Source organism: Streptomyces sp. NPDC037100 (assembly GCF_055606225.1).
Genome location: NZ_JBVJSX010000017.1, coordinates 1 through 115,343, shown reverse-complemented (window position 1 = coordinate 115,343; position 115,343 = coordinate 1). Strand labels below are relative to the sequence as shown.

The following is a 115,343-nucleotide window of genomic DNA, read 5'->3' as shown; positions in this document are numbered from 1 at the left end:
GGTCCGGAAGGGACATCGCCGCCTTGGACGAAAGGGTGGCCCTGCTGGTGATGGGAGACGCCAGCGCGTGCCGGACGCTCAAGGCCCCGGGCTACCTGGACGAACGGGCGGCTCCGTTCGACGCGCAGGTCGCACGGGCGCTCGGCGCGGCGGACCTGGCCGCGCTCACCACGCTGGACACCGGGCTGGCCCACGAGCTGAAGGTGTCCGGCCGGGCTCCCTGGCAGGTTCTGGCGGGCGCGGCCGAGGGCGCGGACCTCGGCGGCTCACTGCTGTACGAGGACGCGCCGTACGGCGTGGGATACGTCGTCGCCGCCTGGTCGTAGACCTGGGCCGCAGGGTGCGGGAAGGGGGCGTGGCGGGGGGCCGCGGGAACGGTCGTAGTGGCCGCAGGGTGCGGGAGAACGGCGGACGGCCGGGAGCCCTCGTGCTCCGCGGCCGTCCGCCGATGTGTCCTTCGGTGTGCTGATGCGTGCTCGGGCCGGGTCCGGCCGCGGCCCTCGGCGCCGAAGCGAGCTCAGGAGGTGGGCGGTGGTGCCTCCGGAGGCGGAGTGCTGCCTGCATCCGTCGGGGGAGCCGCGTCCGTCCAGGCAGCCGCGTCCCGTGGTGGTGCCGTCCGGCCTGTGCCGGGCGGCATCGTCGTGCCGGCCGCGCCGGGCATCCTCGTGCCGGCACTCTCCGGTGCCCGGTCGCCATGGTGCGTGAATCGGTCCATGGCGCCCTTGGCCCGGCCCGTGCCCGACTGGATCCTGTCGCTGTACTTGCCCCTGGTCGTCTTGTCGACGGCCTGCGCGGTCCTGTCGAGACCGTGGTGGATCTTGCCCTCGTGCCGCTGGGCGAGGTCGGAGACCTTGCCCTTGGCCGGGCCCAGCTTGGCTTTCACGTTGTCGATGAGACCCATGGCTCACCTTCCCTCGAGCGGGCGGTCACTTACGGGCGCCCTCGCCGGCCTCGTTGTCGGCCGCCTTCTCGGTGGACTGCTGCTTGGGGATGTCGACGCCCTCGGGCTCGGTGACCTCGGGGGTGGGCTCGGCAGCCGGCTCCGCCGCTTCCGGGGCTTCGTCGTTGCCCTTCGCCTCGGCGGTTCGGGCGGCCTCGGCCGTCTCCGCCCCGGCCGTCTCCGCCTCGCCCCCGGCCTTCGCCGCGTCGTTCTGAGCCTTGGCTGCAGGCGTCTCCGCCGTGGCCTTCGACCGCCGGAGAAGTCGTGCAAAAACGCCCATATCTACTCCATACGTTACTCGTGCGGGCGAAATCCCGCGTTGCCCGGTGCGTCGGTTTGCGCGGCCCGGGCCACCGCCTCTGCGATCCGGCGGCAGGAACCTCGCAACGGGCAACGACCCCGCGTCCGTCGCGTCACGTAACTCGTTCGAGACCACGGTTGGAGGTTTGCGAGACTGGGGCGGTGAGCAGTGCACCCCCCGCCCCCCGCGTCATCGCCGTCGTCGGACCGACTGCGGCCGGAAAGTCCGATCTGGGCGTCTTCCTGGCCCAGCGTCTCGGCGGCGAGGTCGTCAACGCCGACTCCATGCAGCTCTACCGAGGGATGGACATCGGTACCGCCAAGCTGACGCCCGAGGAGCGCGACGGCGTACCCCACCACCTGCTGGACATCTGGGACGTGACCGTCACGGCGTCCGTCGCCGAGTACCAGCGCCTGGCCCGCGAGCGGATCGAGGCGCTGCTGGCCGAGGGGCGCTGGCCGATTCTGGTCGGCGGTTCCGGACTGTACGTGCGCGGGGCCGTGGACAACCTGGAGTTCCCCGGCACCGACCCCGAGGTCCGCGCCCGTCTGGAGGAGGAACTCGTGCTGCGCGGCTCCGGTGCGCTGCACGCCCGCCTGGCCGCCGCCGACCCCGAGGCGGCCCGCGCGATCCTGCCGAGCAACGGCCGCCGGGTCGTCCGCGCCCTTGAGGTGATCGAGATCACCGGCAGGCCCTTCACGGCGAATCTCCCCGGCCACGACTCGGTGTACGACACCCTTCAGATCGGCGTCGACGTGGCCCGCCCCGAACTCGACGAGCGCATCGCGCGCCGGGTCGACCGGATGTGGGACGCGGGCCTCGTGGACGAGGTACGGGCGCTGGAGGCGCAGGGGCTGCGCGAAGGGCGTACGGCCTCGCGCGCGCTCGGCTACCAGCAGGTGCTCGCGGCGCTCGCCGGGGAGTACACGCTCGACGACGCGCGGGCCGAGACCGTGCGTGCCACCAAGCGCTTCGCGCGCCGCCAGGATTCGTGGTTCAGGCGCGACCCGCGGGTGCACTGGTTGAGTGGGGCGGCGGCCGATCTCACGGAACTTCCGCAGCTCGCGCTGTCCTTGGTCGAACGACCGGTCACAGCCTGATCACGTCATGGCATCGGGACGCCCAGGCCGTCATCCGGTCCTTCGGCGGCGTGCCATCATCGAGCTTCGATCGACCGAACTGAGTCCTGGTTGGGAGGGCGCGTGGCGATGGAGGCCGGCCCTCGCGACACCGCACGAAGCACCGATCACATCACCGCAGAGTGGGATGAGACGGAGCGCGGGGACGCGTCGGAGCAGAACGGACCGGAGCAGAACGCACCGGAGCAGGAGGCGGAGCATCTCAGCTCCGACGGGCCCGACGAGACGCAGAGCGTGACGGACGACGGTCCCGAGCCCGGCGAGATGTTCGCCGACGAGGTCGAGGTCGAGTTGCGCCCGCAGCGCCGGCTCCGGATCTGGCAGCTGGCGCCCATCGTGAGCCTCGCGGCACTCGGCTCCCTGATGTTCGCGTTCCCGCTCGCCTTCGACTTCGGCGACAGCGGGGCCGTCATCGCCATGCTGGGCCTGCTGATCTGCTCGTGCGCGGCCGGGTGGGGCATGATGGCCGCCCGTCGCGTCGGCTACACCTGGCCGGGCCTGCCGGCCCGCGGCTCCGGCCGCAGACCCGACTGGCGGGTCGTCCTCGCGTACGCCCTGGTCGTGGCCGTCGTGGTGGTCCTCGCCGTGTGGCGTGTGGCGCGGCTGCGCTGACCCCCGCACGGGCTGCAGGACGCTGTCACAGGCACGCCGAGGCGTTGTCGGAGGCACCCCTTACGATCGAGGCATGAGCACGCGGATCGCCTTCCTCAAGGGCCACGGGACCGAGAACGACTTCGTGATCGTCCCGGACCCCGAGAACGCCATCGACCTGCCTCCGGCCGCCGTCGCAGCCCTGTGCGACCGGCGCGCGGGCATCGGCGGCGACGGGCTGCTGCACGTGGTGCGGTCCGCCGCGCACCCGGAGGCGACGGGCATGGCGGCCGAGGCGGAGTGGTTCATGGACTATCGCAACGGCGACGGTTCGGTGGCGGAGATGTGCGGCAACGGCGTGCGGGTCTTCGCGCGCTACCTCCAGCGCGCCGGTCACGTGACCGAAGGAGATCTCGCGATCGCCACGCGAGGGGGTGTGAAGACCGTGCACCTCGCCAAGGACGGTGACGTGACCGTCGGCATGGGCCGCGCGGTGCTCCCCGAGGGCGACGTCACGGTGAGCGTCGGCGAGCGCAGCTGGCCCGCGCGCAACGTCAACATGGGCAACCCGCACGCGGTCGCCTTCGTGGACGACCTGGCGCACGCGGGTGACCTGCTCTCCCCGCCGCCCTTCAGCCCTGCGACCGCCTACCCGGACGGTGTGAACGTCGAGTTCGTGATCGACCGCGGCCCCGGGCACGTGGCGCTGCGGGTGCACGAGCGCGGCTCCGGCGAGACCCGCTCGTGCGGCACGGGCGCGTGCGCCGTCGCCGTGGCCGCCGCCCGCCGTGACGGTGTTGATCCGAAGGCCACCGGCGCCCCCGCGACCTACACCGTGGACGTCCCCGGCGGCACGCTGGTGATCACCGAGCGGCCCGACGGCGAGATCGAGATGACCGGCCCGGCCGTGATCGTGGCCGAGGGCGAGATCGACGCGGACTGGTTCGAAACGGCGACGTCCGCGTGAGCCGGGGCCTGTCGTCCTGAAACATCCGGGCGTCGTCAGCCGGACGATCCGAAATCGCCGTTGATATTCGGCCACTTGGCGAGAATCGCATCACGCGGCTCGCTCGATGCAGGGGTACAAACCTCACATTCATCCCTCGAATGGGTGATCAGTTTCACGCTCGGCGAGAGGCGGTCAGTCGGGCGTGGTGGGCTCGGTAGCATCAAGCACCGGCCCGGACGGGGGACCGAAGCCGCCCCCTGAGCCATGTCCGCTCTGGGGCGCCCGCCCGCCGGTTGACGCAGCCGGAGGTGCCCATGAGTGCGGAGGCCACGAATTCCGTGACCCCAGGCCAGATGCAGGGCGCGGTGTCAGGAGCGGTGACACCGACAGCCACCCGCAGAAAGGCCCGCCCCCGGATCGACCTGCGCCGCTTGGGCCGCGCGGCCCTGCTCGGCCCCGCCGCCAGGGGCCGGCTGCCCGACGCCATCAGTCATGTCGTCGAGGCCCACCGCGCCCACCACCCCGAAGCGGACCTCGAACCCCTGCGCCACGCCTACGTCCTGGCCGAGTCCTCGCACCGCGGCCAGATGCGCAAGAGCGGCGAGCCGTACATCACCCACCCCCTCGCCGTGACCCTCATCCTGGCGGAACTCGGCGCCGAGACCACGACGTTGACCGCGTCTCTGCTCCACGACACCGTCGAGGACACGGACGTGACGCTCGACCAGGTCCGCGACCAGTTCGGTGAGGAGGTCCGCTACCTCGTCGACGGCGTCACCAAGCTGGAGAAGGTCGACTACGGCGCCGCCGCCGAGCCCGAGACCTTCCGCAAGATGCTCGTGGCCACCGGCAACGACGTCCGCGTCATGTCGATCAAACTCGCCGACCGGCTGCACAACATGCGCACCCTCGGCGTCATGCGCCCCGAGAAACAGGAGCGCATCGCCAAGGTGACACGTGACGTGCTCATCCCGCTCGCCGAACGGCTCGGTGTCCAGGCGCTCAAGACCGAGCTGGAAGACCTGGTCTTCGCGATCCTGCATCCCGAGGAGTACGCGCACACCCGGGAGTTGATCGTCCGCAACGCGGCCCGCGCGGACGACCCGCTCGCCGAGGTCGCCGACGAGGTGCGGGGGGTGCTGCGCGAGGCGGACATCCCCGCCGAAGTCCACATCCGCCCGCGTCACTTCGTCTCGGTGCACCGCGTCTCCCGCAAGCGCGGCCGGCTCCGCGGCTCCGACTTCGGCCGCGTCCTGGTCCTGGTGAACGAGGACGCCGACTGCTACGCCGTCCTGGGCGAACTGCACACCTGTATGAAGCCGGTGGTCTCGGAGTTCAAGGACTTCATCGCCGTACCGAAGTTCAACCTCTACCAGTCGCTGCACACGGCCGTGGCGCGCGAGGACGGCCAAGTCGTCGAGGTTCTCATCCGCACGCACCAGATGCACAAGGTCGCCGAGGCCGGCGTCGTCGCCCTCGGCAACCCCTACGCCCCGGCCCCCGACGACCCGGCCGACGGCGAGCGCGTCGACCCCACCCGCCCCGGCTGGCTCTCCCGGCTCCTCGACTGGCAGGAGGCGGCACCCGACCCCGACCACTTCTGGTCGACCCTGCGCGAGGACCTCGCCCAGGACCGCGAGATCACCGTCTTCCGGCCTGACGGCGGCACCCTCGGCCTGCCCGAGGGCGCGACCTGCGTGGACGCCGCGTACGCGCAGTACGGGGAGGACGCGCACGCCTGTATCGGGGCCCGGGTGAACGGCCGCCTGGCGACGCTGAGCACCGTGCTGAAGGACGGCGACACCGTTCAGCTCCTCATGGGCCAGGACCCGGCGTCGGAGCCCTCCCGGGAGTGGCTGGAGCACGCGCACACCCCCGCCGCCCGGATCGCCATCCAGCGGTGGCTGGCCGCCCATCCGGCACAGGCGGAGTCCCAGCAGAGCCAGGCGCGGATCGCGGAGAACCGGACAGGCCTCCGGCCCGCCGACGTACCCGAGCCCGACGCGGCGCCCGAACAGCCCGCCGACCGCTCCGGCACCGGCAACGTCCTCGCCGACCTGCCCGGTGCGGCCGTCCGGCTCGCCCGCTGCTGTACGCCCGTACCGCCCGACGAGATCACCGGCTTCGCCGTACGCGGGGGAGCGGTCACCGTGCACCGCGTGGAGTGCGCGGCGGTGGCGCGCATGAAGGACGGGGGACGTGCGGAGATCGGTGTGCGCTGGGGAGAGGCCGCCGAGTGCCGGGTCACGCTGGTCGCCGAATCGTTCGTCCGTCCGCATCTGCTGGCCGACCTCACCGAGGCCATGGCCTCCGAGGGGGCCGAGATCGTCTCGGCGACCGTCGAGCCCCCCACCCAGCAGCAGGTGCGGCACACCTACACCGTGCAGCTCCCCGACGCCGGCCATCTGCCCGGCCTGATGCGCGCGATGCGCGACGTGGCCGGGGTGTACGACGTCAGCCGGGCGCAGCCGCAACCGCAGGGCGACTGACGCGGCCCACGCCGGTGAACGGCCTTCCGGCAGCGGCGAGGGAACGCCGGCCAGGCGCCATCGCCTGACCCGGGCCGAAGTCTGTGCCGTGCGGGACGCCGGGATCGCGGTGCCGGCCTCGTGCGTGGAGTCGGCTCGGACCTGCGGACGGCCTGCCCGGGCGGTCGGGACGGCGTCGGGGTCTCGCCGCACAGGCCCGGCCGCCGACCTGCCGGCGAACGGCCTGCTCGTACGACCGCACCGCTGTCGTGGTGGTGCTGGGCGGCGACACGGCGTCAGCCACCGTGGCACCCGGCGCAGACCCCGGTACTCGGTTCGGGTGGGGCGGAAGCGCGCCGTCCGTGACGTTCACCCACGCGCTGATAGCCATGGGGCATGCTCCTGACCTCGCACAGCCGGGCCGCCGCCCCCACCCGGCGGCGCCGGACCGCCGCCGCCCTGCTCACATCGGCCGTCTCCGTCTGCCTCGTCGCCGCGAGCGCCCCCGCCGTCCCGCTCGGCGTCGGCGACCGGCTCTTCCCGTACCTCGGCAACCCCGGCTACGACGTGGCGTCGTACGACCTCTCCTTCACCTACCCGGGCAGCAACAGCCAGCCGCTGCGGGCCGTCACGACCATCGACGCCTGGACGACCGCCGACCTGGACCGCGTCAACCTGGACTTCGCCCACGGCACGGTCCAGTCGGTCGAGGTCGACGGCGACCCGGCGGAGTTCCACACCGCCGGCGAGGACCTGGTGATCACGCCCGAGAACTCGGTGTCGGACGGCAAGTGGATGCGGATCACCGTGCGGCACACCAGTGATCCCGTGCCCGCCAAGGGCCGCGAGGGCGGCTGGGTGCGCACCGCGGACGGTCTCGCCATGGCCAACCAGGCCGACGCCGCGCACCTGGTGTTCCCGTGCAACGACCACCCCTCCGACAAGGCGATGTTCACCATCCGGGTGACGGCACCCGACGGGCACACGGCCGTCGCCAACGGCCTGTCCGCCGGAACGGAGAAGTCAGGCGGGACGACGACGTGGACCTACCGCACCCAGCACCCCATGGCCACCGAGCTCGCCCAGGTCTCCATCGGCCGCTCCACGGTGCTGCACCGCACCGGCCCGCACGGGCTTCCCGTACGGGACGTCGTCCCGACCGAGCACCGCAAGGCGCTCGAACCCTGGCTGGAGAAGACCCCTGGTCAGATCACCTGGATGGAGAACAAGGTCGGCCGCTACCCCTTCGAGACGTACGGCCTGCTCATGGCCGACGCCTCCATCGGCTTCGAACTGGAGACCCAGACGCTCTCGCTCTTCGAACGGGAACTGTTCACCGACCGGGTCCACCCCTCGTGGTACGTCGAGTCGATCATGGTCCATGAGCTGGCCCACCAGTGGTTCGGCAACAGCGTCAGCCCCCGCACCTGGTCCGATCTGTGGCTCAACGAGGGGCACGCCACCTGGTACGAGGCGCTGTACGCCGAGGAGCAGGCCGGCAAGCCGATGCAGGACCGGATGAAGGCCGCCTACGGCGCCTCCGACCGCTGGCGCGCCGCAGGCGGACCACCCGCCGCGCCCAAGGCGCCCGACGCCGGCCGTAAGACCGACATCTTCCGCCCCATCGTCTACGACGGGGCGGCACTTGTCCTGTACGCCCTGCGCCAGGAGATCGGCCGCCCGGCCTTCGACCGCCTGGAACGCACCTGGGTCAAGCGGTACCAGGACGGCACGGCCACGACGGACGACTTCGTCCGGCTCGCCGCCGAGATCTCCGGGCGCGACCTAAACGGGTTCTTCCAGGGCTGGCTGTACGGCGAGAAGACGCCGCCGATGCCGGGCCACCCGGACTGGAAGCCGGAGGCTCCCGCGAAATCGCAGACCTCCGCGAGGCCGCAGACCTCCTGAAGCAGGCCCCCGCGAGGCCGCAGACCCGCAGTAGCGGGCCCCGCGAGGTAGACCGGGCCGGCGAAGACGCCCGCCCGATAACACGGTGACGAGACGCCCCGTGCCGTGCGACCATCTTCAGGTCGGCGCGGCACGGAGCGCCGGGAATCTCCCGGACCGCCCGTGCGTTGCAGACTGTGAACGGTTTCCCACCAACGTAAGGATCCAATGACCTCCTCTTCTTCCTTTTCCCAGGACTCCAAGCGCTTCGCGCACAGCCACCCCGATGGTTTTCGGGCCGATGCCCTGATGGAAGAGGACGTCGCCTGGAGCCACGAGATCGACGGAGAGCGGGACGGCGACCAGTTCGACCGCTCCGACCGCGCGGCCCTGCGCCGTGTGGTGGGCCTCTCCACCGAGCTCGAGGACGTCACCGAGGTCGAGTACCGCCAGCTCCGACTGGAGCGGGTCGTCCTTGTCGGCGTCTGGACCTCGGGAACCGTGCAGGACGCGGAGAACTCCCTCGCGGAGCTCGCCGCCCTCGCCGAGACGGCCGGCGCGCTGGTGCTCGACGGAGTGACCCAGCGCCGCGACAAGCCCGACGCGGCCACCTACATCGGCTCCGGCAAGGCCGAGGAGCTGCGCGACATCGTCGTCGAGACGGGCGCGGACACCGTCATCTGCGACGGTGAGCTCAGCCCGGGCCAGCTGATCCACCTCGAGGACGTCGTCAAGGTCAAGGTCATCGACCGGACGGCTCTGATCCTGGACATCTTCGCCCAGCACGCCAAGTCCCGAGAGGGCAAGGCACAGGTCGCCCTCGCGCAGATGCAGTACATGCTGCCGCGACTGCGCGGCTGGGGTCAGTCGCTGTCCCGGCAGATGGGCGGCGGCAAGGGCGGCGGCCTCGCCACCCGTGGTCCCGGTGAGACCAAGATCGAGACGGACCGGCGCCGGATCCGCGAGAAGATGGCGAAGATGCGCCGGGAGATCGCGGAGATGAAGACCGGCCGCGAGATCAAGCGCCAGGAGCGCAAGCGTCACAAGGTGCCGTCCGTGGCCATCGCGGGCTACACCAACGCCGGTAAGTCCTCGCTGCTCAACCGCCTCACGGGCGCGGGCGTACTGGTCGAGAACGCCCTGTTCGCGACCCTCGACCCGACCGTGCGCCGGGCCGAGACGCCGAGCGGACGGCTGTACACGCTGGCCGACACGGTCGGGTTCGTACGCCACCTGCCCCACCACCTGGTCGAGGCGTTCCGCTCCACGATGGAGGAGGTCGGCGAGTCCGACCTGATCCTGCACGTGGTCGACGGTTCGCACCCGTTCCCGGAGGAGCAGCTGGCCGCCGTGCGCGAGGTGGTCCGGGACGTCGGCGCCACCGACGTGCCCGAGATCGTCGTGATCAACAAGGCGGACGCGGCCGACCCGCTGACGCTCCAGCGGCTGCTGCGCGTCGAGAAGCGGTCCATCGCGGTCTCGGCCCGCACCGGCCAGGGCATCGAAGAGCTGCTCGCGCTCATCGACAACGAGTTGCCGCGCCCGTCGGTCGAGATCGAGGCGCTCGTGCCGTACACGCACGGCAAGCTGGTCGCCCGTGCGCACGACGAGGGCGAGGTGATCTCCGAGGAGCACACCCCGGAGGGCACCCTGCTCAAGGTGCGGGTGCACGAGGAGCTGGCGGCGGAACTCACGCCGTACGTTCCGGCTCCGGCGCTCTGAGTCCGACCTGAGAGCGCGTCGCGCTTGAACGCGAGAAGGCCCGCCCCCGTTGCCGGGGAGCGGGCCTTCAGCATGCACGGGTCACTGACCGCCGTACGTCTTGCTCATGTTCTGGTAGAGCGCTTCGGCGTCGCGGCCCAGCTGCGGCCCGGCCAGCCAGGTGTTGTCGGCCGGGCCGATCGAGGTGTTGGAGACCAGCACCGACTTGCCGTTCAGGACCCGGAACCAACCGCCCCCGGAGGAACCGCCGGTCATGTCGCAGCCGATGCGGTACATCGTCGGCAGGGACGGGCTGAGCGAGAACCGGCCGGGGACGCCGATGCACCTGAACATCTTCTCGCCGTTGTAAGGCGGCGCGGCCGGGTAGCCCCAGGCGCCCATCTTGGCGGCCTCGGCCGCGGATGGCGCGGAGAAGTCCACGTCCAGCGCGGCGCCGACGGTCTCCTCCAGGGACTTGGCGCCCTGCTCCGGCTTCACATGCAGCACGGCGTAGTCGTACGCGGCTCCGTCACCGCCGCTCTCCGAACCGCCCTGGATCCACTGGTTGGAGGTCGAGACCCAGTTCGCCCACCAGTTGCCGTACGGCGCGATCTCCGTCGGGTTGGCGTCGGTCAGCTCCGCCTCGGACTTGCCGAGGTCGTTGTAGGCCGGGACGAACACGATGTTGCGGTACCAGCCGCCGTTGCCGCCGGCGTGCACGCAGTGGCCCGCCGTCCACACCAGGTTGGACTTGCCCGGGTGGTTGACGTCCTTGACGACCGTGCCGGAGCAGACGGCCGGGCCGTCGGGGGAGTCGAAGAAGACCTTGCCGACAGGCGCCGCGTTGCGGTGGTACGGCGTCTTCTCGGCCTGCGCCCGCACCGGCGCCGGATCCGGATCGCTGACGCCCTGGCCGGCCGACGCGTCCTTCGTCGTGACCCGCTTGTCGGCCTCGTCGGCGGACTGCATCCGCTCCGGCTTCCAGAGGCCTTCGATCACCGGGTTGACGAAGTCCTTGGCGTCACTGAGCCACTTGTCCTTGTCCCAGTCCTTCCAGCCGCCGCTCTTCCAGCGGTCGACGTCGATCCCGTGCTCCTTGAGCTTGCCCGCGAGATCGGCCGGGATCTTGGCCTTGCCGCCGCCGTTCGCGGAGGCCTGGGAGCTGGTGGCGTCGGGCTTGTCACTCGCCGAACCCCCGGAACCGCCGCAGGCGGTCGCGGTGAGCGCCAAGGCGGCGACGAGCCCGGCGGCGGCGAGGACGGTGCGCCGCCCGCGCCTCGGTGCGGGCGTAGGTGTGGAACGCATGGTGCGATGACCCCCGTTGGTGCGTACTGAGTGGTGCTGGTCCTGCTCAGCGCAGGTGCCGCGTGTGCACGGCATGGGCGCGAGAACCGGTGGCTCCGCGCAACTCACCACTATGCCCGTGGAGTTGAGGGCGTACCGGGGTGAGCCGGTGAAGGTTTCCGAGAGCCCCCGGGGGTTGATGTCATGCGCCAGGGGGATCCGCTGCGCCGGGCGCGCTCCGGGTGCCCGGCGCAGCCCGGAGCGTTCGGGTGCGGGTACGCCGTCGCCATCGACGGCGAGGTTCAGTGGACCGTGACCGACCGGCGGCGAGGTTCAGTGGACCGTGACCGACCGGCGGCGAGGTTCAGCGGGCCGTCACCGACCGGCGAATTTCTTGCTGACCGAGTCGTACACGCCCTTGGCCACGCCACCCAGGCGCGGTCCGGCCAGCCAGCCCGACTTCACCGGGCCGATCGAGGTGTTGGACACCAGCGCCGGCTTGCCGTCCCACCCCGTCGCGACCCAGCCGCCGCCGGACGAACCGCCGGTCATGGTGCAGCCGATGCGGTACATCGTCGGATCCGACGCGGTGACCGACAGCCGCCCGGGCCGGCTCTCGCACCGGTACAGCTTCTGCCCGTCGTAGGGCTTCGCGGCCGGGTAGCCTATCGCGGTGACGCGCTTCACCTGCGGCACCGCGGGCGCCTTGAACTCGACCGGAAGCGCCGAACCGACCATCTCCTCCAGCGACTTGCCGCCGCTGCCCTTCTCCGGCGTGACATGGATGACCGCGAAGTCGTACGGTGCGCCGTCACCGCCCGTCGAACCGCCCTGCTCGATCCACTGGTCCGAGGTCTGCGCCCAGTCACCCCACCAGACACCGTAGGGGGCGACGTCCTCGCGGGTGGCGTTCTCCAGCTCCGCAACCGGCTTGCCGTCGTCGTTGTACGACGGCACGAACGCGATGTTGCGATACCAGCCGCCCTTCTTGCCCGCGTGCACGCAGTGGCCCGCCGTCCACACCAGGTTGGACTTGCCCGGGTGCGCCGGGTCCTTCACCACGGTCGCCGAGCAGACGGCCGATCCTTCGGGGGAGTCGAAGAACACCTTGCCGGCCGTGGGGGCGTTGGCGTGGTACGACGGCGGCACGGCCTGCGCCTCGACCGGATCGGGCGTCGCGTCGGTCACGCCCTGGTCCTCGGCGAGGTCGCTGTCGTCGACGCCGTGGTCGGGCTCCTCGGCCTCCCGCATACGGTCCGGGTTCCAGAGCCCCTCGATGATCGGGTTGATGTACTCGTTCGCCTCGCGCAGCCAGTCGTCCCGGTCCCAGTTCTTCCAGGCGCCGTTCTTCCACTTGTCGATGTCGATCCCGTGCTCGCGCAGCCGGTCCCTGATGTCCGCCGGGATCCTGAGCTTGCCGTCGTCGGAGGCGGTGGCGGACGCGGAGGCCTGAGCGTCCGCCGTCGCATCGCCCGACTCGCAAGCGGTGGCGGTCAGGACGAGCGCCGAGGCGAGGGCCACGGCTGCCAGGACGGGGGAGTTCCTGCGGCGTGCCCTCCCTTCTCGGGCGGTATGGGACGACGGCCGTGTGGATCGCATGATCTGACTCCCCCTGGTACGGAACGAACGTGGACGAACCGGCGTTTCAGCCCGATTCCCGCTGCCTCGTGGGAGGTTCGGGGCGACCTCGCGGTGTCCGGGAACGGCATCACACACTATGCGGTGGCTGTGGGGGCGACCCGACGGATCCGCAACAGTTCCGTCACGGAAAGGATCTTGAGGCAACCCGTAACCCGGTGAGCGGTCCGCGGTTGGTAGCGGTGGGGGTCCTGCTGTCTGTGCGCGGTCCCTCTGTGTGCCCGTGCCCAGTGGGAGGTCAGGGAAGTCGTGGCGGAATCCACCCGTGGGGGTTGTGCACCAGAGGAGGCCGCTGTGGGGCGTACGCGCGCGACATCTCTCCTCGGCGGAGCGTTGGAAGACACCGCCCCTGTTCCCCGCTCCGCGCACGAGGGAATCCTGCGCCGCCAAGCCGCACGCGAATCCGCCGCCCGAACCTACGCCCGTTCCCTGCCGATCGTTCCGGTGCGGGCCCGGGGACTCACCATCGAGGGCGCGGACGGCCGCCGCTACCTGGACTGCCTCTCCGGCGCCGGCACCCTGGCCCTCGGCCACAACCACCCGGTCGTCCTGGAGTCCCTCCGCAAGGTGCTCGACTCAGGCGCACCTCTGAACGCCCTCGATCTGGCGACACCCGTCAAGGACGCCTTCCTCACCGAACTGTTCCGCACTCTGCCACCGGGCCTCGCGGATCGGGCGCACGTGCGGTTCTGCGGGCCGGCCGGCAGCGAAGCCGTCGAGACCGCCTACGCGCTGGTCCGCGCAGCGACCGGTCGGAGCGGTCTCCTGGCTTTCACCGGTGCCGGTGGCGGAAGTACCGCCAGAGCCGCCCTCGACACCACCTCCACGGACACCCATGACGCGCGGATCGCCCGACTGCCCCACCCGCAGGACTGCCGCTGCCCCAGCGGGATCGGGGTTGGGGGCGAGAGCGGGGCCGACCGCGCCGCCCGCTGGACCGAGACCCTCCACGACGAACCCGCATCCGGGGTGCCACTGCCCGCCGGGGTGATCGTCGAGCCTGTCCAGGGCGAGGGCGGAGTGATCCCCGTCCCCGACACCTGGCTGCGGCACATGCGACAGCTCACCGCCGACCGGTCCGTCCCGCTGATCGCCGACGAGACCCGGACCGGCGTGGGCCGGACCGGTGCCTTCTGGGCGGTCGAGCACAGTGGCGTGACCCCCGACGTGATGGTCCTCTCCGACGCCATCGGCGGCAGTCTGCCGCTGGCCGTCGTGGTCTACCGCAACGACCTCGATCCCGGGGAACCCGGTGTCCCCGCCGAATCCTTTCCCGGCAACCAGCTCGCCATGGCCGCCGGCGCGGCAACCCTCGCCCACGTCCGCGAGAACGCTCTCGCCGAACGCGCGGCGACCCTCGGGGCGCGGATGCTGAACCAACTCCAGCAGCTCGTATCCGAGTTCGCCTGTGTCCGTGATGCGCGGGGGAGAGGGCTCATGATCGGCCTGGAGCTGGTGGATCCGGAGAGAGAAGGGGAGCCCGGCTCTTGCGGTGCCACGCGGGCTGCGGAGTGCGGCGTGGAGCCGTCGGACAGGCCGGGCAGCGGACCCCGGCCCCTCCCTGCCGCTCCCGAGCCGGCTGCTGCGGTTCAGCGGGAGTGCCTGCGACGCGGCCTCATCGTCGGACTCGGCGGGCTGCGCGCAAGCGTCGTCCAACTGCTGCCGCCCCTGACCATCACCGATGAACAAGCGGCCGCCGTACTGGACCGCTTGGCCGACGCGGTCCGGGCGGCGGCCCGGTGCCGTGATGGCGGCACGGCAACCGCACCGTGAACGCGGTGAGGCCACACGGCGGGTGTGGGGGGCCGCGCGGCATGCCTGCGCACCAGGGGTGCGCCACCGATCGCCGGGCGCCCATGCGCCACGAGCCAAGACTCCCGCAGGCAGTGAGCACCGCACGCCGCGCGCCGTGTGTCCCTTGGGCCATGAGCATGAGCCTCGAAGCCGCGCGCCGTGTGTCCTGTGGGCCGCAAGCCCGGCAGGCCGCGCGCCGTGTGTCCCGTCCGCCCGTCCGCCCGCCGCTCGACTTCGCGCCGCCATGCCGCGCCGAGTGAAGCTCCTCGCCCCGCAGCCCTCACCCGCGTGATCCCGGACAACTCCACGAGGTACCTGCCGTGAACTCCACCCCCCACCCCGACGACCACGCCCCCTCGGCACAAAGCCCCGCCGACGCCTGGCCATCGGCGACGTCGCCGAGCCCGCTGGTCCCTCACCAGCGGCCGGCGGCGAAACCCGCCCAGGAGCCGAGCGCAGGCCATGACGGTGACCCACTGGAGCATCCCGACCCGTACACCGTCGCCCACGCTGCCGCTGTGGAGAACCTGCTCCGCTGCTGGGCACGCGAGACCAACGCGCCCGCCCCGGCCGACGGCGTCCTGCGCATCCCCCTTCCCGGCACCGGTACGAGCCTCCTCGCACCGGTGCGCTACTGGTCCCCGACGGGCTGGCACCGCTTCGGCCCTCCTCGCCTCGCCGATGCTCCCCATACCGCCCCACCTGCCGACGCCGTCACCATCGCCGCCCTGCTCACCAGGGAGACGTCCACCCACTCCTCCGTCATCAGCCGCGCCCGAACCCCCTCCCACCCCACACGCGTCCCCAGCTCCGCCCCATCCGGCTCCGTCGACGGCGTCGGGCTCGTCGCAGGTGTGGCCGACTCCCTCCGACGTGCCGCCCGATTCATCACCGACCGCCGCGAACGCCCGGCCGACGGCCCAGACCTCTTCCTGTCCGCGGAACAGGCACTCGTCCTCGGACACCCCCTGCACCCCACACCGAAGAGCCGCGAGGGACTCACGGAGGCGGAAGCATCGCTGTACTCACCAGAGTCGCGCGGCTCCTTCCCCCTGTACTGGATGGCTGTCGCTCCCTCCGCCCTCGCCACCGATTCCTCCTGGACCGAGCGCGGCCGCCCGGTAGCCGCGCCCCTGCTCACCGCCCGGCTCGCCGGAACCGGAGCGCGGTTGCCGGAGGGATACGCCCTCCTGCCCCTGCACCCCTGGCAGGCACACGAGGTCCGGCGCCGTCCGCAGACCGCTGCCTTGCTGGACACCGGACTGCTCCGTGACCTCGGCCCCCATGGCCCTGACTGGCACCCCACCTCCTCCGTACGAACCGTCTACCGAACCCATGCCCCCGCGATGCTCAAGCTCTCGCTGGGCCTGAGCATCACCAACTCCCGCCGCGAGAACCTCCGCAAGGAACTGCACCGCGGCGTCGAGGTCCACCGCCTGCTCCGCACCGGCCTCGGGCAGCAGTGGCGCGCCGTGCACCCGGGCTTCGACATCGTCCGGGACCCGGCCTGGCTCGCGGTCGACACCACCGACGGCGACCCGGTGCCCGGACTGGACGTGGTGATCCGCCACAATCCGTTCCGCCCCTCCGACGACGTCTCCTGCGTCGCCGGCCTCCTCTCGCCGCGCCCGTACACCCCGACCCCGCCGGAGGGGGCTCCGGGGAGCCCCGACCAACACGGCCCGGCCCTGCGGTCCCGCCTGGCCGAGGTGGTCACGCGACTCGCCCGCCGTACCGGCCGACCCCGTGGAGCCGTCGCGGCCGAGTGGTTCCTCCGCTACCTGGCCCACGTGGTGCGTCCCGTCCTCTGGCTGGACGGCGAGGCCGGCGTCGCACTGGAAGCGCACCAGCAGAACACCCTGGTCCTGCTGGACGCCGACGGCTGGCCCACGGGTGGCCGCTACCGCGACAACCAGGGCTACTACTTCCGTGAATCCCGGCGCCAGGACCTCGACGACCGGTTGCCCGGTATCGGAGAGCGGAGCGACACGTTCGTCTGCGACCAGGTGACCGATGAGCGGCTCGTCTACTACCTGGTGGTCAACAACGTGCTCGGCCTGATCGGCGCGTTCGGCTCCCAAGGGCTCGCCGACGAGCGACTGCTGCTTGCCGCCTTCCGGTGCTTCCTCGGAAACCTCGCCTCGGGCCCCGCCCGGCTGCGCACCCCGCTGCCCGCGCTGCTGCTCGACTCACCCCTCCTGCGCTGCAAGGCCAACCTGCTGACACGGCTGCACGGCCTCGACGAACTCGTCGGCCCGGTCGACACCCAGTCCGTCTACGTCACCATCGCCAACCCCCTGCACTCCTGACCGCTCCGATCGACCCTGACCATCGCCGACCCACCTCCTCCATCCCTGAGACATGCCACCCCCTTCCTGAGAGGAGCGTCCGGTGCCTCCCGCCGACCCGATCGCCGAGACCGGTATCGCTGCCGCTGTCATGACCGCCGCGACCGTCGCGCCCGCTCGTCTCGATGCCGTCCCGCGCCATGACGACCTCGTCGACCACATCGCCGCATGGGGCCCGGCAGACACACACGCAGGCCGGTTCCATCTGGTCCCCGCATGCATCGAAGGCGACCTGGAGCTCATCAGCCGCTGGATGAACGACCCCGCCGCTGACGCGTTCTGGGAGCTGGCCGGACCGCAGGAGGTGACGCGGGACCACCTGCGCGCCCAGCTGGCCGGCGACGGACGCAGCGTGCCGTGCCTCGGCCTGCTGGACGGAACACCGATGAGCTACTGGGAGATCTACCGGGCGGATCTCGATCCGCTGGCCCGGCATTACCCCGCCCGGCCTCATGACACGGGAATCCACCTCCTGCTCGGCGGAGCCGCCGACCGGGGGCGCGGTCTGGGCGGTCTGCTGCTCCGGGCCGTGGCCGATCTCGTTCTCGCGCAGCGGCCCTCCTGCGCACGCGTCATCGCGGAACCCGACATTCGCAACACCCCCTCCATCGCCGCTTTCCTGGCCGCCGGCTTCCGGTTCTCCGCCGAAGTCGACCTGACCGCCAAGCGAGCCGCTCTCATGGTCCGAGACAGGCCCCTCCGTCACCTGTTGTAGCGCTGTGTCACCGCGTCATCACTCATTGAACGCAGTCCGTGCCGAGACAGTTCCCGCCCACCGCGCCAACTTCTCGAGCAGCCGCGCCATGACCTCCCCGTCCGGCCGGTCGGCCCGATCACCACCCCCCGAGGAGCCCACGGTCTTGATCCCGTCCCCCGAACCCGCCTTGATCGCCCGTTTGTCAGTGCAGGGTCGTAGGGTGGTCGCGCTATGACGAAGCCCTCACTCCCCGAACTCCTGCATGCCGCCGTCACTGCCGTCGGTGGTACGGAGCGCCCCGGTCAGGTGGCCATGGCCGAAGCCGTCGAGGAAGCGATCGACGACGGCTCACACCTGCTGGTCCAGGCCGGCACCGGTACCGGAAAGTCACTGGGCTACCTGGTGCCCGCGCTCGCGCACGGGGAGCGTGTGGTCGTCGCGACCGCCACCCTCGCCCTGCAGCGCCAGCTGGTGGAACGCGACCTGCCGAGAACGGTCGAGTCGCTGCACCCCCTGCTGCGCCGTCGCCCGGAGTTCGCGATGCTCAAGGGCCGGTCGAACTACCTGTGCCTGCACCGACTGCACGAGGGTGTCCCGCAGGACGAGGAGGAGGGCCTCTTCGACCAGTTCGAGGCCGCCGCGCCCACCAGCAAGCTGGGCCAGGACCTGCTGAGGGTGCGCGACTGGGCCGACGAGACCGAAACCGGCGACCGTGACGACCTCACGCCCGGCATCTCGGACCGGGCCTGGGCCCAGGTGTCGGTGTCGTCCAGGGAGTGCCTGGGCGCCTCGAAGTGCGCGTACGGCGCCGAGTGCTTCGCCGAGATGGCACGCGAGCGGGCGAAGCTCGCCGAGGTCGTCGTCACCAACCACGCGCTGCTCGCGATCGACGCCATCGAGGGCGCCCCGGTCCTCCCGCAGCACGAGGTGCTGATCGTCGACGAAGCGCACGAACTGGTCTCCCGGGTCACCGGAGTCGCCACCGGCGAGCTCACCCCCGGCCAGGTCAACCGCGCGGTGCGCCGTGCCGCGAAACTCGTCAACGAAAAGGCCGCCGACCAGCTCCAGACCGCCGCCGAGGGTTTCGAACGACTGATGGAGCTGGCGCTGCCGGGCCGTCTGGAGGAGATTCCCGAGGACCTCGGGTACGCCCTCATGGCGCTGCGCGACGCGTGCCGCACGGTCATCTCCGCGATCGGCACGACCCGCGACAAGTCCGTCCAGGACGAGGATGCCGTCCGTAAGCAGGCCCTGGCGTCCGTGGAGAACGTGCACGACGTGGCGGAGCGCATCACGAACGGCTCCGAGTGGGACGTGGTCTGGTACGAGCGCCACGACCGTTTCGGTGCCTCGCTGCGTGTCGCCCCCATGTCCGTCTCCGGGCTGCTGCGCGAGAAGCTCTTCGCGGACCGCTCCGTGGTCCTGACGTCCGCGACGCTGAAGCTGGGCGGCGACTTCAACGGCGTCGGCGCCTCCCTGGGTCTCGCCCCCGAGGGCACCGAGGGCGATGACGTCCCGCAGTGGAAGGGCATCGACGTCGGCTCGCCCTTCGACTACCGCAAGCAAGGCATCCTGTACGTCGCCAGACACCTGGCGCGTCCCGCCCGGGACGGTGACCGCGCGGACATGCTCGACGAACTCACCGAGCTGATCCAGGCGGCGGGCGGCCGAACCCTCGGCCTGTTCTCCTCCATGAGAGGCGCCCAGCTGGCCGCCGAGGAACTGCGCTCCCGGATCCCCGAGTTCCCGATCCTGCTCCAGGGCGAGGAGACGCTCGGCGAGCTCATCAAGAACTTCGCGGCCGACCCGAAGACCTGCCTCTTCGGCACGCTGTCACTCTGGCAGGGCGTGGACGTCCCCGGGCCCAGCTGCCAGCTGGTCGTCATGGACAAGATCCCGTTCCCGCGCCCGGACGATCCTCTGATGAGCGCCCGCCAGAAGGCCGTGGAGGACGCCGGAGGCAACGGCTTCATGGCGGTCGCCGCCACCCACGCCGCGCTCCTCATGGCACAGGGCGCCGGGCGGCTCGTACGGGCATCGGGGGACCGGGGCGTGGTCGCCGTCCTCGATCAGCGTCTGGCGACGGCCCGGTACGGGAGCTACCTCAAGGCCTCGCTGCCCGACTTCTGGTTCACGACGGACCGGAATCAGGTGCGGAAGTCGCTTGCGGCGATCGACGCTGCGGCCCAGCAGGCAGACGCTGCGGCCCACCAGGCAGAAGAAGAATGAGCCGGGGGTCGGCCGGCGGCTCAGCCGCCGGCCGACCCCCGGCTGCACGAGTCGCTGGCCTCAGGGTTCGGCAACCGCCCCCGGACAGCGCAGGGCCCCGGAACCGGCGCAGGGGTCCCGGGGCCGGTCAGGGGGTGGGCCGCTGGGCCCGCCCGACGCGGTGCGCGCTGTCAGACGCGGCGCAGCACAGCCACCACCTTGCCGAGGATGGTCGCATCGTCGCCGGGGATCGGCTCGTAGGACGCGTTGTGCGGCAGGAGCCAGACATGGCCGTCCTCGCGCTTGAAGCGCTTGACGGTGGCTTCGCCGTCGAGCATTGCGGCCACGATGTCGCCGTTCTCGGCGACCGGCTGACGGCGCACCGTGACCCAGTCGCCGTCGCAGATCGCGGCCTCGATCATCGAGTCACCGACGACCTTGAGGACGAACAGCTCACCGTCGCCGACAAGCTGGCGGGGGAGAGGGAAGACGTCCTCGACGGACTCCTCGGCGAGGATCGGGCCACCGGCGGCGATCCGGCCGACCAGCGGCACGTAGGACGCGGCGGGCTTGCCCGCGGTGTCCGTGGGCTGCACCGAGGCGGCCTGGTCGGAGCCGCGCACTTCGTAGGCGCGCGGGCGGTGCGGGTCGCGGCGCAGGAAGCCCTTGCGCTCCAGTGCCATCAGCTGGTGTGCGACGGAGGAGGTGCTGGAAAGGCCGACGGCCTGACCGATCTCCCGCATCGACGGCGGGTAGCCCCGACGCTGCACGGAGTCCCTGATGACCTCGATCACCCGGCGCTGGCGATCGGTGAGTCCCGAGCTGTCCGCCCGGATGCCGGGAGGTCGGCCCGGCAGGGAGCGCTTGTGCCCCTCAGGGTTCGTGGCTTCGTTCATCGCATGCACCGGCTCCAGTCGGCCCTGGGAGCGGTCCTGGGCAGCGATGGCGGCACTGTCTGCGGTGGTGGTCACGTCGGCCCCTCTCGATGGTCTCCCTGCTGGACAACGGTAGTTGCTTTCGAAAGGTTGCGCCAAACACACGTTCGAGTGAAAAAACGGGAATCACCGGACGCGATCGTGTGTCCGGGTGTATTGGCGGCCGCGCCACCTGGCGGGCAAAAGGGCCCATTGCTGTACTCTTCACCGCCGGGGTGATCGCCTCGTGGACTGTGCCCCAGTCTGCCATCCGGCATTCCCTCGCCCGGGGACCAGCCCCCATTTGCGCGGGAGTCCCACGTCCCCTCCTCGCGGCGCCCACGGTATCTCCGCATGTGCCGTGGCGATACGGCCGTGCAAGAACGGATGCGACCGTGCTCCGGGTGCGGCCGTCGGCGGCGGCGCCTCCGAGGTGGACGGGCATGTGCGGCAGAGGTCCTCGCACGTCACCTGCGCCCATGCGTGCGACACGCGAGATGGGCGTGGATGTATGAGCCAATCCCCACATCTAGTGGTTGGATTGCATCAGTAGCCCAGAAGTTGTGGTCCCCCGGGTCTCGAGGCTCATGGTCATCCCCTATGCTTGGGACTGCTTCGTGGGGCGCGAGATGCCCGACGGGGCTAATGAGTCTGCTGTGAGGAGGGTTGGTTTTTCATGCACTGCCCCTTCTGCAGGCACCCCGACAGTCGGGTCGTGGACAGTCGTACGACCGACGACGGCACATCGATCCGCAGGCGTCGCCAGTGCCCTGACTGCTCCCGTCGTTTCACGACGGTGGAGACGTGCTCGCTCATGGTGGTGAAGCGGTCCGGAGTCACCGAGCCCTTCAGCCGCACGAAGATCATCAATGGTGTGCGCAAGGCGTGCCAGGGGCGACCTGTCACCGAGGACGCGCTCGCCCAGCTCGGCCAGCGGGTCGAGGAGGCGGTGCGAGCCACCGGAAGCGCCGAGCTGACCACCCATGACGTGGGCCTGGCCATACTCGGCCCGTTGCAGGAACTCGATCTCGTCGCCTATCTGCGGTTCGCCTCCGTCTACCGGGCGTTCGACTCGCTCGACGACTTCGAGGCGGCCATCACGGAACTGAGGGCGCAGACGGGACCCCCCGAGACGGACGACCCGGACCGCAAGGGCGCGGCTGCGGGGGGCCGGGAAGACGACCGCGGGCCCGGAGGGACCAAGCAGGTTCCCGAGCCCGCAGGCGCCGCCGACTGACCGGCGGGCCGGACCCGGAAGGCAGCTCCGGGCCGGCCGGGCGGCGGCGTGAGAAGACCTGTTGCGGGCGTGTGAGGGTGCCCGCAACACCAGACAGAACATCGTGCACCGGGAACAACGGGGCACTTCAGGGCGTTTTCGCCCGTACAGGGAGGCGGCATGACAGAGACGGCGAGCGGTCCGGCACGGAGTTCCCGAGCCAAGGGCGCCAAGGCGAGCAAGGGCCTGCGTGTCGAGCGCATCCACACCACCCCTGGGGTCCACCCCTATGACGAGGTGGCCTGGGAGCGCCGTGACGTCGTCATGACCAACTGGCGCGACGGCTCGGTCAACTTCGAGCAGCGCGGCGTCGAGTTCCCCGACTTCTGGTCGGTGAACGCGGTCAACATCGTCACCAGCAAGTACTTCCGCGGTGCCGTGGGCACCCCGCAGCGCGAGACCAGCCTGAAGCAGCTGATCGACCGCATCGTGAAGACGTACCGGCAGGCCGGGGAGGACCACAAGTACTTCGCCTCGCCCGCCGACGCCGAGATCTTCGAGCACGAGCTGGCGTACGCCCTCCTGCACCAGATCTTCAGCTTCAACAGCCCCGTCTGGTTCAACGTCGGCACCAAGCAGCCCCAGCAGGTCTCCGCCTGCTTCATCCTGTCCGTCGACGACTCCATGGAGTCGATCCTCGACTGGTACAAGGAAGAGGGCATGATCTTCAAGGGCGGCTCCGGCGCCGGCCTGAACCTCTCCCGGATCCGCTCCTCCAAGGAGCTGCTGTCCTCGGGCGGCAACGCCTCCGGCCCTGTCTCCTTCATGCGTGGCGCCGACGCCTCCGCAGGAACGATCAAGTCCGGTGGCGCGACCCGCCGCGCCGCCAAGATGGTCGTCCTCGATGTGGACCACCCGGACATCGAGGACTTCATCGAGACCAAGGTCAAGGAAGAAGAGAAGATCCGCGTTCTGCGTGACGCGGGTTACGACATGGACCTGGGCGGCGACGACATCACGTCCGTCCAGTACCAGAACGCCAACAACTCGGTCCGTGTCAACGACGAGTTCATGAAGGCGGTCGACCAGGGCGGCCAGTTCGGGCTGCGCGGCCGGATGACCGGCGAGGTCATCGAGGAGGTCGACGCCAAGGCGCTCTTCCGCAAGATCGCCGAGGCCGCCTGGGCCTGCGCCGACCCCGGCATCCAGTACGACGACACCATCAACACCTGGCACACCTGCCCCGAGTCCGGCCGCATCACCGCGTCGAACCCGTGCAGCGAGTACATGCACCTGGACAACACGTCCTGCAACCTGGCCTCGCTGAACCTGATGAAGTTCCTGAAGGACGACGGCAAGGGCAACCAGTCCTTCGAGGCCGAGCGATTCCAGAAGGTCGTCGAGCTGGTCATCACCGCGATGGACATCTCGATCTGCTTCGCGGACTTCCCGACCCAGAAGATCGGCGAGAACACGCGCGCGTTCCGCCAGCTCGGCATCGGCTACGCCAACCTCGGCGCCCTGCTGATGGCCACCGGCCACGCCTACGACTCCGACGGCGGCCGCGCCCTCGCCGGCGCCATCACCTCCCTGATGACGGGTACGGCGTACCGGCGCTCCGCCGAACTCGCCTCGGTCGTCGGGCCGTACGACGGCTACGCCCGCAACGCCGACGCCCACAAGCGCGTCATGAAGCAGCACTCGGACGCCAACGACACGGCCGTCCGCATGGACGACCTGGACACCCCGGTGTGGGCCGCCGCCAGCGAGGCCTGGGGCGACGTCCTGCGCCTCGGCGAGAAGAACGGTTTCCGTAACTCTCAGGCGTCCGTGCTCGCCCCGACCGGCACCATCGGTCTGGCGATGTCCTGCGACACCACCGGTGTCGAGCCCGACCTCGCCCTGGTCAAGTTCAAGAAGCTGGTCGGCGGCGGCTCGATGCAGATTGTCAACGGCACCGTCCCGCAGGCCCTGCGCCGCCTGGGCTACCTGGAAGAGCAGATCGAGGCGATCGTCGCCCACATCGCCGACCACGGCAACGTGATCGACGCCCCCGGTCTCAAGCCCGAGCACTACGAGGTGTTCGACTGCGCCATGGGCGAGCGGGCCATCTCCCCGATGGGCCACGTCCGCATGATGGCGGCGATCCAGCCGTGGATCTCCGGTGCCATCTCCAAGACGGTCAACATGCCGGAGACGGCGACCGTCGAGGAGGTCGAGGAGATCTACTTCGAGGCCTGGAAGCTCGGCGTCAAGGCTCTCGCGATCTACCGCGACAACTGCAAGGTCGGCCAGCCCCTCTCCGCCAAGACCAAGGAGAAGGAGAAGGCGGAGATCACCGAGAAGACCGAGGAGACCATCCGCACCGCGGTCGAGAAGGTCGTCGAGTACCGCCCGGTCCGCAAGCGCCTGCCGAAGGGACGTCCCGGCATCACCACGTCCTTCACCGTCGGCGGTGCCGAGGGCTACATGACCGCCAACTCCTACCCGGACGACGGTCTCGGTGAGGTCTTCCTCAAGATGTCCAAGCAGGGCTCGACCCTCGCGGGCATGATGGACGCCTTCTCCATCGCGGTCTCCGTCGGTCTCCAGTACGGCGTGCCGCTGGAGACGTACGTCTCGAAGTTCACCAACATGCGCTTCGAGCCGGCCGGTATGACGGACGACCCGGACGTGCGGATGGCGCAGTCGATTGTCGACTACATCTTCCGTCGCCTGGCGCTGGACTTCCTGCCCTTCGAGACGCGCTCCGCGCTCGGCATCCACTCCGCCGAGGAGCGTCAGCGTCACCTCGAGACCGGTTCGTACGAGCCGAGCGAGGACGAGGTCGACGTCGAGGGCCTGGCCCAGTCGGCGCCGCGCGCCCAGGAGCTGAAGGCCGTTTCCGCTCCGAAGGCCGAGGAGGCGGTCAAGCCCGCCCCGCAGCAGGCCCACACCAGTGCCGAACTGGTGGAGATGCAGCTGGGCATCCAGGCCGACGCCCCGCTGTGCTTCTCCTGCGGTACGAAGATGCAGCGTGCCGGTTCCTGCTACATCTGCGAGGGCTGCGGCTCGACCAGCGGCTGCAGCTGACGCCGAGCACCTGAGCCGATGACGGAGGGGCACCGCCTGCGGGCGGTGCCCCTCCTGTCGTAGGTGCCTCGTCGGTGGCGAGGTCAGGGACGGTGTGCCGAGCCCATCGTCCCGGTGAAGTCCACGGGGTCGCCCTCGAAGCCACGAAGGCCGGTGCGGAAGCCCCACGGCCCCGAGCCGTCCCGGGCGAACTCCGCGACCGTCGCCGCGGTCGCGCCCAGGACACCGCCGAAGTCATCCTCCGCGAGGACGGTGTACCCCTCGCGGATACGCAGTCCGGGGTTGCGCACACTGACGAAAGTGCGCTCCGCCGGGCGCTGTTGGATGACGACTCCGACGACCACGCGCGCGTACCGGACGTCGAGCCGGTCCAGTTCCAGCGTCATGACTTCGTCGTAGCCGAAGCCCTGGCCGTCCTTGCTGTCCCGGTTGAGAGTGATGGTGCCGTCCGGTGAGCGGCTGTCGAAGTGCACCACGTATGCGGGATCGCCGTACGGAGCGTCCGCCAGGTAGGTCGCAGCGACCAGGTCCAGGTCGGTGGACGGCTGCCCCGCCGGACTGGGATCCCACCGCACCGCGATCTCGACCTTGCGAAGCCCCTTGTTGAGCCCGTCCACCAGAGTCCCCTTCCCCGTACCGACCCGTCCGCCGGCCCAACTGCCGGGCGCGCATGACTGTTTGTCCATCCTGCCACGCGCGCGGGTACGTGCGGGGAGGAGCGGTCCAGCCGAGAGTGACCGACGCCACGCTCCGTGGCCTTACCATGGCGCGGTGCTGGTCAAGTGGATTCGCTGCACCGTGGTGGACCGCCGCGGTTTCGAGCGGGGGCAGCGGAAGTGGGCGGGGCTTCTGGGGGAGCCGGGGTTTCGCGGGCAGGGGGGTGGCTGGAGCCGGGGGCGGCCGGACGTGGCGCACATCTTCGCGTTCTGGGAGAGCCGCGCCTTCTACGACTCCTTCATGGCACGGTCCCATGACCGGCTCGCGTCGTCCCAGGCGGGCACGTTCAAGGACGCCCAGGTCAGACTCTTCGACTACCGCTTCGACGTGAAGACCGGCTTCGAACCGCGCTTCACGGACGCCGACCTGCTCCGGGTGGCGCTCTGCCGTATCCACGAGGCGCGGGCCGAGCACTTCGTGCTGATGCAGGAGAAGGTCTGGAACCCGGCGATGGCCGGCTCGCCCGGCATGGTGCGCGGGCTGTTCGGTGAGGCACCCGGGAACGAGTTCATGGTGCTGTCGATGTGGCGCTCGGCCGCCGAGCACGGGAAGTACCGCACGGAACGCGTGGAGCGGCTCGCCCTGAGGGCCCAGACAGAGGCGGACGTGGCGGCGCTCACCGGGGACGTCGTGGACATGGAGTCGAGCTGGACGGTGTGATTCCGGGCGGTGTGTGATTCAGGGCGGTGCTTTCGAGCGGTGTGATCCATGGCGGCACCGGCGGGCGAACCGGATGGCGTGACTCCGGTGGGTGATTTCCGGTGGTGTGACTTCCGGTGGTGTGACTTCCGGTGGTGTGACTTCCGGTGGTGTGACTTCCGGTGGTGTGACTTCCGGTGGGGTGAGTCCGGGACCCGGACGCACTCATTTCGATCGGACAAGTGTGCGACCGAAGTGATCTGTGGTGCAGGAATCGTGTGACCTACGCTGTATGGGTGCGGTGTGAGTGCTCCACGGGCCCTCACCCGATCTAGGGTCTTGGCATGGCACGACCACGGCGCATCGTCCTTGTCCGGCACGGCGAGTCAACGGGCAATGTTGATGACTCCGTCTACGAGCGCGAACCCGACCACGCCCTGGCACTGACCGGGCGCGGCCGACGGCAGGCGGAGGCGACGGGCGAGCAACTGCGCGAGCTCTTCGGCGACGAGCGCGTCAGCGTCTATGTCTCCCCGTACCGGCGTACGCACGAGACGTTGCGCGCGTTCCACCTGGACACCGGTCTCATACGGGTGCGCGAGGAACCCAGGCTGCGCGAGCAGGACTGGGGCAACTGGCAGGACCGGGACGAGGTCCGCCTCCAGAAGGCCTATCGGGACGCGTACGGCCACTTCTTCTACCGCTTCGCCCAGGGCGAGTCCGGTGCCGATGTCTACGACCGGGTCGGGGGCTTCCTGGAGAGCCTCTTCCGCAGCTTCGAGGACCCGGACCACCCGCCGAACGTCCTCATCGTCACGCACGGCCTCGCCATGCGGCTGTTCTGCATGCGGTGGTTCCACTGGACCGTCGCGGAGTTCGAGTCGCTGTCGAACCCGGGGAACGGCGAGGTGCGGATGCTCGTTCTGGGGGAGGACGGCAAGTACACGCTCGACCGGCCCTTCGACCGCTGGCGAGATCCAGAGCCGTACGAGATCACCGGATAGAGTGGCAGGGCGATGACCGCTGATTCCTCCCCCGACGTGCGCCTGGCCCGCGCCCTGGCCTGCCTGCGCGGACTGTCCGTCGGGGACGCCTTGGGCTCCCAGTACTTCGTGCCGGTGAACTACCCGCTGCTGAAGCGCCGCGAGGTGCCGTCCGGGACGTGGCAGTGGACGGACGACACGGAGATGGCCGGCTCGGTCGTCGCCGTCCTGGCCGCCCACCACCGCATCGACCAGGACGCCCTGGCCCTCTCCTTCGCCGAGCGCCACGACTTCGACCGAGGGTACGGCCCGGCCGTCAATCGCCTCTTGCGCCTCGTCCGGGAGGGTGGCGACTGGCGGGAACTCGCCGCCGCGCTCTTCAAGGGACAGGGGTCGTGGGGCAATGGCGCGGCGATGCGGATCGCCCCGCTGGGCGCCTGGTACGCCGGCGATCCTGAGCAGGCGACGCATCAGGCGGAGATCTCCGCCTACACCACTCATCAGCACCGCGAGGCGGTCGTCGGGGCCATGGCCGTCGCCGCGGCGGCCGCGTTCGCCGCCGCCCCCGAGGGGCCGCCCGGCGCCGAAGCACTCCTCGACGGGGTCATCGATCTGGTGCCGAAGAGCGCAGTGGGTGCGGGACTCCGCCGGGCCCGGGACATGCTCGACTACGACGACCCGGGCACGGTCGCGGCGGTGCTGGGATGCGGGCGGCGTACGACCGCCCACGACACCGTGCCCTTCGCTCTCTGGTCGGCCGCGAGAAGCCTGGGCGACTACGAGCGGGCGTTCTGGACGACCGCCCAGGTGGGCGGGGACGTCGACACCACGTGCGCCATCGTCGGCGGCGTCGTCGCATCGGGGAAGGCGGGGGCGCCGCCCGCCGACTGGGTCGAGCGGACGGAGCCGCTTCCGGACTGGGTGCCCCTGTCGGCCTGAGAGCCAGGACTCCCAGCCATCGGAACTCTCCGTACGTCTCGGGAACTCTCTGTAACCGTCGGTCCGTTGTTCCGGTATCCGTTGTGTGGGCCATCGAGGCGCACGTGTGCCGGACATTCGGGTGAGCGCGGAGGAGGGGGCGTCATGAAGTTTCCGTTCGCGGTTCTGATCCGTTGGTCCAGGTGGGGCGCTGTCGCGCCTCGTGTGGGAGGCATGCGGTTGGCCGCGCTGCTGACCTCGCCCTCCGTTCCCCGCATAGAGCCCGAGTGTCCGAGGGAGCTGATCGTGAACCGGCTCGACGGGCGTCGGCGAGTCTGTGTCGTGCCCGCCCACGGGCCACCGGGGCCGGCTCGTGACACCCTGGAATCAGCCGAGCCCCGGTCCGGCAGAGCCGGAGAGCGCCTCCAGGTCGCTCTTGCGGACCCGGATCACCAGCCAGGCCGTGACCAGAGCGAGGACGGCCATCGCGGCGGCCGGGATGAAGGCCGTCGAGATGCCCTGCGCCAGCACCTCGTGCCCCCAAGGTGCGGGCAGTTGCTGGGTCCTGGCGAACTCCGCCTTCTGCTCCGCGGATCCGTCGGCCATGAACTTCGGAAGCTGCTTCTCCGCCTCGTCCTTGGTCGCCGTTCCGAAGACCGTCGTCAAGATGGCAAGGCCCAGCGATCCGCCCACCTGCTGCGTGGTGTTGAGCAGCCCGGACGCCGCCCCCGCCTCGTGCGGGGCGACACCGGAGACTGCGGTGAGCGTCAGCGTCACGAAGTTCAGCCCCATGCCGAAGCCGAACACCAGCATCGGGCCCAGGACCCCGCCGGCGTACGAGCTGTCGGAACTGATGAGCGCCTGCCAGGCCAGTCCGGTCATCGCGAGTGCCGAGCCCACCAGCATGAAGGGCTTGGGGCCCAGCACCGGCAGGAACCGCTGCGACAGGCCCGCGCCGAGTGCGATCACGACCGTCACGGGCAGGAAGGCGAGCCCTGCCTCGATCGGGGTGTACCCGAGCACGTTCTGCACGAACAGAACGATGTAGAAGAACATGCCGAACATCGCCGCGGCCAGGCTCAGCATGATCACGTACGTGCCCGAGCGGTTGCGGTCGGCGAACATCCGCAACGGCGTGATCGGCTCCTTGGCCCGGGACTCGATGAGCGCGAAGGCCAGCAGCAGCACCACGGCGGCAGCGAAGGACCCGATGGTGAGACTGTCCCGCCATCCCTCGTCCGCAGCTCGGATGAAGCCGTAGACGAGCAGCGCCATGCCCGCGGTCGACGTCACCGCGCCCGCGATGTCGAAGCGGCCGGTGTGTCGTTCGGACTCGTTGATGTACAGCGGAGTGAGCACGGCTATCAGCACGCCGATCGGCACGTTCACGAAGAGCACCCAGCGCCAGTCGAGCCACTCGGTGAGCATGCCGCCCGCGAGCAGACCGATGGCACCACCACCGGCGGAGACGGCGGCGAAGACGCCGAAAGCCCGGTTGCGCTCCGGCCCCTCGGGGAACGTGGTGGTGATGAGCGCGAGCGAGGTGGGCGAGGCGATCGCGCCGCCCACCCCCTGCAGGACCCGGGCGGCCAGCAACTGCCAGGGCTCCTGGGCCAGCCCGCCGAGCAGCGAGGCGAAGGTGAACAGCAAGATGCCGGTCATGAAGATCCGGCGCCGCCCGAGGATGTCACCGGCGCGGCCGCCGAGGAGCAGCAGGCCGCCGAAGGTCAGTGTGTAGGAGCTGACGACCCAGGTGAGGTCGGTGGTGCTGAACTCGAGCGCGGCTTGAATGTGCGGAAGCGCGATGTTCACAATCGTCGCGTCGAGTACCACCATGAGCTGGCAGGCCGCGATGACGGTGAGTGCGATACCGGGGCGGCCCTCCCGGCGGGCCGCGCCCGGCTTGCGATCTTGGAGCAATGGAGAGGTGGTCACTATGGGTCCCCCACGAGTGCTTTAGTGAACGCTGACGTTCACTGCCGCGTCAACGGTAGTGAGTCCCCGACAGTGAACGCAAGCGTTCACTTACGGCGTCGTCGTCCGGCGCGTCCCCCCTGTGTGGCCGTCCGACGCGTCCCCCGCCCCCGAAATGCCCGCTTCCTCTGCTCGTTGGAGAGAGTCAGATGGTTACCCCCAGCTGGGCGGATGCGCCCGCTCGGACGGCCGCTCGCCGCCGAGGCGCGGTACTCGAACGCGCCATCCTCGAAGCCGCCCTGGATCAGCTCAGCACCGTCGGCTGGAACGGCCTGACGATGGAGGGCGTCGCCGCCGGCGCCCAGACCGGCAAGGCTGCGGTCTACCGGCGTTGGCCGTCCAAGGAGGATCTTGTAGCCGACGCCTTGCGTGCCGGGCTGCCGCAGTTCGATGCGGTCCCGGACGAAGGGGGAGTGCGTGATGACCTCTTGGCGCTGTGCCTGCGAGCCCGTGACGCGATGTTCTCCCGTCCGGGTTCCGCGCTTCGCTCGGTGATTCACGAGTGCGACACAGCGCAGGCCGAACGCTTCCGTGCCGTGATCTTCGAGGGGGTTGTGGAGCCCACCATGGAGATGTTGCGCGAGGTTGTCGGTCGAGGTGTCAAGCGAGGTGAGGTGCGCCCCGAGGCTGTGAACGGTTATGTCTTCGACGCCATACCGGCGATGATGATGTATCGCTCCAAGATGTGCGGATGTGAATGGGAGGACCGTGAAGTCGAGGAGATGATCGACCAGTTGATGGTTCCGCTGTTGCGTCCGCACGGTTCCTGACATCCCGGCCGAGGGGTCTGTCGCTCCTGCGGGAGGGTGCGGCACAGTCGCGCTGTGCGGTGCGCCATGCTCGCGTCGTACGGTGCGCCGCGCTCGTGTTGCACGGCGCCCGAAGGAGGCTCGCGATGGTGGCGAGCCCGCCGCGGCGGACCGGGGTGTCGCGGACGCATAAGGGCGGCGTAATCTAGGTGCGCCATGCCGTACGAACCGCCTACTCACACCGTCGAGCGCTCCCTTCGAGCCACGACCGGAGCGAAGATCGTTGCAGGTGTCGACGAGGTGGGGCGCGGCGCGTGGGCCGGTCCCGTCACCGTCTGCGCGGCGATCACCGGACTGCGCCGTCCGCCCGAGGGGCTCACGGACTCCAAACTGCTCACCATCAAACGACGCACCGCCCTCGCCGAGGAACTGCGGACCTGGGTGACGTCGTACGCACTGGGGCATGCCTCCCCGGAGGAGATAGACGCCCTGGGCATGACGGCCGCCCTGCGGCTCGCGGCGGGGCGTGCGCTGGACGCACTGCCGGTCCGTCCCGACGCGGTCATCCTCGACGGCAAGCACGACTACCTCGGTACCCCCTGGCGGGTCCGTACGGTGATCAAGGGTGACCAGTCCTGCGTGGCGGTCGCAGCGGCCTCGGTGATCGCCAAGGTCCAGCGCGACAAAATGATGGCCGAACTGGGTATCGACCATGCAGACTTCGGTTTTGCGGACAACGCCGGGTATCCATCACCGGTGCACAAGGCCGCACTGGCGGAGCGGGGCCCCACCCCCTACCACCGCTTGTCGTGGGCGTATCTTGATGCGTTGCCCCAGTGGCGGCACCTCAAGAAGGTCCGCAGTTGGGCGGACGGAAGCGTTCCGGAGATCGAGGGTCAGCTCGGCTTCGACTTCTGACGGTTTCGTTCCGCGCATGCGCCACCCGCCGAAGCGGGCCGTACTAGCGTTTGATAAATATCAACCCATGCCTCTCATTCCCGAGGAGCCTCAGATTCACGAGAGTGCCCAGGGTCCCCGCGCCACTCCGGCCAGCGGCCGAATCGCGCCGACCCCCCGTCCCGTACCAGGCCCCCGTCCCGCGGCCCCGTCGCGTCCCGGTCGCCCCGGCCCTCTCCGGCCGGCGCCGCCGGTGCAACGTACGCCGCGCGATGTGGCCGCCAAGCCCGCTCCGTCGGGCCCTGCTGCCGGTGCCGCCGCTCCGGTCACCCCGCAGATCCAGCTGATCCCGGCTTCCGTGGAGGGGGCGCTCGACGCCGCCGAGGAGGCCGTGGACCTGCTCCTGGACTCCGGTCGTGCCCCCGGTGACATCCTGGTGATCACGACCGGCGAGCAGCACCCGTGGGCCGCCCACGAGCTGTCCTTCGGTGAGACCTCCTACTGGGCTCAACACGACGCGGGCGATGACGTCTTCTACACGGACGCCGCCATCGCGGAACGCGCCGCGTCGCGTCCGGTGGTCGTGGTCGCTGTCAACGGTGGTCCCGAGGCCGCGGCCGTGAGCGCCCTGTCCCTGGCCCACTCCCGGGCCGGCGCCCTGCTGATCGTCTGTGGTGACCCGCAGCGGATCAACTCGGTGCTGGGCGCGGGCGTCTGAGCCGGTGCCGTAGCGCCCGGTAGGGCGCTGGGGCGACCTGGGGCGCCGCTGCTGCGGCGCCGCACGGCGGACGATTCACCCTGCCCGGCGAGTGGGAGACCGTGACAGTGTGCTGGCCTCGTCCGATCAAGGGAGCGCCACCGCGGTTGCGGCGGACGACTGTGCGTGCGGCTCGGGCAGAGCAGGGTTCAGAGTGCTCGTTCCTGCTGCCCGTCGTCGTGATCCCGGAGTGCCGGGCGGCACGGCACCGTTTGTGCCGGGGCCGTGGGGGAGCGGCCGGCCGGGACTCAGCGGGCCGCCGCCGCGCGGCGCAGTACCTCGGAGGCGCCACCGGTGCGCGGTATGGGCGGCGGTGCCTCCGACGTGGCGAACGGCTCCGGTGCCGAGGCGGAGTGAGGGCGGCGTCCACCGCGGCCCTCGCCCAGGACCTGCCAGCCGTCACGGGTCAGCGTGATGTACGCCCCGCAGCGCAGCCCGTGCAGGGTGCACGCGTCGCGCAGCCCCCACATCCACGCGCCGTCCTCCTCCGTCCAACGCGCGTCGCCCTCACGGCAGTAGAGCAGCACCGCGGTGCGTACCGGTGTCCGGCGGCGCAGATCGTGCGGGATGACCCGACGCAGTTGCGCGAGCAGCGCGTTGCGGAACATCCAGCCGTCGGCCGGAGCCGAACGGCGCACGAACGAGGCGCTCGCCCGCAGCCGCTCGTCCGGGTCGAGCACGGCGACGACAGCGGTCGCCGGCTGCGGGTGGTGCCGGGCGTGCAGTCCGCTGACGATCTCGCGGGGGTTGCGCAGGAGTGGGATCCCGGCGGCGGCCCATTCCGCGGGTTCGAGCAGGCGGTTGGCGGAAGCGACGGACGTCGACGCCGCTACCGAGGCCGGAGCGAATCCGAAGGTCACGGTCCTCCCTTCGGCTACGCGCCCACACTGCGGGCGGGGTCGGATTCTGGGAGCGCGCACCGCGGCAAAGCCCTACCGGAGCGTCGGGCGAGCCGTGCGGGAGCGGACTTCAATTCTTCCTGTCGAACTTGAATGCGGCAACGAGCAATTGAGGCAGCCGACCGTTATCGGATGCTCCGCGGCTAATATCCCCGGGGTGTGTGTCGACGGACCACCTCTGGGGCGTTCGAGCACGACACGTTCGTACGTCATGAGGGTGGGCGGCGTCCAGAGGTGTGTGCCGGGACAACCGCCCCGAACCCGGGCACGCCGTCAGCCCTGCACGGCCAGCACCAGCGGCAACACCCCCTGCGCACCGGAGCGTCGGAGCATGCGGGTCGCGACCGCGAGGGTCCAGCCGGTCTCCGTGTAGTCGTCCACCAGGAGGACCGGGCCACGGGCCCCGGCGAGAGCGGAGGCGAGGGCGGGCGGCACGGTCAGAGCCCCGTCGAGCGTCTTCAACCGCTGGGCGCTGTTGCTCCGGGAGCTTGGGTGAGCATCACCGGTGTACTCGACGGTGCCCAGCAGCGGCAGCCGGCCGATCTCCGCGATGTGGGCCGCCAGTGAGTTGATCAGCTGCGGCCGCGTACGCGAGGCGACGGTGACGACGCCGGCCGGGCGCGATCGGCCCTCCGGTGCGCCGGGGGCCCAGCCGCCGGGGCCCTTGGCCCAGTCGGCCAGTACGTCCACCACCGCCCTGGCCACGTCGTCGGGCACGGGGAGGTCGGGGGCCTGGGGGGCGAGCATGGGCCGCAGTCGGTTGCCCCACCCGATGTCCGACAGGCGTCCCAGCGCGCGTCCGGGCGCGGCCTGTTCGTCGGCGGGGATGCGTCCCTTGAGCTCCACTCCGATCGCCGGCAGCCCGGTGGGCCACATCCGCCGGGGCTCCACTTCGACACCTGCCCGGCCCAGGTCCACGCGCGCGGCATCGAGCGCCTCCTCGGACGTGTCGGCGGTGAAGCGCGGACCGGCGCAGTTGTCGCAGCGACCGCACGGCTTGGCCGCCTCGTCGTCCAACTGGCGCTGCAGGAACTCCATGCGGCAACCCGTCGTCGACGTGTACGCGCGCATGGCCTGCTGCTCGGCCTCTCGCTGACGCGCCACCCAGGCGTACCGCTCGGTGTCGTAGGCCCACGGTTGCCCGGTCGCGATCCAGCCGCCCTTGACGCGCTTGACCGCCCCGTCCACGTCGAGGACTTTGAGCATGGTCTCGAGCCGGGAGCGGCGCAGCTCCACCAAAGGCTCCAGGGCGGGCAACGACAGGGGCTTCTCCGCCTGCGCGAGGAGATCGAGCGTACGGCGCACCAGGTCTTCCGGGGGGAAGGCGAGCGAAGCGAAGTACTTCCAGATCGCCTCGTCCTCCTTGCCCGGGAGCAGGAGCACCTCGGCATGCTCCACGCCACGTCCCGCGCGGCCCACCTGCTGGTAGTAGGCAATGGGCGAGGAGGGCGAGCCCAGGTGCACCACGAAGCCCAGGTCGGGCTTGTCGAAGCCCATACCGAGCGCCGAGGTGGCGACCAGCGCCTTCACCTTGTTGCCGAGGAGATCCTCCTCGGCCTGCTGACGATCGGCGTTCTCCGTCTTGCCCGTGTACGACGAGACCGTGTGGCCGCGCTGCCGGAGGAAGGCGGTGACCTCTTCGGCGGCGGCCACGGTCAGGGTGTAGATGATTCCGGACCCAGGCAACTCGTCGAGGTGCTCGGCGAGCCATGCCATCCGGTGCGCGGAGTCCGGCAGGCGCAGCACGCTCAGGCTCAGGCTGTCCCGGTCCAGCGGGCCCCTGAGGACGAGGGCGTCCGAGCTGCCGCCGGTGCCGAGCTGCTCAGCCACGTCGGCGGTCACGCGCGCATTGGCCGTGGCGGTGGTCGCGAGCACCGGCACCCCGGACGGGAGATCGGCGAGCATGGTGCGCAGCCTGCGGTAGTCCGGGCGGAAGTCGTGGCCCCAGTCGGAGACGCAGTGGGCCTCGTCCACCACCAGGAGCCCGGTGGCGGCCGCGAGCCGAGGGAGCACCTGGTCACGGAAGTCCGGATTGTTGAGCCGTTCGGGACTCACCAGCAGGACGTCCACCTTGCCCGCGGCGATCTCGTCCTGAACGGCATCCCACTCCTCGGTGTTGGAGGAGTTGATGGTCCGGGCGTGGATGCCGGCCCGGGCCGCCGCCTCGACCTGGTTTCGCATGAGCGCGAGCAGTGGGGACACGATCACGGTGGGACCGCTGCCCCGCGCCCGCAGCAGCGAGGTCGCCACAAAGTACACCGCGGACTTGCCCCAGCCCGTGCGCTGGACGACAAGGGCACGGCGTCTGTCGGCGACCAGCGCCTCGATCGCCAGCCACTGGTCCTCGCGCAGCCGGGCCTCTCCCGAGACGTCCCCGACGAGACGGGTGAGAACGGCGTCGGCGGCCGCCCGGAGTTCCGCGTTGCTCGTGTGCTCCATGCGTTCCATACAACAGGACGGCACTGACATCCGGAGCCGTGCACCGAGACCTGTGGACGCAATGGCTGTGGATGACGCGTCCCTGACCAGACTTATCCACAGGCTCAAGCGGAGGTTTGGGTTCCGCGAGATCGTCTTCGCATGACGAACCACAGCGAAACGACCGGATCCTCTGAGAACGGTGACATCACCGGGCCCGAGACGCAGAACGGGCACACGAACAGCAAACAGGAGAAGAAGGGGAACGACCCGTCCGGGCTGCACACCTCCAGCCCGCCGTGCGCCGGTCACGCAGGTGAGCACCAGGTCACCCTGCGCACGCCGGCCGAGCTGGCCGACGCCCTGCCGTACCTGCTCGGATACCGCCCCGAAGACAGCATCGTCCTGGTCGCACTCCACGACAGCAACGGACGCGGGCGGTTCGGAGGCCGGGCCCGGCTCGGTATCCCCGCGAACGCGGACGACTGGCCCTCAGCAGCCCGGCAGCTGTCCCAGGGCCTCGTGACGGGCAGCGAACGCCGAGGAGCCCGGCCCGAGTCGATGGTCGCCTTCCTGTGCCAGGAACCGGAGAAAGGACAGACCGGCCGCCAGGTGATGGAGCGGCTGCGGCCCCTGGCCCAGAGGCTGCGCGTCGAGTGCGGTTCCCTGGACGTGGTGGTCGTCGAGGCACTGTGCATCTCGGATGGCCGCTACTGGTCGTACTGCTGTGACAACGAGGCATGTTGCTCCTCCGAAGGAGCCCCCATGGGCCTCCCCGGAACCTCCGTGCTGGCCGCAGCCGCCACCTACGCCGGGATCCAGGTGCGCGGCACGCTGCGGGAGCTCCGGGCCCGGTTGCTGCCCTGGGAGAACGCCGCGGCCATCGAGCAGGAGGCCGCCCTGGACACCGCCAGCATGGCGCTGGTGCCGAAAATCCTGGACGACGCGGGCCGCGCCATCGTGGCCGACGAGACGCTGGAACTGGCCGGCAGGATCCTGGACCGCTTCGCCGAGGCACGGCCGGTTTCCGGCATGCTCCTGGCGGATCTTCGCGACGACGAACTGCTCGGCTACGACGAGGCCGCCCGGCTGATCCTCGGCCTCCAGGACCGAGCCACCCGCGACCGGGCCGCCGCGTGGATGGAGGGCGACGAAGCCGCACGCGCCCTACGCCTCTGGCGGACCCTCGCCCGTCGCTGTGTCGGGCCCTACGGTGAACACGCCGCTGCGCCGCTCACCCTCGCCGGCTGGGTCGCCTGGTCCGCCGGCGACGAACTCGAGGCTCGTGAAGCCCTTGCCATGGCCTTGGGCGCCGATCCCGACTACCTCTTCGCCCGCCTCCTGCACCAGGCCTGCAACGAAGGCCTCGACCCGGAGTCGATCCGCAGGTGCCTTCGGGCGGAGCGGGAAGACCGTGGGCGTGCGGCCGCCGACCTGGAAAGGCGGGCGGACAGTACCGAGTCCGCCGGACGCGACACCACCGCGGCGACCGAGACCGAGCCCCATGGCAAACCCTCTCAAGCAGCGGCGCCCCGGCTCGGACCATCCGGCAACTCCTCACCGGCGACCGTGCCACCCGAGTCCGAGCCGCACGCAAAGCCCTCTCGATCGGGGGCGCCGTCCCGCCGTCGCCGCCGCACTCGTCCGGCCGCCACCACCGGCGCAGCATCCGGCGGTACCCGCGAGGCCGACCGTGACGGCGGATCCCGCACCACCGGCCGACGCGCACCGGCAGGCGCCACACGTCCCGCTGGCACCACACGTTCTGCGGCCACCTCACACCCTGCGGCCACCTCACCCCCTGCGGGTGCTACCGAATCCGGTGGTCGCCCAGGCTGTGCGACAACGGCGGGTACCGCCCGGCCCGGCAGTGTACGAACGGGCGGCGCGCGTGCGCGTGCACCGAAGAAGGCCTCCATGCCTGGCCAGGACAGGGGCGAGGACGGTGTGCAGTCCGGCCACGGCGTGCGCGGTGAGGAGTGAGCTTCCTGCGGGTGGCCTCAACGCCATGGGGCCGGAGCACGGGCGTGACCCGCAGGACGCTCGCAGCGTTCACCTGAGTGGCGGAACGGCCGGACGGGCCGTGAGGCCGCACCGCCCCTGCTCCGTCGGAGCCCTCCGGCACCCGCGCCGAACTCGATCTTGGCGCACCGAGCGCAGAGGAAGCCGTCCCATGCACCAGCCGACTCCGCCCGCCGCCGACGACCGCCGCCCCCAGGGTGGCCCCCCACTGCCCCTCGGGTCGGGCCTCGGCCCGCCCGGGGGCCGGGTACCGCGAGCAGGGGACCAGGTTGTCCCTCCGCGACCGGCTGCACATGTCGACGGTTACGGGCCGAGGTTCCCCGGCAGCACGTCCTACCCCTCTGCACCCCTCGGCGCCGACTGGCGTCCGCCCTCGCCGTCGGGCCCGGGCCGTTCGTTGCCACGGTGGTCGGGCCAGAGCCGTCGCCCTGGCACGGGTCCGGGATGCGGCCCGGCCTCATCGCCCTTTGCTCAAGGGCGGACACCGTCACCCTTGGGGCACTCATCCACACCCCCGCCCCGGGGTGCAACGATCCCCGGACTGCGCTGGTCCGCCGACCTGCCCCCCGCCCACACCGCAATGATCTGTGTCGCCCTTCCCGGCCTGGCCATCTCAACCGAGGACGGGCAGCTGACCGGCCGCGGACTGGAGGGCTTCTACCGTGCAGGCCGCCGCGTGCTCTCCCGGTGCGAGATCCGGGTCGCCGGACGAGAACCGCTCGCGGTACAGGCCCGCATGGCCTCGGCCGACCGTGCCCGGTTCGTGGGCACACTCCGTACGTCACCGCATACGGGCCCGGACCCTGACGTGATCGTGGAGCGTAACCGCTTCGCCGACGGCACGGAGCGGGTCACCCTGCACAGCGCGGCTCCGCGCACCCTGCGGCTGCCGGTCGAGATCATCCTGGGCACTGACCTGGCCGACCTCGGCACGATCGCCTCCGGCAGTGCGGGCCCCGGACTCCCCGCAAGTGTCCACGGCTCCGGCCTGCGCTGGTCCAGCGCCACCGGCAACGCCTCCGTAACGGCCGAACCGCCTCCCTCGGACGCCCTGGCCTCGGCCGGGCTGCTGCGGTGGGAGCTCGACCTGCCACCGGGGGGCAGCAGAACCGTCGAGCTGCGGGTGCGGCCGGACTGCGCGGGGCCCCTCCGAGCCGTGGGACGAGCGGCGACCAGCCCGCTGGCCGCCGCGTGTGCGGAGGGCGACGACCCGAGAGTCCCCACCCTCCTGCGGACGAGTATCGAGGACCTCCAGGCCCTCCTCCTGCGTGACTCAGCGCACCCCGCCGACACCCACCTCGCGGCCGGGGCACCCTGGCGCTGCGGTCTGGCTCCCGCCGACGCGCTGGCCGCCGCCCGGATGGTGCTGCCGCTGGGAACCGGCCTTGCCGCGGGAACGCTGCGGATCCTCGCGCGGACCCAACTCACCGGACCTGGACCGCAGTCCGGAATGATCCCCGGTCCCAGACGGGACGCCGGGCCGTACCTTCCGCCGCAGTGCACCGGCACGGAGGCCACGCTGCTCTTCCCCGCCCTGCTGGCAGAGGCCCGCCGCTGGGGACTTCCCGACCAGGAGACGGAGGCACTGCTGCCCGCCGCCGAGCGCTGCCTGACCTGGCTGCAAGACACCGTGGGCGACGGTACCTACCTGCGCGACCCGAACCCGGGAGGGCCCGTCCGCTGCGAGACACAGGCGCACGCCCACCGTGCCGCACTGCTCGGAGCCGACCTGCTCGACGCCTGTGGCCGGACAGGGGCAGCGGCGCTCCGGGAGTGGGCGCAGACCCTGCGGACCGCCTTCCGGGAGCACTTCTGGGTCGAGGACCTGGGAGGCGGCCGGCCCGCCGCGGCACGTGCCCCGGACGGCAGCCCGGTGCCTCACCTGGGCGTCGCTGCAGTGCACCTCCTCGACACAGGCCTGCTGGGCGGTGGTGAGTTGGCGCCCGGCCTGCTCGACAAGGTCCGGACCGAGCACCTGGCCCGGCTGCTCGGAAGCCCCGTCATGGACTCGGGCTGGGGCCTGCGCGGACTGGGCTCGAAGGAAGCGGGATTCAATCCGTTCGGCCACCGCGCGGGAGCAGTACGGACCCAGGAGACAGCCCTCGCCGTCGCGGGACTCGCCGCCGCGGGCTACGAGAAGGAGGCCGGCTCACTGGTGCGCGGCGTGCTCGCGGCCGCCGAGACCTTTGCCTACCGGCTGCCCGAGATGTACGCCGGGGAGCAGCGCACGGAAGGAAGCGCTCCGCTACCACACCCGGCAGCCTGCCGTCCTGCGGCCACAGCGGCGGCAGCCGGAGTCATGCTGCTGACCACCCTCGCCGGCATCCGCCCCGATGCCCCGGCAGGCACGGTCACCCTGCGCCCCGTGCGCAGCGCACCCCTCGGGGAGATCGGTTTCACGGGACTGCGCGTGGCGGGTGCCCCATTCTCCGTGCGGGTCGGCCGACTCGGCCTGGCCATGGTCGAGGAGGCGGCCGACGGACTGCAACTGGGGGTGTGACGTGCAGCGATGTGCCACTTCATGACCAGATTCAGGCAGCTGAGTCCATAAGCGGACCGAAGCGGATCACTAGGCGGACGGACCGGCGAAGGAGGTGTTTATCGTCAGGCAGACGACTATGATCGCCGCATGCCCTACGACCCGTCAGCGTTTCCGCCCTTCGCCGTCACCGTGGACCTGGTCGTGCTGACCGTGCGCCGCCATGCCCTGTGTGCGCTGGCGGTGCGCAGGGGGGAACCGCCGTTCCAAGGGCGCTGGGCGCTGCCCGGCGGCTTCGTACGGGCCGACGAAGATCTGGCGCAGGCCGCGGCGCGCGAGCTGGAGGAGGAGACAGGTCTGCGCGTCCACGACCCGTCCGTCCCGGCTCAGGACAACGGCGCGCACCTGGAGCAGCTCGCCACCTACGGAGACCCCAAGCGGGATCCCCGGATGCGTGTCGTCAGCGTCGCCCACCTCGCCCTCGCTCCCGATCTGCCCCCGCCCAGAGCGGGCGGAGACGCCAGCAACGCGCGCTGGGCCCCGGTCGAGGAACTGTTGCAGCAGGGCGGTTACGGGCGTGAGGCCGAGCCGGTCGCGCCGCTCGCCTTCGACCATGCGCAGATCTTGGCGGACGGAGTGGAGCGCGCCCGCTCCAAGATCGAGTACTCATCACTGGCCACCGCCTTCTGCCCACCCGAGTTCACCGTCGGGGAACTGCGCCGTGTCTACGAGGCGGTGTGGGGGGTCGCGCTCGACCCGCGCAACTTCCACCGCAAGGTCACAGGCACGCCCGGCTTCCTGGTTCCCACGGGTGGGACGACGACCCGCCAGGGGGGACGCCCGGCCCAGCTCTTCCGCGCCGGTGGCGCGACGCTGCTCAACCCCCCGATGCTGCGCCCCGAGGTGTGAGTGGCCGGCCGGGCGCGGGCGGCGCCGTGACCCGGCCGCAGCCCGGTCACGGGTGTTGGTCCTTCCCGAGGCGGACCTCGGTAAGGCCCTGGGGTGCCCGAAAAAACGGACATAGCGCGCTATCTTGCTGTGAGTGATCCAGGCCTTCGGACTGACCAGCAACCCCCGCAAAGAGCTCCCGCCCGCAGCCGACGACGTCTCGTTCGAGGCGCAGGCGGGCCGCATCACCGCGCTGCTCGGAGCACCGGGCGCCGGCAAGACGACGGTTCTCAGACTGATGCTCGAACTCCAACAGGGTCGCGGCATCACCCACTTCCGGGGGCGTCCGCTGCACCGCATCGCCCACCCCTCGCGCGAGGTCGGTGTGTTGCTGGGCGACGTGCCCGGGCATCCCGCCCGCACGGTCCGAGGTCATCTGCGCATGCTGTGCGCAGCCGCGGGGGTTCCGGTTCGGCGCTCCGACGAAGTGCTCGAGGCGGTCGGGCTCGTGAGCCTGCGCGAGGAGCGCCTCGGCACCCTCTCCCGCGGCATGGACCGGCGCCTCGGCCTGGCCTGCGTTCTCCTGGCCGACCCGCACACCCTCGTCCTCGACGACCCGGCCGACGGACTCTCCACCCGTGAGAGCGACTGGCTGCACGGCATGCTGCGCGCATACGCGGCCCAGGGCGGCACGGTCCTGTTCACCACGGCCGACCCCAAGGGGGCTGCGCGCACCGCCGATCGCGTCGTCACCCTGGAACAGGGCAGGCTCGTGGCCGATCAGGAGGCCGCGGAGTTCGCGCGTACGCGCCTGCGCCCCCGTGTGGCAGTGCGGAGTCCGCACGCGGCCCGTCTTGCAGCTCTCCTGGCCAAGCAGGCCCGCACCTCGCAGCGCTCCGTCGAAGTCGTCCGAGAGGGCGGCAACCGCCTTTCGGTGTACGGCGGTACCTGCGCGGACATCGGCGAGATCGCGTTTCGCCACGGCATCGTCGTTCACCAACTCGCCGACGAGATCGGGGACATGGGACCCGGTGCGGGTCTCGCTCACGCAAGCGGGCCGCGCGACGCGATCCTGGCCGAGCCGGCGCGCGTCACGGACACACACGGGACGGCCCTTGCGCCCAGGTCCGAAGAGTCGGCATCGTCCGGCGGCCCGTCGAAGCTCTCCGCAACGGACCCCCCGGCCCCCACAGCCGAGCCGTGCCCCGTACTCGAGCCGGGATCCCTCTCCCACGCAAGGGAGCCGGTCACCAGTCAGCCGTCCTTGTCCTTCGGGCAACCGCAGCTGCCCGACGCCGAGCTGCACGAGCTCTTGGAACTCTCCCCGGCCGGCCGATCAGACGACGGCTCTCCGGCAGCGACCGCGCCGTCCCGGCCACGGGCGCCGCAGCCGACAGGTGCCCTGACCGCTCGCACGCCCGACGCGCTGCCTCCTCTGCCGCCCCCCATCTCCGTCCGTCCCGCCCCCAGCCCGCTCCGCCCACTCCGCTACGAGATCCGCCGTGCCACCGGGATCGGCACCGGGTTCCTGACCGGGGCCGTCGTACTTGCCGTGTCCGCCGTGACTGCCGTAGCGCTCGCACGCATCGGGCACACCCCGCAGCCGCGCCTGCTGGCCGCGTGGCCGCAGGAGCTGCCCCTGCCGCCCGCGGCGCTCGGCGCGGGCCTGCTGGGCGCGCTGGCCTTCGGCGACGAGTTCCGCCACCCCGCCCTGGCGGCGGACCGCGGCACTGTGCCCCGCCGGCTGGGGCTGCTGGCCGCCAAACTGCTCGTCTCCTCGATCACCGCGCTGATGCTGGCCGTCCTCACCGTCGGCTGCGACGCCGAAGTGCTGTATCTCGTCTACGGACGGGAGCTCGCACAGGTTCCCGCTGACTGGTTCCTGCTGATGACGAGTTGGATCGGGCTCGTGGTCGGCTGCGCCTGGGCCGGTGTACTCGCCGCAGGTGTCTTCCGGTCCACCACGGCCGGGCTCGCCGCCGTGACCGCCGTCCCCCTCCTCGTCGTACCCGTCGTGCACAGGCTCGTGAACGGTCCGTCTGTGCGAACCGCGGCCGGGCTCCCCGTGCGACTGCGAGAGACGCTCCTGCCACGGTGGCCCTTCGGGGGAGAGCGCTACCTGGAGGCCGCGCTCAAGGTGATGTCCCAACCCGTGGCCGGCGCACTGACGTTGTCGCTGGCCGCGCTGCTCTGCACGTATCTGCTCACCACCCTGCGCAGCAGATTCCGGTGACGACTGTCCGTAACCCTTAGTCCGGCCATGCGCACAACTCCCCGCAGAGCGCCCATTTCTTTCCGATAAGGCGTCAATTGCGACGGGGTGAGCGATCACCCTTTCGTGTGCTTTTCACCAAAGACCTCAAGGGAGTTGGAAGCGGCGCCGACAAATGATGCGTGAGTACCCTTGCGCACACCATGATGACCGCCGCCCGCTCCGCTGACTCCGGCCTCGCGAGCCCGGGCGAACTCGACCGCTACCCGTACGCCGAGGCGCCCGCCGCCGACCGCGTTGGGATCCCTGCCTGGGACGGCGGAGACCCCGAGCTGGGCCGTGTGGGCCGCCGTGCCGCGGGCAGCCGCGGACGCGGGCTGCACGGACAACTCGTTCAACAGCTGGGTCAGATGATCGTCTCCGGCGACCTGGGCGCCGATCGGCCGCTGGTGCCCGAGGAGATCGGTCAGCGATTCGAGGTCTCCCGCACCGTCGTCCGCGAGTCGCTCCGCGTCCTGGAGGCCAAGGGTCTGGTGAGCGCCCGTCCGAACGTCGGCACGCGCGTGCGCCCCGTCAGCGACTGGAACCTCCTCGATCCGGACATCATCGAGTGGCGGGCCTTCGGGCCCCAGCGCGACGACCAGCGCCGCGAGCTGAGCGAGCTGCGGTGGACGATCGAGCCGCTCGCCGCCCGCCTCGCCGCCGGCCACGGTCGCGAGGACGTCCAGCAGCGCCTTGCGGACATGGTCGAGATCATGGGGCACGCGATGGCTCAGGGTGATGCGCTCACGTTCTCCCGCGCCGACTCCGAGTTCCACTCGCTGCTGATCCAGGTCGCGGGTAACCGCATGCTGGAGCATCTGTCCGGCATCGTGTCCGCGGCCCTGCAGGTCTCGGGCAGCCCGGTCACGGGCTGTGACCGGCCGAACGAGACCTCCCTGGGGCACCACGGCCGCATCTGCGACGCCCTCGCCGCCGGTGACGGAGCGGCGGCCGAGGCGGCCATGCGTCAACTCCTCATGGTCCACCCCGAGGTGGAACGGGTGGTGCCCGCCCCGCGCGAGCACTGACCGCGTTCCGCGGGCGGCGCGGCCGGGTGTGCCACCCCCCTCCTGTGGCAGTGCCTGATCGGTGATCCGCCTCCCGTCGGACCCCGTGGGATCCTTGTGATCCTGCGGGGTCCGACGGCGCGAAGGGGTCGATACCCGGTGGCGCGGTCGGGGCGATACCGCATGTGACCCGTTCTATCCATGTTCGACCGTTTTTGTTCGCTTACGGGGTGTGACTCGGGCCACGCAGATTCGGCGTAACGCTCGTGGGGAGAACGCGATGACCTAAGAGGTGACAGCCGCGGAGGGAATACGGACGTCGTTCACGGCGCTGTGCATCTTCCCGGCCCCCGCCCGCGCCGTCGGCCCATCCCCAAGCCGGCGGTCGGCTCCAGTCCACACCGGACGGGGCCGGAAGCCGTTTTCCAACGTTCCGAGAGGTTGTTCGTGTCGGCCAGCACATCCCGTACGCTCCCGCCGGAGATCGCCGAGTCCGTCTCTGTCATGGCGCTCATTGAGCGGGGAAAGGCTGAGGGGCAGATCGCCGGCGATGACGTGCGTCGGGCCTTCGAAGCTGACCAGATTCCGGCCACTCAGTGGAAGAACGTACTGCGCAGCCTCAACCAGATCCTCGAGGAAGAGGGTGTGACGCTGATGGTCAGTGCCGCAGAGCCCAAGCGCACCCGAAAGAGCGTCGCAGCGAAGAGCCCCGCCAAGCGCACCGCCACCAAGACGGTCGCGGCCAAGGCGGTGACCACCCGGAAGGCCACCGCCACCGCCACGCCGGCGGCGTCCACCGCCGAACCCGCCGTCGAGGAGGAGGCGCCCGCCAAGAAGGCGGCTGCCAAGAAGACGACCGCCAAGAAGGCGGCCGCGAAGAAGACCGTCGCCAAGAAGACCGCGGCCAAGAAGACCAGCGCCAAGAAGGACGACGCCGAGATCCTCGAGGAGGAAGTGCTCGAGGAGGCAGCCCCCGGCAAGGCCGGCGAGGAGCCCGAGGCCACCCCCGAGAACGCGGGCTTCGTACTCTCCGACGAGGACGAGGACGACGCGCCTGCCCAGCAGGTCGCCGCCGCCGGTGCCACCGCCGACCCGGTCAAGGACTACCTCAAGCAGATCGGCAAGGTCCCCCTGCTCAACGCCGAGCAGGAGGTCGAGCTCGCCAAGCGCATCGAGGCCGGTCTGTTCGCCGAGGACAAGCTGGCGAACGCCGACAAGCTGGCCCCGAAGCTCAAGCGCGAGCTGGAGATCATCGCCGAGGACGGCCGCCGCGCCAAGAACCACCTCTTGGAGGCCAACCTCCGTCTGGTGGTCTCCCTGGCCAAGCGCTACACCGGCCGCGGCATGCTCTTCCTGGATCTCATTCAGGAGGGCAACCTCGGTCTGATCCGCGCGGTCGAGAAGTTCGACTACACCAAGGGCTACAAGTTCTCCACGTACGCCACCTGGTGGATCCGTCAGGCGATCACCCGCGCCATGGCCGACCAGGCCCGCACCATCCGTATCCCGGTGCACATGGTCGAGGTCATCAACAAGCTCGCGCGTGTGCAGCGCCAGATGCTCCAGGACCTGGGCCGCGAGCCCACCCCGGAGGAGCTGGCCAAGGAACTCGACATGACCCCCGAGAAGGTCATCGAGGTCCAGAAGTACGGCCGCGAGCCCATCTCACTGCACACCCCGCTGGGCGAGGACGGCGACAGCGAGTTCGGTGACCTCATCGAGGACTCCGAGGCTGTCGTTCCCGCCGACGCGGTCAGCTTCACGCTCCTGCAGGAGCAGCTGCACTCTGTCCTGGACACCCTGTCCGAGCGTGAGGCGGGCGTCGTCTCGATGCGCTTCGGCCTCACCGACGGTCAGCCGAAGACCCTCGACGAAATCGGCAAGGTCTACGGCGTCACCCGTGAGCGGATCCGCCAGATCGAGTCCAAGACCATGTCGAAGCTGCGCCACCCGTCCCGTTCTCAGGTGCTGCGCGACTACCTCGACTGAGCGAGGTCGTACGACAACGGAAGGCCCGGTTCCTCTGGGGGGGACCGGGCCTTTGCCGTGCGCCCGGGCGCGGGTGCGGGGTGAGGCGCGGTGGATCACTCTGGGTGTCGCATGGACACCACGGAGTGAGGAGTGCGAATGCGTCGTCGTCTGGCACGAGCTCTGTTCCTGCCGCTGGCCCTGGCGGCCGCGGTACCAGCCCTCTCAATGGGCTCCAGTGCCCCTGTGGCCGCCGACAGTGTGGTCATAGGTGGATTCCCCGTCGAGATATCCCAGAGCCCGTGGACGGTGGCCCTGTCCAGTCGTGACCGGTTCGGGGGTACGCGAGCGGGTCAGTTCTGCGGCGGCGTGGCGGTCGGCCGCACGACCGTCCTCACCGCGGCCCACTGCCTGGACGAGAACATTCTGGGCGTGCCACTGGAGCGCGTACGGGACCTCAAGGTCATAGCCGGACGCACGGACCTGCTCGCGGGCCGCGGCGGCCAGGAGATCGCCGTGCGCCGCACATGGGTGAACCCGGCCTACGACGGGGACAGCAACGACGGGGACTTCGCCGTGCTCACTGTCGCCGAACCCCTCCAAGCGGACTCGGTCATCACCATGGCGGCCCACGGGGACCCTGCGTACACGGCAGGCGGGACCGCGACGGTCTACGGCTGGGGTGACACATCGGGCGCCGGCGATTACCCGGACAGTCTGCGGGCCGCACGTGTGCGCGTGCTCCCCGATGCGCTCTGCGAGGAGGCGTATCCGGGCGGTTCCGACGGCACCTACGACGCCACGAGCATGGTGTGCGCCGGGGAGGCGGAGGGAGGCCGGGACTCCTGCCAGGGTGACAGCGGAGGGCCGCTGGTGGCCCAGGGGCGGTTGATCGGACTCGTGTCCTGGGGGATCGGCTGTGGTCGGGCCGGCAACCCCGGGGTGTACATGCGTGTGTCCGAGATCATGCGGACGCTCGGCTGGGCGCGGTCGACTTCCGCAGGTGTCTGAAGCGCCCGGCGGAGTCTGTGCCGAGTCGAGCCTGTGCCGGGTCGGCGGACGTGGACGGGCGGCTGCCTCTGGTGACCAGAGGCAGCCGCCCGTCCACCGGCCTGTGCCGGGCTGGCTCGTCGTCGGACGCGAGGTGTCAGCGCTCTTCTTCGGAGGCGTTCGCGGGAGCGGACGTGAGCCGCTCCGTCTCGTCCTGTATCTCAGCGGCGATCTTCTTGAGTTCCGGCTCGAACTTGCGCCCGTGGTGGGCGCAGAAGAGCAGTTCTCCGCCGCTCAGCAGGACGACGCGCAGGTACGCCTGGGCGCCGCAGCGGTCGCAGCGATCAGCGGCCGTCAGCGGGCTCGCGGGGGTCAGAACAGTAGTCACGTCGCCTCTTCTCTAGCTCGACGAGCTGTCGTACCAGGGTCAACATCCAACCAGCCCCAAAACGTTCCCGCTCGTGGCTTTTCCTCGAAAGAATCTTTGCGAGGCGGCTGTCTGCTGCCGGTTGGCGGCGAATGTGCCGTATTGCGTGTCTATGTGTCTTACGGGGCTTCGCGTTGTATCGGTGGTCGGTCCTCCCGGCTGGGTTGCCGGTTGTTCATGAGGACGTGCCCGGAGCCTAAATGGTTCATGCCTGGAAGGGAACGTGATGTGTACTTCACTCCATCGAGGGATCGAACACGTATGCGAGTGTGGACTAGTGTGAGTTTTCGACGAGGGTGGCGTTACAACGGCTCTACCAGGCCTCGGTACCCTCTCACCGGTGACTGAAGCCGTGCCCTTACCCACGAGGGCCCCATCCGAAATTCAGCGAGGAGCGAACCGCGTGACCGCCGAGACGTCCGTGCCGTCCACAGCTCTGCTGGCAGGAGCAGACCGGGACGGATCCAACTACACCGCGCGGCACCTGCTCGTCCTCGAGGGGCTCGAGGCCGTGCGCAAGCGCCCGGGTATGTACATCGGGTCGACCGACAGCCGTGGCCTGATGCACTGCGTCTGGGAGATCATCGACAACTCCGTCGACGAGGCCCTGGGCGGGTACTGCGACCACATCGAGGTGATCCTCCAGGACGACGGCTCGGTCGAGGTCCGGGACAACGGCCGGGGCATCCCGATCGACGTCGAGCCCAAGACCGGCCTCTCCGGTGTCGAGGTCGTCATGACCAAGCTGCACGCCGGCGGCAAGTTCGGAGGCGGCTCCTACGCCGCCTCCGGCGGTCTGCACGGCGTCGGCGCCTCCGTGGTGAACGCCCTGTCCGCCCGCCTGGACGTCGAGGTGGACCGCGGTGGGCACACCCACGCGATCAGCTTCCGGCGCGGGGTGCCCGGAGCCTTCGCCGGGAACGGCCCCGACGCCAAGTTCGAGGCCAAGGGCGGCCTGCGCAAGGCCAAGAAGATCCCGAAGACCCGCACCGGCACGCGCGTGCGGTACTGGGCCGACCGCCAGATCTTCCTCAAGGACGCCAAGCTCAACCTGGAGACGCTGCACCAGCGCGCCCGCCAGACCGCGTTCCTGGTGCCCGGCCTGACCATCGTCGTGCGCGACGAGTTCGGGCTCGGCGAGGGCGGCAGCAAGGGCGAGGAGTCCTTCCGCTTCGACGGCGGCATCAGCGAGTTCTGCGAGTACCTGGCGAACGACAAGCCGGTCTGCGACGTGCTCCGCTTCTCCGGGCAGGGCATCTTCAAGGAGACCGTGCCCGTCCTGGACGACCACGGCCAGATGACGCCCACCGAGGTCACCCGCGAGCTCGGCGTCGACATCGCACTGCGGTGGGGGACGGGCTACGACACGACGCTTCGCTCGTTCGTCAACATCATCGCCACGCCCAAGGGCGGCACCCACGTCGCCGGCTTCGAGCAGGCCGTCGCCAAGACGATGAACGAGGTGCTGCGCACCAAGAAGCTCCTTCGCGTCGCCGAGGACGACATCGTCAAGGACGACGCCCTGGAGGGCCTGACCGCGGTCGTCACCGTGCGCCTCGCCGAGCCGCAGTTCGAGGGCCAGACCAAGGAGGTCCTCGGGACCTCGGCTGCTCGCCGCATCGTGAACAACGTGGTCACGAAGGAACTCAAGGCATTCCTGACGTCCACGAAGCGGGACGCCGCACAACAGGCCCGTGTCGTGATGGAGAAGGCCGTCGCCGCGGCCCGTACGCGCATCGCCGCCCGGCAGCACAAGGACGCGCAGCGCCGCAAGACGGCCCTGGAGTCTTCCTCGCTGCCGGCCAAGCTGGCCGACTGCCGCAGCGACGACGTCGATCGCAGCGAGCTGTTCATCGTCGAGGGCGACTCCGCGCTCGGCACGGCGAAGCTCGCCCGGAACTCCGAGTTCCAGGCGCTGCTGCCGATCCGCGGCAAGATCCTCAACGTCCAGAAGTCGTCCGTGACGGACATGCTGAAGAACGCCGAGTGCGGCGCGATCATCCAGGTCATAGGGGCCGGCTCGGGGCGGACGTTCGACATCGACACCGCGCGCTACGGCAAGATCATCATGATGACCGACGCCGACGTCGACGGCTCGCACATCCGCACTCTGCTGCTGACGCTGTTCCACCGCTACATGCGGCCCATGGTCGAGGCCGGCCGGGTCTTCGCGGCGGTGCCGCCCCTCCACCGCATCGAGATCGTCCAGCCGAAGAAGGGGCAGGACAAGTACGTCTACACGTACTCGGACCGCGAACTGCGCGACAAGCTGATGGAGTTCCAGAGCAAGGGCATCCGCTACAAGGACTCGATCCAGCGCTACAAGGGCCTCGGTGAGATGGACGCCGACCAGCTGGCCGAGACGACGATGGACCCGCGTCACCGCACCCTGCGCCGGATCAACCTCTCCGACCTGGAGGCCGCCGAACAGGTCTTCGATCTGCTGATGGGCAACGACGTGGCACCGCGCAAGGAGTTCATCTCCAACTCGGCGGCCACGCTGGACCGGTCACGGATCGACGCGTAGCCGCTGCCTCGGGCGGTAGCCGGGTAGGGCCGGGTGAGAGCAACCACCAGGTCGGTGCCTGCGTCCGGCCCGCGTGAGGCGACTGGTCCGACGAGCTCCTCGTACGACGGGCCCTCGCCGGTGCGACTTGAGGGCCTGGTCACCGTCCGCAGCGTTGGTGAATCGTCCGGTCGTGAAAGGCGTCTCTCCACCCCCGGGTGGAGAGACGCCCGGCCCGGAATCAACCCGTGATCCACCCAGGCTCCGATCCCGTGGCCCGGCGATTTCCGTAGCGTCGAAGGCCTCGGCGGCACCCGCTGCCGACACCCCTTTCTCGCTCACGGAGTGCGGACGCTCGTCCCCGGACGGCTGCTGTGGGGTGCCTTCTCCGACAGCCACGCGAGCGGCTGGAAGGCGGCGGCCTGCGCCGCAGGAGTCCTGCTGGCGGCCGTGCTCGCCGGGGCCCACATCAACAACCTCTTCACCAAGACCGGACTCAAGGACCGTGCACAGGCGGTGCGTTACGCCTTCGGGAAGGGACTCGTGCGGCCACCAGCGGGTTAGTCACCTGATGGGGTGAAGAGCGAAGGGAAGAAGAGTCGCGGATCTTCCCGTTCTGTCCATCCTTGGGCATGCAGCAAAGCAAGGGCCGTCCCCGCGGCGGCGGAGCGGGCCAGGAGAGTTGGGCCGAGCCTCTCGACGGCCATGATCCTTTCCCGCCCGGGGAGGCAGGGCAGCTCAGGTATGACGACCCCTGGTACGACGCCCTCGCCTCCGGCTGGGGCGAGTCGGCCGGCGACGGGGCGCAGGTCCACGCGCTGGTTCCGCCCGCGCCGGGAGAGGGCGTGACGCGGACCGCGGCGGCCGATGTGTACCTGGAAGTACAGCGCAGTGCCGCCTTTCAGGAGGTGCGGCGGCGGTACAGAAGGTTCGTGGTGCCGGCGTTCGTGGCCTTCTTCGCCTGGTACGTGGGCTATGTCGTGGCTGCCACGACAGTGCCGGAGCTGATGGCGCGGCCCGTCGCGGGAGCGGTGAACGTGGCGATGGTGGCGGGGCTGGGGCAGTTCCTGTCCACGTTTGTGCTCACCTGGGCGTACGCACGGCACGCGCGGTTGCGCAGGGACCGGGCCGCGCTCGAACTGCGCTGGGACACACAGGAACTGACGCGTGGTGTGAGCGGTGGTAGATCGTGACGGGGGAACACCAGACGCTGGCGTTGCTGCTCTTCAGCGCGTTCGTCGCGGTCACGCTGGGGATCACCACATGGGTCAGCCGCAACAGGCGTGGCTCGGCGGAGGAGTTCTACGCCGGCGGGCGGCTCTTCTCACCCATGGAGAATGGTTTTGCCATCGCGGGCGACTACATGTCGGCCGCCTCCTTCCTGGGAGTCACCGGGCTCATCGCGCTGTTCGGTTACGACGGGCTGCTGTACGTCGTCGGGTTTCTCGTGGCGTGGCTCGTGGTGCTGTTCCTGGTCGCCGAACTGGTGCGCAACTGCGGCCGGTTCACGCTCGCCGACGTCGTGGCGTCCCGGATGAGGGAGCGGCCGGTAAGGATCGCGGCGGGAACCTCCTCGGTGACGGTGTCCGTTCTGTACCTGGTGGCGCAGATGGTCGGCGCGGGGAGCCTGGTGGCGCTGCTGCTCGGCGGTACGAGCGACGCGGCGCGGTCCTGGACCGTCATCGGGGTGGGCGCGCTCATGGTCATCTACGTGTCGCTGGGAGGCATGCGGGCGACCACGTGGATCCAGATCGTCAAGGCGGTCCTGCTGCTCGGGGGTACCGTCGCGCTGACGGTCCTCGTGCTGGTGCGCTTCCACGGCGACGTGGACCGGCTGCTGATCACGGCGGCCGAGCGCAGCGGGCACGGAGCGGCGTTCCTGGCACCGGGGCTGAAGTACGGCGGGGACTGGACCGCCCGCTTCGACTTCATGAGTCTCGGGCTGGCGTTGGTGCTGGGTACGGCGGGGCTGCCGCACATCTTGTCGCGCTTCTACACCGTCCCCACGGCGCGTGCTGCCCGCCGCTCGGTCGTCTGGGCTGTCGGGCTGATCGGCGGCTTCTATCTCATGACGATCGTGCTCGGGTTCGGCGCGGCCGCCATTCTCGGGCCGGACGCGGTGCGCGGGTCGAGCGTGGCCGGCAACACGGCGGTTCCGTTGCTGGCGCTCGATCTGGGAGGTGGGGCGGGGTCCACCGGAGGGACGGTTCTCTTCGCGATCGTGGCCGCGGTCGCCTTCGCGACGATCCTCGCCGTGGTGGCCGGTATCACGCTCGCGTCCTCGGCATCCGTGGCCCACGACCTGTATGCCTCCCTGCGGCGTCGGGGCGGCAAGCCGCGCAGTGAGGTGGCCGTGGCCCGTATCGCGGCTGTCGGCGTCGGCGCGGTGGCGATCGCGCTCGGGCTGCTGGCGCGGGATCTCAACGTGGCGTTCCTCGTGGGCCTGGCCTTCGCCGTCGCCGCGTCGGCGAACCTGCCGGTGCTGCTCTACTCCCTCTTCTGGCCGGGCTTCACCACACGGGGCGCCGTCTGGGCCGTCTACGGAGGCCTGATCCCGTCTGTGGTGCTCGTGGTGCTGTCCCCGGTGGTCTCAGGCAGCCCCGACTCGCTTTTCCCGGGCATCGACCTCCAGTACTTCCCGTTGCAGAACCCGGGCCTGGTCTCGATTCCCCTAGGCTTTCTCGCGGGCTGGCTGGGCACGGTCACCTCGGCGGAGGTCCCGGACGAGGCCAAGCATGCCGAGACCGAGGTGCGGTCGCTGACGGGTGCGGGAGCGGCGTAGGGCGGTGCCTGCGGTGCGGTGACCAGGACGGCGTCACCGCCTTCGGAAGACCAAGCGGCTGACGGCCCTAGCCGCGGGTCGCCCACACGTAACGGTGTTCCGGGCGGCCCGCGTCGCCGTACTTGAGGGTGAGCCTGGCCCGTCCCGTGCGCTCCAGGAGCTTCAGATAGCGCTGGGCGGTCTGGCGGCTCACCCCGGTCCGCTCGGCGATCTCCTGGGCGGACAGGGGCCCGTTCGCGTGCATCAGGGACTGGCGGACCAGCTCAGCGGTGGTGGGGGAGTGCCCTTTGGGCAGATCGGGCTCCGACGGGGCCGACAGGGCCCCGAAAATGCGGTCCACCTCGGCCTGTTCCGCCTCCCCGCCGCCGTCCAGGGTGCGGCGCAGTTCCGCGTAGGCCTCCAGCTTGGCGCGCAGGCCGGCGAAGGCGAACGGCTTGACCAGGTACTGCAGTGCGCCGTGCCGCATCGCCGCCTGCACGGTGGAGACGTCCCGGGCCGCCGTCACCATGATCACGTCGGTCTGGTCGCCGCGCCGCCGCATCTCCTGAACCACCGCGAGTCCCGTGGCGTCCGGAAGGTAATGGTCCAGGAGCACCAGGTCCAGCCGGGGCAGTGTCTCCAGCTGATGCAGCGCTTCCGCCGCGCTGTGGGCTTCACCGGCGACATGGAAGCCCGGCACCTTCTCGACGTAGGCGGCGTTGACCTTCGCGACTCTCATGTCGTCGTCCACGACCAGGACCTCGATCATCACGACTCCTTCTCGGTGGTCTGCGGAGCTGACGGCACGGTCAGCACGGCCGGTTCGGGACCCGGCTCGGCCAGTGCCTCGGGCAGGACGACGGTGAACTCCGCGCCCCCGCCGTGCGCCTCGCCGACCGTCGCGCTGCCACCCTGCCGTTCGGCCAGCCTGCGCACCAGAGAGAGTCCGATACCCCGCTCACGGTGAGCCGGCGGCTTCTTCGTAGACCATCCCGAGGTGAAGATCAACTCCCGGTGTTCCGGCGGGACGCCCGGCCCCGTGTCACGCACCCGGAGGATCGCCGTACGCCCCTCGGCGCGCAGTTCGACCTCCACGCGCGCGTGCGGCTTGCCGGCGACCGCGTCGAGGGCGTTGTCCACCAGGTTTCCCACGACCGTGACGAGTCCCTGCGGGTCGACCAGTCGGTCGGGGAGCCGGGTCCGGTCCGAGACCCACAGGGCGACGCCCCGCTCGGCCGCGACGGTCGCCTTGCCGACCAGCAGGGCTGCGAGCAACGGATCCTCGATCCGTTCGGTGACCTGTTCCGCGGTGGCCCGGTGGTCACCGACCACCTCGCCGACGAACTCGACGGCATCGTCGTACATCTCCAGCTCGAGCAGCCCGAGAAGCGTGTGCATACGGTTGGCGTGCTCGTGGTCCTGGGCGCGCAGGGCGTCGATCAGACCTCGGGTGGAGTCCAGTTCGCGGCCCAGCTGCTCCAGCTCGGTGCGGTCGCGCAGGGTGGCCACGGCGCCGCCGTCGTCGGTGGGCATGCGGTTGGCCACCAGCACCCGCTGGCCGCGCACGGTGAGCAGATCCGTGCCGGTGACCCGTCCGGCCAGTACGTCGGCCGTACGGCCCGTGCCGAGCGCCTCGTCGGGTGAGCGGCCCACGACCGTCTCCCCGATGCCCAGCAAGCGCTGCGCCTCGTCGTTCACGAGGCGGATGCGGCCGGTGCGGTCCAGGGCGACGACGCCCTCGCGGATGCCGTGCAACATCGCCTCGCGTTCGGACAGAAGCGCCGCGATGTCGGAGAAGGCCAGGTCCCTGGTCTGCCGCTGGACTCGCCGCGAGATGACCCACGCGGCCAGCGCGCCCACGGCCAGGGCGCCCCCGGCGTATGCGAGAAGCCCCGGGATGGCGTGGATCAGACGGGCCCGGACGCTGTCGTAGGCGATGCCGACCGAGACCGCGCCCACGACATGGCCCTCGCTGTCGCGCAGCGGCACCTTGCCCCGGGCGGAGCGGCCCAGGGTGCCGCTGTCGATCTCCATGACCTCCTTGCCGGCCAGGGCCTGGCCGGGGTCGGTGGAGACGATGCCGCCGATCTGCTTCGGGTCCGTGTGCGACCAGCGCACGCCCCGCCAGTCCATCACCACGATGTACTCGGCTTTGGTGGCCTTCCGGATCCGCTCCGCCTCCCGCTGCACCGGGCCGTTCGGCGCGGGGGGAGTGTCCCGCAGGTCCTTCGCGAGGTCGGGCAGTTGCGCGGTCGTCTGCGCGATCGCGAGCGCACGGCGCATCGCCTGGTCGTCCAGCTGATTGCTGAGGGGAGCGAGGAACAGCCCGGTCGCGAGCACCGCGACTCCCGCGGCGATCACGACCTGCATCAGCAGCACCTGCGAGAACACTCGCCGGGGCAGGCCGAGGCGCAGGCGGCGTGCGGGGGGAGTGGGGCTCATACCCCAGACCGTACGTGCGGACGGCTGCCCGCCCTAGACGGGGGTGGCGTGGATCTCCAGATCAATGTGAATGCGAGCCGGTCGACGAGCCTCGTGGTCAGCCGGCCAGTGCCGTCGCCACCCGCACCTCGCGCACCGCCACCACGTCCATCCGCGCGGGTGAACCGAGAACGGACGCCCCGCAGCTCTCCGGGTGGGGCGGCAGGCCCGCGGCCTGGGCCACCTCGACCTGCCAGCGGCGTCCGTCGGTGTGGGCGACGGTCACCTCCCAGCGCGGTGACGCACCGGCCGTCCGGACGACGCTCAGCGCCTCCGCGGTGTATTCCCCGGTCCTGGTGCGCACGGCGAGCTCGGCAGCCTGGCCGGGCCGCTCCCAGGCGGAGCTGCCCCGGCATCCCTCCATGACGATGCGCCCCTCCCGCGCGCTGTGGAGGACCTCCTTGAGGGAGTGGGCCTCGGCCCGGCCGTACGCGTATCCGTACGGCAGCACGAGCACTGTGGGGGAGAAGCGGTGACCACCCAGATGGGTGACCTCCCAGACGCCTTCGACCCCGGACGTCGCCAGCTCGGCCGCGAGGGGACGGCCGAGGAGGGCGCAGCAGCGGTCACGCTTGCCGTTGGTGCAGACGAGGGCCAGCGGGTCGCCGTCGTGGGGCCGGCCGCCGAGCAGTGCGTCGAACGTGCGGTGGTCGCCTCGGCCGAGTGCCGTGAAGTCGAGGTCGAGCAGCTGTCCGGGGTCCGAGGTCGAGGCGCTGTGCAGCCACACGTTCCCCGGGACGACGTGCGCCACGTACACCCGGCGCGTGGCGGGCATGCGGCGGTCCGCGTGGCGCCCGGGGCGGCGGATGAGCGCGATCCGTACGCCCGTGTCCTTCGCGGCCGTCTCCAGGGCACGTCCCAGGGCGGGGTCCAGGTGGCTCGAAGTGAGCGCCTTGGCACCCCACGGACCGGGCTGTTCCAGCAACAGCCAGGTCCTCGCGGTGGCCGCGGTTCCCGAAACGGGCTCGTCGAAGTCCCGGGAGACGCTAGAGCACGTACTCACAGAGGTGAGCCTAACCTGACTTGGCTCGCGACGACTTTCGGCCCCTCCCGCTTTACTCCGGCAGTGGCTGGGGAGGCCTGGGGCCTGCCGCATTGCTCCGGCAGTGGCTGGGGAGGCTTGGGGCCTGCCGCTCTACTCAGGCAGTGGCTGGGGAGGCTTGGGGCCTGCGTAGAGACCACTCGGTCGCATCCGCAGCGGGCGTTCGCCGTACTCCTCCAAGGCGTGGGCGATCCAGCCCGCCGTCCGGGCGACGGCGAAGATCGTCTCGCCCGCGGTCGGGTCCATGCCGCTGGACACGGTGAGCACCGCGAGGGCGAGGTCCACGTTGGCGTGCAGGGGGGCGTGGCGGGCGGTGGTCTGCACGATGTCGCGGGCGGCGAGGAGAGCGGGCTCCGCACGCGGGATCTGTTCCAGGAGGGCGAACAGGGCACGCGCGCGTGGGTCCTCACCGTGGTACAGCCGGTGTCCGAGGCCCGGGACACGGCGTCCGGCGCGCAGTTCGCCGGCGATCACGGGCGCCGCGTCGCCCTGTTCGAGCACGTCCCACAGCAGCCGGTGGGCGAGTCCGCTGGCCGCGCCGTGCAGCGGGCCCTCGATCACCCCCAGCCCCGCGGTGACCGCAGCGTAGGCGTGGGCACGGGCCGACGCGGCGACACGCACGGCGAGGGTGGAGGCGGCCAGGTCGTGGTCGACGAGGAGGGCGAGGGCGGTGTCCAGGGCCCGCAGGGATGCCTCGTCGGGGTCCTTGCGCACCGACAGCCTGCTCCACAGGCGTTGGGCCAGCGGGCCCTCGTCACGGCGGTGATGCCCCGCGGGAGGCAGCGCGTCGACGAGCGTGGGGATGAGGGTGCGCGCGGTGCCGAGCACGGCCTCCTCGGACAGGTCGAACCGCAGCGGGTCCGCGGTCGCGGCGGCGATCGTCGCCACCCGCAAGCGGTCGGTGGGAGCGGCGTGTTCGGGCAGAGCTTCGACGGCCCGGCGGGCGACGGCGACGGAGGCGGCGGGCGCGGTGAACGTGCGGCCCGGGAGCATCCGGCCCGTCCACAGCCACTCGGCGACCTCCTCGTAGGTGTGCCGTGTGGCCAGGTCGACCGCGTCGACACCGCGGAAGAAGCAGCGGTCGTTCTCGATGAGCGTGATCCGGGTGCGTACGGACAGCTCGCCGCCGGAACCGGAACCGCCCGCGCTCTCCCGCCTGTTGCGCCGGGCGAGGGCCTCGACCTCCTGTGCGTCGAAGGTGCTGCCACGCCCGCCGCTCACCCGTCGGCTGCTGAGCTGGCCGCGGCTCACGTACGCGTACACGGTCTCCGGCTTCACGCCGAGCAGCTCGGCGGCCTCCTTGGTGCTCAGCCGTCGTTCCGCGCCAAGGGGGGCGGGTTCTCGATCGCGCATGGGGGTCACCGTATCCGTCTGGCAGACCATTGACTGATCTATTGACTCAATCAATATTGACACACTCTTAATCAATCATAGACAGTCGAATCAAGTTCAGGGAGGAAGTCATGTCCGTCAACAGGTCAGCAGCCACTCTTCTCGAAGCGCCTCGGGGGCTTGCCGGGGTCGTCGTCACCGACACCCGGATCGGTGACGTCCGCGGTCTGGAGGGCTTCTACCACTACCGGCAGTACTCGGCCGTCGACCTCGCGCGTACCCGCGGCTTCGAGGACGTCTGGCATCTGCTCGTGCACGGAGAACTGCCGGACGCCGCGCAGAGCGCGGCCTTCGCGGCCGAGACCGCCGCGCTGCGGCGGCTGCCCGACGAGGTGCGAGCGGCGCTGCCCGCCATCGCGGCGGCCGGCGGGCGATCGGGGCCGCTGGCCGGGATGCGTACCGCCCTGTCGCTGCTGGGCGCGGCGAAGGGATTCCGCCCCGTGTACGACATCGACGCCGACCGGCGCCGGCAGGACACCATCGAGGCGGCCGCGGCCGTGCCCACGCTGCTCACGGCGCTGCACCGGCTGGGCAACGGGCTGGAACCGGTTCAGCCGCGCGAGGACCTGTCCTACGCGGCGAACTACCTGTACATGCTGACCGGTTCGGTGCCGGCAGAGCCGCACGCGAGGGCCGTCGAGCAATACCTGATCTCAACCATTGATCACGGATTCAATGCGTCAACCTTCACGGCCCGGGTCATCGCCTCGACGGGCGCGGACGTGGCGGCGTGTCTGGCCGGGGCGGTGGCCGCGCTGTCGGGTCCGTTGCACGGAGGTGCGCCCAGCCGCGCGCTGGACACCCTGGACGCGATCGGCACCCCGGACCGGATCGAACCCTGGGTGCGTCAGAGGGTGCTCGCCGGTGAGCGCATCATGGGGTTCGGGCACGCGATCTACCGCACGGAAGACCCACGGTCCCGGATGCTGCGCGAGGTCGCCCAGGGGTTCGGCGGGCCGCGGGTGGACTTCGCCGTCGAAGTCGAGCGTCGTGTCGAAGCGATCCTGGCGGAGCTGAAGCCCGGCCGGGAACTCCACACCAACGTCGAGTACTACGCGGGCGTCGTCATGGAACTCTGCGGCCTGCCCCGCGAGATGTTCACCCCGACCTTCGCCGCCGCGCGGGCGGTGGGCTGGAGCGCCAACATCCTGGAGCAGGCGGAGGACACGAAGATCATCAGGCCGGTGGCGCGGTACGTGGGGCCGGAAGCGCCGGCGCCTGTGCCCGCCTGAGCGTTCGTGCCCGACGGGGGTGCCGCGACCTGAGCGTCCCGGAGGTGCTGCCGACCCGTTCACTTCGGCGTGGATCTCGCGGCTCGTATTCTGGGGCGGCATCCCATCCCCCACGTGTGCCGGGAACGCGCGCCGGTGCACGCGTCGGCGCGAGAAAGGTCGCACGGTGAGCCAGCCGAGCCCGCAACCGCAGCAGATCCCGGTCGTCGTCCTGGCGGGATTCCTCGGCTCGGGGAAGACCACCCTGCTCAATCACCTCCTGCACCGCAGCGGCGGAAGCCGTATCGGCGCCCTCGTCAACGACTTCGGGGCGATCGAGATCGACGCGATGGCAGTTGCGGGAGCGCTCGGCGACTCGACGGTCTCCCTCGGCAACGGCTGCCTGTGCTGCGCCGTCGACGCGAGCGAACTGGACCACTACCTCGAGCGGCTCGCGGAGCCCTCCGTCGGCATCGACGTCATCGTCATCGAGGCCAGCGGTCTCGCCGAGCCGCAGGAACTCGTGCGGATGCTGCTGGCCAGCGAGCATCCGGGCGTCGTCTACGGCGGGCTCGTCGAGGTCGTCGACGCCGCCGAGTTCGACGACACCCGGGCCAGGCACCCCGAGATCGACCGGCATCTCGCGCTGGCCGACCTCGTCGTGGTCAACAAGCTGGACCGGGCCGCGGACGGCGACGGTGTCCTCGCACTGGTCCGGTCCCTCGTCGACCGCGCCGCCGTCGTCCCGGCCACCTACGGCCGGATCGACCCCGAGTTCCTCTTCGACTGCCGCCCGAGCGAGGAACGCATCGGACAGCTGTCCTTCGACGACCTCCACGAAGACGACCTCCACGAAGACGACCTCGACGACGACCCCCACGACCACGACCCGCGCGACGGTCACTCCCACGCCCCTCAGGACGGCCACCCGCACCCGCACAACTCGGACGCCCACGCCGGGCACCTGCACGCCGCCTACGACAGCTTGTCGTTCGTCTCCGAGGCCCCCGTCGATCCTCGTCGGCTGATGACGTTCCTCGACAGCCGGCCCGAGGGGCTGTACCGGATCAAGGGCTACGTCGACTTCGGGCCGTACGACATCCGCAACCGCTACGCCGTCCATGCCGTCGGGCGCTTCCTGCGTTTCTACCCGGAGCCCTGGCCGGCCGGCGGCGAACGCCTCACCCAGCTCGTCCTCATCGGCTCGGGGATCGACGCCGCCGCCCTCGAGAAGGAACTGCAGGGGTGCAGGAGCGAGGCCCCACACGCCGACGAGCACGGCATGTGGGGCGTCCTGCGGTATGTGCGCGACCCCGAGGAGGACGGCGCCGACCCGGCCTAGACCGGCCCGGCCACCACCGCAACCGTCTTCGCCAGGGACACCCCGGAACCGTCGCGGCGCGGGTCGATCTCCGGGAGCTCGGCCGGAGTGCCGTTCTTCTGCGCCGCCAGGGCCGGGACGGGGCCCGCCCACGCCAGGGACAGGCAGTCCTCGCCCTTCAGGAACCGCTGACAGCGGACACCGCCGGTGGCGCGGCCCTTGCGCGGGTACTGGTCGAACGGGGTCAGCTTGGCCGTCGTCTGGACGGAATCGTCCAGCGTGCCCCGCGATCCCGCGACGGTGAAGACGACGGCGTCCACGGCCGGGTCCACCGCCGTGAACGAGATGACCTTCGCGCCCTCGGCGAGCTTGATGCCCGCCACACCGCCGGCCGGGCGGCCCTGCGGGCGGACCTGGGAGGCCTGGAAGCGCAGCAGCTGCGCGTCGTCGGTGACGAAGACCAGATCCTCCTCACCGGTGCGCAGCTCGATCGCGCCGACGATCCGGTCGCCCTCCCTGAGGCTGATCACCTCGAGCTCTTCCTTGTTGGCCGGATAGTCCGGCACCACGCGCTTGACGACGCCTTGCGCCGTACCGAGCGCCAGACCCGGCGACGATTCGTCGAGCGTGGTCAGGCAGACCACCGTCTCGTCGTCCTCCAGGGAGACGAACTCCGCCAGCGGGGCACCCCCCGCGAGGTTCGGCGCCGACAGCGATTCCGGGAGCTGCGGCAGGTCGATCACGTTCAGCCGGAGCAGCCTGCCCGCCGAGGTGACCGCACCCACCTCGCCACGGGCGGTGGCCGGCACCGCCGAGACGATCACGTCGTGCTTCACGCGCTTGGCGGCGGCGTCCTTTGCGAACGGCTCGCCGTTCGCCGTGCGGGCCAGCAGACCCGTGGAGGACAGCAGCACCCGGCACGGGTCGTCGGCCACCTGCAACGGCACGGCCGCCACCGGGGCACCGCCCGACTCCAGCAGGACCGTACGCCGGTCGGTGCCGAACTTCTTGGCGACCGTGGCCAGTTCGGAGGAGACCAGCTTGCGCAGCTCCGCGTCCGAGTCGAGGATCCGGGTCAGCTCCTCGATCTCCGCGTTGAGCCGGTCCTTCTCCGTCTCCAGCTCGATGCGGTCGTACCTGGTCAGACGGCGCAGCGGCGTGTCCAGGATGTACTGCGTCTGCACCTCGCTCAGCGAGAACTGCTCCATCAGACGCTGCTTGGCCTGCGCGGAGTTGTCGCTGGAGCGGATCAGGCGGATGACCTCGTCGATGTCCAGCAGGGCCGTCAGCAGCCCCTCGACCAGGTGCAGCCGGTCGCGCTTCTTGCCGCGGCGGAACTCCGAGCGTCGCCGTACGACGTTGAAGCGGTGGTCGAGATAGACCTCAAGAAGCTCCTTGAGGCCCAGCGTGAGCGGCTGGCCGTCGACCAGGGCCACGTTGTTGATGCCGAAGGACTCCTCCATCGGCGTCAGCTTGTAGAGCTGCTCCAGGACGGCCTCCGGCACGAAGCCGTTCTTGATCTCGATCACCAGACGCAGGCCGTGCTCACGGTCGGTGAGGTCCTTGACGTCGGCGATGCCCTGGAGCTTCTTCGAGCCGACCAGATCCTTGATCTTGGCGATGACCTTCTCGGGGCCGACCGTGAAGGGCAGCTCCGTGACGACGAGACCCTTGCGGCGGGCCGTCACGGGCTCCACCGACACCGTCGCCCGGATCTTGAAGGTGCCGCGACCGGACTCGTACGCGTCCCGGATGCCGGACAGGCCCACGATGCGGCCGCCCGTGGGCAGGTCGGGGCCCGGGACGTGCTTCATCAGGGCGTCGAGATCCGCGTTGGGGTACCGGATCAGATGGCGGGCGGCGGCGATGACCTCGCGAAGGTTGTGCGGCGCCATGTTCGTGGCCATGCCGACCGCGATGCCCGAGGCGCCGTTGACCAGGAGGTTCGGGAAGGCGGCGGGCAGGGCCACCGGCTCCTGCTCCTGGCCGTCGTAGTTGGGGTTGAAGTCGACGGTGTCCTCGTCGATGGACTCCGTCATCAGGCTCGTGGCCTCGGCCATCCGGCACTCGGTGTACCGCATGGCGGCCGGCGGGTCGTCGTTGCCCAGCGAACCGAAGTTGCCGTGGCCGTCGACCAGGGGGACCCGCATCGAGAAGGGCTGGGCCATGCGCACGAGGGCGTCGTAGATCGACGCGTCGCCGTGCGGGTGCAGCTTGCCCATCACCTCGCCGACGACACGGGCGCACTTGACGTACCCGCGCTCGGGGCGCAGGCCCATCTCGCTCATCTGGTAGACGATGCGGCGGTGCACCGGCTTGAGGCCGTCGCGTGCGTCCGGCAGGGCGCGGGAGTAGATGACCGAGTACGCGTACTCGAGGAAGGAGCCCTGCATCTCGTCGACGACGTCGATGTCGAGGATCCGCTCCTCGTACGAGTCGTCGGGCGGCGGGGTCTTCGTGCTGCGGCGGGCCATCGCTGCCGGCTCCTCCTGTTACTGGTCGCTCGCCTACAAGGCGTTCATGCGCTGACGAGACACCGACCGTACTCAGCCCTTCGGGCCTGCGCGCGCTCGCCCTCTCGTCACCGACCGCCCCTGCGGCTCGCTCATGCTGCTGCGATCCGGATCTGACGCCGACCATTGTGGACCGCCGCACTGACAACCGGGACCCAGGGACCCGGTCCGGACCGCATCCCGCGCTCTCGGGCCCAGGTCGCCGCCGGGAACTTCACCAGGGCTCCGCACGCTTGCATACAGTGGCAGGACCGGCAGGAATCCGCGGTCTGAACAACCGCTCCGCGAGCGAAGGGACGTACATGCCCATGGGTCACACGGCCACAGCCCAGGCAGGCTCCGGGGGCCTGACAGCGACCGAGCACCGCCTGGCCAACGGCCTGCGCGTGGTGCTCTCCGAGGACCACCTGACCCCGGTCGCGGCGGTGTGCCTCTGGTACGACGTCGGCTCACGCCATGAAGTCAAGGGGCGTACCGGCCTGGCTCACCTTTTCGAGCACCTGATGTTCCAGGGTTCCGCGCAGGTCAAGGGCAACGGTCATTTCGAGCTCGTCCAGGGCGCGGGCGGCTCGCTGAACGGCACGACCAGCTTCGAGCGGACCAACTATTTCGAGACCATGCCCGCCCACGAGCTGGAGCTCGCCCTCTGGCTGGAGGCCGACCGCATGGGCTCGCTGCTGGCCGCGCTCGACGACGAGTCGATGGAGAACCAGCGCGACGTCGTCAAGAACGAGCGCCGCCAGCGCTACGACAACGTCCCGTACGGCACCGCCTTCGAGAAGCTGACCGCCCTCGCCTACCCGGAGGGCCACCCCTACCACCACACCCCGATCGGTTCGATGGCCGACCTGGACGCGGCGACCCTGGAGGACGCGCGCGCGTTCTTCCGCACCTACTACGCGCCGAACAACGCCGTACTCTCCGTGGTGGGCGACATCGACCCGGAGCAGACGCTCGCCTGGGTGGAGAAGTACTTCGGTTCCATCCCCGGCCACGACGGCAAGCCGGCACCGCGCGACGGCTCGCTGCCGGAGACCATCGGCGAGCAGCTGCGCGAGGTCGTCGAGGAGGAGGTCCCGGCCCGTGCCCTGATGGCCGCCTACCGGCTGCCGCACGACGGCACGCGCGCGTGCGACGCGGCCGACCTGGCCCTCACCGTCCTCGGCGGCGGCGAGTCGTCCCGCCTGTACAACCGGCTCGTGCGCCGCGACCGTACGGCCGTGGCGGCCGGCTTCGGCCTGCTGCGGCTCGCCGGGGCGCCCTCCCTGGGGTGGCTGGACGTGAAGACGTCCGGTGACGTGGAGGTTCCGGTCATCGAGACCGCCATCGACGAGGAGCTCGCCCGGTTCGCCGAGGAGGGGCCCACGGCCGAGGAGATGGAGCGCGCCCAGGCCCAGTTGGAGCGCGAGTGGCTGGACCGGCTCGGCACGGTCGCGGGCCGCGCCGACGAACTGTGCCGGTACGCCGTGCTGTTCGGCGATCCGCAGCTCGCCCTGACCGCCGTCCAGCGCGTGCTGGAGATCACGCCGGAGGAGGTCCAGGAGGTCGCCAAGGCCCGCCTGCGGCCCGACAACCGCGCGGTGCTCGTCTATGAGCCGACCGCCCCCGAAGCCCCCGCCGACCAGGACGAGAACGAGGAGGCGGCCCGGTGACCGAGCTCGCCACGATGGACTTCCACCCCCGGCCGCAGGCGGGCGACGCCAAGCCGTGGGCCTTCCCGGCCCCCGAGCGCGGCTCGCTCGACAACGGCCTCACGGTGTTGCGCTGCCACCGCCCCGGCCAGCAGGTCGTCGCCGTGGAGGTGCTGCTCGACGCCCCCCTGGACGCCGAGCCCGCCGGCCTCGACGGTGTGGCCACGATCATGGCCCGGGCCTTCTCCGAGGGCACCGACAAGCACTCCGCCGAGGACTTCGCCGCCGAGCTGGAGCGCGCCGGCGCCACCCTCGACGCGCACGCCGACCACCCCGGCGTCCGGCTCAGCCTGGAGGTGCCGGCCTCCCGGCTCGCCAAGGGACTGGGCCTGGTCGCCGACGCCCTGAGGGCTCCCGCGTTCGCCGACAGCGAGGTCGAGCGGCTGGTCGCCAACCGTCTCGACGAGATCCCGCACGAGTTGGCCAACCCGTCCCGCCGTGGCGCCAAGGAGCTCTCCAAGGAGCTCTTTCCGGCGGACTCGCGCATGTCGCGCCCGCGGCAGGGCACCGAGGAGACCGTCGCCGCCATCGACTCCGCGGCCGTGCGCGCCTTCTACGAGAAGCACGTCCGCCCTGCCACGGCCACCGTCGTGGTCGTCGGCGACCTCACCGGCATCGACCTGGACGCCCTGCTCGGGGACACGCTGGGCGCCTGGACGGGCTCCCCGGCCGAGCCGCGTCCGGTGCCGCCGGTGACCGCCGACGACACCGGCCGGGTCGTCATCGTGGACCGCCCGGGCGCCGTCCAGACGCAGCTGCTGATCGGCCGGATCGGGCCGGACCGGCACGACCGCGTGTGGCCCGCGCAGGTGCTCGGCACGTACTGCCTCGGCGGCACCCTCACCTCCCGCCTGGACCGCGTCCTGCGGGAGGAGAAGGGCTACACCTACGGCGTACGGGCGTTCGGCCAGGTCCTCAGGTCCGCCCCGGACGGCACGGGTGCGGCGATGCTCGCCATCAGCGGCTCCGTGGACACGCCCAACACCGGCCCCGCTCTGGAGGACCTCTGGACGGTGCTGCGCACCCTCGCCGCCGAGGGGCTGACCGACGCCGAGCGGGACGTCGCCGTGCAGAATCTGGTCGGCGTCGCGCCGCTGAAGTACGAGACGGCAGCGGCCGTCGCGAGCACGCTGGCCGACCAGGTCGAGCAGCATCTGCCCGACGACTACCAGGCCACGCTGTACCGGCAGCTCGCCACGACCGGCACCGTGGAGGCCACCGCGGCGGCCGTCAGCGCCTTCCCGGTGGATCGGCTGGTGACCGTCCTCGTCGGTGACGCGGCGCAGATCAAGGCGCCTGTCGAGGCCCTCGGCATCGGCGAAGTCACCGTCGTCGCCGCCGAGTAGCGGCACGCCCGCGCAGGGGCCCTGGTTGTCTTCAAAGGCGCCAGGGCCCCTTTATGCCCGAATTGGGGTGGGAGTTGCCTGTCTGCCCTGTGGGATGCGCTACAAAAGCCGGGATTCGTTTGGGAATTGAAAGTGGCGCCGCTTAGCGTCGTCCGGGCTGTTCGTCAGGCAGTGCGCCGCACCCGCGGCACCGGACAGTCATCGCCGAGTCCCCGTACGGCGCGAGCCAGGGGAGCCGGGGACCCACCGCAGTCCCTGGGGTGAATCGGACGCCCGCGCGTGCCGCGAGGGAGTCCGTAGGAGACCTTCCTGCTCCGAACCCGTCAGCTAACCCGGTAGGCGAGAGGGAAGGAAAGGACCAGCCACCACATGGCGTTCACTCGCGCCACCGGGAAGCACCGTCGTCCCAGCAGGATCCAGCGTCGCACCGCCCGCGCGGCGGGTGTCGCGGCCCTCGCCACCACCGGCGTGATCGGCACCGTGGCTGCCCCCGCGGCCTTCGCTGCCGAGCCCAGCGCCGAGCAGACCGGCCTCACCCCGGTCGTCACCATGGGCGACACCGTGGCCCAGCAGATCGACGCCCAGGCCGTCGCGCAGCAGCAGGCCGCCGAGGAGGCCGCCGCCAAGCGGAAGGCCGAGGAGGCCGCCCGCAAGCGGGCCGCCGAGGAGGCCGAGAAGGCCAAGGAAGCGGCCGAGGAGGCCCGCGAGGCCAAGGAGCGCGCCGCCCGCGAGGCCGAGCGCAAGCGCCTCAACGCCTACGTGGCCCCGATCTCCGGCTCGTACGTCTCCACCGGCTACAAGGCCAGCAGCGGCCTGTGGTCCTCCGGCAGCCACACCGGCGTGGACTTCCACGCCGCCAGCGGCACCTCCGTGCACGCCGTCGGCGCGGGCACCGTCGTCGAGGCCGGCTGGGGCGGTTCCTACGGCAACCAGATCGTGATCAAGATGAACGACGGGACGTACACCCAGTACGGCCACCTGTCCTCCGTCGGCGTCTCGGTGGGCCAGCAGGTCACCCCCGGCCAGCAGATCGGCCTGTCCGGCGCGACCGGCAACGTCACCGGCCCGCACCTGCACTTCGAGGCCCGTACGAGCCCCGAGTACGGCTCGGACATCGACCCGGTCGCCTACCTGCGCTCGCACGGCGTCGGCGTCTGAGCGGAACCCCTCCGTCGTTCCCGAAGCCCCGGCTCCCCGAGCCGGGGCTTTCGGTGTTTTCCGGATGCCCGCCGGATGCCCGCGGGGCGTCTCTGGAAGCCCGCCGGATGTCCGCTGTCCAAAAAATATCCCTGGATTCCCGCCTGCCGTCGGAAATTCCGGCTCATTGCAATAGAGTCACGGAAACACGCGCCGCTCGTCGGCGTTTCACGGGGATTAAGGGGAGGTCGGTCATGCGTATTCCCGCGCACTCGGTGTGCACGGCCATCCGGGACGACATCGTCGCGGGTGTCCACGCACGCGGCAGCCGGCTCACCGAGGAACTCCTCGCCCGCCGCTACGGCGTCTCGCGGGTGCCCGTCCGGGAGGCGCTGCGCACTCTGGAGGCCGAGGGCTTCGTGGTGACTCGCCGGCACGCGGGCGCGTGCGTGGCCGAGCCCACCGAGCAGGAGGCCGGCGACCTGCTGGAGATGCGGATGCTCCTGGAGCCGCTCGGTGCGGCCCGCGCCGCCCAGCGCCGCACCGAGGCGCATCTGAAGGTCCTGCGCGGCCTGGTCCGGCTGGGCCAGGACAGGGCCCGTCGCGGCAACAGCGACGACCTGCGCTCCCTGGGCGCCTGGTTCCACGAGACGCTCGCCCAGGCCTCCGGCAGCCACGCCCTGACCTCGATGCTCACCCAGCTCCGCCACAAGATCACATGGATGTACGTCGTGGAGGCGCCGCTCAGCCCGGTGGAGTCCTGGACGGAACACGGCGCGATCGTGGACGCGGTGGCGCGCGGGGACGGTGAGCGCGCTCGGGCGGTCACGGCGCTGCACACCGAGCGCGCGATCGGCGCGCACCGCCTGCGCCTCGGCTCCGCCGAGGAACGCGCCGACCGTGTGAGGAACTCGCAACATCCCGTAAACACGGCGAGCCTGCGGCTTTAACACGGCAGCCGTATACAAAGAGAGGCGAATTCCCGGGGGTTTATTTCCGATGCCCGAAGACGGGAATTACTGCCCCCTATGGACCGGGAATGGCGAAGGGCCCGCCCGGTCAATTCGGACGAGCCCTTCGCTGTGCGCCGCATCGGGCGCTCAGGACATCAGACGGTCTCGGGCAGTTCCTCGAGACCCTCGGAGACCAGCTTCGCCAGCCGGTCGAGGGCGGCGTCCGCGCCCTCGGCGTCGGAGGCGAGGACGATCTCCTCGCCCCCCTGGGCGCCGAGGCCCAGGACGGCCAGCATCGAGGCCGCGTTGACGGGGTTGCCGTCAGCCTTGGCGATCGTCACCGGGACGCCTGCGGCCGTGGCGGCTCGGACGAAGATGGAGGCGGGGCGGGCGTGGAGGCCCTCGGCCCAGCCGACGTTGACGCGGCGCTCAGCCATGTGTTGCTGCCCTTCGGTGTTCAGGGTTGTCTAGACCAGTTTCCCATATCGTGAAGCCCGCCCGGAGCGGTCCTCGCGGTCCACTCCGGGGGTGCCGTCGGATCGCGGCCTCGACCCGACTGACGCCCTCCACAGACTGCCTCGCGCCGTTGTCAGGCGCTAGCCGTACTCTGGGGCCCATGCAGACCTCGCCGGACCGGCACGAGTATCCCGCCCACTGGGAAGCCGACGTGGTGCTGCGCGACGGGGGTACCGCGCGCATCCGGCCCATCACCGTTGATGACGCCGATCGCCTGGTCAGCTTCTATGAGCAGGTCTCCGACGAGTCGAAGTACTACCGCTTCTTCGCGCCGTACCCTCGCCTGTCCGCCAAGGACGTCCACCGCTTCACGCACCACGACTTTGTGGACCGGGTGGGACTCGCGGCCACGGTCGGCGGCGAGTTCATCGCCACCGTACGCTACGACCGGATCGGCGCCGACGGAACACCCGCGTCCGCACCCGCCGACGAGGCCGAGGTCGCCTTCCTCGTACAGGACGCCCACCAGGGCCGCGGGGTCGCCTCCGCGCTGCTCGAACACATCGGCGCCGTCGCCCGCGAGCGCGGCATCCGTCGCTTCGCCGCCGAGGTGCTGCCCGCCAACACCAAAATGATCAAGGTGTTCACGGACGCCGGCTACACCCAGAAGCGCAGCTTCGAGGACGGTGTCGTCCGTCTGGAGTTCGACCTCGAACCCACCGACCGCTCCCTGGCCGTGCAGTACGCCCGCGAACACCGCGCGGAGGCACGGTCCGTGCAGCGGCTGCTCGCCCCCGGCTCGGTCGCCGTCATCGGCACCGGCCGCAGCCCCGGCGGCGTGGGCCGCAGCGTCCTCGGCAACATCCGGGACGCCGGGTACACCGGCCGCCTCTACGCCGTGAACAAGGCCCTCCCCGAGGGACAGAAGGAGCTCGACGGGGTGCCCGCCCACCGCTCGGTGCGGGACATCGACGGCCCGGTCGACCTCGCCGTCGTCGCCGTCCCGGCCGAGCACGTCCCCGAGGTCGTCACCGAGTGCGGCGAACACGGCGTGCAGGGGCTGGTGGTGGTGTCCGCCGGGTACGCCGAGAGCGGCCCCGAGGGGCGTGAACGCCAGCGCGCCCTCGTGCGGCACGCGCGCACGTACGGCATGCGGATCATCGGCCCGAACGCCTTCGGCATCATCAACACCTCCCCACGGGTACGGCTCAACGCCTCTCTCGCCCCCGAGGTGCCGCGCCCCGGCCGGATCGGTCTGTTCGCCCAGTCCGGCGCCATCGGCATCGCCCTGCTGTCCCGGCTGCACCGGCGCGGCGGCGGCGTCACGGGCGTGACCGGCGTCTCCACCTTCGTCTCCTCCGGCAACCGCGCCGACGTCTCCGGCAACGACGTCCTGCAGTACTGGTACGAGGACCCCGACACCGACGTCGTCCTCATGTACCTGGAGTCCATCGGCAATCCCCGCAAGTTCACCCGCCTCGCCCGCCGGACCGCCGCGGCCAAGCCCCTGGTCGTCGTCCAGGGCGCGCGGCACGGCGCCGCCCCCCAGGGGCACGCCGTACGGGCGACCCGGCTGCCGCACGCGACCGTGTCGGCGCTGCTGAGGCAGGCCGGCGTCATCCGCGTCGACACCATCACGGAGCTGGTGGACGCGGGTCTGTTGCTCGACCGCCAGCCCCTGCCCGCCGGGCCCAGGGTGGCGATCCTCGGCAACTCCGAGTCGCTCGGTCTGCTCACCTACGACGCGTGCCTCGCCGAGGGGCTGCGGCCGCACCCTCCGCAGGACCTGACCACGGCGGCGTCCGCGGCCGACTTCCACGCGGCCCTGTCCCGGGCACTGGCCGACGACCGGTGCGACGCCGTCGTCGTCACCGCCATACCGGCGGTGGGGGAGGGCTCGGTCGGCGACGCGGCTCTCGCGCAGGCCCTGCGCTCGGCGTCGGCAGCGGCCCCGTCCAAGCCGGTCCTGGTGGTCCACGTGGAGCTCGGCGGCCTGGCGGAGGCCCTGTCGGCGGCGGCCAGCACGGCACCACAGGCCGGGTCGGACAATCCACCGCAGAAAACCCCCGGCCCGATGCCCGTCGCGGCGCAGCCTCCCGCCGCCGAGGCCCCCGAAGACGCCCACCTCATCCCCGCCTACCCCGCCGCGGAGCGCGCCGTCCGCGCCCTCGGCCAGGCCGTCACCTACGCGCAGTGGCGACGCGACGCCGCCGACCCCGGCAAGGTGCCCGAGTACGACGACATCCGGGAAAAGGGCGCCGCATCACTGATCGGCGGCCTGCTCGCGCGCGGACAGGGGCTCACCCTCGGCACGGACGAGACCTGCGACCTCCTCGGCCACTACGGGATCCAGGTCCACCGCGCCCTGCCCGCCCCGACCCCCGACACCGCCGTCGAGGCCGCCCGCACCCTCGGCTACCCCGTCGCCCTCAAGGCCACCGCCCCGCACCTACGGCACCGCGCCGACCTGGGCGGCGTCCGCCTCGACCTCGCGAACGAGGAGCAACTACGCCGGTCCTACGACGAGTTGACCGAGCTGTTCGGTACGCCGGAGGAGCTGCGGCCGGTGGTGCAGCGGATGGCGCCGCGCGGCGTGGACGTCGTCGTACGGGCCGTCATCGACCCCGCGGCCGGAGCCGTCCTCTCCTTCGGGCTGGCCGGGGCCGCCTCGCAACTGCTCGGGGACACCGCGCACCGGCTGATCCCGGTCACCGACCGGGAGGCGACCTCGCTGGTGCGCTCGATCCGCACCGCCCCCCTGCTGTTCGGCTGGCGCGGCTCCGCACCGGCCGACACCCGGGCCCTGGAGGAGCTGCTGCTGCGGGTATCCCGGCTGGTCGACGACCATCCCGAGGTCGTCGCGGTCACCCTGGAGCCGGTCGTCGTCGCCTCGCACGGACTGAGCGTTCTCGGCGCATCCGTCCGTCTCGCGCCCCCTCCCGCCCGCGACGACCTCGGCCCGCGCACGCTCCCCGCGTACTGACCGGGGGCGAGCGGTCCCTCGCAGTCAGTGGTCCCCCGTAGGATGGGCGTCATGGCCAAGACCAGTACGACGACCCAGGGGCTGCGGGCGGCGATCGAGCGCAGCGGCTACTACCCGGCCCTCGTGGCCGAGGCGGTGGAGGCCGCCGTGGGCGGTGAGCCCATGCGGTCGTACCTGGTCCACCAGGAGACGACGTTCGACCAGAACGAGGTACGGCGGCACGTGACGGTGCTCGTCCTCACGGACACCCGCTTCATCGTCAGCCACACCGACGAGCAGGCCGCCGACAGCACCTCCCCGACGCCGTACGCCACGACGTCGACCGAGTCCGTGAAGATCGGCCGCATCTCGTCGGTCGTGGTCAGCCGCGTGGTCGCCAACCCCGAGTCGTACAAGCCGGGAACCCTGCCCCGTGAAGTGGTCCTCACCATCGGCTGGGGCGCCGTCTCTCGCATCGACCTGGAGCCGGCCGCCTGCGGCGACCCCAACTGCGAGGCGGACCACGGCTACACCGGCAGCTCGACGGCGGACGACCTCAGCCTGCGCGTCAGCGAGGCCGGGGACGGACCGGAGACCGTGCGGGAGGCGCTCGCCTTCGCGCAGGCCCTCTCCGAGGCGACCGCGGACACGACCCGCTGATGGCACAGCCCGATACGGCTTGGGACCGGCACCCCGAACCGCTCACCGTCGCCTCCGCACCGGCCCCCGCGTACGGCAGCGGATCACTCGCCGACCTCCTGCCCACCCTGGCCGCCGGCCTGGGCGTGCCGGACATGAGCGCCACGATCACCGAGCTGACCCCCGCCGACCGCAACTGCGTGTTCCTGATCGACGGCCTCGGCTGGGAGCAGCTCAGGGCGCACCCCGAGGACGCCCCCTTCATGACGTCCCTGCTCGCCACCTCCCGCGGTGGCACCGGACGTCCGCTCACCGCCGGCTACCCGGCGACCACCGCGACCTCTCTCGCCTCCGTCGGTACCGGCCTGCCCCCGGGCGCGCACGGTCTGCCCGGCTACACCGTCCGCAACCCGGACACCGGCGAGCTGATGAACCAGCTGCGCTGGCAGCCGTGGGCCCCGCCCGGCCCCTGGCAGCCGTACCCCACGGTCTTCCAGCTGGCGCACGCGGCCGGGGTGCACGCCGCGCAGGTGTCGTCCCCCACCTTCGAGAACACCCCGCTGACCAAGGTCGCGCTCAGTGGAGGAACGTTCCTCGGGCGGCTGTCCGGCGAGGACCGCGTGGACCTGGCGGCCGAGCAGCTGGCCGCGGGCGACCGCTCCCTGGTGTACACGTACTTCGCCGAGGTCGACGGAGCCGGCCACCGTTACGGCGTCGACTCCGACACCTGGCGTGGCCAGCTCATGTACGCCGACCGCCTCGTCCAGCGACTGGCCGAGCAACTGCCGCCGCGCAGCGCCCTCTACGTCACCGCCGACCACGGCATGATCGACGTGCCCTTCGACGAGGAGCACCGCATCGACTTCGACGAGGACTGGGAGCTGAGCGCCGGTGTCGCCCTGCTCGGCGGCGAGGGCCGCGCCCGCCACGTCTACGCGGTGCCCGGCGCGGCCAACGACGTCCTGACCTGCTGGCGCGAGGTGCTCGGCGAGCAGTTCTGGGTGGCCTCACGCGACGAGGCCATCGCCGCGGGCTGGTTCGGCCCGCGGATCGACGATCGGGTGTACGGCAGGATCGGCGACGTGGTCGCGGCCGCCCGCGACGACGTCCTGCTCATCGCCTCCGAGCGGGAGCCGAAGGAGTCGGCGATGGTCGGCAACCACGGTTCGATGACCCCCGCCGAGCAGCTGGTCCCCTTGCTCGAAGTACGCTCCTGAGACAGCCCCACCCCCGAGCCCACCCTGTTCTCCCACGCCGAAAGGTGCTCAACTCCACATGCCCGAGCTGGTGTTCTTCTGCGGAACGATGGACTGCGGGAAGTCGACGCTGGCTCTCCAGATCGAGCACAACCGCTCGGCGCGCGGACTGCAGGGCATGATCTTCTCGCGCGACGACCGCGCCGGCGAGGGCAAGCTGTCCTCGCGCCTCGGCCTGGTGACGGACGCGGTGGAGGTCGGGGACGGGCAGGACCTCTACGGCCACCTCGTCGACCACCTCTCGCAGGGCGGCCGCGCGGACTACGTGATCGCCGACGAGGCGCAGTTCCTCGCGCCGGAGCAGATCGACCAACTCGCACGCGTGGTCGACGATCTGAGCCTCGACGTCTACGCCTTCGGCATCACGACCGACTTCCGCTCCAAGCTGTTCCCCGGCTCGCAGCGGCTGGTGGAACTGGCCGACCGGGTCGAGGTGCTCCAGGTCGAGGCCTTGTGCTGGTGCGGAGCCCGCGCCACGCACAACGCCCGCACGATAGGCGGGGTGATGGTCGTCGAGGGCGCCCAGGTGGTCGTCGGCGACGTCACCCATTCCCCAGACGAGGTCGGCTACGAGGTCCTGTGCCGGCGTCATCACCGTCGCCGGATGACAGCGGCGACGTCCCGTGCGGCGGCCCTGTCCCCGGACGTGTTGCCGGTGACCTCCGCCTGACCCGCGGCCGGCTCGCCGGGTTCAGCCCGGGCGTTGCAACAGTGCGAACCGCGCCCCTTCCGGGTCCGACACATGCGCCACCCGCCCATGGGCGGTGTCGTGCACCGGCTCGAGGGCCTGTCCGCCGAGGTGGACCAGGTGGTCCAGGGCGTCGTCGGCGTCGGCCACCTGGAAGTACGTGACCCAGTGCGGTCCCCGGTCGCGGGGCAGGGCGTCCCCGAGGCCGTGGATTCCGGCGACGGGTTCGCCGCCGAGGAGCAGGGACACGTAGTCGAAGTCGGCGGAGACCACCGGCTCCTCCTCGTAGCCGAACACCGTGCGGTAGAACTTGGCGACGCCGGCTGACTCGAAGGTCAGCAGTTCGTTCCAGGCGGGTGTGCCGGGGACGCCGGCGACGGCTGTGCCGAGGTGTGCGGCGGCCTGCCAGATGCCGAAGACCGCGCCGCAGGGGTCGGAGCCGATGGCCAGGCGGCCTGCGTCGGCCGCGTCGAGCGGGCCCACCCCGATCGTGCCCCCGCGGCTGCGCACCGTCTCGGCCGTCAGATCCACGTTCTCCGAGGCGAAGTACGGCGTCCACGCGATGGGCAGATGGCGGTCCGGCGGCAGCCGTCCGATCCCGGCCACCTCGCGCCCGTCGAGCAGCGCACGCACATAGGGCCCGAGCTGCTGGGGCCCCGGCTGGAACTCCCAGCCGAACAGCGCTCCGTAGAACTCCTCGGTCGCGTCCGGGCCGTGCACCATGAGGCTCACCCAGCAGGGCGCGCCGGGCGCGTGCCGAGCGGGTGTGTCGCTGTTCGGCCCGGCGGACTCCCGTGCGTCGGTCATCGTCACTCTCTTCTCGGCCTCGCGGTGGCCGTGCTCTCCGCAGCCTGGTGGGGCGGCCCTGTGGGGCGTTCCTTGTCCGGGAGAATGCCCGATGTGCGGGCACCCGTGCTCACGGCGCGCTTGTCGGCGGGCGTCGCTCAGCTGTACAGCATGTGCTTGTTCCCGTACGCCCCGTGACCGCCCCGCTCCGGCCGAGCAGAGTAGCCGGACACGGACGGCTCGGCCACCCCCGTGCGCGAGGATGGGGGCCATGAACGCCATCATCTCCGCATCCGACCTCGCCAAGGACCTCACGAGCGTCCGCCCGCCGGTCCTGCTCGACGTCCGCTGGCAGCTCACCACGGCCAAGGCGGCCGGCGAGCCGCCGTTCGACGGCCGGGCCGCGTACGAGGCCGGGCACCTGCCCGGAGCCGTCTACGTCGACCTGGACCGGGAGTTGGCCTCCGCGCCGGGCGAGGGCGGCCGGCATCCCCTGCCCGACCTCGCGCGCTTCGGTGCCGCGATGCGCCGGGCCGGCGTCTCGGCCGGAACGCCGGTCGTCGTCTACGACGGCGGCCAGGGGTGGGCGGCGGCCCGGGCGTGGTGGCTGCTGCGCTGGACGGGTCACCCGGATGTGCGAGTCCTCGACGGCGGGTTGCCGTCCTGGGAAGGGCGGCTGGAGAAGTCCGCGCCGGCTCCGAAGGAGGGCGACTTCGTGCCCGAGCCCGGGGCGGCGGGGCTGCTCGACGCGGATGCCGCCGCGGCGCTGGCGCGGTCCGGGGTGCTGCTGGACGCGCGGGCGGGGGAGCGGTACCGCGGTGAGGTGGAGCCGATCGACCCGGTTGCCGGGCACATCCCGGGCGCGGTGTCGGCGCCCACCACGGAGAACGTGGGGGCCGACGGGCGTTTCCTTCCCGCCGGTGAGCTGCGGGAGCGCTTCAAGGGGCTCGGTGTGACCGAGGGTTCGAGGGTCGGCGTGTACTGCGGTTCGGGGGTCTCCGCCGCCCACCAGGTCCTGGCCCTGGCGGCTGCCGGAATTCCGGCCGAGCTGTACGTGGGGTCCTGGTCGGAGTGGTCCTCGGACCCGGACCGGCCGGTCGCCGTCGGTCCGGACCCGCAGTGATCTGACGTGAGGAGGAGGGGGCGCGCCCGGACGGCGTGACCCCTCCTCGCCGGATTGACTCGTTCCAGAGCCGGCCCGGCTACTCCTGCTTCTTGCGCCGCGTGCCGAACACGATCTCGTCCCAGCTCGGGACGGCCGCCCTGCGGCCGGGGCGTACGCCGTCCGCTTCGGCCTGGCGGTCGGTGGCACCGATGAGCCGGTCGCGGTGGCTGCCCACACTTCGCGGCATGAGGACATCCGCGTATGCGGAACCGGCCGAGGCCGCGGGAGCCGGAGGCTCCTCCTCCTCGACCTCGGCGGCGACGACGGTCTCCTCCTCGGTCTCCGCCGGGGGGAGTTCCGGAACCACCAGGTCGCCGCGGAAGCTCGGCACCGCCTCGAGCAGGCTGGTCAGCGAGTCGCGCTCACCGGTGGTCTCCTCGATCGGCTCGGACGCCTGCGCGGGCAGACTGGGCCGCTCGCGTTCGGGTCGGTCCAGCGGTCTGTCACGTGGCAGCCGGGCGATCCGGGGGACGAACGGGAAGCTGGGCTCGGCTGCGGACAGGTCGTCGGACTCGCCGATCAGGGAACGCGCCTCGTCGTCGACGGCCTGGACGAGCCGCCGGGGCGGGTCGTACGTCCAGCTCGCCGAGTGCGGTTCGCCCGCGACGCGGTAGACCAGCAGGACCTCCCACGTGCCGTCGTCGCGACGCCACGAGTCCCACTGGACGGTGTCCTTGTCGGCGCCGCGCAGCAGCAGCCGCTCCTGCACGGCCTCGCCGAGGGGCGGGCCGGAGTTCTCGCCGGGGCGGCGGACCGGGGTCTTGCGGGCCCGCTCGGCCATGAAGGCGCGCTCGGCGAGCACGGGGCCCTCGAAGCGGCGCACCCGGTCGACGGGGATACCGGCCATCTGCGCGACCTCTTCCGCGGTCGCGCCGGCACGTATACGCGCCTGGATGTCGCGGGGGCGGAGGTGGCTCTCGACCTCGATCTCGATCTGGCCGAGACGGGGACGGTCGCCGCGCACGGCAGCGCGCAGGCGTTCGTCGATCGGAAGCGTGTACTCCGTAGAGTCGGCAGCCTTCAGCACCAGCCGTGTGCCGTCATTCGAGACGGCCACGACACGCAGTTCGGGCATGGGGACCTCCCGGGTGGTGCCTGCCGACGTCACGTGCGTCGCTGCTTCCGCTAGTCGAGTGTGGCCTGCCCGGGTGCAGCCTGCCACAACCTTGCCGAGTTGCCCGGCGTGTCGGGCGCGGGCCCTGGATCGCCGTTATGGCACGGTTACCTATTCGCAACGCTAAGTGACGAACTCTGTCACCCTGTGCAACTAGCCCCCTCCCGGCGGTCCTTAAAGGCCCTGTACACCCTGACGGGAGACCGGACCCAGGGCTCGCAACAGTACTCCATTCGGGCCACGTGCGTGGATCGGCGCGCCGCCCAACTTCTGGCAAGGGGGCCGACTTGGCCGTCCATGCCCCCATCTCACGATCTTGAACGTGGGGTACTTCACGTAATCATCAGAATCGGAACCAAAGGGTCGGGCCGGGAACATGGTCGCCACCTGCGGTGGGCGGCAACCGCCCGGGAGGGGTCGGCCCGCCGTACAACCCTTTCCTGCCAGGCGAGTTCACCGCCGCCCGGTGACCGCGCGCGGACCGGGCGCCGGAAGCGGCCGGTGGGCGCGGCGGACGTCGCCTTCGGTGTGACGATGGCCGGAATCACCCCCTACGAGCCGACGCCGGACCGCAGCCTCAGCGGCGGCGGCACGACGCCGAGTCCGGCCCCGACTTCGAGTGCCATGGGGAGCGAGGGCGCGGGGAGCGCCACCGAAGTGCGCCTCCTACGCCCCCAGAACCCTCCGCAAGTAGTCGTTCTGGAACAGCCGATCGGGATCGAGGCGATCCCGCAGCGCCGTGAACTCGCCGAAGCGCGGATACACCCGGGAGAAGTACTCGGCGTCCCTGGTGTGGATCTTGCCCCAGTGCGGACGGCCCTCGTGGGCGGTGAAGATGCGCTCGGCGGACGTGAAGTACCGCTGGTACGGCGTCCCTCGGAACATGTGGACGGCGATGTACGCGCTGTCCCTGCCGGAGGCGGTGGACAGCGTGATGTCGTCGGCGGGGGCGGTGCGCACCTCGACGGGGAAGCTGACCCTGAGGCCCGAGCGGTCGACCATCGTCTTCAGCTCGCGCAGCGTCTCGACGACGGCCGCGCGCGGAACGGCGTACTCCATCTCCACGAAGCGCACCCGGCGCGGCGACGTGAAGACCTTGTAGGGGATGTCCGTGTAGGTCCGCGCGGACAAGGCCTTGCTGGAGATCTGGGCGATCGCGGGGATCGTGGCGGGCACCGCGCGGCCGACCCAGTTGGCCACCTGGAAAACCCCGTTGGAGAGGAACTCGTCCTCGATCCAGCTCTTGAGCTGGGGCACGGGCTTCTCCGGGCCCGCGCTGCGGTTGTTGCGCTTGGTGTTGGTGCTGCCGGTGTGCGGGAACCAGTAGAACTCGAAGTGCTCGTTCTCGGCCCAGAGTTCCTCGAAGTCGGAGAGGACCCGGTCGAACGGCATCGGCTCCTCGCGGGCCGTGAGCAGGAAGACCGGCTCGATGGCGAACGTGATCGCGGTGACGAGGCCCAGGGCGCCGAGGCCGATGCGGGCGGCGGCGAAGACCTCCGGGTTCTCCTTCTCGGAGCAGGTGAGAACCGAACCGTCGGCGGTGACCAGCTCCAGGCCCTTGATCTGGGCGGCGATAGAGCCGGACTCGCGGCCCGTGCCGTGCGTGCCGGTGCTGGTGGCCCCGGAGACCGTCTGCTCCATGATGTCGCCCATGTTCGTGAGCGACAGGCCCTCACGCGCGAGCGCCACATTGAGCCTCTTGAGCGGAGTGCCGGCCTCCACCGTGACCGTCATGTTCTCGCGATCAATGCTGCGGATGCCGGTCAACAGTTCAGGACGGATCAACATGCCGTCGGTAGCGGCTATGGATGTGAAGGAGTGCCCGGCACCGACTGCCTTCACCTTCAGACCGTCCTCGGCGGCCCGCCGCACTGCGGCGGCCAGCTCGTCGACGGAGGCAGGGGTGACCTCTCGCGCGGGACGCGCTGAGACGTTGCCGCCCCAGTTACGCCACGTGCCGTTCTTTCCGTTCGCTGTGCTGCTCAACGGAGCCTCCCCGACCCGGTGCCGGTCGCTTGAGCCGGCGGAACCCGAGGAAACCCACCGCGACCGCGACGGCCCCGGACACCGCCGGAACCCCGTACCCCGCACGCGCCCCGGCCGCGTCGATCACCCAGCCGGCCGCGGAGGAGCCGAGTGCGACCCCCACCGCGAGCCCGGTGCTCACCCAGGTCATGCCTTCGGTGAGCTGCGCGCGTGGTACGTGCTCTTCGATGAGGGACATCGTCGTGATCATCGTCGGAGCGATGGACAGACCCGCAACGAACAGCGCCACGGCCAGAAACGGCAAGTTTCCGACCAGTAGGAGGGGGATCATACTCACGGCCATGGCACATACGCCCAGCAGCCACCGACGTTCCGGCGCCCCCGCGAAGCGCAGCAACCCGAAGACCATGCCCGCGACACAGGAACCCCCCGCGTACAGGGCGAGGACGACGCTCGCCGCGGCCTTGTGGCCCTCCTCGTCGGCGAAGGCCACCGTGACCACGTCGACCGCCCCGAAGATCGCGCCGGTGGCGACGAAGGTGGCCACCAGGACCTGAAGGCCCGGCGCGCGCATCGCGCTGCCGCCGCCCTTGCGCTCCCGTGGGTGGGGCTCGGGTTCGGTGGCGCGCTGGGCGGTCAGCCAGAAGACGCCGACCGCCAGGAAGCACCCGGCGAGCAGCGGACCGGCCTCCGGGAACCAGGCCGTGGACAGTCCGATGGAGATGATCGGCCCGAAGATGAAGCAGACCTCGTCCACCACGGATTCGAACGAGTACGCGGTGTGCAGGTGCGGGGTGTCGCGGTACAGCGCCGCCCAGCGGGCCCGGATCATCGCGCCGACACTCGGGACACAGCCGATGCCGACGCACGCCGCGAACAGCACCCAGTCCGGCCACCCGTAGTGTGCCGCGAACAGCAGGACGGCCGCCGCCGTGAGCGAGATCAGCGTGGCCGGACGCAGCACCCGCCGCTGCCCGTACTGATCCACCAGCCGGGAGACCTGCGGCCCGGCCACCGCGGCGGCCAGCGCGATGGTCGCCGACAGGCCACCGGCCAGCCCGTAACGCCCCGTGAGCTGCGAGATCATCGTGACCACGCCGATGCCCATCATCGACAGCGGCATCCGGCCCAGGAAGCCCGCAGCGGAGAAACCCTTGGAGCCTGGTGCTGCGAACAGGGCGCGGTAGGGGCTGGGCAACGGGCTCTCCGAAGGACTCAGTAAGCTGCGAACGCAGTCGACACAGCTTACGGCCCTGAACGCCCCGATGCACCCGTCCGGCCCGGCGCCGGATCGCCCCGGGCCCGCCTGCCGCCGCGCGGGTGCCACCCCGCCGTTTCCCGGCTGTCGGTGCAGGGTGGCAGGATCGACTCATGCCAGACGCGCGCGATGTCAGCCCCTACGACGCCCTGCTCCTGCTCTCGTTCGGCGGCCCGGAAGGCCCGGACGACGTGGTTCCGTTCCTGGAGAACGTGACGCGTGGGCGCGGCATCCCCAAGGAACGCCTCAAGGAAGTCGGGCAGCACTACTTCCTGTTCGGCGGGGTCAGCCCGATCAACGACCAGAACCGCGCCCTGCTGGACTCCCTGCGCAAGGACTTCGCCGACCACGGCCTGGACCTGCCGGTCTACTGGGGCAACCGCAACTGGGCTCCGTACCTGACGGACACCCTGCGCGAGATGGTCCGCGACGGCCGCCGCCGCATCCTGGTCCTCGCCACCAGCGCCTACGCCTCGTACTCGGGCTGCCGCCAGTACCGCGAGAACCTCGCCGACGCGCTCGCGGCCCTGGAGGCGGAGGGCCTGGAGCTGCCGAAGGTCGACAAGCTCCGGCACTACTTCAACCACCCGGGCTTCCTGGAGCCCATGATCGACGGGGTGCTCCGGTCCCTCGCCGAGCTTCCCGAGGAGGTCCGGGACGGGGCGCACCTCGCCTTCTCGACGCACTCGATCCCGACGGCGTCCGCCGACACCTCCGGCCCCGTCGAGGAGCACGGCGACGGCGGCGCGTATGTGAAGCAGCACCTGGACGTGGCGCAGCAGATCGCCGACGCCGTCCGGGAACGCACCGGCGTCGACCACCCCTGGCAGCTCGTCTACCAGTCCCGCTCCGGTGCCCCGCAGATCCCGTGGCTGGAGCCCGACATCTGCGACCACCTGGACGAGCGGCACGCGGCCGGCGTCCCGGCCGTCGTCATCGCCCCGATCGGCTTCGTCTCCGACCACATGGAGGTCCTCTACGACCTCGACACGGAGGCCAAGGCCCGGGCCGAGGAGCTCGGTCTGCCGATGCGGCGCTCGGCCACCGTCGGCGCCGATCCGAGGTTCGCCGCCGCGATCCGCGAGCTCGTCGTGGAGCGTGCCGCCGTCGAGCGCGGGCAGGACGTCACGCCGTGCGCCCTGGGCGCCCTCGGGGCGAGTCACAACCTCTGCCCGGTCGGCTGCTGCCCGGCCCGCGCCCCCCGGCCCGCCGCCGCGGGCGCCGACAGCACCTACGCCTGAGGAGCCCCGTGACCGACCCCCTGCACACGGACCTGCTCGACCTCGCCCGGGAAGCCGCCCGCCGTGCCGGCGCGCTGCTGCGGGACGGACGTCCGGCCGACCTCGCGGTCGCCGCGACCAAGTCCAGCCCCATCGACGTGGTCACCGAGATGGACATCGCGGCGGAGAAGCTGATCACGGACCTGATCGCCGAGCACCGCCCGGACGACGGCATCCTCGGTGAAGAGGGCGCCGCCACGGAGGGCACGAGCGGCGTCCGCTGGGTGATCGACCCGCTCGACGGCACGGTGAACTACCTGTACGGGCTGCCCACCTGGGCCGTCTCCATCGCCGCCGAGCAGGACGGCGAGACCGTCGTCGGAGTCGTCACGGCCCCGATGCGCGGTGAGACGTTCCACGCCGTGCGCGGCCGCGGTGCCTGGGCCACCGGCGCCTGGGACGGCGAGCGCAGGCTGGCCTGCCGCCCCGCACCGCCCCTGGAGCAGGCGCTGGTGTCGACGGGCTTCAACTACGTCGCCGACGTCCGCGCCCACCAGGCCGATGTGGCCCAACGGCTGATCCCGCTGCTGCGCGACATCCGGCGCGGCGGCTCGGCCGCGGTCGACCTGTGCGACGTCGCCGCGGGACGCCTCGACGGCTACTACGAGCGCGGCCTGCACCCGTGGGACCTCGCGGCGGGGGACCTGATCGCCCGGGAGGCGGGCGCGCTGACCGGGGGGCGCCCCGGAGAGCGCCCGTCGGGCGCTCTGGCGGTAGCGGGTACCCCCGGCGTCTTCGAGCCCCTCCAGCGGCTCCTGGAGGATTTCGGAGCCTGGCACGACTGAGGAGGCCGGGGCTGCCCGGCAACGGCCGACGGCGCGATGAACACCAGGTGAACGCGCCCTGCGGCAACGCGGCGGGCCCCGGCGCTGGATTCGCCGGGGCCCGCTGTGTGCTGCGTGATCAGACGCTCGTCGCGCCGACCTGCACACCGTGCTCGGCGGCGAGGCGGCGCAGGTCGTCGAGCTCGCCCTGCTCCACGTCGACGAGGAACTCGTCGCCCTCGTCGCGAGCCCGGGACAGATCGGACTCGGTCGCCCTTATGCGCTGCAGAAGTCCTGCGGTGAATGCGTCCATGCTGCGCCCCCTCGTCCTGGGTCGTGGGTCGATGGCACGGGGGTGTGCCGTTCGGAAGGGACGATCACGCCGCCTGTGGATGCCCAGCGCCGCTCGGCCGGGCGGCGACGGTGCCGGACACCCACGCCCGCCCTGCGGAAAGCGGATTGATGCGCACCGCATGGTGGTGCGGCGCCAGCAGAGCGTGATCGTGGGATGTAAAGCCGTCCTCCCCAAGCTCCCTTCCGTGGAAACCTAACCGGAGGAGAAAATCTCGTATTCCCCCTCCGGGCCACGTGGATCTCACCCGCCTTACCTCCGACTTATGGCCGAAAAGGGCAGGATGGAGGGCAACACACCAAGGATTGTAGAAGACCCCTGCCCACGTGTGCCCGGTGAAGGGCTACGCGGGTGGACATGAGGAAGGACCAGCAACGTGCGCGTACTCGTCGTCGAGGACGAGCAGCTGCTCGCCGATGCGGTGGCCACCGGACTGCGCCGGGAGGCCATGGCCGTCGACGTCGTGTACGACGGTGCGGCCGCCCTGGAGCGCATCGGCGTCAACGACTACGACGTGGTCGTCCTCGACCGCGACCTCCCGCTCGTGCACGGCGACGACGTCTGCCGCAAGATCGTCGAACTGGGCATGCCGACGCGCGTGCTGATGCTGACGGCCTCCGGAGACGTCAGCGACCGGGTCGAGGGACTGGAGATCGGCGCCGACGACTACCTGCCCAAGCCCTTCGCCTTCAGCGAGCTCATCGCGCGCGTACGCGCCCTCGGCCGCCGCACCAGCGTGCCCCTGCCGCCCGTCCTGGAGCGCGCCGGGATCAAGCTCGACCCCAACCGCCGCGAGGTGTTCCGCGACGGCCAGGAGGTCCAGCTCGCTCCCAAGGAGTTCGCGGTCCTGGAGGTGCTGATGCGCAGCGAGGGCGCCGTCGTCTCCGCGGAGCAGCTCCTGGAGAAGGCCTGGGACGAGAACACCGACCCGTTCACGAACGTCGTGCGCGTGACCGTCATGACCCTGCGCCGCAAGCTGGGCGAGCCCCCCGTCATCGTCACCGTCCCCGGCTCCGGCTACCGGATCTGATCCCCCGTGGCAACGACCCCCGCGCCCCCGCAGGCGCCCCCCAAGCCCACCTGGGACCCCCGAAGGCCCGTGCCGCCCTTCCCGTGGCTGCGCCCGACCATCCGCATACGGCTCACGCTGCTCTACGGCGGCATGTTCCTGATCGCCGGCATCCTGCTGCTGTCGATCATCTACCTGCTGGCCGCGCAGGCGCTCAACACCGGGAACGAGCCGCTCTTCAAGATTGTCGGCGGCACGGAGATCAAGGTGGCCAGTGATCGCTGCCCCGCCGTCAACTCCGCCAGTCCGACGCTCGCCGAATTCAACGCGGCGATCAGCAAATGCATCGACGACCAGCGTCATGTCGCACTCGACAACCTGCTCAGCCGTTCCCTGCTGGCCCTGCTGGGCCTGGCGGTCATCGCCTTCGCCTTCGGCTACGCCATGGCCGGGCGCGTGCTCTCCCCGCTGGGCCGGATCACCCGCACCGCCCGAGCGGTGGCGGGCTCGGACCTGTCCCGCCGGATCGAGCTGGACGGCCCGGACGACGAGCTGAAGGAGCTGGCGGACACCTTCGACGACATGCTGGAGCGGCTGCAGCGCGCCTTCACGGCCCAGCAGCGCTTCGTCGGCAACGCCTCGCACGAGCTGCGCACGCCCCTGGCGATCAACCGCACGCTCCTGGAGGTGCACCTGTCCGACCCGAACGCGCCGATGGAGCTCCAGCAGCTCGGCAAGACGCTGCTGGCCACCAACGAGCGCAGCGAGCAGCTCGTCGAGGGCCTGCTGCTGCTCGCCCGCAGCGACAACCAGATCGTCGAGCGGGGGCCCGTGGACCTCGCCGAGGTCGCCTCGCAGGCCATCGACCAGGTGCACGGCGAGGCCGAGAGCAAGGGCGTCGTGATCCGGGGCGAGCAGAAGCCCGCGGTCGTGCAGGGCAACGGCGTGCTGCTGGAGCGGATCGCGCTCAACCTCGTGCAGAACGCCGTGCGCTACAACGTGGCGGAGGACGGCTGGGTCGAGGTCACGACCGAGGTCCAGCACGGCCAGGCGGTCCTGGTCGTCTCCAACACGGGTCCGGTGGTGCCGGCGTACGAGATCGACAACCTCTTCGAGCCGTTCCGGCGGCTGCGCACCGAGCGGACGGGCAGCGACAAGGGGGTGGGGCTGGGGTTGTCCATCGTCCGGTCCGTGGCCCGCGCGCACGGCGGGCACATCTATGCCCAGCCGCGTGAAGGGGGTGGACTCGTCATGCGCGTCACGCTGCCCATCTGAGATCATGTCGCCGATCAACTCGGCGTCACACGGAGATGTTCGCTTTGCGCGGAATTTCTGATCCTTCACCGTGCGTGCACCGTGTGTGATCGATCACAGGGACGCCTTTCCGGCCATCTACTCTCCGTGATCATGCAGGCTGTCGTAAAGCCGGGAAAATCCCGGTTTTCGGGGGTCTTGATCACGGGAAGTACACGGTGAGACGCCTTTGGCGTGCAGCATTCGGACCGTGTACGGTCCCCATCGCCATCCAAGCCGATCACTCGTCAGGAGTCCGGTTGGGTGTCGATTGAGTAACAGACCTTGATGTGAGGCAAAATCTCCGCCTCAGGTCGGGCACAAGTCCGGCCTCTCACGCGTTACGTGCGCTGGAGACACCGCAGACACCCAGAGGGGGAGAGCGACCATGGCAACCGATTACGACACTCCACGCAAGACCGACGACGACGTCGACTCGGACAGCCTCGAAGAGCTGAAGGCCCGGAGGAACGACAAGTCGGCTTCCGCCGTGGACGTCGACGAGTTCGAGGCCGCCGAAGGCCTCGAGCTGCCCGGAGCCGACCTCTCGAACGAGGAGCTGGCCGTCCGGGTGCTCCCGAAGCAGCAGGACGAGTTCACCTGCATGAGCTGCTTCCTGGTGCACCACCGCAGCCAGCTGGCCCGGGAGAAGAACGGTCAGCCGATCTGCCGCGACTGCGACTGAGGGCGGGTCGGCCGTGACTGGCTCGACCCCTCCCTGGAAGCGCCGCTTCTCCAAGCGAAAGGCGGACGAAGGGCCGATGGACGGCCCGCAGTACAGCGTGCGTGACGACGAGCGAGGCTCAACCGGTACCGGGGCGGCCTCGCTCGAACCCGCAGCGGACCGGGATGGCCTCCCGGCATCCGTGGACGTCCCCGCACCCGTCGCGAGACGGCGGGCGGGGACGATCCGGGAGCGGGCCAGAGAAGGCGCCCGCAAGGGCGGCGACCGGGCCCGCGCCGGACTCGCCTATCTCGCCGACCGGATCATCGAACTGGCCCCGCGCGTGCCCGTACGGGACCTGGCGACACTGCGCAGGCAGTTCCCGGGCCTCGGCCCCGAGGAGCTGGCGGACAGGCTCGTGGCGGGCGCGGCGAAGGCGACGGCGACGGTCGGAGCGGGTGTAGGCGCGGCCGCGATGCTCCCCGTGCCCCCGGCGATGCCGACGGAACTGGCCGCAGAGGTCACCGGCGTCGCGGCGATCGAGCTGAAGCTGATCGCCGAACTCCACGAGGTCTACGGCGTACGGCCGCCCGGCAATCTCAAGCAGCGCAGTACCGCGTACCTCGACTCCTGGTCGGGAGAGCGCGGCATCGACGCGTCCAAGCCGTCGACCATGAGCACGGCGCTGAACAGCCGCATGAAACGCGAACTGCGGCAGCGGATCATGAAGCGCACGCTCCGCAACATGCCGAACCTGATGCCGTTCCTGGTGGGCGCCGCCGTAGGGGCGGTCATGAACCGCGGCGAGACGAGAAAGCTCGCCGGCCGGATCCGAGGGGACCTGCGCAAGATCCAGGTGCCCTGGGAGGCCCTGGAGGCGCTCCCCGCACTGGAACGTCCGGTGGACGCCCTGCAGATGGGCGAGATCACGCATGATCCCCTGGGTCGTCACCAGGGGCATCGGCACGACGGCGGCGAACACGACAGCGGACGCGGCGACGGACGCTGAGGCGGCCAGGCGGCCAGGCGGGACGGCGGACGCCGAGACGGCAAGCGCGGCTGCGGAGGCCGGGACCGGCCCGTCAACACCGCGAGCGGTGACGTCCCGTCCGGGTGTGCTACGGGTTCGCCGTCCGCAGCGCCTCCGCCAGGCGCTCCGGCTCGCGCGTGGACAGGTACAGGTACGGAGTCGGATCCTGCGGGTCCGTGACCTCCACGCGCAGAGCCGTGGGGATGTACGCGCGCAGCAGCAGGAAGGCGCGCGGGTCGGCCTTGTAGGTGCGCCAGGCGCGGGCCTCCTCCGCGTCCAGCACCTCCGCCTCGCCCAGGGCCGCCAGCGGGATCTTCGCCTCGCCCGCGATCAGGGAGTCGCCGACCACGCGGATGCGCACCGAGCCGTACGAGCTCGCGGCGACGGCCGCCACCGCGGTGCCCCCGGCCAGGCCGCCGAGCATCGGCAGGGTGCCGAACGGAAGCAGGATCAGGGCCATCGAGACGCCCACGAGGAACGAGATCAGCCACCAGGTCCGCGGAGCGGTCAGGCGTTCTTCGTACGGAGCGGCGGAGAGCTGCATGGGGCCTAGCTTGACACGGTGTCCGGAAGGGGCCGACGCGCGGGTAAGGTCTCCGGCTGTGAGTGGTACTTCCGCAGCCCTTCAACCCCCGGCCGACGCCGCGCGACCGGTGCGGCACCCGGACGCGCCCGCGCCCGGTGAGCTCCTCGGCGCGCACTACGGCGAGTGTTTCGGCTGTGGTGGCGACCAGCCGCACGGGCTGCATCTGGAGGCGCGGGCCGGCGAGGGCGTGTCGCTCACCGCCGAGTTCACCGTCCAGCCCGCCCATCAGGGCGCCCCGGGCCTCGCACACGGCGGTGTGCTCGCCTCCGCGCTGGACGAGACCCTCGGTTCGCTGAACTGGCTGCTGCGCACGATCGCGGTGACCGGGCGGCTGGAGACCGGCTTCGTACGGCCCGTGCCCGTCGGCACCACGCTGCACCTGGAGGCGGAGGTGACGGCCGTGGCGGGGCGGAAGATCTACTCCACCGCGACCGGCCGCGTCGGCGGTCCCGGCGGGCCCGTCGCCGTGCGCGCCGACGCCCTCTTCATCGAGGTGAAGGTCGACCACTTCGTCGACCACGGTCGCCAGGAGGAGATCCAGGCGGCCATGAACGATCCGGACCAGGTCCGGCGCGCCCGTGCCTTCGAGGTGAACCCGTGAGCACAGGCCGTCCCGTGGCGACCGACGGTCCCGCCGACCCCGCCGGCCCCTTGAGCCCGGCGAGCTCCGTGAGCCCGGGTCGCCGCATAGGCCCGGAGAGCAGCGTGAGCCCCGAGAGCCCCGAGAGCCCGGAGCGCCCCATGACTCCCACGAGCCCCGCGAGTCGTCAGCCGCTGGATGTGCTGATCCGGCGCGTCGATCCGGACGTACCGCTTCCGTCGTACGCGCAGCCCGGGGACGCCGGGGCCGATCTGCGCACCACCGAGGCGTGCCGACTGGAGCCGGGCGAGCGGGCCGTGCTGCCCACGGGAGTGTCTGTGGCGCTGCCTGAGGGGTACGCAGCCTTCGTGCACCCGCGATCCGGTCTGGCCGCTCGCTGCGGCGTCGCCCTGGTGAATGCCCCGGGGACGGTTGATGCCGGGTACCGTGGGGAGATCAAGGTGATCGTGGTGAATCTCGACCCGCGCGAGGCCGTGCGGTTCGAGCGCTTCGACCGGATTGCCCAACTGGTGGTCCAGCAGGTCGAGAGGGTCCGCTTCCAGGAGGTGGCGGAACTTCCCGGCTCCGCGCGGGCCGAAGGGGGCTTCGGGTCCACCGGAGGCCATGCCGCGGTGGACGGGACGAGCGGCACAAGCGGTCAGGCCGCCCTGGGCGGTCAGACGGGTGGGAATCGATACGCTTCGGTCGTATCCGACCGGGAAGGACAGTGACGTGTTCGGACGTCGCAAGAAGAGGGATGCCGCCGAGGACGCGGCCGGCGAGGCCGAGCAGGTCGTCGACGGTGTCGACACCGAGGCGGACGAAGAACGCGAGCGCCTGAGGCTGGAGCCCGCGCCGCGCCCCGACGGGCCCTGGGACGACTCGGAGGTCCGTGACCCCGGCGAGGGCCGGGTCGACCTGGGCGGTCTGTTCGTGCCGGGCGTCGAGGGCATGGAGCTCAGGGTCGAGGTCGCGGGCGACGCGATCGTGGCGGCCACGGTCGTGCTGCGCGACAGCGCCATCCAGCTCCAGGGCTTCGCCGCCCCCAAGCGCGAGGGCATCTGGGGCGAGGTGCGCGAGGAGATCGGCACCGGCATCACCCAGCAGGGCGGCATCGTCGACGAGGTCGAGGGACCGCTGGGCTGGGAGCTGCGTGCGCAGGTGCCCGTACAGCTGCCGGACGGCACCGGCGGCTTCCAGGTCGTGCGGTTCGTGGGCGTGGACGGCCCCCGCTGGTTCCTGCGCGGGGTCATCTCGGGCCAGGGCGCCGTGCAGCCGCAGGCGGCAGGGCTGCTCGAGCAGATCTTCCGGGACACCGTCGTGGTTCGCGGTGAGGGCCCCATGGCGCCCCGCGACCCGATCGTCCTGAAGCTGCCGAACGACGCCCAGATGGTTCCCGAGGGCGTCCAGCAGGAGGAGGGCTCCCGTTTCGCGGGCGGAATGGGCCAGCTCCAGCGCGGACCGGAGATCACCGAGGTCCGCTGACCGCAGAGACACCAGGGCCGTACCCGCGGGGTGCGGCCCTTTCTCATGCGCGTTGAGGAGAGGGACCAATACGCCGTGAAGGTCGCTGGCCCGGCGCGGCCGCCCCGTCGGCGGCAACAACCTCTTTGCCGCCTGGAAGACCCTCACCCACGGCGACACCCCCGCATGACGCCCTGACCGGCCGGGCGCCGGGCGCCGGGCGGGGACCCCGGGGGGCCCGGCCCGCCCATGGGCGGGCCGGGCACGTCAGAGTTCCGTCAAAGTGCGGCCCGGAACCGGGCCGGGAGCCCGAACGCCGCGCCTTGCGGCCGTAGGGTCGACGCTGCGCAGTCGGCAGACCACCGGAAGACAATGGGGCCATGGCACGCGGCAAACTTCGGATCCACCTCGGGGCGGCACCGGGCGTCGGCAAGACGTACGCGATGCTGTCCGAGGCGCACCGCCGTGTCGGGCGGGGCACGGACTGCGTGGTGGCATTCGTCGAGCACCACGGCCGGCCCCGCACCGAAGTGATGCTGCACGGCTTGGAGCAGGTGCCGCGCAGGGAGCTGGAGTACCGCGGCGGCGTCTTCACCGAGATGGACCTCGACGCCGTCCTCGCCCGCCGCCCCCAGGTCGCGCTGGTGGACGAACTCGCCCACACGAACGTCCCCGGCTCCCGCAACGCCAAGCGCTGGCAGGACGTGGAGGAACTGCTCGCCGCCGGGATCGACGTGGTGTCGACCGTCAACATCCAGCACCTGGAGTCCCTCGGCGACGTCGTCGAGTCGATCACCGGGGTGCGGCAGCAGGAGACCGTGCCGGACGAGGTGGTGCGCAGGGCCGACCAGGTCGAGCTGGTCGACATGACGCCGGAGGCGCTGCGGCGGCGGATGGCGCACGGCAACGTCTACCAGCCCGACAAGGTCGACGCCGCCCTGTCGAACTACTTCCGTCCCGGCAACCTGACCGCCCTGCGCGAGCTGGCGTTGCTGTGGGTGGCCGACCGGGTCGACGCCTACCTCACCCAGTACCGCAGCGAGCACCGGGTGTCGAGGATCTGGGGCTCGCGCGAGAGGATCGTGGTCGGTCTGACCGGCGGTCCCGAGGGCCGCACGCTGATCCGCCGGGGCGCACGGCTGGCCGAGAAGGGCGCCGGCGGTGAGGTGCTGGCCGTCTACATAGCCCGCAGCGACGGGCTGACCTCCGCCTCGCCCAAGGAACTGGCGCTGCAGCGCACCCTGGTCGAAGACCTTGGCGGAACGTTCCACCATGTCGTCGGCGACGACATACCGGCCGCGCTGCTCGCCTTCGCCCGGGGCGTGAACGCCACCCAGATCGTGCTGGGCTCCTCGCGCCGCAAGACCTGGCAGTACGTCTTCGGACCCGGCGTCGGCGCGACGGTCGCCCGGGAGTCCGGACCCGACCTCGACGTCCACATCGTCACCCACGACGAGGTCGCCAAGGGCCGCGGACTTCCGGTGGCCCGGGGCGCGCGTCTCGGGCGCTCCCGGCAGGCCTGGGGCTGGATCGCCGGTGTCGTCGGCCCGCCCCTCCTCGCGGCGCTGCTCAGCGCCGTCGACCTCGGCCTGGCCAACGACATGCTGCTGTTCCTGGCGCTGACGGTGGCGGCCGCCCTGCTCGGCGGGCTGCTGCCCGCCCTGGCGTCGGCGGCGGTCGGGTCCCTGCTGCTGAACTACTTCTACACACCGCCCCTGCACCGGTGGACCATCGCCGACCCGAAGAACATCGTCGCCCTCGTGATCTTCGTGGCGGTCGGCGTGGCGGTGGCCTCCGTGGTCGACCTCGCCGCCCGCCGCACCCACCAGGCAGCCCGGCTGCGGGCCGAGTCCGAGATCCTCTCCTTCCTCGCCGGCAACGTGCTGCGCGGCGAGACGGGCCTGGAGGACCTGCTGGAACGCGTCCGGGAGACCTTCGGCATGGAGTCGGCGGCCCTGCTGGAACGGGCGAGCGACGTCGAGCCGTGGACCTGCGCCGGCCGCGTCGGCCGGGGACGTCCTGTCGAGCGGCCCGACCAGGCGGACGTGGACATGCCTGTCGGTGACCACATGGCGCTGGCGCTGACCGGCCGTGTGCTGCCCGCCGAGGACCGCAGGGTGCTGGCCGCCTTCGCCGCCCAGGCCGCGGTCGTCCTGGACCGCCGCCGGCTCCAGGAGGAGGCCGACCGGGCCCGCACGCTCGCCGAGGGCAACCGCATCCGCACGGCCCTGCTGGCAGCCGTCAGTCATGACCTGCGTACACCCCTCGCCGGTATCAAGGCGGCCGTGACCTCCCTGCGCTCCGAGGACGTCGAGTGGTCCGAGGAGGACCGGGCCGAGCTGCTGGAGGGCATCGAGGAGGGCGCCGACCGCCTCGACCACCTCGTCGGCAATCTCCTCGACATGTCCCGGCTCCAGACCGGCACCGTCACCCCGCTGATCCGCGAGATCGACCTCGACGAGGTGGTGCCGATCGCGCTCGGCGGCGTCCCCGACGGCAGCGCCTGCCTGGACGTGCCCGAGGCCCTGCCCATGGTCGCCGCGGACCCCGGGCTGCTGGAGCGGGCGGTGGCCAACCTCGTGGAGAACGCCGTCAAGTACAGTCCGCCCGGCGCGCCCGTGCTGGTCGCCGCCAGCGCGCTGGCCGACCGGGTCGAGGTGAGGGTGGTCGACCGGGGGCCCGGCGTCCCCGACGAGGCCAAGGGCCGCATCTTCGAGCCCTTCCAGCGCCACGGCGACGCCCCGCGCGGTGCGGGAGTGGGTCTGGGGCTCGCGGTGGCGCGCGGCTTCGCCGAGGCCATGGGCGGCACCCTGAACGCCGAGGACACTCCCGGCGGTGGGCTCACCATGGTCCTCTCCCTCCGCGCGGCGGGAACCCGCCCGATGCCTCACCCCACCGCAGAACCGGAAAGGCAGGCCTCATGACCCGCGTTCTGGTGGTCGACGACGAGCCCCAGATCGTGCGCGCCCTCGTGATCAACCTCAAGGCACGCTCCTACGAGGTCGACGCGGCCCACGACGGCGCCACCGCCCTGAAGCTCGCCGCCGCCCGCCACCCCGACGTGGTCGTCCTTGACCTGGGCCTGCCCGACATGGACGGCGTCGAGGTGATCAGAGGTCTGCGCGGCTGGACGCGGGTGCCGATCCTGGTGCTGTCCGCCCGGCACTCCTCCGACGAGAAGGTCGAGGCGCTGGACGCGGGGGCCGACGACTACGTCACCAAGCCGTTCGGCATGGACGAGCTGCTGGCCCGGCTGCGGGCCGCCGTGCGCCGGGCCGAGCCGGCCGGCGGTGAGGGCGACGTGATCGTCGACACCGGCGAGTTCACCGTCGACCTGGCCGCGAAGAAGGTCGACCGCGCCGGCAGAGACGTACGGCTGACGCCCACGGAGTGGCACCTGCTGGAGGTCCTCGTGCGCAACAGCGGCCGCCTGGTCGGGCAGAAGCAGCTGCTCCAGGAGGTCTGGGGGCCGTCGTACGGGACGGAGACGAACTATCTGCGCGTGTACATGGCGCAGTTGCGACGGAAGCTGGAGGCGGATCCCTCGCACCCGAAGCACTTCATCACGGAGCCGGGGATGGGCTATCGCTTCGAGAAGTGAGGGGTGTGGCTCGCGGCCGGGGGTGTGGGGGCGCGGGGGTGGCCGCCGGGGGATGCGGTATCGCCGGGCCGGGGAGGGGCTGTCGCTTCGAGAGGTGAGGGTGTGGCTTGCGGCCGGGGGTGCGGGGGTTGGCCGCCGGGGGGGGCGGTATCGCCGGGCCGGGGATGGGCTGTCGGTCGGGAAACAGGCTCCTCGCCCTTCGTCAGCAGGCCCCGGTACGCTTCAGATATGAGTGCTGTTCCTCGTTCCGAAAAGCCGGTGGGCCGGTTCCGGCGCATGCTCGACCGGCTCTCCTCGTCGCAGGAGGACCTGGAGTCCGAGGAACTGCGGGAGGACACCGAGACGACCGGCTGCATCCGGATCGGAGACTGTCAGGACCGCCAGATAGTGACGGTAACTGGTACCTTGCGCACGGTCACCCTTCGGCCGCGCGCCGGAGTCCCCGCCCTGGAGGCCGAGCTGTTCGACGGCTCCGCCGCGCTGGACGTGGTGTGGCTCGGCAGGCGCTCCATCGTGGGGATAGAGCCCGGACGCAAGCTGATCGCGTCGGGCCGGATCTCGATGAGCCGGGGCCGCCGGGTGCTGTTCAATCCCAAGTACGAACTGAGACCCCTCGGACGGGAGTAGCCGGTGACGTCGCTCGACAAGCCGACCGAAGAGACATCTGCGGACGACGCCCGGGCGGTGACCGAGGCCGCCCTGTTCGAGGCGTTCGGCGGCGTGCGGGGCATGGTGGAGACGGTGCTTCCCGGCCTCCTCTTCGTCACCATCTTCACGATCAACAAGGACCTCCACCTGTCGGCGATCGCGGCGCTGGCCGTGTCGCTGGCCCTGGTCGTGGTCCGGCTGGTGATGAAGGACACCGTCAAGCACGCCTTCAGCGGTGTCTTCGGCGTGGCCTTCGGCGTGGTCTTCGCGATGATGACCGGCAACGCCAAGGACTTCTACCTGCCCGGCATGCTCTACACGCTGGGACTTGGCCTCGCCTACATCATCACCACCCTGTGCGGGGTGCCGCTGATCGGGCTGATCCTCGGCCCGGTCTTCAAGGAGAACCTCTCGTGGCGCACCCGGAACCCGGGCCGCAAGAAGGCCTACGCGAAGGCCAGCTACGCGTGGGGCACGATCCTGCTCGCCAAGTGCGCGATCCTCTTCCCGCTGTACTGGTGGGCCGACACCACGCAGCTGGGCTGGGTCCTGGTCGCCCTGAAGATCCCGCCCTTCCTGCTCGCGGTGTACCTGACGTGGGTGTTCCTCGCGAAGGCACCCGCGCCGATCGACGTGTTCGCGGAGATGGAGGCGGAGGAGAAGGCGGCCGAGGAGCGGGAGCGGCAGGCCGCGGCCCGGTCCGCCGAGCAGTGATCCTCCCGCACTGACAGAAACGGAAGGGGCGTCCCGGACACGCGGGACGCCCCTTCCGCCGACTCGGAGACGCGCTCAGCCAGTCGGGTTCCGCCGCACCGACAGCAGGTCCTCCAGCTGCTCCTCGCGGGCCTGGGCGGCCACGAAGAGGAGCTCGTCGCCCGCTTCCAGGGAGTCCTCCCGGGACGGGGTCAGCACGCGGTTGCCGCGGATGATCGTCACCAGGGACGTGTCCTGCGGCCAGTCGACGTCGCCGACCTGCGTGCCGGCCAGGGCCGACTCCTCCGGCAGGGTCAGCTCGACCAGGTTGGCGTCGCCGTGGCTGAAGCGGAGCAGCCGGACCAGGTCGCCGACGCTCACCGCCTCCTCGACCAGGGCCGACATCAGACGCGGGGTGGAGACGGCCACGTCCACGCCCCAGGACTCGTTGAACAGCCACTCGTTCTTGGGGTTGTTCACGCGGGCGACGACCCGCGGGACGCCGTACTCCGTCTTGGCGAGGAGCGAGACCACCAGGTTCACCTTGTCGTCGCCGGTCGCGGCGATGACGACGTTGCAGCGCTGGAGCGCCGCCTCGTCCAGGGACGTGATCTCGCAGGCGTCGGCGAGCAGCCACTCGGCCTGCGGGACGCGTTCGACCGAGATGGCGGTCGGTGCCTTGTCGATCAGCAGGACCTCGTGACCGTTCTCCAGCAGTTCGCCCGCGATCGAGCGGCCGACGGCGCCGGCTCCGGCAATGGCGACCCTCATCAGTGACCGCCCTCCTCTTCGGGACCCTTGGCGAACGCCGCCTCGACCTTGTCGACCTCGTCGGTGCGCATCATCACGTGCACCAGGTCGCCCTCCTGCAGCACCGTCTGCGAGGTGGGCAGGACCGCCTCGCCGAGCCGGGTCAGGAACGCGACGCGCACGCCGGTCTCCTCCTGTATCCGGCTGATCTTGTGGCCGACCCAGGCGGTGGAGGTGTGCACCTCGGCGAGCTGGACGCCGCCGGTGGGGTCGCGCCACAGCGGCTCGGCGCCGGAGGGGAGCAGACGGCGCAGCATCTGGTCGGCCGTCCAGCGGACGGTCGCGACGGTGGGGATGCCCAGGCGCTGGTAGACCTCCGCGCGGCGGGGGTCGTAGATGCGGGCGGCGACGTTCTCGATACCGAACATCTCGCGGGCCACGCGGGCGGCGATGATGTTGGAGTTGTCTCCGCTGGAGACGGCGGCGAAGGCGCCGGCCTCCTCGATGCCCGCCTCGCGCAGGGTGTCCTGGTCGAAGCCGACACCGGTGACCCGGCGGCCGCCGAACGAGGAGCCCAGCCGGCGGAAGGCCGTGGGGTCCTGGTCGACCACGGCGACCGTGTGCCCCTGTTGCTCCAGGTTCTGGGCCAGTGCGGAACCCACCCTTCCGCAACCCATGATCACAATATGCATCGCGTCACACCGCGCTTCCTGCAGGCCCTCTGGGCTTCCTGAATGTCGTGCTCATGTCTCTCTCTCGGCTCGCCAGGCATCACGTCGCGGCCTGCGTGCGGGCCGCCGGGCAACATCATGCCGGTGGAAACACGCCATGATGCCCTCCGGGAGGGTGCCGGGTTCGGCTGCCCGACTCCAACGTATCCGCAAAGCCGAGGGCGTTGCCGAGGCCCTGCCGGGCCCCGAACGACTAGCGCGCCCCGGGCGAGACGTCCTTGCGGCGGCTGATGCTGCGCACGCTCGCCAGCGTCAGGATCCCGAGGGCGACAAGAGTGGCCGCGGCGCCGATCAACTGGGCGGGGGTGTGCATGGGACCTCCAGGGGCGGCAACGGCCGGGAAGCGGACGGGGCTTAGTCATATAGGCATGGGAAACGGGTGACCTGCGGAATCCTCAGCCGCATGCGCCTCTGAATTCACTCGGAGAGCAGACGGAACGCCGATGAGGGGTGGCGGGTGGGCGACCTCGCAATCGAACGCCTACGATCCTCTGTTGTGTCCAAACTGACCGACGTGCCCAAACGGATCCTGATCGGGCGCGCACTGCGCAGTGACCGGCTGGGCGAAACGCTCCTGCCGAAGCGCATCGCACTCCCCGTCTTCGCCTCCGACCCGCTCTCCTCCGTGGCGTACGCGCCCGGCGAGGTGCTGCTGGTCCTGTCGATCGCGGGCGTGTCGGCGTACCACTTCAGCCCCTGGATCGCCGTCGCGGTCGTCGTGCTGATGTTCACCGTGGTCGCCTCCTACCGGCAGAACGTGCACGCCTACCCCAGCGGCGGCGGCGACTACGAGGTGGCGAACACCAACCTCGGACCCAAGGCCGGCCTGACGGTCGCGAGCGCGCTGCTCGTGGACTACGTCCTCACCGTCGCGGTGTCGATCTCCTCCGGCATCGAGAACCTCGGCTCCGCCGTCCCCTTCGTGGTCGAGCACAAGGTGCTCTGCGCGATCGGGGTGATCGTGCTGCTGACCCTGATGAACCTGCGCGGGGTGAAGGAGTCGGGCTCACTGTTCGCGATCCCGACCTACGTCTTCGTCGCGGGCGTCTTCACCATGATCGCCTGGGGGGCCTTCCGCGGACTGGTCCTGGACGACACCATGCGGGCACCGACGGCGGACTACGTCATCAAGCCCGAGCACCAGGGCCTGGCCGGCTTCGCCCTGGTCTTCCTCCTGCTGCGCGCCTTCTCCTCCGGCTGCGCCGCCCTCACCGGCGTCGAGGCGATCTCCAACGGCGTCCCGGCCTTCCGCAAGCCCAAGTCGAAGAACGCCGCGACCACCCTCGCCATGATGGGCCTGCTGGCCGTCACCATGTTCTGCGGCATCATCGCGCTGGCCGCCGCGACCGACGTCCGCATGGCCGAGAACCCGGCCGAGGACCTGTTCCTCAAAGGTGTCCCGCTCGGCGGGGACTACGTCCAGAACCCGGTGATCTCCCAGGTGGCCGAGGCCGTCTTCGGCAAGGGCAGCTTCCTGTTCATCATCCTGGCCGCGGCCACCGCGCTGGTGCTGTTCCTCGCCGCCAACACCGCCTACAACGGCTTCCCCCTGCTCGGCTCGATCCTCGCCCAGGACCGCTACCTGCCGCGCCAGCTGCACACCCGCGGCGACCGGCTGGCCTTCTCCAACGGCATCGTGCTCCTCGCCGGCGCCGCCGCCCTGCTGGTCGGCATCTACGGTGCCGACTCCACCCGACTGATCCAGCTCTACATCGTCGGCGTGTTCGTGTCCTTCACGCTCAGCCAGACCGGCATGGTCCGGCACTGGAACCGCCACCTGGCCACCGAGAAGGACCAGGCCAAGCGCCGCCACATGATCCGCTCCCGGGCCATCAACGCCTTCGGCGCCTTCTTCACCGGCCTCGTGCTGGTCGTCGTCCTCCTCACCAAGTTCACCCACGGCGCCTGGGTCGCCCTGCTCGGCATGGTGATCTTCTACGCGACGATGACGGCCATCCGTAAGCACTACGACCGGGTCGCCGCCGAGATCGCCGCCCCCGAGGGCCCGAGCGACGACCTCGTACGGCCCTCCCGCGTCCACTCGGTCGTGCTGATCTCCAAGATCCACCGCCCGACGCTGCGCGCCCTGGCCTACGCCAAGCTGATGCGCTCGGACACCCTGGAGGCGCTGAGCGTCAACGTCGACCCGGCGGAGACCAAGGCCCTGCGCGAGGAGTGGGAGCGGCGCGGCATCGACGTACCGCTGAAGGTCCTGGACTCGCCCTACCGCGAGATCACGCGGCCGATCATCGAGTACGTCAAGAGCCTGCGCAAGGAGTCGCCGCGCGACGCGGTGTCGGTGATCATCCCCGAGTACGTCGTCGGCCACTGGTACGAGCACCTGCTGCACAACCAGAGCGCCCTGCGGCTGAAGGGTCGGCTCCTGTTCACGCCCGGGATCATGGTGACCTCGGTGCCGTACCAGCTGCAGTCCTCCGAGGCGGCCAAGCGGCGGGCCCGCAGGCAGCAGGACTGGAACGCGCCGGGCTCGGTGCGGCGCGGCCCCGCGCAGGTGCGGTCCAAGGAGTCCTCCGAGCCCAAGTCCTGAGGATCTCCCGAGGCGACGGCTCGTGTGAAACGGCCGGGCGGCGGCCACGTAGACTGGTGGGCTGTTGTCCGGCCGTTTCCGTTCGGCCTTTCCCCCTCACGCGTTATGGAGTCACTCCGCCATGCAGGCAGAACCGAGGAAGTCGCTGGTGGGGGAGGAGTACGAGGTCGAGGTCGGCCCCGTCGCCCACGGCGGTCACTGCATCGCCCGCACGTCCGAGGGCCAGGTGCTGTTCGTACGGCACGCGCTGCCCGGGGAGCGGGTCGTGGCGCGCGTGACGGAGGGCGAGGAGGGCGCGCGGTTCCTGCGCGCCGACGCCGTGACGGTGCTGGACGCCTCCAAGGACCGCATCGACGAGCCCTGCCCGTTCGCCGGCCCCGGCCGCTGCGGCGGCTGCGACTGGCAGCACGCCAAGCCCGGCGCGCAGCGGCGTCTGAAGGCCGACGTCATCGCCGAACAGCTTCAGCACCTCGCCGGGCTCACCCCGGAGGAGGCCGGCTGGGACGGCACGGTGCTGCCCGCCGAGGGCGACAAGGTGCCCGCGGGCCAGGTCCCCGCGTGGCGCACCCGCGTCCAGTACGCCGTCACCGCCGACGGCCGGGCGGGTCTGCGCCGGCACCGCTCGCACGAGGTGGAGCCGATCGACCACTGCATGATCGCGGCGGAGGGCGTCAGCGAGCTGGGCATCGAGAAGCGGGTCTGGACGGGCATGGACTCCGTCGAGGCGATCGCGGCGACGGGCTCCCAGGACCGCCAGGTGATCCTCACCCCGAAGCCGGGCGCACGCCTGCCCTTGGTCGAACTCGACCGTCCGGTCTCGGTCCTGCGCGTGGACGAGCGCTCCGGCGGTGTCCACCGCGTCCACGGCCGCCCCTTCGTCCGCGAACGCGCCGACGGCCGCACGCACCGGGTCGGGGGCGGCGGCTTCTGGCAGGTCCACCCGAAGGCCGCGGACACCCTGGTGACCGCGGTCATGCAGGGCCTGCTGCCCCGCAAGGGCGACATGGCGCTCGACCTCTACTGCGGCGTCGGCCTCTTCGCCGGTGCCCTCGCCGACCGTGTCGGCGACCAGGGTGCGGTGCTCGGCATCGAGTCGGGCAAGCGGGCGGTGGAGGACGCGCGGCACAACCTCGCGGACTTCGAGCGGGTCCGCATCGAGCAGGGCAAGGTCGAGAGCGTGCTGCCGCGCACGGGTATCTCGGAGGTCGACCTGATCGTGCTGGACCCGCCGCGGGCGGGGGCGGGCCGCAAGACGGTGCAGCACCTGTCCTCGCTGGGCGCGCGGCGGATCGCGTATGTGGCGTGCGATCCGGCGGCGTTGGCGCGGGATCTCGGGTACTTCCGGGACGGGGGGTACCGGGTGCGGACGCTTCGGGCGTTCGATCTGTTTCCGATGACTCACCATGTGGAGTGCGTTGCCATCCTTGAACCGGTCACAAAGGGCGCCTGACCTGCGGTTTCGTGCGTGCGCATTATGTGCGGTGCGGGCGTTACGGGCGATATCTTGACGCTGAAATGACGCTCGTGACGCTCATTTGACGCTCGTTCTGATGGAGTGTCAGGTGTGTTGCTTGGCTGGTCAGGGCATCTGAAGGGACTGGGGTCGCAGAGCTCTTACAGTAAGCCGGAATGGGGAGCAGTGGGGAGGCTGCCCAGCGCCGTGGCGCCAGAGTTACTCCTCATGCCCGACGGGTCGTACGCCGTCAGGACCTTGCCGCAGTGTCATGGTCGGCGCCCGCCCGTCGATCCGCACAGACCGCCGCACCATCCCCCCGGTTCCTTGGTCTTCGTCCTCGTTCACCAGTTCCCGTAGTCCTCCACGTAGGTGGCGATCAGCTCGAGCAGGGCGTCGGCCCGGTGCCGGTCCTCGCGTTGCTCGCGGAGGGCCTTGTCGGCGGCCTGGAGGCGGGCCAGGGCGGCCGGTTCACCGTCGACCAGGTCGTCGACCACCGGCGTGGTGACCAGGTCCAGGCATTCGGTGAGCAGGCGGCGGGTGGCCGGGGCAGGGGGAGCAGGGTCGGGGGTGGCGAAGCTGGTGGTCAGGTAGCGCGCGGGGTCCGTGAGGCTCCAGCCGACGACGGTGCCGTGCTGGACGAGGAGTGCCACGTCGGGGGCGATGCCGATGCCGGCTTCCAGCGGTTCGTCGAGGACGTCGAGGTCGCGCAGGCAGGTCAGCACGGCATCGCCGGGAGCGCGGCACAGCACCGTGCACATCTCGTGCCGGAAGTCCTTGACCTCGTCCGCGCGGAGCCCGCCCGGGCGTACTTCGGGCGGGACGGTAAGGCGGGCCGAGTCCTCGGCTGAGGCGGACTCTTCCGGAATTCGGAATTCAGCCCCGACCATCTGTCGGTCGCTCGGGGCGAAGCGGAAAACGTCGGGGAGGTCCCACAGCAGGTCCTGGCTGCCGAACGTGTCCGCGAGGAACTTCTCCCGTTCCACCCGGTCCGCATAGGGGGAAACGATCAGGAAAGTACCGAGGAGACGGGGAACGAGGTCGAGCGGCTCGTCCGTCACCGTCGCGGACCAGCCGCCGTCGAACTTCAGTTTCGTCGTCATCACTGCCTCATCTGATCTGTACCGCCGGAGGCTGGAAGCGGCCGTCCTTGGCGGGAATCCTGCCGTTCACGATGTCCTCGTGCGTTACCGGCGCACCGGGGTCCGTTGGTTTCCCGCCGAGCGCCGTGGCTCCGGAGTCGCCCTTGATGCCCGACGGTCCGTATGCCGTGATGGCCTGGCCCTGGGTGTTGCCGGGGCCGTCGATCACCACGATGTCGTCGCCCTGTCTGAAGGTGAATGTCCCGGCCGTGCCTGTCGAGTGGTACACGGCGTCCGGGTTCTTGAGAATCTCGATGACTCGTTCGTCGCTGAAGTCGTGTCGGGTGTCCCCGTGGTAGTCGTGGCGCTTCTTGAACCCGCTGTCCTGTGCTCTCTCGACGATGTCGTCCACGACCTTGTTGATCCGCTTCTGGGCCCGCTCCTCCTTCGTGTACTTGGGCATGAGGCCCAAGGGGTCGCACCCGCTGTGCGGGTTGTGCACGTACGCGACGGGGTTCGGGGCGGGAGCGAGGCCGAGGGGGTCGGGGGAGGTGTAGCGGCCGGTTTCGGGGTCGTAGTGGCGGAAGTAGTTGTAGTGGAGGCCGGTTTCGGGGTCGTAGTACTGGCCGGGGAAGCGGAGTGGGGTGTAGGTGCTGCTGTCCCGGGACCAGGCCGTGGTGCCCCAGAGCGTGCTCCGGGTGCGCCACGCGATGTCGCCCGTCTCGTCGATCAGTTCGGTGGGGGTGCCGATGAGGTCGGTGGCGATGGCGAAGAACCGGCGGTCGATCTCCTCCTGGCGGTCGTCGGCCGTGAGGATGCGCTCGGTCTGGGCCAGGGGGACGTCGGCACGGTGGTCCCAGGTGAGGGCGACCGTGTTCGCGGCATCCGGCTGGTGGCTGGTCTGTTCGCACAGGGTGAGGCCGTCCCAGGTGAAGCGGACCTCCTCCACCACGCTCTCGCCGTCGGTCGCCAGGCGCTGTTTCGTGGTGCGGCGGCCGAGTGGGTCGTAGCGGTACCTCCAGCGGGTTCCGTCGGGGGTGGTCACGGAGGTGAGGCGGTTCTCCGTGTCCCACTCATAGCGCCAGGTGTCGGGCTTGCGGGAGAGGCGGGTCTTCTGCCGCAGGGTGACCCGGCCGAGGGCGTCGTGTTCGAAGCGGACGTCTCCGGCGCGGGTGATGGTGGTGCCGGTGTAGGCGCGCGGTCCGGTGGCCTCGCTGCCGGGGTGGCGGGACGGCCAGGATGCGGAGGTCTGGTTGCCGGCGTCGTCGTAGGCGTACCGCTCCGTCCAGCCCTGGGCGTGGACGGAAGTGACGCGGCCCGCCCGGTCGAGGCCGAAGGTGCGGGTGCCCGACAGCCGGTCCGCGACGGAGGTCAGGTGACCGTCGGCGCGGTAGGAGTAGGCGCGGCTGTTGACGTTGTGCCCGCCGGCGGTGATGTGCTGCGCGGAGAGCCGTCCGGCCTCGTCCCAGGCGAAGGTCATGGTGATCGCGTCGCCGAAGGCGCGGGCGAGTTCCCGGCCGGCGGCGTCGTGGGTGAAGTCGATCCGGTGATCGCCGGTGGTCAGGCGGTGGGGTTGTCCGTCGGCGCCGTAGGAGTAGGAGGTGACGTGACCGGTGGGCGTGGTGCGGCGCGTACGGCGGCCCAGGGCGTCGTACGCGTATGAGATGGGACGGCCGTCGACCAGTTCCGTCTTGGTGAGTCCGCGTCGGTCGTACTGGTAGCGGAGTTCGCTGTCCGGTCCGGCTGCCTCCAGCAGGCGTCCTGCCCTGTCGTGGGTGTAGGTCGTCACCTGACCGTCGACGTCCTTGCGGACCACCTGGCCGAGCTGGTCCCGCTCGAACGAGATGGTCCCGCCGAGCGCGTCGGTGCGGGCGGCGAGCCGGCCCGCGGCGTCCACCCGGTAGGTGAGGGTGCGGCCGTCGAAGTCGGTCTCGGAGACGATGTCGCCGGCGGCGTCGTAGTCGTAGGTCCAGGTCAGCCCTTGTGGGTTGGTGACGCGGGTGAGGCGCAGCTCGGCGTCGTGCTCGAACTCGTAGCGGGCGCCGTCGGGTCGGGTGCGGGCGACCGGCAGGTCGAAGTGGGTGTACTCGAAGCGGGAGACGCCACCGACCGCGTCCGTGTGGGTGAGGCAGTTGCCCTCGCCGTCGTAGGTCCACGACTCCGTGGCTCCGTCGGGGCCGGTGCGCCGGGAGAGCTGCCCGTCGGGGTGCCACTCCAGGCGGGTGACACCGCCCTCCGGATCGGTGATGCGGACCGGCCTTCCGAGGGCGTCCCGCTCCGTGCGGGTGATGGCGCCTGCCGGGTCGGTCACCTCCACGGGCAGTCCTGCCGCGTCACACGCCACTCGTGTCGTGGCTCCGAGGGCGTCGGTGACCGACGTGAGTCGGCCGGCGTGGTCGTAGCTGTAACGGTTGGTGGAGCCGGCCTGGTCGGTGACCGCCGTGCGGTTGCCGCGTTCGTCGAACTCATTGACCCTGCGGGTGCCGTCCGGCCCGACGACCTCCACCGGCAGGCCGAACGGGCCGCGCACGGTACGCAGTTCGCTTCCGTCGGGGCGGGTGGCCGAGACGGCCCGACTGTCCTCGTCGTAAGAGAACGTGGTGGTGAGACCCAGTGGGTCGGTGCGGGTCAGGAGGTTGCCGTGGGTGTCGTAGGTGAAGCGGGTGGTGTGGCCGAGGGGGTCGGTGGTGGCCAGGAGACGGCAGCCGGGGCCGAACAGGTGGCGGGTGCTGTGTCCGCCGGCGGTGGTGAGTGTGGTGGTGCGGTGGCCGGTTTCCGGGTCGGGTTCGGTGTAGGTGAGGGTGATCTGGACGTGGCCCGCTTCGCCGCCTTCGGCGATGACGCGGTCGCGGTCGTCGTAGATGTAGTCGTAGCGGCTGTTGTTGGAGTCGATCCAGGCGATGACGCGATGGCGGTCGTCGTAGACGAAGGTGGTGGTGGCACCGGAGGGTTTGGTGACGGTGGTGAGGTTGCCGTCCTGATAGCCGTAGTTCATCAGGGGCAGGTCCGCGCCGCCCTCGCCCGCGCCGGCCAGGGACAGGGCGGTGACCAGGCCGTCGGTGACGGACAGCTGCACCCGGTGGCCCGCCGAGTGGACCAGGGCCAGCGGCAGGCCGTTCTCGCCGCGGTCGACGGTGATGGTGTGGCCGTTGCGTTCGGTGATGCCCGACAGCCAGGACTCCCCGTCGCCCCCCGGTTCGCCGGGCGGGGCGGTGAAGTGGAAGGTCAGGCCGCTGTCGGGGTCGGTGACGGTGTAGTCGCCGTCGGCGTCGCGGGCCAGCAGGGTGCGGCCTCTGCCCGATGAGGGGGTGGTGGGGGCGCCGGGGATCGGGTGCGGGTACGGGATCAGGAGGCCGTCGGCGGTGACGTGGACGACTCCGATGGCGTCGATGCGCAGATGTTCGTCGACGGTGGAGGTCCAGGAGGGGCCGAGGAAGCGGCCGACCGCGCAGCCGGACTCGGTGCGGCGGGTGAAGACCAGCGGCAGGATGCCGGGTATCTCGACGTCGGTCTGGGGCAGGAACATCCGGCCGGAGGCGAGGTCGACGGGGTCGGTGCCGTCGGTGGTGCGCTCGCCGTCGGGGCGGTTGTGGGTGCCGTCCGGGGCGTCGTCGACCAGTTTGCGCGCCCGTGCGGCGTCCGCGGCCTCCTCGGCGATGCGGATGCCCTTCACCGCGGCGCCACCGCCACCGGTGGCGGCGGTCAGCGCGAGGTCGGGAATCAGTCGGCCGAAGCCCTCGGCCGGGTCCTTCATGAAGTCGCTGACCATCTGCTTGCCGGTGCCGACCGGGTCGTTGGCGGCGACGATCAGTCCGGCGGCGAGGCTGTTGAGGGATGTGGCGTACTCGGCCGGGTGCGTGATGTTGTACGGGTCGACGGGGTTGACGCTGCGGACGAAGTTGAGGATGCCCGCCGTGCCCTTGATGATCCCGCCCCCGACATGGTCGCCCATGATCTGGAACTCCTGGAACCCGCCGGCCAGTTGCTCGGCGTAGGAGGGCTTCTGCGGGGCCATGTCGCGTGCGGCGCGGACCGCCGTGCGCGCGGTCTCCGCGGCCGAGTTCCGCTGCTTGCGGGCCTCGGTGAGGATGTCCTGCGCCTCCTGCATCAGCTTCTTGCCGGGGTCCTCGAACGTCGCCGCGGGCCTGGGTGGGAGCGAGGACGGGTCGCGCTTGTCGGCGGGCTGGGCGTTGTAGCGGTCGACGGCGCTGTTGAAGTCGTCGACCTTCTTGCGGTGGGCTTCGGCGGCGTCCTCGGAGGCCTTGACGCCCTCCTTCCACTTGTCGATCGCCGTCTGTGCCTGTGCCTGGGCCCAGGTGATCGTGCCGGCGAACGCGTCGAGCGCGGCGAGCGCCTTCGCGCAGGCGTCGGCGGCGGCGTACCACTTGGGCGGCTGGGTGCTCACCGCGGTGCGCAGCGCTTCGGCCGTCTCGCCCTTGAGCCGGGAGGAGTCCAGGCCCTTGAGGCCGTCACCGGCGTCGTCGAAGGCCGTCTGAAAGGCCCGGAGCTTGTCGGCGGTGGCGTTGATCTTGCTTGGGCTGCCGTAGATCAGTTTGGTCTTGTCCTCGGTCTGCCCGAGGTCCAGCTCGTCGACCTCGGCGCCCATGCGGTTGGCGACCGAACGGGACTGCTCGCGCACCCAGTCGGCACCGGACTCCCAGCCGACGTCGTCCAGCCGGTCGGCGGTCCAGTTGCCGGCGTCCTCGACCCGGTTGCCGGCCCATTCGACACCGTCCTCGACCGCGTTCTCGACCGAGTCGGGCGTGATGTCGCTGAGGAAATCGCCTATACCCACCGTCAGTTCCCCCCGGACTCACCCTGCTGCTGCGCCTGCTGGGCGCGTTCCTCCGGCGAGGGGCCGAAGGTGTTGTCCAGCGCCTGGTTCCACTGCTCCTCGGAGACTCCCGACGCGTCGATGATCGCCTGCGACCGCCGGCCGCCCTCGCCCTCGGTGAGAACCGTGCGGCCGGTGTCCTTCCACGTCTGCTCGATGTCCTCACCCGCCTTGTCGAACGACTCCGCGCTCCAGTCCGGGTTCAGGTAGTCCGGCGTGACGATGTCACCCCAGCCCTGCTGGGCGATCTCCTCCTCGGTGGCGTGCGGGTTGCCGCCCATCACGGAGTTGACGCCCACCTTCAGGGTGCCCTCGACGTACTGGTCGTGCTCCCACTGGGTGCCCGCTGCCAGCCCGAGGCGGTTCGCGATCGCGCTGGCGTCGCCCACCAGAGCCCGCACACCCCACTCCCAGCGCTCGCAGAAGTCCTCGAAGTCGACCGAGAGGCCGTGGTGCCCGGCCTCCATCCCGGTCATCGCCAGCTCCGAAAAGCCCTTGCCCAGCACTGAACCGGTGGCGCCGCCCAGATCACCGAGCCCGTCGATGGTCGCGCCCACGCCCTGCGTGAACTTCGCGACGGACGCCTTGTCGAATTGCAGATCGGCCCCGTCAGCGCCCATGGCCGAGCCCCTCCTGCGCCTCGCCGGAGTCGACGGCGACGCCGTCCGCAACGATGCCGACGACCGGCGGGAAGAACATCGACCCGTCCTCGGTGGCGATGTCGACGGCCAGGCCGGCGGGCTCGTCCAGGGACGGCACGACCTCGTCGACGATGCGGGCGCCCAACAGCGCGGCGTAGTCCATGGGCTGATCACCGGATGCGTGCAGCAGGGCGAACCGGGCCAGTGCGGCCTCGTCGGTGAACCCGCAGATCCACCGCACCCCGCCCGACCGCGCCGACCAGAGGCCCCCACCGGCCGTGGGCACCAGCAGGACCGAGCGCCGCATCTCACCGACCAGAGCCCGAGGGTCACCGACTCCCCTTCTCTGCTCGGCGATTCGCTCGGCGAGCGCTGTCCTGGTCCGCTGCACGGCCTCTCCCCGTCCTAGGTGACTGATGGCACCGTAGATCAAGACGCGCGCGAACATGTCGGCGGTTCTCCTGAGGGCTCATCATGGGCCTGAGTCATGGAATTCGAGGCTGCGTCCAGAGTGAGCGGGAGCGGGCTCCTACACGTGAGCTGGTCGTGGCGAACTCTTCCGCCCGAAAGGAGGGATGGGCGGTTGGTCATGACGCTCATTTGACGCTCTGGGCGCCTGCACCCGGGACAGAGAGTCGACAGTCGGGCTCTGGCCTGTGCTTTTCTGCGACTCGCCCAGGCCGATATCTCTTCGATGACGTCGCATGTGGAGTGCGTGGCGATTCTTGAGCCAACCCGATAGGGCTTTCGACCTGGGGTTTTCTGGGTTTGCTCCGTCCGTCCGACCTGTTTCCCCCTGCGCACGACGTGGAGCGAGTCGCTTGCTGAACCTACGGTCCTGACCTGCGGCTTCACTCCGAGCAGGCCGTGTTGGACGCCCTGCCAGGGTGAGGTGACGCGGCCTACGTCTCGGGCCGGGTCCCTCAGCCATGGCGGGGCCGCCGGCCGTTGTGGCTGCGGCCCCGCTCGGGTGTGCGGGTCAGGACGGGTCGCCGTACTGGAGGCCGCGTCCGTTGGTGCCGACGTAGACGCGGCCGTAGGTGTCGGGGTCGCCGGTGATGACGCCGACGCCGCCGATGGCGCCCCACTGGTGGGCCTTGTCGTTGACGCGGAGCCAGGTGGCACCCTTGTCGGTGGAGCGGAAGACTCCGGTGACGTCCTTGACGGTGCCGATCAGGTACAGGGCCTGGTAGTCGGTGCCCGGCTTGGCCTTGCCGAAGCCGAGGGCGGAGGCGGACTGCACCGACCTGAGCGTGGTGAAGGTCCGGCCGCCGTCGGTGGAGTGCAGCAGCCCCTTGGTGCTGCCGGCGATCCACAGGTCTCCGGCGATGCCGGGGACGGCCTTGAGCCGGCCGTCGGGCAGGTTGCCGGCGCGGGCGGTGAAGGTCGCGCCGCCGTCGGTGCTGGCGTAGAGCGTGCCGCCGGACAGCGAGTAGAAGGTCTTGGCCGAGGAGCGGTCGGCGACGACCACGGCGCCGTCGCCCAGGCCGCTGACCCTCGACCAGCTCGCCCCCTTGTCGGTCGAGCGGTACGGGGCCTGACCGGCCTGGGTCCAGACGATGGTGGAGCCGTCCGCCGCGAGCGCGACATGCCCGTCCTGGGCGCCGGCCACCGGCTCTGCCTTGAAGCCGTTCCAGCTGAGGCCGCCGTCGGTGGAGTACGCGCCGTCCTGCGCGCCGCCACGGCCGACGCGGACCATCACCGAGGGTTTGGACTGGGCGAAGTCGATGTCGGTGCTGTTGGTCATCAGCGGGTTCTTGAGCCGCCCGGAGGGCACCTTGGTCAGGGAGTCGTGCCGGAAGCCGCCCTGGTCGCCCATGGCGGTGATGACGGTGGCGCCGCCGGGAGGGGCGATGGCGTCCATCAGCGCGGTCTCCTCCAGCCCTCGGGCGCCTATGCTCCAGTGGCTGGTGCCGCCGCTGTCGGAGGCGCCTGCGTCCTTGCTGCGCAGGATGCCGTTGCCGGTGCCGTACAGCACGTGCCCGGAGTCGAAGGGATCGATGGCCAGGGCGGTCATCCAGTGCCCGGTGTGGGTGCCGACGTAGGGAGCGGCGGAGGCGTTGCGCACGGACTTGTCGGCCAGTGCCTTCCAGGTCGTGCCGCCGTCGGTGCTGCGGTAGACCTCGTCCTCAGGCCACCAGCGGCCGAGGGTGGTGACCATCACCGTGGAGGGCTTGCGCGGGTCGACGGCCAGACCGGAGAACCCGTAGCTGCCCTGGGACGGGGAGACGTTCTTCCACGCCCCGCGGTCAGGCGTGTACTTCCACACCGAACCCGCCGTCACGCCGTTGGGTCCGAGGTTGTTGGTGTACGTCAGGTACAGCGAGCCGTCACCGGAGAGCACGCCGTGCTGCGGCAGCTGGCCGGTGGGCTGACCGGAGACGGCCTGCCAGCTGCCGCCGCCGTCGGTGGAGCGGTACAGGGAGGTGGACCTGTCGGCGACGCCGACGTAGATCGTCTTGCTGCCGGCCGGGCCGTACGTCACGAAGGAGATGCCGGCGCCACTGCTCACCCCGTCCTTGACGGGGAACGAGGAGACCTGCCGCCATGTCACGCCGTGGTCGTCACTGCGCCACAGGCCGTTCTTGCGGGTGCCCAGCAGCAGCGTGCCGTTGTCGGCGGGGTTGATCGCGAGCCGTTCGCCCGCGCCGCGGCCGTCCTCGTTGGCGCCCAGCTTGAAGGGCAGAGCGGTGCGCTGGAAGGTGCGGCCCCGGTCGGTGGAGCGCAGGATCGCGCCGTTGCCCGCCCACTCGTTGGTGTAGGTGCCCGCCCCGAGGTAGAGCCGCTTGGGGTCGACGGGGTCGGTGGCCACCGAGTCGATGCCCAGCAGGTTCCAGTCCTTATCGCCGATCCAGTCGGTCAGCGGGATCCACTGCTCGGCCCCGGTGTCCCAGCGGTAGGCGCCGCCCATGTCGGTGCGCGCGTACAGCAGGCCCTTCTCGCGCGGGTTGAACACCAGCCCGGTGACGTAACCGCCGCCCACCACCTGGGCGTTCTTCCACACATACGGTCCAGCCGCGGCGGTGGTCCGCCCGTTGCCGACCCCGGCCGCCCGGGTCTCGCCCACCTTCACCAGCTTCCACTGCTGGTTGGTGGTGCCCCGGCTCGGGTACTGGATGAGCGCCGCGCCCTGGGCCGTGGAGCCCCCGGAGAGGTCCAGGACCTGGCCGCTCCTGCGGGAGGTGAAGGTGACGGCGTCGGAACCGCTCACGTTGCTGATCTGCCATTCCTGCGACGTGGCGGAACTGTTGGTCTGCTGCTCGGCGGTAGCCCCCTGCGCGGTGGAATTGCCTGCTATGCCCAGCACTTTGCCGCTGTTGCGGTTCACCAGCTCGTAGTAGCCGTCCCCGGTGGGCTTCAGCTTCCACTGCTGGTTGGCGGTGTTCTGGTCGGTCCACTGCTGGATGCGGGTGCCGTCGGCGGTGGAGAAGCCGTTGACGTCCAGCACCTTGTCGCTGCGCACGGAAACCAGCCGGTAGTAGGCGTCGCCGTCGACCGTCGCGGCCTGCGAGTCCTCCTGCGCGTACAGGAGATACGGCACGAGAACGGCGGGCACGCCGAGCAGCAGACCGGTGGCGGTCCAGCCGCGGCGGTGACGCCCGCGGCGCCCGCCGTTCGTGGGGTGGTTCATGGGGAGGCGTTCTCCTTGCGTACTGTTCAACAGTGGAAAGCAGGATTCCGGCCTCGGAACTGGCCGGATCCGCTTCCTTGTCGTCACAGGTTCTGCACAGGTTGCCGCGAGCCGGGAACTTTGTTCAGATCACCTCGTGGCGCGGTAGGCGCTGATCAGCGTCTGGGCGACGCTGTTCCGGGAGTTGGCGGTGTGCTCCTCTTGGCCCACGCCGCCTCCTTCTGAGCAGCCGCCTGGAGGAAGGGCCTCCAGGCCCTGGGCTCGCACGGAGATGTGCACCGTGCCGCCGCTGTCCCAGTCGGTCAGGTTGTCGGCGCCGTAGACCGTCGCGCCCGGAGGCCATGCGTGAGGCCCGCGACGACGTGGAGCAGCTCAACGCCCATGACGCCGCCTTCCACCGCGCCGTCGTCTCGGCCACGGGCAACGAGACCCTCCTCACTCTCCTGGTAGGGATCTCCGGCCGCACCCTGGCCGAGCACGAGGCGATCTTCAACGCGCTGTCCACCCGGGATGCCGTCCTCAGCCAGGCCGCCGCACTGCTGCACGTGAGCAACACCGAGCAGTGGCTGAGGGAGCACCTGCGCTCGGTCGAGCCTCTCCCCGTCCGGACGACAGAGCGGAAGGGACGGGCGGGCGCTGCCTGCTCACTGGGTGTAGAAGGTGGCGTCGGCCCGGTCGGTCGTCGTACTGAGAGCCTGGACGTACAGCAGGTAGTTGTAGTGGCGGATGTAGCGGCCCGGGAGGTTGTACGACTCGTACGAGACTCCGGCGGAATCCGCGAGGCCGGCCCGGGCGGTGTAGGAGGCGTCGGACGCGAACTGCGCCGTGCCGTCGTTCTTGTCCACCCACGCCTCGGAGTTCTTGTGACGCAGGAAGTAGCCGGGGAAGTTCGCCGACTCCAGGGAGACGGTGCCGCTGCCGGCGAGTCCGGTGACCACACGGAACTGCGAGTCGGCCAGCGGGGAGACGTTCGGCTCGATCTTGGCGCGGTACTCCCAGTGCCGGATGAACCGGTCGGGGAAGTTGTACGAGGAGAGCCGGACCGGGGTGAGGCCGTCGGCGACCGGGATGCCGAAGTCGGGCGTGCCGTCGGCCTTCCAGTAGATCTTCTGCACACGGGTGCGGCGGTTGGGGTCGTTGAGCGGGGAACCGCTGATGTCCCGGTAACTGCGGTCGTGGTAGACGAGGATGTCCGACTTGCCGTCCTCGGAGACCGTGAACTGGTTGTGCCCGGGACCGTACTGACTGGTGGCGGCGAAGCTGGCGAAGACCGGGCCGGCGCTCTTGGCCCACGACGAGGCGCTGAGCAGGTCGGCCGAGGCGGACGCGGTCAGCATGCCCATGCAGTAGTTGGCGTCGGTGGCACTGGCCGAGAAGGTCATGAAGACCTTGCCGCCCCGCTGGATCACGGCCGGGCCCTCGTTGACCGTCTCCCCTCCGGCGGTCTCCCACGAGGCGGTCGGCCGGCTGATCATGACCGGTGTGCCGGTGATGCTCCACGGGCTGGACATCCGCGCCACGTAGATGTTGGTACCGCGGCCGACGGCCGGGTCGTTCTGCGCCCAGGCGAGGTAGCGGGTGCCGCTGACGACGAAGGTCGTCGCGTCCAGGGAGAACGTGTCCAGCGGCAGGGCGATACGGCCCTTCTCCGTCCAGGTGCCGGTGATCGGGTTCGCGGCCGTGCACTCCAGGACGTAGGGCCGGATCCGCCAGATGTCGTTGGCGGCGCCGGCGGCGAAGTGGATGTACCACTTGCCGTCGATGAAGTGGATCTCCGGAGCCCAGATGTGGGCGCCCATCTCACCGGTGGAGTGCTTCGTCCAGATGGTCGTCTCGGCGGCCGACGTGAGCCCTTGGATCGTGGTGGCGCGGCGGAGCACTATGCGGTCGTACGCCGGGACGGTGGCGGTGAAGTAGTAGAGACCGTCCGTGTGCTTGAAGATGTGCGGATCGGCCCGCTGCTCGGCGATGGTGTTCGTGTACGTCACACCGGGGGAGGCGGGCACGGCGGCGTGGGCGGCACCGGTCGAGACGCCGGTTACGGTGGCGGCGGCCGAGCCGGCGATCATGCCGAGGACCGTTCGACGGGTGAGCGCAGGTCTCACGGAGTACTCCCTCTGGTGCGGGTGCGGGTGCGGGTGCGGGTGCGGGTGCGGGTGCGTGCGACGGACGCCTCTTCACCCGGGGTCGATATATCGAACACCGTTCGTAAGCTCGGCCAGAACGTAAGTTCTGCACCTCTCTCCGTCAACACTTGTCACACAGATACCCGGCGCGTCTTCCCGCCGTCGAGAAGTGAGGCTCGCGCTGCTCCGTGTCGGATGTATGGACGCGCCCTGAAGGGATGCCGGCGCTCCCGCGGAGGCGCCGGCATCCCTGTCGGTGCGGGTCAGTTCGTCACGCGGAAGGTGGCGTCGCTGCGTCCTGTGGCGGTGGTGATCGGGTCGAGGCGGAGTTGGTAGGCGTAGTGGCGGATATGACGGTCGGGGTGGTTGTACGACTGGAACGACGACCAGCTCGCGTCGGCGAGCCCGGCGACCTGCCGGAAGGTGGCGTCCGCGGCGAACTGGGCGGTGCCGTCGTTGCGGACCAGCCGGAAGTCGTAGTTGGCGTGGCGCAGGAAGTAGCCGGGATGGTTCACCGACTCGAAGGAGACGGTGCCGGTGCCTGCCAGGCCGGGCCGCAGCCGGAACTGGGCGTCGTCGCCGGTGATGTTCTGGTCGATGCGCACGTCGAAGTCGGCGTGCCGCACGTACCGGTCCTGGAAGTTGTACGACTGGAGCCGGTGGGCCGGGATGTCGCTCCAGCGTGCGAGCACGCGGGACTCCTCGGCGGCGGTGAGGTTCAGGATCGAGCCGTGGCGCTTCTTCGTGACGCCCATGGAGTAGGTTCCCGACGCCGGCATCCGGTAGGTGCCGGGGGCGGAGGGGGTGGTCGCCGTGACCGGCATGTACCCGCGTCCGGAGGAGTACTGGTCGAGGTAGAGCGCCCACTCGTTGCGGTCGCGGAACTTCATCCACATCGGGCCCTCGACCTGGGCACCGGTCAGGCCGGTGCCGGAGAGGTTGCCGAGATCGGTCCAGGCTCCGAGGATCGAGTTGCTGCCTTCGAGGGTGATCTGCCCGTCGCCGGAGGCCCGCACATAGCGGTAGTTGCCGACGCCGGCCGGCGTTTCGACGATCTGGGTGTCGATGATCTCCTGCATGCCGGGGCGCTCGATGTACGGCTGCGGGGTGGTGATGGAACGGAAGTCGCTGGTGTGGGCGTAGTAGATGCGGTGCTTCTTTACGCCGTCGACCGGCTTGTTCGTCGCCCAGTACAGGACGTAGTCGTTGGAGGCCGGGTCCCAGATCGCTTCCGGTGCCCATGCGTTGCGTCCGTCGGGGATCGCGCCGGCGACGCTGAGCAGCCACGGCTGCGACCAGGTGACCAGATCCGTCGACTCCCACACCACGAGGTTGCGGCTGCCGTTGTACACGGCGGCCTCCCAGTTCTGCCCGCAGCTGATGCACAGGTCGGTCGCGATGATCCAGTACTTGTCACCGTTCGGGGATCTCACCAGTGCGGGGTCGCGCACCCCCTTCGTGCCGACCGTGGAGCGAAGGGCAATTCCGCCGCCGTTGAGCTCAGTCCAGTTCAGGCCGTCCGTGCTGTACGAGAAGTAGATCTGCTGACCGTTCGCCCCCTCCCCGATGAAGTGCGTCATCAGGTAGCCCGGGTCGGCGGCGGCCACCCGGTCCGGTGTGATCAAGGCTTGGCCTGTGAAGAGCAGGCAGGCAGCGAGCAGTGTCGCAGCCAGCCGGGCGCGAAGCGCGGACATGTATGTCTCCTGTCGTTCTGCAGTGCCACCACGGTCTGCCGTTCGCGCTCGAAGTCCCGGTCCCGGTGCAGGAGGGGCAGTCCCCGCAGCTTGGTCCGCTGTCGTCGGACTGCCCTCTTCCGGCCGGACGTCTGCCTGTCACGGGAGCGTGGTCCACTTCTGGTTGTTCTGGCCGTTACAGGTCCACAGGATGACCGGGGTCCCGTTGGCGGCCCCGGCCCCGTTGACGTCGACGCACAGCCCGGCATGGACGTTGCGGATCGACCCGTCGGAACCGACGGTCCACTTCTGGTTGTTCTGGCCGTTGCAGGGCCAGATGACGACCGGCGTGCCGTTGGTGGTGCCCTGGTTGGAGGCGTCCAGGCACTTGTCGCCGTAGACGCGGATCTCGCCGCCGGCCCAGGTGGTCCACAGCTGGTTGGCGGCCGTGTGGCAGTCCCAGATCAGCGTCTTGGACCCGGCCGCCGTGGCGGCACCGTCCACGTCCAGGCAGCGGCCGGACCCGGTACCGCGCAGGCGTGCGGTGGTGGAGGCCACGGGGCTGCCGCCGGTCACCTTGAACACGGCGACACCGTGCGCGGGGACGCCGGCCGAGATCTGCCCGGAGGTGGTCGACGTGCCGCCGGTCCACAGGTCGGTGAGGGTGAACCCGCCGCCGGACAGGCCGACCTGTGCGGCCGTGGTGGTGACGGTCGCGGTGTTGCCGCCTCGGTTGAACAGGCCGACCGCGACGGAGCCGTCGGACAGGGGTTTGGCGAACACCTCGGCGCTGCCGTCGTCGCGGACTCGGCGTCCGCCCGCGCCCAGCGGGTCCTGGTTGACCGCGAGCAGGCGCGGGTTGCGCAGGATGGCGCTCACGTCGGCGGACATGGTGCGGATGTCGTTGCCGGCCATGAGCGGGGCACTCATGAGTGCCCACAGGGCGAAGTGGGAGCGGGACTCGGTCAGGGACAGACCGGGGCGGCCGACGACGAGCATGTCGGGGTCGTTCCAGTGCCCGGGGCCCGACTGCGCGGCGAGCGGGGCGGTGACGTCGAGGACGTTGCCGACGCCCATCGGGTAGCTGTTGGTGTTGCCGTTCTGCCAGATGTC

The 115,343-nt window shown here is 70.8% G+C and carries 88 protein-coding genes, 2 pseudogenes and 1 riboswitch (1 of these 91 running past the window's edge); of the genes and pseudogenes, 58 read left to right on the top strand and 32 right to left on the bottom strand.

The window, feature by feature from the left end; genetic code table 11:
• Positions 1–326: the final stretch of a class III extradiol dioxygenase subunit B-like domain-containing protein gene (locus tag ACZ7EG_RS37075; protein ID WP_471088770.1), read on the top strand. Its footprint begins 388 nt before the window's first position; only the last 326 of its 714 coding nucleotides appear in the window; its start codon lies beyond the left edge, outside the window; its stop codon occupies positions 324–326.
• 191 nt (positions 327–517) lie between these two features.
• Here ACZ7EG_RS37075 and ACZ7EG_RS37070 read toward each other — a convergent pair whose 3' ends face one another.
• On the bottom strand, positions 518–901 hold the full coding sequence (locus ACZ7EG_RS37070; RefSeq protein WP_471088768.1) for an antitoxin: 384 nt from the start codon (positions 899–901) through the stop codon (positions 518–520).
• A gap of 25 nt (positions 902–926) precedes the next feature.
• Positions 927–1,220, bottom strand: a complete 294-nt coding sequence (locus tag ACZ7EG_RS37065; RefSeq protein ID WP_471088766.1) for a hypothetical protein — start codon at positions 1,218–1,220, stop codon at positions 927–929.
• Positions 1,221–1,402: 182 nt separating this feature from the next.
• On the opposite strand from ACZ7EG_RS37065, the gene miaA reads away from it, so the two are divergent.
• The 6 genes from miaA (at position 1,403) to hflX (ending at position 9,997) form a co-directional block, all read left to right on the top strand.
• Entirely contained in the window at positions 1,403–2,341 is a 939-nt protein-coding gene (gene miaA, locus ACZ7EG_RS37060; RefSeq protein WP_471088764.1) for a tRNA (adenosine(37)-N6)-dimethylallyltransferase MiaA, read from the top strand.
• A gap of 108 nt (positions 2,342–2,449) precedes the next feature.
• On the top strand, positions 2,450–2,992 hold the full coding sequence (locus tag ACZ7EG_RS37055) for a hypothetical protein (RefSeq protein WP_471088806.1): 543 nt from the start codon (positions 2,450–2,452) through the stop codon (positions 2,990–2,992).
• Between the two features lie 73 nt (positions 2,993–3,065).
• The gene (gene dapF, locus ACZ7EG_RS37050; protein WP_471088762.1) at positions 3,066–3,938 is read left to right on the top strand and encodes a diaminopimelate epimerase; all 873 of its coding nucleotides are present in this window, start codon (positions 3,066–3,068) and stop codon (positions 3,936–3,938) included.
• Positions 3,939–4,234: 296 nt separating this feature from the next.
• Positions 4,235–6,409: a RelA/SpoT family protein gene (locus ACZ7EG_RS37045; RefSeq protein ID WP_471088760.1), complete on the top strand. Its 2,175-nt coding sequence runs from the start codon at positions 4,235–4,237 to the stop codon at positions 6,407–6,409.
• A 375-nt stretch (positions 6,410–6,784) separates the two neighbouring features.
• Positions 6,785–8,296: a M1 family metallopeptidase gene (locus tag ACZ7EG_RS37040; RefSeq protein WP_471088758.1), complete on the top strand. Its 1,512-nt coding sequence runs from the start codon at positions 6,785–6,787 to the stop codon at positions 8,294–8,296.
• A 207-nt stretch (positions 8,297–8,503) separates the two neighbouring features.
• Positions 8,504–9,997: a GTPase HflX gene (gene hflX, locus ACZ7EG_RS37035; protein ID WP_355825441.1), complete on the top strand. Its 1,494-nt coding sequence runs from the start codon at positions 8,504–8,506 to the stop codon at positions 9,995–9,997.
• Positions 9,998–10,078: 81 nt separating this feature from the next.
• Here hflX and ACZ7EG_RS37030 read toward each other — a convergent pair whose 3' ends face one another.
• Both ACZ7EG_RS37030 and ACZ7EG_RS37025 read right to left on the bottom strand, forming a co-directional pair.
• Positions 10,079–11,281 (bottom strand): trypsin-like serine peptidase, encoded by a 1,203-nt coding sequence (locus ACZ7EG_RS37030; RefSeq protein WP_471088755.1) that lies wholly within the window; start codon positions 11,279–11,281, stop codon positions 10,079–10,081.
• A gap of 354 nt (positions 11,282–11,635) precedes the next feature.
• Entirely contained in the window at positions 11,636–12,859 is a 1,224-nt protein-coding gene (locus tag ACZ7EG_RS37025) for a trypsin-like serine peptidase (RefSeq protein WP_471088753.1), read from the bottom strand.
• Between the two features lie 372 nt (positions 12,860–13,231).
• Here ACZ7EG_RS37025 and ACZ7EG_RS37020 point away from each other — a divergent pair, with 372 nt between their 5' ends.
• The 4 genes from ACZ7EG_RS37020 to ACZ7EG_RS37005 all read left to right on the top strand — a co-directional run bounded on the left by ACZ7EG_RS37020 (position 13,232) and on the right by ACZ7EG_RS37005 (position 19,966).
• The gene (locus ACZ7EG_RS37020) at positions 13,232–14,671 is read left to right on the top strand and encodes an aminotransferase class III-fold pyridoxal phosphate-dependent enzyme (protein WP_471088804.1); all 1,440 of its coding nucleotides are present in this window, start codon (positions 13,232–13,234) and stop codon (positions 14,669–14,671) included.
• 341 nt (positions 14,672–15,012) lie between these two features.
• A complete protein-coding gene (locus ACZ7EG_RS37015) occupies positions 15,013–17,001 on the top strand; it encodes an IucA/IucC family protein (RefSeq protein ID WP_471088751.1) in 1,989 nt (662 codons plus the stop codon).
• 130 nt (positions 17,002–17,131) lie between these two features.
• Positions 17,132–17,755, top strand: coding sequence for a GNAT family N-acetyltransferase (locus ACZ7EG_RS37010; protein ID WP_471088802.1), 624 nt, complete (start codon positions 17,132–17,134; stop codon positions 17,753–17,755).
• A 213-nt stretch (positions 17,756–17,968) separates the two neighbouring features.
• Positions 17,969–19,966: an ATP-dependent DNA helicase gene (locus ACZ7EG_RS37005; protein ID WP_471088749.1), complete on the top strand. Its 1,998-nt coding sequence runs from the start codon at positions 17,969–17,971 to the stop codon at positions 19,964–19,966.
• 170 nt (positions 19,967–20,136) lie between these two features.
• Here the strand turns inward: ACZ7EG_RS37005 and lexA are convergent, their stop codons facing one another.
• Complete coding sequence (gene lexA / locus ACZ7EG_RS37000) at positions 20,137–20,916, bottom strand: transcriptional repressor LexA (RefSeq protein ID WP_053671024.1); 780 nt, start codon at positions 20,914–20,916, stop codon at positions 20,137–20,139.
• Positions 20,917–21,535: 619 nt separating this feature from the next.
• Here lexA and nrdR point away from each other — a divergent pair.
• The gene (nrdR, locus tag ACZ7EG_RS36995) at positions 21,536–22,096 is read left to right on the top strand and encodes a transcriptional regulator NrdR (RefSeq protein WP_471088747.1); all 561 of its coding nucleotides are present in this window, start codon (positions 21,536–21,538) and stop codon (positions 22,094–22,096) included.
• A gap of 159 nt (positions 22,097–22,255) precedes the next feature.
• Positions 22,256–25,147: a vitamin B12-dependent ribonucleotide reductase gene (locus ACZ7EG_RS36990; RefSeq protein WP_471088745.1), complete on the top strand. Its 2,892-nt coding sequence runs from the start codon at positions 22,256–22,258 to the stop codon at positions 25,145–25,147.
• A gap of 83 nt (positions 25,148–25,230) precedes the next feature.
• On the opposite strand, the gene ACZ7EG_RS36985 is transcribed toward ACZ7EG_RS36990, so the two are convergent.
• Positions 25,231–25,764 carry a TerD family protein gene (locus ACZ7EG_RS36985; protein WP_471088743.1) on the bottom strand — a complete coding sequence of 178 codons (534 nt, stop codon included), beginning with the start codon at positions 25,762–25,764 and terminating at the stop codon, positions 25,231–25,233.
• Between the two features lie 154 nt (positions 25,765–25,918).
• On the opposite strand from ACZ7EG_RS36985, the gene ACZ7EG_RS36980 reads away from it, so the two are divergent.
• The 4 genes from ACZ7EG_RS36980 (at position 25,919) to ACZ7EG_RS36965 (ending at position 28,425) form a co-directional block, all read left to right on the top strand.
• Positions 25,919–26,524, top strand: a complete 606-nt coding sequence (locus ACZ7EG_RS36980; RefSeq protein WP_053671020.1) for a YdbC family protein — start codon at positions 25,919–25,921, stop codon at positions 26,522–26,524.
• 48 nt (positions 26,525–26,572) lie between these two features.
• Entirely contained in the window at positions 26,573–26,785 is a 213-nt protein-coding gene (locus ACZ7EG_RS36975) for a pentapeptide repeat-containing protein (protein ID WP_471088741.1), read from the top strand.
• 62 nt (positions 26,786–26,847) lie between these two features.
• Positions 26,848–27,507 carry a histidine phosphatase family protein gene (locus ACZ7EG_RS36970; protein ID WP_471088739.1) on the top strand — a complete coding sequence of 220 codons (660 nt, stop codon included), beginning with the start codon at positions 26,848–26,850 and terminating at the stop codon, positions 27,505–27,507.
• A gap of 12 nt (positions 27,508–27,519) precedes the next feature.
• Positions 27,520–28,425 carry an ADP-ribosylglycohydrolase family protein gene (locus tag ACZ7EG_RS36965; RefSeq protein ID WP_471088737.1) on the top strand — a complete coding sequence of 302 codons (906 nt, stop codon included), beginning with the start codon at positions 27,520–27,522 and terminating at the stop codon, positions 28,423–28,425.
• A gap of 366 nt (positions 28,426–28,791) precedes the next feature.
• On the opposite strand, the gene ACZ7EG_RS36960 is transcribed toward ACZ7EG_RS36965, so the two are convergent.
• A complete protein-coding gene (locus ACZ7EG_RS36960) occupies positions 28,792–30,339 on the bottom strand; it encodes an MFS transporter (RefSeq protein WP_471088735.1) in 1,548 nt (515 codons plus the stop codon).
• Positions 30,340–30,527: 188 nt separating this feature from the next.
• Here ACZ7EG_RS36960 and ACZ7EG_RS36955 point away from each other — a divergent pair, with 188 nt between their 5' ends.
• The 3 genes from ACZ7EG_RS36955 (at position 30,528) to ACZ7EG_RS36945 (ending at position 32,742) form a co-directional block, all read left to right on the top strand.
• On the top strand, positions 30,528–31,148 hold the full coding sequence (locus ACZ7EG_RS36955; RefSeq protein WP_471088733.1) for a TetR/AcrR family transcriptional regulator: 621 nt from the start codon (positions 30,528–30,530) through the stop codon (positions 31,146–31,148).
• A 195-nt stretch (positions 31,149–31,343) separates the two neighbouring features.
• The gene (locus tag ACZ7EG_RS36950) at positions 31,344–32,045 is read left to right on the top strand and encodes a ribonuclease HII (RefSeq protein WP_352100409.1); all 702 of its coding nucleotides are present in this window, start codon (positions 31,344–31,346) and stop codon (positions 32,043–32,045) included.
• A 67-nt stretch (positions 32,046–32,112) separates the two neighbouring features.
• The gene (locus tag ACZ7EG_RS36945) at positions 32,113–32,742 is read left to right on the top strand and encodes a hypothetical protein (RefSeq protein ID WP_471088730.1); all 630 of its coding nucleotides are present in this window, start codon (positions 32,113–32,115) and stop codon (positions 32,740–32,742) included.
• Between the two features lie 287 nt (positions 32,743–33,029).
• On the opposite strand, the gene ACZ7EG_RS36940 is transcribed toward ACZ7EG_RS36945, so the two are convergent.
• A complete protein-coding gene (locus tag ACZ7EG_RS36940) occupies positions 33,030–33,641 on the bottom strand; it encodes a hypothetical protein (RefSeq protein ID WP_471088728.1) in 612 nt (203 codons plus the stop codon).
• Between the two features lie 312 nt (positions 33,642–33,953).
• Positions 33,954–36,119 carry a RecQ family ATP-dependent DNA helicase gene (locus tag ACZ7EG_RS36935; RefSeq protein WP_471088726.1) on the bottom strand — a complete coding sequence of 722 codons (2,166 nt, stop codon included), beginning with the start codon at positions 36,117–36,119 and terminating at the stop codon, positions 33,954–33,956.
• Between the two features lie 141 nt (positions 36,120–36,260).
• On the opposite strand from ACZ7EG_RS36935, the gene ACZ7EG_RS36930 reads away from it, so the two are divergent.
• The 7 genes from ACZ7EG_RS36930 to ACZ7EG_RS36900 all read left to right on the top strand — a co-directional run bounded on the left by ACZ7EG_RS36930 (position 36,261) and on the right by ACZ7EG_RS36900 (position 47,727).
• Entirely contained in the window at positions 36,261–38,081 is a 1,821-nt protein-coding gene (locus ACZ7EG_RS36930) for a DUF4192 domain-containing protein (RefSeq protein WP_471088724.1), read from the top strand.
• A 619-nt stretch (positions 38,082–38,700) separates the two neighbouring features.
• Complete coding sequence (locus ACZ7EG_RS36925; protein ID WP_471088801.1) at positions 38,701–40,620, top strand: glycogen debranching N-terminal domain-containing protein; 1,920 nt, start codon at positions 38,701–38,703, stop codon at positions 40,618–40,620.
• A gap of 129 nt (positions 40,621–40,749) precedes the next feature.
• Positions 40,750–41,508 carry an NUDIX hydrolase gene (locus tag ACZ7EG_RS36920; protein WP_471088722.1) on the top strand — a complete coding sequence of 253 codons (759 nt, stop codon included), beginning with the start codon at positions 40,750–40,752 and terminating at the stop codon, positions 41,506–41,508.
• A gap of 133 nt (positions 41,509–41,641) precedes the next feature.
• On the top strand, positions 41,642–43,720 hold the full coding sequence (locus ACZ7EG_RS36915; RefSeq protein ID WP_471088720.1) for an ABC transporter ATP-binding protein: 2,079 nt from the start codon (positions 41,642–41,644) through the stop codon (positions 43,718–43,720).
• Between the two features lie 161 nt (positions 43,721–43,881).
• On the top strand, positions 43,882–44,769 hold the full coding sequence (locus ACZ7EG_RS36910; RefSeq protein WP_471088718.1) for a FadR/GntR family transcriptional regulator: 888 nt from the start codon (positions 43,882–43,884) through the stop codon (positions 44,767–44,769).
• A gap of 426 nt (positions 44,770–45,195) precedes the next feature.
• Positions 45,196–46,737, top strand: a complete 1,542-nt coding sequence (locus ACZ7EG_RS36905) for an RNA polymerase sigma factor (protein ID WP_471088716.1) — start codon at positions 45,196–45,198, stop codon at positions 46,735–46,737.
• 138 nt (positions 46,738–46,875) lie between these two features.
• Positions 46,876–47,727 carry a S1 family serine peptidase gene (locus ACZ7EG_RS36900; protein WP_471088714.1) on the top strand — a complete coding sequence of 284 codons (852 nt, stop codon included), beginning with the start codon at positions 46,876–46,878 and terminating at the stop codon, positions 47,725–47,727.
• Positions 47,728–47,863: 136 nt separating this feature from the next.
• Here the strand turns inward: ACZ7EG_RS36900 and ACZ7EG_RS36895 are convergent, their stop codons facing one another.
• Positions 47,864–48,094: a DUF7455 domain-containing protein gene (locus ACZ7EG_RS36895; protein ID WP_031103326.1), complete on the bottom strand. Its 231-nt coding sequence runs from the start codon at positions 48,092–48,094 to the stop codon at positions 47,864–47,866.
• A gap of 442 nt (positions 48,095–48,536) precedes the next feature.
• Here ACZ7EG_RS36895 and ACZ7EG_RS36890 point away from each other — a divergent pair, with 442 nt between their 5' ends.
• The 4 genes and pseudogenes from ACZ7EG_RS36890 (at position 48,537) to ACZ7EG_RS36875 (ending at position 53,421) form a co-directional block, all read left to right on the top strand.
• The gene (locus ACZ7EG_RS36890) at positions 48,537–50,660 is read left to right on the top strand and encodes a DNA gyrase/topoisomerase IV subunit B (protein WP_471088712.1); all 2,124 of its coding nucleotides are present in this window, start codon (positions 48,537–48,539) and stop codon (positions 50,658–50,660) included.
• A gap of 444 nt (positions 50,661–51,104) precedes the next feature.
• Positions 51,105–51,203, top strand: a pseudogene (locus tag ACZ7EG_RS36885) (DNA-binding response regulator); the annotation flags it as partial.
• Positions 51,204–51,271: 68 nt separating this feature from the next.
• Entirely contained in the window at positions 51,272–51,832 is a 561-nt protein-coding gene (locus ACZ7EG_RS36880; RefSeq protein ID WP_471088710.1) for a DUF485 domain-containing protein, read from the top strand.
• Complete coding sequence (locus ACZ7EG_RS36875; protein ID WP_471088708.1) at positions 51,829–53,421, top strand: solute symporter family protein; 1,593 nt, start codon at positions 51,829–51,831, stop codon at positions 53,419–53,421. Before ACZ7EG_RS36880 ends, ACZ7EG_RS36875 begins: the two co-directional genes overlap by 4 nt.
• A 67-nt stretch (positions 53,422–53,488) precedes the next feature.
• Here the strand turns inward: ACZ7EG_RS36875 and ACZ7EG_RS36870 are convergent, their stop codons facing one another.
• From ACZ7EG_RS36870 to ACZ7EG_RS36855, 4 genes are all read right to left on the bottom strand, one after another.
• On the bottom strand, positions 53,489–54,169 hold the full coding sequence (locus ACZ7EG_RS36870) for a response regulator (RefSeq protein ID WP_471088706.1): 681 nt from the start codon (positions 54,167–54,169) through the stop codon (positions 53,489–53,491).
• A complete protein-coding gene (locus ACZ7EG_RS36865) occupies positions 54,169–55,842 on the bottom strand; it encodes an ATP-binding protein (protein ID WP_471088704.1) in 1,674 nt (557 codons plus the stop codon). The genes ACZ7EG_RS36870 and ACZ7EG_RS36865 overlap by 1 nt, the downstream gene beginning before the upstream one ends.
• Before the next feature lie 97 nt (positions 55,843–55,939).
• Complete coding sequence (locus ACZ7EG_RS36860) at positions 55,940–56,884, bottom strand: sucrase ferredoxin (RefSeq protein WP_471088702.1); 945 nt, start codon at positions 56,882–56,884, stop codon at positions 55,940–55,942.
• A gap of 132 nt (positions 56,885–57,016) precedes the next feature.
• The gene (locus ACZ7EG_RS36855; RefSeq protein ID WP_471088700.1) at positions 57,017–58,276 is read right to left on the bottom strand and encodes a citrate synthase; all 1,260 of its coding nucleotides are present in this window, start codon (positions 58,274–58,276) and stop codon (positions 57,017–57,019) included.
• A 110-nt stretch (positions 58,277–58,386) separates the two neighbouring features.
• Here ACZ7EG_RS36855 and ACZ7EG_RS36850 point away from each other — a divergent pair, with 110 nt between their 5' ends.
• Positions 58,387–59,547: a citrate synthase gene (locus ACZ7EG_RS36850; protein ID WP_471088698.1), complete on the top strand. Its 1,161-nt coding sequence runs from the start codon at positions 58,387–58,389 to the stop codon at positions 59,545–59,547.
• Between the two features lie 166 nt (positions 59,548–59,713).
• The gene (locus ACZ7EG_RS36845; protein WP_471088696.1) at positions 59,714–60,868 is read left to right on the top strand and encodes a CobW family GTP-binding protein; all 1,155 of its coding nucleotides are present in this window, start codon (positions 59,714–59,716) and stop codon (positions 60,866–60,868) included.
• Here the strand turns inward: ACZ7EG_RS36845 and ACZ7EG_RS36840 are convergent.
• On the bottom strand, positions 60,865–63,321 hold the full coding sequence (locus ACZ7EG_RS36840; RefSeq protein ID WP_471088694.1) for a DNA gyrase/topoisomerase IV subunit A: 2,457 nt from the start codon (positions 63,319–63,321) through the stop codon (positions 60,865–60,867). The genes ACZ7EG_RS36845 and ACZ7EG_RS36840 overlap by 4 nt on opposite strands.
• 347 nt (positions 63,322–63,668) lie before the next feature.
• On the opposite strand from ACZ7EG_RS36840, the gene ACZ7EG_RS36835 reads away from it, so the two are divergent.
• From ACZ7EG_RS36835 to ACZ7EG_RS36820, 4 genes are all read left to right on the top strand, one after another.
• Entirely contained in the window at positions 63,669–65,012 is a 1,344-nt protein-coding gene (locus ACZ7EG_RS36835; protein ID WP_234388017.1) for a M16 family metallopeptidase, read from the top strand.
• On the top strand, positions 65,009–66,397 hold the full coding sequence (locus ACZ7EG_RS36830; protein ID WP_471088692.1) for a M16 family metallopeptidase: 1,389 nt from the start codon (positions 65,009–65,011) through the stop codon (positions 66,395–66,397). Before ACZ7EG_RS36835 ends, ACZ7EG_RS36830 begins: the two co-directional genes overlap by 4 nt.
• Positions 66,398–66,589: 192 nt before the next feature.
• Positions 66,590–66,754: riboswitch (cyclic di-AMP (ydaO/yuaA leader) on the top strand.
• Positions 66,755–66,766: 12 nt separating this feature from the next.
• A complete protein-coding gene (locus ACZ7EG_RS36825; protein ID WP_471088690.1) occupies positions 66,767–67,555 on the top strand; it encodes a M23 family metallopeptidase in 789 nt (262 codons plus the stop codon).
• Between the two features lie 233 nt (positions 67,556–67,788).
• Complete coding sequence (locus ACZ7EG_RS36820) at positions 67,789–68,484, top strand: GntR family transcriptional regulator (RefSeq protein WP_471088688.1); 696 nt, start codon at positions 67,789–67,791, stop codon at positions 68,482–68,484.
• A 158-nt stretch (positions 68,485–68,642) separates the two neighbouring features.
• Here the strand turns inward: ACZ7EG_RS36820 and ACZ7EG_RS36815 are convergent, their stop codons facing one another.
• Positions 68,643–68,924, bottom strand: coding sequence for an HPr family phosphocarrier protein (locus tag ACZ7EG_RS36815; RefSeq protein ID WP_003993478.1), 282 nt, complete (start codon positions 68,922–68,924; stop codon positions 68,643–68,645).
• A 179-nt stretch (positions 68,925–69,103) separates the two neighbouring features.
• On the opposite strand from ACZ7EG_RS36815, the gene ACZ7EG_RS36810 reads away from it, so the two are divergent.
• Genes ACZ7EG_RS36810 through ACZ7EG_RS36795 form a run of 4 tightly spaced genes read left to right on the top strand, consistent with a single transcriptional unit; the run spans position 69,104 to position 74,470 of the window.
• Positions 69,104–71,926: a bifunctional acetate--CoA ligase family protein/GNAT family N-acetyltransferase gene (locus ACZ7EG_RS36810; RefSeq protein WP_471088686.1), complete on the top strand. Its 2,823-nt coding sequence runs from the start codon at positions 69,104–69,106 to the stop codon at positions 71,924–71,926.
• 51 nt (positions 71,927–71,977) lie between these two features.
• Complete coding sequence (locus ACZ7EG_RS36805) at positions 71,978–72,565, top strand: DUF5998 family protein (RefSeq protein ID WP_471088684.1); 588 nt, start codon at positions 71,978–71,980, stop codon at positions 72,563–72,565.
• On the top strand, positions 72,565–73,761 hold the full coding sequence (locus ACZ7EG_RS36800) for an alkaline phosphatase family protein (RefSeq protein WP_471088682.1): 1,197 nt from the start codon (positions 72,565–72,567) through the stop codon (positions 73,759–73,761). Before ACZ7EG_RS36805 ends, ACZ7EG_RS36800 begins: the two co-directional genes overlap by 1 nt.
• Positions 73,762–73,819: 58 nt before the next feature.
• Positions 73,820–74,470, top strand: coding sequence for a thymidine kinase (locus ACZ7EG_RS36795; protein WP_471088680.1), 651 nt, complete (start codon positions 73,820–73,822; stop codon positions 74,468–74,470).
• 21 nt (positions 74,471–74,491) lie between these two features.
• Here the strand turns inward: ACZ7EG_RS36795 and ACZ7EG_RS36790 are convergent, their stop codons facing one another.
• Positions 74,492–75,295, bottom strand: coding sequence for a VOC family protein (locus ACZ7EG_RS36790; RefSeq protein WP_471088678.1), 804 nt, complete (start codon positions 75,293–75,295; stop codon positions 74,492–74,494).
• Positions 75,296–75,545: 250 nt separating this feature from the next.
• Between ACZ7EG_RS36790 and ACZ7EG_RS36785 the strand changes: the two genes are divergently transcribed.
• Positions 75,546–76,397, top strand: a complete 852-nt coding sequence (locus tag ACZ7EG_RS36785) for a sulfurtransferase (RefSeq protein ID WP_471088676.1) — start codon at positions 75,546–75,548, stop codon at positions 76,395–76,397.
• Between the two features lie 79 nt (positions 76,398–76,476).
• Here the strand turns inward: ACZ7EG_RS36785 and sepH are convergent, their stop codons facing one another.
• The 3 genes from sepH to ACZ7EG_RS36770 form a co-directional block, all read right to left on the bottom strand.
• Positions 76,477–77,514 carry a septation protein SepH gene (gene sepH / locus ACZ7EG_RS36780; RefSeq protein ID WP_471088674.1) on the bottom strand — a complete coding sequence of 346 codons (1,038 nt, stop codon included), beginning with the start codon at positions 77,512–77,514 and terminating at the stop codon, positions 76,477–76,479.
• Positions 77,515–78,219: 705 nt separating this feature from the next.
• A complete protein-coding gene (locus tag ACZ7EG_RS36775; RefSeq protein ID WP_471088672.1) occupies positions 78,220–79,539 on the bottom strand; it encodes a D-arabinono-1,4-lactone oxidase in 1,320 nt (439 codons plus the stop codon).
• Complete coding sequence (locus ACZ7EG_RS36770) at positions 79,499–80,737, bottom strand: MFS transporter (RefSeq protein WP_471088670.1); 1,239 nt, start codon at positions 80,735–80,737, stop codon at positions 79,499–79,501. The genes ACZ7EG_RS36775 and ACZ7EG_RS36770 overlap by 41 nt, the downstream gene beginning before the upstream one ends.
• Before the next feature lie 173 nt (positions 80,738–80,910).
• On the opposite strand from ACZ7EG_RS36770, the gene ACZ7EG_RS36765 reads away from it, so the two are divergent.
• Both ACZ7EG_RS36765 and ACZ7EG_RS36760 read left to right on the top strand, forming a co-directional pair.
• Complete coding sequence (locus tag ACZ7EG_RS36765) at positions 80,911–82,038, top strand: ferrochelatase (RefSeq protein ID WP_471088668.1); 1,128 nt, start codon at positions 80,911–80,913, stop codon at positions 82,036–82,038.
• Between the two features lie 8 nt (positions 82,039–82,046).
• Positions 82,047–82,862, top strand: coding sequence for an inositol monophosphatase family protein (locus ACZ7EG_RS36760; RefSeq protein WP_471088666.1), 816 nt, complete (start codon positions 82,047–82,049; stop codon positions 82,860–82,862).
• A gap of 118 nt (positions 82,863–82,980) precedes the next feature.
• On the opposite strand, the gene ACZ7EG_RS36755 is transcribed toward ACZ7EG_RS36760, so the two are convergent.
• A complete protein-coding gene (locus tag ACZ7EG_RS36755; RefSeq protein ID WP_167526644.1) occupies positions 82,981–83,154 on the bottom strand; it encodes a hypothetical protein in 174 nt (57 codons plus the stop codon).
• Positions 83,155–83,569: 415 nt separating this feature from the next.
• Here ACZ7EG_RS36755 and ACZ7EG_RS36750 point away from each other — a divergent pair, with 415 nt between their 5' ends.
• The 4 genes from ACZ7EG_RS36750 (at position 83,570) to ACZ7EG_RS36735 (ending at position 87,168) form a co-directional block, all read left to right on the top strand.
• On the top strand, positions 83,570–84,223 hold the full coding sequence (locus ACZ7EG_RS36750) for a response regulator transcription factor (protein WP_031134731.1): 654 nt from the start codon (positions 83,570–83,572) through the stop codon (positions 84,221–84,223).
• Between the two features lie 6 nt (positions 84,224–84,229).
• Positions 84,230–85,477 carry a sensor histidine kinase gene (locus ACZ7EG_RS36745; RefSeq protein WP_471088664.1) on the top strand — a complete coding sequence of 416 codons (1,248 nt, stop codon included), beginning with the start codon at positions 84,230–84,232 and terminating at the stop codon, positions 85,475–85,477.
• A gap of 406 nt (positions 85,478–85,883) precedes the next feature.
• Positions 85,884–86,180: a DUF4193 domain-containing protein gene (locus ACZ7EG_RS36740; protein WP_003993510.1), complete on the top strand. Its 297-nt coding sequence runs from the start codon at positions 85,884–85,886 to the stop codon at positions 86,178–86,180.
• Positions 86,181–86,193: 13 nt separating this feature from the next.
• A complete protein-coding gene (locus ACZ7EG_RS36735) occupies positions 86,194–87,168 on the top strand; it encodes a hypothetical protein (protein ID WP_471088662.1) in 975 nt (324 codons plus the stop codon).
• Positions 87,169–87,277: 109 nt separating this feature from the next.
• Here ACZ7EG_RS36735 and ACZ7EG_RS36730 read toward each other — a convergent pair whose 3' ends face one another.
• Entirely contained in the window at positions 87,278–87,733 is a 456-nt protein-coding gene (locus tag ACZ7EG_RS36730) for a DUF3093 domain-containing protein (RefSeq protein ID WP_471088660.1), read from the bottom strand.
• Between the two features lie 58 nt (positions 87,734–87,791).
• On the opposite strand from ACZ7EG_RS36730, the gene ACZ7EG_RS36725 reads away from it, so the two are divergent.
• The 7 genes from ACZ7EG_RS36725 (at position 87,792) to ACZ7EG_RS36695 (ending at position 94,782) form a co-directional block, all read left to right on the top strand.
• Positions 87,792–88,376 carry a PaaI family thioesterase gene (locus ACZ7EG_RS36725; protein ID WP_471088658.1) on the top strand — a complete coding sequence of 195 codons (585 nt, stop codon included), beginning with the start codon at positions 87,792–87,794 and terminating at the stop codon, positions 88,374–88,376.
• Positions 88,377–88,516: 140 nt separating this feature from the next.
• Positions 88,517–89,086, top strand: coding sequence for a dUTP diphosphatase (gene dut / locus ACZ7EG_RS36720; protein ID WP_471088656.1), 570 nt, complete (start codon positions 88,517–88,519; stop codon positions 89,084–89,086).
• A gap of 1 nt (position 89,087) precedes the next feature.
• Positions 89,088–89,840, top strand: a complete 753-nt coding sequence (locus ACZ7EG_RS36715; protein WP_344462860.1) for a DUF3710 domain-containing protein — start codon at positions 89,088–89,090, stop codon at positions 89,838–89,840.
• Between the two features lie 359 nt (positions 89,841–90,199).
• Positions 90,200–92,743 (top strand): sensor histidine kinase, encoded by a 2,544-nt coding sequence (locus ACZ7EG_RS36710; RefSeq protein WP_471088653.1) that lies wholly within the window; start codon positions 90,200–90,202, stop codon positions 92,741–92,743.
• Positions 92,740–93,420 carry a response regulator gene (locus ACZ7EG_RS36705; RefSeq protein ID WP_471088651.1) on the top strand — a complete coding sequence of 227 codons (681 nt, stop codon included), beginning with the start codon at positions 92,740–92,742 and terminating at the stop codon, positions 93,418–93,420. Before ACZ7EG_RS36710 ends, ACZ7EG_RS36705 begins: the two co-directional genes overlap by 4 nt.
• A 228-nt stretch (positions 93,421–93,648) precedes the next feature.
• Positions 93,649–94,047, top strand: coding sequence for an OB-fold nucleic acid binding domain-containing protein (locus ACZ7EG_RS36700; protein WP_097221365.1), 399 nt, complete (start codon positions 93,649–93,651; stop codon positions 94,045–94,047).
• 3 nt (positions 94,048–94,050) lie between these two features.
• On the top strand, positions 94,051–94,782 hold the full coding sequence (locus ACZ7EG_RS36695; protein WP_471088649.1) for a DUF3159 domain-containing protein: 732 nt from the start codon (positions 94,051–94,053) through the stop codon (positions 94,780–94,782).
• A gap of 75 nt (positions 94,783–94,857) precedes the next feature.
• On the opposite strand, the gene ACZ7EG_RS36690 is transcribed toward ACZ7EG_RS36695, so the two are convergent.
• Both ACZ7EG_RS36690 and ACZ7EG_RS36685 read right to left on the bottom strand, forming a co-directional pair.
• Complete coding sequence (locus ACZ7EG_RS36690) at positions 94,858–95,532, bottom strand: potassium channel family protein (protein WP_471088647.1); 675 nt, start codon at positions 95,530–95,532, stop codon at positions 94,858–94,860.
• Positions 95,532–96,203 (bottom strand): potassium channel family protein, encoded by a 672-nt coding sequence (locus ACZ7EG_RS36685; protein ID WP_094053911.1) that lies wholly within the window; start codon positions 96,201–96,203, stop codon positions 95,532–95,534. Before ACZ7EG_RS36685 ends, ACZ7EG_RS36690 begins: the two co-directional genes overlap by 1 nt.
• 535 nt (positions 96,204–96,738) lie before the next feature.
• On the opposite strand from ACZ7EG_RS36685, the gene ACZ7EG_RS36680 reads away from it, so the two are divergent.
• Together ACZ7EG_RS36680 and ACZ7EG_RS36675 are read left to right on the top strand one after the other, a co-directional pair.
• Positions 96,739–98,790, top strand: a complete 2,052-nt coding sequence (locus tag ACZ7EG_RS36680; RefSeq protein WP_471088644.1) for an APC family permease — start codon at positions 96,739–96,741, stop codon at positions 98,788–98,790.
• Between the two features lie 121 nt (positions 98,791–98,911).
• Positions 98,912–100,240 carry a class I SAM-dependent RNA methyltransferase gene (locus ACZ7EG_RS36675; protein ID WP_471088642.1) on the top strand — a complete coding sequence of 443 codons (1,329 nt, stop codon included), beginning with the start codon at positions 98,912–98,914 and terminating at the stop codon, positions 100,238–100,240.
• A gap of 347 nt (positions 100,241–100,587) precedes the next feature.
• Here ACZ7EG_RS36675 and ACZ7EG_RS36670 read toward each other — a convergent pair whose 3' ends face one another.
• The 5 genes from ACZ7EG_RS36670 to ACZ7EG_RS36650 all read right to left on the bottom strand — a co-directional run bounded on the left by ACZ7EG_RS36670 (position 100,588) and on the right by ACZ7EG_RS36650 (position 110,431).
• The gene (locus ACZ7EG_RS36670) at positions 100,588–101,346 is read right to left on the bottom strand and encodes a hypothetical protein (protein ID WP_471088640.1); all 759 of its coding nucleotides are present in this window, start codon (positions 101,344–101,346) and stop codon (positions 100,588–100,590) included.
• A gap of 7 nt (positions 101,347–101,353) precedes the next feature.
• Positions 101,354–106,120: a putative T7SS-secreted protein gene (locus ACZ7EG_RS36665; RefSeq protein ID WP_471088638.1), complete on the bottom strand. Its 4,767-nt coding sequence runs from the start codon at positions 106,118–106,120 to the stop codon at positions 101,354–101,356.
• Between the two features lie 2 nt (positions 106,121–106,122).
• On the bottom strand, positions 106,123–106,779 hold the full coding sequence (locus ACZ7EG_RS36660; protein ID WP_471088636.1) for a hypothetical protein: 657 nt from the start codon (positions 106,777–106,779) through the stop codon (positions 106,123–106,125).
• The gene (locus ACZ7EG_RS36655; protein ID WP_471088634.1) at positions 106,769–107,191 is read right to left on the bottom strand and encodes a hypothetical protein; all 423 of its coding nucleotides are present in this window, start codon (positions 107,189–107,191) and stop codon (positions 106,769–106,771) included. The genes ACZ7EG_RS36660 and ACZ7EG_RS36655 overlap by 11 nt, the downstream gene beginning before the upstream one ends.
• A 588-nt stretch (positions 107,192–107,779) precedes the next feature.
• The gene (locus ACZ7EG_RS36650) at positions 107,780–110,431 is read right to left on the bottom strand and encodes an RICIN domain-containing protein (protein WP_471088632.1); all 2,652 of its coding nucleotides are present in this window, start codon (positions 110,429–110,431) and stop codon (positions 107,780–107,782) included.
• Between the two features lie 335 nt (positions 110,432–110,766).
• Here ACZ7EG_RS36650 and ACZ7EG_RS36645 point away from each other — a divergent pair.
• Positions 110,767–111,045 (top strand): annotated as a pseudogene (locus ACZ7EG_RS36645) (FadR/GntR family transcriptional regulator); the annotation flags it as partial.
• Between the two features lie 30 nt (positions 111,046–111,075).
• Here the strand turns inward: ACZ7EG_RS36645 and ACZ7EG_RS36640 are convergent.
• The 3 genes from ACZ7EG_RS36640 to ACZ7EG_RS36630 all read right to left on the bottom strand — a co-directional run.
• Positions 111,076–112,500, bottom strand: a complete 1,425-nt coding sequence (locus ACZ7EG_RS36640; RefSeq protein ID WP_471088799.1) for a family 43 glycosylhydrolase — start codon at positions 112,498–112,500, stop codon at positions 111,076–111,078.
• Between the two features lie 320 nt (positions 112,501–112,820).
• The gene (locus ACZ7EG_RS36635; protein ID WP_471088630.1) at positions 112,821–114,251 is read right to left on the bottom strand and encodes a glycoside hydrolase family 43 protein; all 1,431 of its coding nucleotides are present in this window, start codon (positions 114,249–114,251) and stop codon (positions 112,821–112,823) included.
• A 138-nt stretch (positions 114,252–114,389) separates the two neighbouring features.
• The coding region (locus tag ACZ7EG_RS36630; protein ID WP_471088628.1) for a lectin at positions 114,390–115,343 on the bottom strand (954 nt) is incomplete at its 5' end.

What these genes read in the sequence shown, in the direction of transcription:
- ACZ7EG_RS37070 (WP_471088768.1), bottom strand. Translation starts at nt 901, where the DNA reads ATGGGTCTCATCGACAACGTGAAAGCCAAGCTGGGCCCGGCCAAGGGC.
- ACZ7EG_RS37065 (WP_471088766.1), bottom strand. Translation starts at nt 1,220, where the DNA reads ATGGGCGTTTTTGCACGACTTCTCCGGCGGTCGAAGGCCACGGCGGAG.
- ACZ7EG_RS37055 (WP_471088806.1), top strand. Translation starts at nt 2,450, where the DNA reads ATGGAGGCCGGCCCTCGCGACACCGCACGAAGCACCGATCACATCACC.
- dapF (WP_471088762.1), top strand. Translation starts at nt 3,066, where the DNA reads ATGAGCACGCGGATCGCCTTCCTCAAGGGCCACGGGACCGAGAACGAC.
- ACZ7EG_RS37045 (WP_471088760.1), top strand. Translation starts at nt 4,235, where the DNA reads ATGAGTGCGGAGGCCACGAATTCCGTGACCCCAGGCCAGATGCAGGGC.
- ACZ7EG_RS37040 (WP_471088758.1), top strand. Translation starts at nt 6,785, where the DNA reads ATGCTCCTGACCTCGCACAGCCGGGCCGCCGCCCCCACCCGGCGGCGC.
- hflX (WP_355825441.1), top strand. Translation starts at nt 8,504, where the DNA reads ATGACCTCCTCTTCTTCCTTTTCCCAGGACTCCAAGCGCTTCGCGCAC.
- ACZ7EG_RS37030 (WP_471088755.1), bottom strand. Translation starts at nt 11,281, where the DNA reads ATGCGTTCCACACCTACGCCCGCACCGAGGCGCGGGCGGCGCACCGTC.
- ACZ7EG_RS37025 (WP_471088753.1), bottom strand. Translation starts at nt 12,859, where the DNA reads ATGCGATCCACACGGCCGTCGTCCCATACCGCCCGAGAAGGGAGGGCA.
- ACZ7EG_RS37010 (WP_471088802.1), top strand. Translation starts at nt 17,132, where the DNA reads ATGACCGCCGCGACCGTCGCGCCCGCTCGTCTCGATGCCGTCCCGCGC.
- ACZ7EG_RS37005 (WP_471088749.1), top strand. Translation starts at nt 17,969, where the DNA reads ATGACGAAGCCCTCACTCCCCGAACTCCTGCATGCCGCCGTCACTGCC.
- nrdR (WP_471088747.1), top strand. Translation starts at nt 21,536, where the DNA reads ATGCACTGCCCCTTCTGCAGGCACCCCGACAGTCGGGTCGTGGACAGT.
- ACZ7EG_RS36990 (WP_471088745.1), top strand. Translation starts at nt 22,256, where the DNA reads ATGACAGAGACGGCGAGCGGTCCGGCACGGAGTTCCCGAGCCAAGGGC.
- ACZ7EG_RS36975 (WP_471088741.1), top strand. Translation starts at nt 26,573, where the DNA reads ATGGCGGCACCGGCGGGCGAACCGGATGGCGTGACTCCGGTGGGTGAT.
- ACZ7EG_RS36970 (WP_471088739.1), top strand. Translation starts at nt 26,848, where the DNA reads ATGGCACGACCACGGCGCATCGTCCTTGTCCGGCACGGCGAGTCAACG.
- ACZ7EG_RS36965 (WP_471088737.1), top strand. Translation starts at nt 27,520, where the DNA reads ATGACCGCTGATTCCTCCCCCGACGTGCGCCTGGCCCGCGCCCTGGCC.
- ACZ7EG_RS36955 (WP_471088733.1), top strand. Translation starts at nt 30,528, where the DNA reads ATGGTTACCCCCAGCTGGGCGGATGCGCCCGCTCGGACGGCCGCTCGC.
- ACZ7EG_RS36950 (WP_352100409.1), top strand. Translation starts at nt 31,344, where the DNA reads ATGCCGTACGAACCGCCTACTCACACCGTCGAGCGCTCCCTTCGAGCC.
- ACZ7EG_RS36945 (WP_471088730.1), top strand. Translation starts at nt 32,113, where the DNA reads ATGCCTCTCATTCCCGAGGAGCCTCAGATTCACGAGAGTGCCCAGGGT.
- ACZ7EG_RS36935 (WP_471088726.1), bottom strand. Translation starts at nt 36,119, where the DNA reads ATGGAGCACACGAGCAACGCGGAACTCCGGGCGGCCGCCGACGCCGTT.
- ACZ7EG_RS36930 (WP_471088724.1), top strand. Translation starts at nt 36,261, where the DNA reads ATGACGAACCACAGCGAAACGACCGGATCCTCTGAGAACGGTGACATC.
- ACZ7EG_RS36925 (WP_471088801.1), top strand. Translation starts at nt 38,701, where the DNA reads ATGATCTGTGTCGCCCTTCCCGGCCTGGCCATCTCAACCGAGGACGGG.
- ACZ7EG_RS36920 (WP_471088722.1), top strand. Translation starts at nt 40,750, where the DNA reads ATGCCCTACGACCCGTCAGCGTTTCCGCCCTTCGCCGTCACCGTGGAC.
- ACZ7EG_RS36900 (WP_471088714.1), top strand. Translation starts at nt 46,876, where the DNA reads ATGCGTCGTCGTCTGGCACGAGCTCTGTTCCTGCCGCTGGCCCTGGCG.
- ACZ7EG_RS36880 (WP_471088710.1), top strand. Translation starts at nt 51,272, where the DNA reads ATGCAGCAAAGCAAGGGCCGTCCCCGCGGCGGCGGAGCGGGCCAGGAG.
- ACZ7EG_RS36870 (WP_471088706.1), bottom strand. Translation starts at nt 54,169, where the DNA reads ATGATCGAGGTCCTGGTCGTGGACGACGACATGAGAGTCGCGAAGGTC.
- ACZ7EG_RS36865 (WP_471088704.1), bottom strand. Translation starts at nt 55,842, where the DNA reads ATGAGCCCCACTCCCCCCGCACGCCGCCTGCGCCTCGGCCTGCCCCGG.
- ACZ7EG_RS36855 (WP_471088700.1), bottom strand. Translation starts at nt 58,276, where the DNA reads ATGCGCGATCGAGAACCCGCCCCCCTTGGCGCGGAACGACGGCTGAGC.
- ACZ7EG_RS36850 (WP_471088698.1), top strand. Translation starts at nt 58,387, where the DNA reads ATGTCCGTCAACAGGTCAGCAGCCACTCTTCTCGAAGCGCCTCGGGGG.
- ACZ7EG_RS36840 (WP_471088694.1), bottom strand. Translation starts at nt 63,321, where the DNA reads ATGGCCCGCCGCAGCACGAAGACCCCGCCGCCCGACGACTCGTACGAG.
- ACZ7EG_RS36835 (WP_234388017.1), top strand. Translation starts at nt 63,669, where the DNA reads ATGGGTCACACGGCCACAGCCCAGGCAGGCTCCGGGGGCCTGACAGCG.
- ACZ7EG_RS36825 (WP_471088690.1), top strand. Translation starts at nt 66,767, where the DNA reads ATGGCGTTCACTCGCGCCACCGGGAAGCACCGTCGTCCCAGCAGGATC.
- ACZ7EG_RS36820 (WP_471088688.1), top strand. Translation starts at nt 67,789, where the DNA reads ATGCGTATTCCCGCGCACTCGGTGTGCACGGCCATCCGGGACGACATC.
- ACZ7EG_RS36815 (WP_003993478.1), bottom strand. Translation starts at nt 68,924, where the DNA reads ATGGCTGAGCGCCGCGTCAACGTCGGCTGGGCCGAGGGCCTCCACGCC.
- ACZ7EG_RS36810 (WP_471088686.1), top strand. Translation starts at nt 69,104, where the DNA reads ATGCAGACCTCGCCGGACCGGCACGAGTATCCCGCCCACTGGGAAGCC.
- ACZ7EG_RS36805 (WP_471088684.1), top strand. Translation starts at nt 71,978, where the DNA reads ATGGCCAAGACCAGTACGACGACCCAGGGGCTGCGGGCGGCGATCGAG.
- ACZ7EG_RS36800 (WP_471088682.1), top strand. Translation starts at nt 72,565, where the DNA reads ATGGCACAGCCCGATACGGCTTGGGACCGGCACCCCGAACCGCTCACC.
- ACZ7EG_RS36795 (WP_471088680.1), top strand. Translation starts at nt 73,820, where the DNA reads ATGCCCGAGCTGGTGTTCTTCTGCGGAACGATGGACTGCGGGAAGTCG.
- ACZ7EG_RS36790 (WP_471088678.1), bottom strand. Translation starts at nt 75,295, where the DNA reads ATGACCGACGCACGGGAGTCCGCCGGGCCGAACAGCGACACACCCGCT.
- ACZ7EG_RS36785 (WP_471088676.1), top strand. Translation starts at nt 75,546, where the DNA reads ATGAACGCCATCATCTCCGCATCCGACCTCGCCAAGGACCTCACGAGC.
- sepH (WP_471088674.1), bottom strand. Translation starts at nt 77,514, where the DNA reads ATGCCCGAACTGCGTGTCGTGGCCGTCTCGAATGACGGCACACGGCTG.
- ACZ7EG_RS36765 (WP_471088668.1), top strand. Translation starts at nt 80,911, where the DNA reads ATGCCAGACGCGCGCGATGTCAGCCCCTACGACGCCCTGCTCCTGCTC.
- ACZ7EG_RS36755 (WP_167526644.1), bottom strand. Translation starts at nt 83,154, where the DNA reads ATGGACGCATTCACCGCAGGACTTCTGCAGCGCATAAGGGCGACCGAG.
- ACZ7EG_RS36740 (WP_003993510.1), top strand. Translation starts at nt 85,884, where the DNA reads ATGGCAACCGATTACGACACTCCACGCAAGACCGACGACGACGTCGAC.
- ACZ7EG_RS36730 (WP_471088660.1), bottom strand. Translation starts at nt 87,733, where the DNA reads ATGCAGCTCTCCGCCGCTCCGTACGAAGAACGCCTGACCGCTCCGCGG.
- dut (WP_471088656.1), top strand. Translation starts at nt 88,517, where the DNA reads ATGACTCCCACGAGCCCCGCGAGTCGTCAGCCGCTGGATGTGCTGATC.
- ACZ7EG_RS36710 (WP_471088653.1), top strand. Translation starts at nt 90,200, where the DNA reads ATGGCACGCGGCAAACTTCGGATCCACCTCGGGGCGGCACCGGGCGTC.
- ACZ7EG_RS36705 (WP_471088651.1), top strand. Translation starts at nt 92,740, where the DNA reads ATGACCCGCGTTCTGGTGGTCGACGACGAGCCCCAGATCGTGCGCGCC.
- ACZ7EG_RS36700 (WP_097221365.1), top strand. Translation starts at nt 93,649, where the DNA reads ATGAGTGCTGTTCCTCGTTCCGAAAAGCCGGTGGGCCGGTTCCGGCGC.
- ACZ7EG_RS36690 (WP_471088647.1), bottom strand. Translation starts at nt 95,532, where the DNA reads ATGAGGGTCGCCATTGCCGGAGCCGGCGCCGTCGGCCGCTCGATCGCG.
- ACZ7EG_RS36685 (WP_094053911.1), bottom strand. Translation starts at nt 96,203, where the DNA reads ATGCATATTGTGATCATGGGTTGCGGAAGGGTGGGTTCCGCACTGGCC.
- ACZ7EG_RS36675 (WP_471088642.1), top strand. Translation starts at nt 98,912, where the DNA reads ATGCAGGCAGAACCGAGGAAGTCGCTGGTGGGGGAGGAGTACGAGGTC.
- ACZ7EG_RS36670 (WP_471088640.1), bottom strand. Translation starts at nt 101,346, where the DNA reads ATGACGACGAAACTGAAGTTCGACGGCGGCTGGTCCGCGACGGTGACG.
- ACZ7EG_RS36660 (WP_471088636.1), bottom strand. Translation starts at nt 106,779, where the DNA reads ATGGGCGCTGACGGGGCCGATCTGCAATTCGACAAGGCGTCCGTCGCG.
- ACZ7EG_RS36650 (WP_471088632.1), bottom strand. Translation starts at nt 110,431, where the DNA reads ATGAACCACCCCACGAACGGCGGGCGCCGCGGGCGTCACCGCCGCGGC.
- ACZ7EG_RS36640 (WP_471088799.1), bottom strand. Translation starts at nt 112,500, where the DNA reads ATGATCGCCGGCTCGGCCGCCGCCACCGTAACCGGCGTCTCGACCGGT.
- ACZ7EG_RS36635 (WP_471088630.1), bottom strand. Translation starts at nt 114,251, where the DNA reads ATGTCCGCGCTTCGCGCCCGGCTGGCTGCGACACTGCTCGCTGCCTGC.